The following is a 113,791-nucleotide window of genomic DNA, read 5'->3' on the forward strand; positions in this document are numbered from 1 at the left end:
AGGTTCTTTGATTATCGGCCCGGGTGATCGGCCCGGGCCTCCTCATCTGCCATTTCCGCCTCCTGGCCGATTTCGGCGAGGGCGCGGCGATGCTGCTCGGCCGATTCCTCGGAAAAACAGCAGAAGATGATTTTCGACAGCGCGCCGGGATGGCCTTCGGAATAGCCGACGCAGGTGGAGGTCGCGATCGTCGCCGCGCGATCGGCGGGAAAGCCGTAGATGCCGGTCGAGATCGCCGGGAAGGCGATGGATTTCAGGTCGTTCTCGGCTGCGATATCGAGCGAGCGCTTGTAGGCGGAGGCGAGAAGCTCCGCCTCGCCATGCCCGCCGCCCTGGAAACGCGGGCCGACGGCATGGATGACGTGGCGGGCCGGCAGATCGTAGCCGTCCGTCAGGCGCGCCTCGCCCGTCGGACAGCCGCCGAGCGTGCGGCACTCCTCGAGAAGACGAGGGCCGGCCGCGCGATGGATCGCTCCGTCGACGCCGCCGCCGCCGAGCAGCGACTGATTGGCGGCGTTGACGATTGCATCCACGTCGAGCGTGGTGATGTCGGCAATGATGATCGAGAGCGTCGTCTCGGCGATTTTAAGCGTGTCCATCTTCCGAGAAGGCCCTTCGAGCGGCTTCCGTTCCTTTGCCCTTTAAAGAGCCGTCCAGCCGCCGTCGATTGACAACGGTGTCCCGGTGATCTGCGCGGCTGCATCCGAGCAGAGGAAGACGGCCATGGCGCCGATATCCTCGATCTTGACGAATTGCTTCGTCGGCTGGCGTTCCAGCATCACTTCGCGGATCACCGTCTCGCGGTCCATGTTGTGGGTCTTCATCTGGTCGTCGATCTGACCCTCGACCAGCGGGGTCTTCACATAACCCGGGCAGATGGCGTTGCAGGTGATCGCCGTTTCCGCCAGCTCCAGCGCCACCGTTTTCGTGAGGCCGACGACGCCGTGCTTGGCGGAGACATAGGCGCTCTTATAGGGCGAGGCGGTGAGACCATGGGCGGAGGCGATGTTGATGATCCGTCCCCAGCCGGCTTTCTTCATCCCGGGCACCGCGGCAGCCGTGGTGAAGAAGGCGGAGGAGAGGTTGATGGCGATGATCTGGTGCCATTTCTCGGCCGGGAAATCCTCCACCTTCGCCACATGCTGGATGCCGGCATTGTTGACGAGGATCTGGACCGGCCCGATCTTGGCGGCCTCTTCGATGAGGCCACGGCATTCCGCATCGACCGACATGTCGGCCTTCACATATTTTGCCGTCACGCCGTGTTCGGAGGCGATCTTCTCGGCGAGCTCGTGGTCCTCGCGCCGGTCCGTGAAGGAATTGATCACGACATTGGCGCCTTCCGCCGCAAGCGCCTTGGCGACGCCGAGCCCGATGCCGGAATTCGATCCGGTAATGACGGCGGTCTTGCCCTTCAGCATGCTTCTTCTCCTGCGATTTCTTCGTTGCACGTGAAAATGCTGCGGGAGGCGGGGTTTTCCAGGCCAGTTACCGTGGCTGCAGGGCCGGCATGCACGGTGGAACAACGCCTGCACGCGCGGCGTTGATCAAAGTCCGTGAGTCTTATCAGCTGGTTGAGTCCGATATGCCCGCCGTCCGTCCTGTCTGGAAAGGTCAGCTGCGCCTCTCTCTTGTTTCCATCCCGGTCGAACTCTACTCGGCGACGAAGACCTCTTCCAAGATCTCCTTTCGTCAGATTCACGAACCTTCCGGCAAGCCCGTGAAATACCAGAAGGTCGTTCCCGGCGTCGGACCCGTCGATACAGACGAGATTTTGAAGGGTTTCGAATACGAGAAGGGGAATTACGTTCTTCTGTCGGAAGACGAGATCGACGAGGTCAAGCTCGAGACGAAGAAGACGCTCGAGCTCACACAGTTCGTCGGATCATGCGAGATCGCCCCGCTTTATTTCGACAAGCCCTATTTCATGGTCCCGCAGGACGAGCTCGCCGAAGATGCCTTCCGCGTCGTGCGCGATGCGCTGCGCCAGTCGGAGAAGGTCGGTCTCGGACAGCTCGCGCTTCGCGGCAAGGAATATCTCGTCGCCATCAAGCCCTGCGGGACGGGCCTTCTCCTGGAGACGCTGCATTACGAAGATGAAATCCGCAAATCGGATTCCTTCTTCTCCGGGATCGGCGACGAGGAGGCGGATGAGGATCTTCTGGGCGTTGCCTCGGAACTGATCGAGCGCAAGACCGCGCCCTTCGATGCCGCCGTCTTCAAGGACCATTACGTGAAGGCGCTGCGTGACGTGATCGATGCGAAGCTCAAGAAGAAACGGCCCAAGGTCGTGGAAAGCGACGAAGACGAGGCGCCGAAACGCGGCGGCGACAACGTCATCGATCTGATGGCGGCGCTCAAAGAAAGCCTGGAAAAGAGCGACGACGGCAAGAGCGGCGGAAAGAGCGGCCGAAAATCCGCGGCGAAGACGTCGTCCTCTTCGGCGAAGTCGCGGAGCGGAAAGGCGAGCACAGGTAAATCCTCGTCCCGCCCGAAATCCTCCAGCTCAGCCGGGCGGCAGCGGAAATCGGCTTGAGGCGGCTCGATGGCGACGACCGACCTTCTCAAGACCTATCGTACCAAGCGCGACTTCGCCAAAACGCAGGAGCCGAAGGGCAGGCACGGCAAGAGCAAGGGGGCGAGCTTTGTCGTGCAGAAGCACGACGCCACCCGCCTGCATTACGATTTCCGCCTCGAGCTCGATGGCGTCCTGAAGAGCTGGGCGGTGACCAAGGGTCCGAGCCTCGATCCTGGCGAAAAACGCCTGGCCGTGCATGTCGAGGATCATCCTCTCGATTACGGCGGCTTCGAAGGGACGATCCCCAAGGGTCAGTATGGCGGCGGCACGGTGATGCTGTGGGATCGCGGCACCTGGGAGCCGCTCCATGATCCGCATGAGGGCTTGAAAGAGGGCAAGCTGCATTTCCGTCTCAACGGCGAGCGCATGAAGGGCGGCTGGACGCTCGTCAAAATGCGCGGGCGAGCGAAGGAGAAGCGTGAGAACTGGCTTCTCATCAAGGAGCGCGACGAGACGGCCGACGATGATGATCCGCTTCTGAAAGACCACGAGACCAGTGTTGCGACCGGCCGCAGCATGCAGGCGATCGCGGAGGGCGCGGATTCGCCCGTGTGGGAATCGGAGCCCGAGAAAGGCAGTGAGACTGCCAAGGGCGAAACCGGCTCCAAGGGCAAGGCGGCTGCCAAGAAGAGCGCAGGGACGAAAGGCGCCAAGGCCGCGCTGCCGGCCTTCCGCGCCCCGCAGCTTGCAACCCTCGTCGATGCCGTGCCGTCGGGGGCGGGCTGGGTGCACGAAATGAAATATGACGGCTACCGTCTGATCGTGGCGCTTGGTGAAGGGGGCCCGAAGTTTTTCACCCGCAGCGGCCAGGATTGGACGGCGAAATTTCCGAAGCTTGCCAAGGCCTTCGCGCCGCTCGGCAGGCGGTCGGCGCTCGTGGACGGCGAGCTCGTCGCCTTCGACGACAAGGGGCGAACCGATTTTTCCAGCCTGCAGCGGGCGATCGGCGAGGGGCGCGATCTCGCCTTTTTCGCCTTCGATCTTCTCGAGATCGACGGTGAGGACGTGACCGGCGAAAAACTGAGCGAGCGCAAGACGCGGCTCAAAGAGTTCTTGAAGCCGCTGCCGAAAAATTCCGTCGTGCAGTTTTCCGAACATGTGCGCGGCGAAGGCGAGAAGGTGCTGTCGGCGCTCTGTGCCGGCGGGCATGAGGGCATCGTCTCGAAGAAGGCGGATTCACCCTATCGCTCGCGGCGCACCAAGACCTGGCTCAAGATCAAATGTACCAAGCGGCAGGAATTCGTCATCGGCGGCTGGTCGCCGTCCGAGCGGCGCACCGGCTTTTCGTCTCTTCTTCTCGGCACCTTCAAGGACGGCAAGCTTCGTTACCACGGGCGTGTCGGCACGGGCTTCGATGAGAGCGATCTCGATGCCTTGTCGAAGCGGCTGAAAGCGATCGAGCGCAAGACGCCGCCTTTCGCCGATGCGCCGAAGGCGGTGGCGCGCGGTGCCCATTGGGTGAGGCCGGAACTCGTCGCCGAGATCGCCTTCACCGAATTCACCGGCGACAACATCCTGCGCCACCCTTCTTTTCTGGGGCTGCGGGAGGATAAGGAGGCCAGCAAGGTGAGCCTCGAAAAGCCTGTTGCGGCGACAGACGCCGAAACCTCGTCGACGTCGAAGCAAGAGCCGGGGAAGCAAGAGCCGGGGAAGCAAGAGCCGGGGAAGCAAGGGTCCGGGAAGCGAGGCTCGAGCGGAGCGTCGTCTCCGGGTGCCGCAAGCGCCGCGGGCGACGGCGACGACATGCGCATCGCTGGCGTGCGTCTGACGTCGCCCGATCGTGTCGTCTTTCCAAGCCAGGGTCTGTCGAAGCGCGATCTTGCGGAATATTACGCGGCGATCGGCGACTGGATGCTGCCTTATCTCGCCGAGCGCCCTCTCAGCCTCGTGCGTTGTCCGCAGGGACGCGCCAAGAAGTGTTTTTTCCAGAAGCACGATTCCGGCGGTTTCCCCGACGAGATGAAGCGCGTGGAGATCACCGAGGGCTCCGGCGACACAGAGCAGTATTTCTATGTCGACGATCTCGCGGGCATCGTCGCCGGCGTGCAGATGGGGGTCATGGAATTCCATATCTGGGGTTCGCGCATCGATCAGATCGAGAAGCCGGAGCGCATCGTCTTCGATCTCGATCCCGACGAAGGGCTCGATTTCGGTGATGTGAAGACCGCCTCTTTCGACCTCCGCGACCGGCTCTCCGATCTCGGCTTTCAGAGTTTTCCGATGCTCTCTGGCGGCAAGGGCATACATGTCATCGTGCCTGTGACGCGGCGTGCCGAATGGCCCGAGGTCAAGGCGTTCGCCCGGGGCTTTGCGGTAAAGCTCGCGGAGGAGGCGCCGGACAAATACGTGGCGACGATGTCGAAAGCGAAGCGCAAGGGGCGGATTTTCATCGATTATCTCCGCAACGAGCGCGGCTCGACGGCCATCGCCCCCTTCTCCACACGCTCGCGCGACGGGGCGCCAGTGGCGGCGCCAGTCTCCTGGGATGAGCTCTCATCGGTGAAAGCGGCGAATGCCTACACCGTGGAAAATCTGCCGAAACGGCTCAAGGCGCTTCGTGGCGATCCCTGGGGCGAATATCAATCCGTGCGGCAGTCGATCACCAAGGCGGCTATGAAGGCGGTCAAAGGCGATTGAGCGCCGGCCGTCGCCTCTGCATCGCAGGCACCGGGAACAGGTTTTTATGGAAAGAACGATTCTGGCAGTCGATGCCGGCGGCACGAAATGCCGTGCGCGTCTTGTCGCCCCTGATGGAACGGTCCTGGCGAGCGGCGAGGGGGGCGCCTGCAATCCCTCTACCGACCTCGCAGGGGCGATTGCCGTCCTTGATGCGCTCATCAATGTGCTTTGTCGGCAGACCAATCCGGCGACCGAGCGCAGATCGGTGGTTCTCAGCCTCGGCGTGGCGGGTCTCGTCGATGTCGGCCGCCGCACGTCCTTTCTTGCCGCAGCCGAGGGCTTTGCCGAGATCGTGGCGATGTCGGACGGTTACGCGGCGCTCATCGGGGCTGGCGGCGGGCAACCTGCGCGTCTCGTCATTCTCGGCACAGGTGCGGCCGGTCACCGGCTCTTCGCCGATGGGACCTCGATCCAACGCGACGGCTGGGGCTTTCTCGGAGGAGATCGGGGCTCCGGCGCCTGGCTCGGCCGCCGGGCCGTGGAGGCCGCGTTGAAGAGCTATGACGGGGCGGCGCCTGAGAGCCTCCTGTCGCAGAGGCTCACCGCCCGGCTTGGCGGCAACGAGGCCGCCATTCTGGATTGGCTGTTGCAGGCGAGGCCACGGGATTTCGCTTCGCTCGTGCTGGAGATCGTTGCCGCAGCCGAGGCGGGCGATGGTGCGGCCGACGCGCTTCTGGAAGCTGCGGCCGATGAGGCCGCGGCCCTGGTGCGGTCCCTTGGCGAGAGAGAACGCGGAGAGAGCGGGCGCGGAGAAGGTGAGGGGGAGCCGCTCTATCTCCTGGGCGGGCTTTCGGAGCTTTTGCGCACGCGCATCGAGACACGACTCAATCAGCGTTTCGGCGTGCCGCAAGGCGGCGCACTCGACGGCTGTCTCCTCGTCGCCCGCAGACAGGCGCCGCAGGAGCGGCGCCGGTAGGAAAGACGCGAACCCTCCGCCCGTGTGGGGCCGCCCAGGCCCGTCAGCCGTTTTCGGCGGCGAGAATGGCTTTCAGGCCCTCGCGATAGGTCGGGTAGGCGAGGGCGACGCCGAGCTCGTTCTTGATCTTGTCGTTTTTGACCCGCTTGTTCTCGCCATAGAAGGTGCGCGCCATCGGGCTCATATTGGCGGCCTCGAAACGGACTTCCTCGGGCGGCTCGACGCCCAGGAGCTCGGCGGCATAGGTGATCACGTCCTGCGGTGCGGCCGGCTCATCGTCGGTGCCGTTGAAAATCCCGGACGCGTTCTGCCGGAGAGCGGCGGCTGCGATCTGGCCGATATCCTCGCCGTGGATGCGGTTGAACACCTGTCCGTCCTTGATGATGCGGCGGCTCGTGCCCCGGCGGATCTTTTCGAACGGGCCGCGGCCGGGGCCGTAGATGCCGGAGAGGCGGACGATGGAAACGGGAATGCCCGTCGTCTCTGAGAACGAGAGCCAGGCGTTTTCCGCCTCGACCCGCTGCTTGGAGCGCGTCGAGACCGGCCGGCATTCCGACGTCTCGTCGACCCAGCCGCCATCATGGTCGCCATAGACGCCGACCGTGGAGAGGTAGCAGATCGAATTGGGCCCCGCTTCCGACAGGGCGTCGCCGAAGACGTTGAGCACGGGATCACCCGTTTCGTCGGGTGCGATGGAGACGAGGACATGGGTCGCCTCGGCGAGCGCATCGGAGACGGCACCGTTATGGGGCGCGCCGGCATTTCCGTCGAAGAGGAGAGGCATGGCGCCGAGCGCGGCCATCGCATGCAGGCCTTCGGCGCTGCGCGTCGTGCCCCAGACGCTTTCGGGTTCAAGTGCGTCCATGGTGAAGCGGGCCGAATAACCGAGGCCAAAGCAAAAGAGATCCATCAATCCTCGCCAAGCAAATTCCATTCGCCGCGCACGGCGGCATTGTCTTCTTGCGGCAAAAGTTCTGCCCGTGCCCTCTCTGCCGTTTCGGGGGCGAGCCTGGCGAGTGCCCAGATCGCCGCGCCGCGCACAAGCGGGCTTTCGTCATCGAGCCTTGCCCTAGCTTCCGATGCAAGCTCCGCATCGCCCGAATTGCCGATCGCGATCAAGACATTGGAGACGAATTTCGCCCGTCCAATGCGTTTGATTGGCGAGCCGGAAAAATGCTGCCGGAAGGCGGCATCGTCCAAACGGACCAGGTCTTTCAGAGAAGGCGCCTGAAGATCCTCGCGGGCTTTCAGCTTCGCCTCAGAGGCGGTTTCAGCAAATTTGTTCCACGGGCAGGCGGCGAGGCAGTCGTCGCAGCCATAGATGCGGTTGCCGAGGTCTTTGCGAAATTCGCGCGGGATCAGGCCTTTGTCTTCGATTGTCAGATAGGAGATGCAGCGCCGCGCATCGAGCTGGTAGGGCGCCGGGAAGGCGTTCGTCGGGCAGGCCTCGAGGCAGCGCCGGCATGAGCCGCAATGGTCCGTTTCCGCGGGATCTGCAGGAAGCTCGGCGGCAGTAAAGATCGCGCCCAGAAAAAGCCAGGAGCCGTGTTCGCGCGAGACGAGATTGGTGTGTTTGCCCTGCCAGCCGATGCCGGCGGCCGCGGCCAGAGGCTTTTCCATGACGGGGGCGGTGTCGACAAAAACCTTGATCTCGTCGGGAAGATTGCGCCGGCGCGCTTCGGCGGCGAAACGCGAGCCGATGCGCTTCATCGCCCCCTTGATGAGGTCGTGGTAATCGCGGTTGCGCGCATAGACGGAAATCGTCGCCTTCTGCCGTTCAGCGAGCGTGGCGAGAGGATCGTCCTCGGGGCCGTAATTCATGCCGAGCATGACGACGGATCGGACGTCCGGGAAGATGCGGCGCGGATCGGCGCGCCGGTCCGCCGTTTCCGGCATCCATTCCATGCTGCCGTGACGTCCGGCGTCGATCCAGACGCCAAGGCGCTCGCCGGCGGCGCCCAGCCCCTCCGGCGGCGTCACGCCGACGGTGGCGAAGCCTTCCTCACGGGCAATTTCGGCCAGGAACGCCTTCAGGCGCTCCGCGTCTAGAAGTCGAGATCGGCGTAATGGGCCGGCGGCGTCACGCCGCGCATCTGGTCGTGGAGGAGCGGACGGAAGGACGGTCTCGATTTGATCCTCGCGTACCAATCCTTGACTTCCTCGTATTCCTGCCAGGGCACCTCACCCAGAAAATCGGCCACGGAAAGTGCTGCTGCTGCGGCGAGATCAGCGTAGCTCATGCGGTCGCCGGCAAGCCAGCTCTGTTCCACGATCAGGTGGTCGATATAGCGCAAATGCATGCGGATATTAGCCCGTCCGGCACGCAGAAGCGAGGAATCGGGCGAGGAATCCATGCCGAGCCGAGACATCTCGCGTTTGATGACCCGCTCTTCTGCGAGATAGACCGTCACTTCGGGATCGAACTTTCCAAGAAACCAGTCGAGAAGCCGGCGCACCTCGGCGCGGCCGTCGGCGTTTGCCGGCAGAAGCCGATGCTCGTCGAGGGCAAAACCGCGGGTCTCGTCGAGATATTCAGACGCCGGCCAGGCGCCGACGATCGGCGGGCCGTTGTCTTCCTGCATCACCGGCAGGGTGCCTGCCGGGTTCATCAGAAGGAATTCTTCACGGCGCTCCCAGGGGCGCTCCTCGATCAACTCGCAAGTGAGCTCGCATTCCCCCACCGCCAGACGGATGAAGCGGGAGGGAACGGACAATGGATGGTGGTAAAGCCGGATCATCAGCGGGGCTGGCTATCAAACTGGTGAAAGGAAATGGGAACGCTCATTGCGGCATGGTAGGAGCCGCACGCTCGCGACGATTCGCGGGTGCCCTTGTGCCATGGCGGCGCAATCGGGCGAAGGTTGGGCGATCGCCTATGCGGGAAAGGAAAGAGCTTGGATATCGGGACCATCGTTGAGGCCGCTTTTCTCGGTTTGATCGAAGGGCTGACGGAGTTCATTCCGGTTTCGTCGACAGCGCACATTCTGCTGGCCGGACATTTCCTGCGCTTCGAATCGACGGGCAAGACCTTCGAAGTGCTCATCCAGCTCGGCGCCATCCTGGCCATCCTGTCGGTCTATTTCGGGCGGTTGTGGCGTGTGGCGACACAACTTCCGACGAGCCCCGATGCAAGGCGCTTCGTCATCGCGATCCTCCTCGCTTTCCTGCCGGCCGCAGTCATAGGTGTCATCGCGCACGATTTTATTAAGAATGTCTTATTCGAGACGCCGGTGCTGATATGTATCACCCTGATTGTGGGTGGCATCATTCTCGCCTTCATCGATCGGCTGGACCTGAAGCCGGTCCATCACGACGCCATGCGCTATCCGCCGGGGCTCGCCTTCAAGATCGGCGTGTTCCAGTGCCTGGCGATGATCCCGGGTGTTTCGCGCTCCGGCGCGACCATTGCCGGCGCGCTTCTGATGGGCTGCGACAAGCGTTCGGCGGCGGAATTTTCCTTCTTCCTCGCCATGCCGACGATGGCCGGCGCCTTCGCTTATGATCTCTTCAAGAATCGCGCGCTCTTGTCCGCCGACGATGCGGTGATCATCGGCGTCGGCTTCATCTTCGCCTTCGCGGCGGCCCTCGTCGTGGTGCGCAGCCTGCTCGACTTCGTCTCCCGCCACGGCTTCACGCCGTTCGCCTGGTGGCGCATCGCCGTCGGCACGGCGGGCCTCATCGGGCTCTGGCTCTGGGGCTGAAGATAAGGGCTGCGGCGGGAGCTCTTCCCGCCGCTTCAGGGGGTTCTGTATCTCTTCAACGCGCGGCTTCGTGGCGGGTCGCGCTCCGTTTGCGCCTCAGACGGGGTGCTTCTCGGCAAACTGCCCGTGGTCGCGAAAGCGCACGAGATAGGTCGGCAGGATGAGTTCCAGCGCGGCGGGGTCGATGCCGAGGCCTTCGAGCGTGCGGCCTTCCGCCTTCGCCTCCTCCGAGACGACATTGTCGAGCCGGAGCTGACGCACCTGATCGTAGGTGAGGGGCGGCGAGGGCAATTTGCTCATGATGCGGCCCATCGGCTTGGCGACGCTGAAGGGGATAGACACGATCTTGCGGCGGCGGTTGATCACTTTCAGCATGAGTTCCATGCATTCGCGGAAGGTCAAAACCTCCGGGCCGCCGAGCTCATAGGTCGCGCCAGGCTTCGCCTTGCCTTCGAGGCTTTTGGCGACCGCCTCGGCCACATCGCCGACGAAGACCGGCTGAAAGCGCGAGCTGCCGTCGCCGATGATCGGCAGGATCGGAGACATCGCCGCCATGCCGGCAAAGCGGTTGAAGAACTCGTCTTCCGGTCCGAAGACGATCGACGGACGCATCACGACGGTATCGGGCCGGTGTTCGCGCAGACCCGCTTCGCCCTCTGCCTTGCTGCGGAAATAGGGGATGTCGGAGTTCGCGTCGGCGCCAATGGCGGAGACATGGACGATCTCGTCCACGCCGGCCGCCTTGGCCGCTTCGCCGATGGTGCGCGGACCTTTCGCCTGCACGGCATCGAAGTTCTGGGCCCCGCCCTGGTAGAGGATGCCGACGAGATTGACGGCGGCATCGGCCCCATCAAGCGCGCGTTCTACGGACCAGGGATAGCGCAAATTCGCTTGCATCGGGACGATCTGACCGACCGAGCCGAGAGGCCGCAGGTGGAAGGCGAGATCCGGTCGCCGCACGGCAACGCGGATGCGCCAGCCACGCTGAGCAAGGGCACGCACGACATGACGGCCCAAAAAGCCAGAGCCCCCGAAAACGGTGACAAGGCGGGTCGGTTCGCTCGGTGGTTGCACGTTCAACTCCTGCCAGACGTGGGGCTTCTCAGCCGAGAAGCGCGGGTTGCGGACACATATAGTCTCGGCGGCACGCGGCCATCAACGGCCCGTACTTCGTAAAGGTTGAGCTTTTGCCAAGGTCGCGGCGTTTTGTGGGTGCTTCAGCGCCTCGTAGATCATCAAGCCGGTGGCGACGGCGAGGTTGAGCGAATCCGCTCCCTCGCGCATCGGGATGCGCAAAAGGCCGTCGCAGGCAGTGGCGAGCACGTCGGTCAGACCCTGGCGCTCGTTGCCCATGACGAGAATGAGAGGCGGCGCATAATCCGCTTCTCGGAAATCCTCTGTGGCTGAAAGATGCGTGCCGAGGAGGCGCGCCGAATTCGCCTTCGCCGCGGCGAGGAAGGCTGCCTCGTCGGCGGTTGCCAGCGGCACGTGGAAGAAGGAGCCCATGGAGGCGCGCACTGTCTCCAACGAAAACGGATCGCAGCATTCGCCGATCAGCGCGACGCCGGCGACGCCCGCGGCATCGGCCGTGCGCAAAATGGTGCCGAGATTGCCGGGATCGCGGATGCGGTCGAGCCCGATCCAAAGGCCTTCACGGCCGATATCCTTGCGGGGCGCCAGCTTCTGCTCAAAGACGCCGATGACGGAATGCGGATTGTCGCGGCGGGAGAGTTTTTCCAGCACCGGACGGCTGACGGAAAGAACGCGCCCTCCCGCACCTTTGACGGCGGCGGCGGTATCGGCAACCGCGCCCTCCTGCAGGCTCTCCGCGGAGGCGATGAAATCATGGACGCGAAATCCCGTCTCCAGCGCGTCGCGTACGAGCTTCAGGCCTTCGCCCAGGAAGAGGCCGGTGCGGTCACGCTCCTTCTTCTTGGCCGAAAGGGCCGAGAGCTGCTTGACGATGGGGTTCGACGGGCTGGTGACGCGGTGAAAGCCTGGGCGCCACTCTTCCTCGGCTTCGTTCATTGTGGTTTCTCCGCCCGGCAATATAGGGCCGTGGGCAAGGCCTTTGCGCGGCCTTCGCCAAGGAGCGCCATTTCGCCGGACGTGACCCTGCCGCCGACGATATCGGCCGCAAGCTGGTGCAAGGCGAGATATGAGGCGCGGATGGCATAGGCCGTCAGGATCAGCGTTCCCCCGGGCTTCAGGCATTGGGCGCAGAGCTTCAGCATCTCCGGCAGATCCTCAAACAGATGCCAGGTCTCGCCCTTCGGCCCGCGGCCGTATTTCGGCGGATCGAGCAGGATCATGTCATAGAGATTGCCGCGGCGCACCTCGCGGGCGGCGAACTTGCCGGCATCGTCGATGAGCCAGCGGATCGGCTTGTCATCAAGTCCGGAAAGCGCCTGGTTCTCCCGCGCCCAGGCGATCGCCTTTTTGGAGGCGTCGACATGGGTCACCTGAGCGCCGGCCTGCGCGGCAACGAGCGAGGCGATGCCGGTATAGCCGAAGAGATTGAGGAGTTTCGGCGCCTCGCGTCTCCTGAGCTGCTCTTCGACGAAATCCCAATGCACGGCGTGTTCGGGGAAGACGCCGACATGGCGAAACGAGGTCAGGCGGCAGGTGAAGGCGAGCGCGCCGTGACGGCAGGTCCATTCCGTCTCGCCGGCGTTCTGCCGCCAGCGCCCTGCACCTTCCTCTTCCACGTCGCCGGTGAAGACGGCGTCCGCCCGCTGCCATTGCTTCTCGGCAAGGACGGGCGCCCACATCGCCTGTTCCTCCGGCCGGTCGAGCAGCATCGGCCCGAAGCGTTCGAGCTTGCGGCCGTTGCCGCTGTCCAAAAGCGCGTAATCCTCGTGTCCGCGGCTTGCGAGAACCCGCGGCTGGAAGCTCGTCTCGTTTTGAAAAGGGTCAGTCTGCACGATTGTCGATCAGAGTTTCTGTGAGCGCTGGATCACCGATCGCCAGGAAGAAGGGGTTCTCGAAGGGGCGGGGCCCGCCTTCGTGTTCGCGACCATAGAGAAAGGGCGTGCCGTCGAGGTTGAGAACCTGGCCGCCGGCCGCCTCCAGCACGGCCTGGCCGGCCGCGGTATCCCATTGCATCGTCGGGCCGAGGCGAGGGTAGAAGTCGGCCTCGCCCGCTGCAAGCAGACAGAATTTGAGCGAAGAGCCGATCGAGCGCGTCTCTGCCGCTTCGAAACGATCGAGAAATGCGGCCGTCTCCGGCGACATGTGCGAGCGGCTGGCCACGGCGATCGGCGTTGCCGGGACGGGGCGGATGCCGATCGCCTGCAGGTCGGTGACGATCCCCGACGGACGCTCCACCTCGCCGCGCCAGGCCTCCTGCTTGAGGCCGCAATAGAATTTGCCGAGCACCGGGGCGTAGACCACGCCGGCGACCGCACGTTCGTCCTCGATGAGCGCGATGTTGACGGTGAATTCGCCGCTGCCGCTCAGGAATTCCTTCGTGCCGTCAAGCGGATCGACAAGGAAGAAGCGGTTGCCGCATTCGGGCGGTCCAAACTCCGAACAGGCCTCTTCGGCGACGATCGGGATGTCGGGAAAAGCATGGCGCAGTTTCTCGGTGATGAGCTTTTCGCTCGCCCGGTCCGCCGCGGATACGGGAGATGAATCGGCCTTCTTTTCCACGGCGAGGTCGCCGTCATGGATTTCGAGAATGGCCTCCCCGGCTGCGATGGCGATCGTCATGAGCGTATCGAGCGGCGCGGGCAGTTGGCTGAGTGGCATGAGGTCCCTTGTTGTCTCCGGCCTTGTCGTCTCCGGTCTTGCCATCAAATAGCCTTTGCCGGGGTTTGTTTGCCAGTTGAGTATGAATGGGCCTGTGTGCACAATCGAACGCAATCAACAAGGGGGCGTAGGGAGGCAGTATGAAACTCACCGGTGAATACGTGATCACGGCGCCGCGAGAGAAGGTCTGGGCGCTCCTCAACGATCCGGACGTGCTGCGCGAATGTCTGCCCGGCTGCGAAGAGCTCCATGAGACCGAAACCGGCGGCCTTGCCGCGCGCGTGACGACGAAGATCGGGCCAGTCAAGGCGACCTTCAACGGCACGGTCGAACTGCAGGATGTAAAGCCTCCTGAGAGCTACCGGATCGCCGGCGAAGGCCAGGGCGGGGTTGCGGGCTTTGCCAAGGGAACCGCGGATGTGCGTCTTGCCGAAGAGGGCGAGACGACGATCCTGACCTATGACGCCGATGCGCAAGTCGGCGGCAAGCTCGCCCAGCTCGGCAATCGCCTCGTGGGATCCACCGCCAAAAAGCTCGCCGACCAGTTCTTCTCCTGTCTCGCCGAAAAGGCCGGCGGTCACACCGTCAAGGCAGATGAGGCGGCGCCGGCCGGTGCCGCGGCCGATGAAGCCGCGCTCTCAGAGCCTGCCGGCACGGCTGCGATTCCCGGAGCCACCGTGCCGCCGCTCGCGACCGGTGTGCCGGAAGTCGGCGGCGGGGTAGCGAGTGCCGGCTCCAGCAGCGAGACCGAACGCGAGGGCGAGCATGAATCGGCCTTCTCGCATGCCGCTCATGAACTGGAGCATGCCGCCGAAGAGGCCGAGGAAGCGGTGGAGGAACGCGCCGCTGGCGGGTTCCTTGGCGGCCCCATGGTCTGGGGCTTTATCGCGATCCTGATCCTGATTGTGCTCTGGGCGATCTTTTAGGGTCGCGGCCGCATTCAAGGCCGCGATCTGGATAACGGGCGACACGCCCCCATAACAAAACTCATAGGGAGGGTTTCAATGGTCACTGTGACGATGACGGTGAATGGCCGTCAGGTCTCCAAGGAGGTGGAAGACCGCCGCCTCCTGGTGGACTTTTTGCGCGAAGATCTGGAGCTGACCGGCACGCATGTCGGCTGCGACACCTCGCAATGCGGCGCCTGTGTCGTGCATCTCGACGGCAAGGCGATCAAATCCTGCACCATTCTTGCAGCGCAGGCGGACGGGACGTCCATCACGACGATCGAAGGGCTCGCCAACGGGGCCGAGCTGCATCCCCTGCAGGCCGCCTTCAAGGAGCATCACGGCCTGCAATGCGGCTATTGCACGCCCGGCATGATCATGTCCGGCGTCGACATCATCCGCCGGCACGAGGGCCAGCTCGACGAGGACACGGTGCGCCACGAGCTCGAGGGCAATATCTGCCGCTGCACGGGCTACCACAACATCGTCAAGGCGATCCTTGCGGCTGCGCAGGAGATGCATGGCGAGGTCCGCCAGGCCGCCGAATAGGCGCGTTGATCTTGAATCCGGACCGCCTCGCAAGAGACCCGACAAAGGGTCCGGCAAAAGGGCGCGGCCGAAGGAGGAAACATGGCTCAAGATGGCATTGGCGCGCGGGTGGCGCGCAAGGAAGACAAGCGATTCATCACCGGTAAGGGGCGATACGTCGACGATATGCGCGTCGCCGGCATGAAGCATGTCGCTTTCGTGCGAAGCCCTTACGCCCATGCGAAGGTGGGCGGCATCGATACCGAACAGGCGCGCAACATGCCGGGCGTGCTCGCCGTCCTCACCGGTTCGGAACTCGTGGCCGACGGCATCGGCAATCTCATCTGCGGCTGGATGGTCCATTCCAAGGACGGCACGCCGATGAATATGGGCGCATGGCCGGCGCTTGCGCCGGACGTGGTGCGCTTCGTCGGCCAGGCCGTCGCCATGGTGATCGCCGAAACACGGGGCGAGGCCCGAGATGCGGCCGATGTCGTGGCGGTGGAATGGGAAGAGCTTCCCACCATCACCGACCCAGCGAAGGCGCTCACCGACGGGGCGCCGCAGCTTCATCCCGAGGCGAAGGGCAATCTCATCTACGATTGGGAGATCGGCGACAAGGCCGCGGCCGATAAGGCCCTGTCGGAGGCCGCCCATGTCACGCGCATGGAGATCGTCAACAACCGCCTCGTTCCGAACGCCATGGAGCCGCGGGCCGCACTTGCCCAATACGATGCCGCGGACGACCATTTCACCTTATGGACGACGTCGCAGAACCCGCATGTGGCGCGGCTCGTTCTCTCTGCCTTCTACAATGTGGCGCCGGAGCACAAATTGCGGGTGATCGCGCCCGATGTCGGCGGTGGCTTCGGCTCCAAAATTTTCATCTATCCGGAAGAGGTCGCCTGCCTGTGGGCGGCGCGCAAGACGGGGCTTGCGGTGAAATGGACGGGCGATCGGTCGGAGGCTTTCCTCACCGACGCGCATGGCCGCGACCATGTCACGGTCGCGGAAATGGCGTTCGACGCCAACAACCGCATCACCGCCTTCAAGGTCGACACGATCGCCAATTTCGGCGCTTACATGTCGCTCTTCTCCTCCTCGGTACCGACCTATCTCTACGCCACGCTTTTGTCGGGGCAGTACGATATCCCGACGATCCACTGCAATGTGCGCGGCGTCTACACGAACACCGCGCCGGTCGATGCCTATCGCGGTGCCGGGCGGCCGGAAGCGACTTATGTCGTGGAGCGGATGATGGAGACGGCAGCGCGCGAGCTCGGCGTGGCGCCGCCGGAACTTCGGCGGACGAACTTCATCCGCGAATTCCCGCATCAGACACCGGTGATCATGAATTACGACGCCGGCGATTACGAAGCCTCGCTGAGCGCCGCTCTGTCGGCCTCTGATTATGCCGGTTTCGGTGAGCGCAAGGCGGAGGCGGCGCGGCGCGGCAAGCTCCGCGGCATCGGGCTCTCCTGCTATATCGAGGCCTGCGGCATCGCGCCCTCGCAGGCGGTCGGCTCTCTCGGCGCCGGTGTCGGGCTTTGGGAATCGGCCGAAGTGCGGGTCAATCCGGTCGGCACGATCGAGGTTCTGACCGGCTCGCACAGCCACGGCCAGGGGCATGAGACGACGTTCGCCCAGCTCGTGGCGGAACGCCTCGGCGTGCCGATCGACAATGTCTCGATCGTGCATGGCGACACCGACAAGGTGCAGTTCGGCATGGGCACTTACGGCTCGCGCTCCGGCGCCGTCGGCATGTCGGCGATTTCTAAAGCCATCGACAAGGTCGAGGCGAAGGCGAAGAAACTTGCCGCGCATCTTCTGGAGGCGGCCGAGGGCGATATCGAGATCGCCGATGGCGAGGTGCGGGTCGCCGGTACCGACAAGAAGCTCGGCTGGCATGAGGTCTGCCTTGCCGCCTATACGGCGCACAATCTGCCGGAGGGGATGGAGCCGGGCCTCAAGGAGGGGAGTTTCTACGATCCGGCGAACTTCACCTTCCCGGCCGGCGCCTATGTCTGCGAGGTGGAGGTCGATCCCGATACCGGCCATACCGAGATCATCCAGTTCGTGGCGGCCGATGATTTCGGACGGGTCATCAACCCGATGATCGTTGAGGGCCAGGTGCATGGCGGTATCGCACAGGGTGTCGGGCAGGCGATCCTGGAAGGCTGCGTCTACGACCCCGAGAGCGGTCAGCTGATCACTGCGTCTTACAATGATTACGCCATGCCGCGGGCGCACGATTTGCCGTCCTTCAAGGTGTCGACGACGGAAACGATCTGCCCGTCGAACCCGATCGGCATGAAAGGCTGCGGCGAGGCGGGCGCCATCGGCACGCCGCCAGCGGTGATCAACGCCATCACGGACGCGATCGACAACAACGACCTCGCCATGCCGGCGACACCGGAGAAGGTGTGGCGGGCCCTGCGGGCCGGTGCCACGCCCATGCGGCAGGCGGCAGAATAGGAGCAAAGCCCATGTATTCTCTCACCTATAAGCGTGCAGACAGCGTGGAAGAGGCGCGGCGGCTGTTCCAGGGAGCGTCCGATGCCGCCTATCTCTCCGGCGGCCACACCTTGCTGCCGACGATGAAGCAACGGCTTGCCGCGCATGACGTCCTCATCGATCTCACCCGCATCGGTTCCATGAAGGGGATTTCGGTCGAAGGGGATCGGGTCCGGATCGGGGGCGGCATGACGCATGCGGAGGTTGCGGCCTCAAGCGAGGTGCAGCGGGCCATCCCCTCGCTTGCCGCACTCGCCGGTTCGATCGGGGATGCCCAGGTGCGCCATCGCGGCACGCTCGGCGGCTCGATCGCCAATGACGATCCGGCCGCAGATTACCCCGCGGCCGCACTCGCGCTTGCGGCCACGATCACAACCGACAGCCGCGAGATCGCGGCCGACGATTTCTTTACGGCGCTCTATGAGACGGCGCTGGAGGAAAGCGAGATCGTGACGGCCGTCAGCTTCGCCATTCCGGAGGCGGCGGGTTATGCCAAGTTCCGCAATCCCGCCTCGCGCTATCCGATGGCCGGGGTTTTCGTGGCACGCCATCGCGATGGCTCGGTCCGTGTCGCCGTCACCGGCGCCGGCAATGAGGGCGTTTTCCGCTGGACTGCGGCGGAGACGGCGCTTGCCGGGGATTTCTCCGCCAACGCCCTTGAAGGCCTTAGTGTCGATCCCGAGATGATGATGGGCGACATTCACGGCTCAGCCGAATATCGGGCGAACCTCGTCGCCGTCATGGCGCGGCGGGCCCTCGCAAATCTCGGTTCAGCCGAGGCGATCATCTGAGGCTTCGGCAGGGTGAAACCGTGAGAGGGAGCGGCCGCCGGTGCGGCCGTTTCGCTGTGGCGGCCGAGACGGCGAGGAAAGTCGGGCCTTCGCGCCGGCGATGGGAGTTACAACGGCCGGGCTAGTCTGTGTCGTTGAGGTCGCGTAAAAATGCTTGTTTGCGGCAGGTGGAGCTTGCCGTTGACTGCCGGGCAGGGCGCAACTATAGCATCGGGCGACAACGCGGCCGTTTACGGCCGCGCTTTCTGTTGGGCCGAAGCGACAATTGTCGGCGCCGACAGAGCCCTTCAATTGGCAACGAACGGATCTTGATATGGCCAATACACCTTCGGCCAGGAAGGCTGCTCGGAAGATCGAGCAGCGCACGGCCACCAACAAGGCGCGGCGTTCGCGCCTGCGCACTTTCCTGCGGCAGGTCGAAGAGGCCATTGCCTCGGGCAATTCCCAGGCCGCCCAGAGCGCTCTGCGCGAGGCGCAGCCGGAATTGATGCGCGGCGCTTCCAAGGGCGTCCTGCATAAGAATACCGCGGCGCGGAAGATGTCGCGTTTGGCACAGCGCGTGAAGGCCCTCGGCTGAACGCAACCTGGCGGCGTCTTTGCAACGCCGCCTCGTATGACATGGCAGGGCGGGCTTTGCCCGCTTTCCACACATACCCAAAGAGACGCTGCGGTGCCCTTTTTGCGGCCGGCGTCGAACGCTCCCGGCAGAGTCTGGTTGAGCCACGCTGTCAGAATTATCCATTCATTAACAAAAGTTTATGGGCAAGACGGACGTCGGGACCCGGATTTTTGAACCGGATTGCGAGTCAAGCCCAATTGCGCGGCAACGATTCTGACTCGCTTCAAAAGCCGTTGCCGAAAACGCACATATTGCCCAAGACTCTGCGACTCCAAGGGCTTGTGGCACGACGCTGTGACGGGCTTCCCGAGGGTCATGCGAGAGTCGTTTTTAGTTCGTTCCGTCTGCGGCGGATTCGATGGTTGCCCCCCCCTCAGCTCTGTGGTTTTTAGGTCGCCACGACGGGGCGACCCGATGCCCTCAGCAAAAGGTGAAGCCGAACAGCGCCAGGAATTCTTCCTGGCGTGACGGACGCCTTGCGCCTGGGCGGGTCTGACCCAGCGGTTCGCACCGTCGCGGCGGTCTTCCAAGACCGTCAAAACCAAAAGGCTGGGATCCCCTCTTACGGGTGTTTTTGGCGGCCGGGTCATGACTCGGGCGGACAGGAGGCATTTGTCTTGCGCACACAGGCTTATCAGGACGACGTCGGACCAGAGGAGGCCTGGCAGGCTCTCTCAGAGTCGGATGCTGTGCTGGTCGATGTGCGCACGCGTGCCGAATGGGCCTATGTCGGTCTCCCGGATCTGTCGTCCCTGGGGCGCCAGCTTTTTTTGGCGGAGTGGCAATCCTTTCCCACGCAACAGGTCGATCCGGATTTTGCCGGAAAGCTTGTCGCAGCTCTCGGGGAGGCGGGGGTTGGGCAGGATGTGCCGCTCTATTTCATCTGTCGATCGGGCGTGCGCTCCGCAGCAGCTGCGGCGGCCATGACGGCGGCAGGGTATGGTCCATGTTTCAATGTTTCGGGAGGGTTCGAGGGGGACCGCGACGAGGCTGGACATCGCGGGCAGATCAACGGCTGGAAAGCGGTGGGACTGCCCTGGACACAGTCTTGACTGTCGTTCGGGTGCATGAGGTGAAAGGCTTGGCGCGTCAGCGCCCGGCGCAAGGAGGACGAGGCAGTATGTCTGCAGAGGCGGCGAAAATCATGAAGGAGCAGGACGTGGCGGAGACAGACGTCGAGCGGCGTGACTGGGACGAAGCCTGGGCGCGCGTCAAAAAGCGGCTCCGGACGGAGCTCGGTGACGATGTCTTTACGTCATGGTTTGCGCGCATCGAATGCGACGGGGTTGCGGCGGGTGTCGTCAGCCTTTCGGCGCCGACCCTGTTTTTGAAGGGATGGATCAAGAGTCATTACAGTGACCGCCTGGTGGCGCTCTGGAACGCCGAATATGGCGATGTGCGTCGGGTGGATATCCTCAAGCGCAGCCCTCTCAAATTCCCTGCGCAAGTCAAGGTCGTGCATTCTGAACCGACGCCGGCCCTGCCTCAGGCCGCGCAAGACGAAGCGGAAGACCGCTTTGCCGGTTCGCCTCTCGATGGTCGGTTGACCTTCACCAGCTTCTGCGAAGGCGCTTCCAACGAGGTTGCGTTCCGCGCGGCCCGGGCCGTGGCCACGGCGCCTGACGGTGCGCCCCCCCTCTACAATCCTCTCTACATCCATGCCGGTGTCGGCATCGGTAAGACGCATCTGTTGCAGGCGATCGCGCATGAGACGCGCAAGCTGCATCCGCAGCGCCGGGTGATGTATCTGACGGTGGAGCGTTTCACCTTCCAGTTCGTCGCCGCCCTTCGCGACAAGGCCGCGCTCGACTTCAAGGAAAAGTTGCGTTCGATCGACATCCTCCTGATCGACGACATGCAGTTCCTGACCGGCCGCAGCGTGCAGCAGGAATTCTGCCACATGCTGAACGCGCTTCTCGACAGCTCCAAGCAGGTCGTCGTTGCGGCCGATCGGGCGCCGGGCGAGCTCGACGGGATCGACGAGCGCGTGCGCTCGCGCCTCAAGGGCGGCGTGGTCGTGGGCATGGCGCGCCCCGATACGGCGATGCGCCGCAAGATCCTCGACCTTCGTCTGGCGGCGGCCTGCGAACGCGATCCCAAGATCCATGTGCCTGACAATGTGCTCGATTTCATCGCCCGCATGGTGGTGAGCAACGGGCGCGATCTCGACGGCGCCTTGAACCGGCTGATTTGTCGCGCCCAGTTCTCCGACCAGCCGATCTCGGTCGACGCCTGCGAACTGGCGATCGCCGATCTCATCGGAGACCGCGAGCCGAAGCGTATCCGCATCGAAGACATCCAGAAGATCGTCGCCCGCCATTACAATGTGAGCCGGCAGGATCTCGTCTCCGCGCGGCGCACCCGCACCGTTGTGAGGCCCCGGCAGATCGCCATGTATCTCGCCAAGACCATGACGCCGCGCTCGTTTCCGGAAATCGGCAAGCGATTCGGCGGGCGCGACCACACGACGGTCCTGCACGCCGTGCGCAAGATCGAGGGACTTGTCGGCGCCGATCAGAAGCTCTCCGACGAGATCGAGCTCCTGCGTCGACTGTTGCAGGATTAAGTCCTCTTCCGCCGGCGGTTTTTTCTGCCGCCGGCGCCCCTCTTCGTGGTTCTTCCGCGCAAGCGGCCACGCGCACTTGCTTTTGTCAGTGAGGCGCGCCAATTTGACCGCCCGCCGCTGCGATGCACCCGTATCCGCAGGGGCTTCGGGCCCTCCAATTCCTGGAATGCCGGTATGAAAGTTGCGATCGAAAGGGCTGCCTTCCTGAAAGCCCTGACCCCCGTCCATCGCGTCGTCGAACGGCGCAACACCATTCCGATCCTGTCGAATGTGCTGTTGCGCGTGGTCGAGGGCGGCGTGCTCTTGAAAGCCACCGACCTCGATCTGGAGGTGTCCAATCGGATGCCCGCCATGGTCGAGCAGCCGGGGGCCGCCACCGTGCCGGCGCATATGCTCTACGACATCGTGCGCAAGGCGCCGGAAGGCTCAGAGATCTCTCTGACGACCGGCGACGGGGGCACCATGAAATTGATGGCGGGGCGTGCCCGCTTTGAATTGCAGATGCTGCCGGATACCGATTTCCCGGATCTCGATCCGGGCGAGCTTCCGGTGCGCTTCGTGCTGACGGCGAGCGAGTTGCGACGCCTCATCGAACGCACGCAGTTTGCGATCTCCACGGAAGAGACCCGCTACTACCTGAACGGCATCTTCTTCCACGTCGCAGGCGAGGGGCCGGAGCGGCGGCTGCGTGCCGTGGCGACCGACGGGCACCGCCTCGCCAAGGCGGAAATGACCGCGCCCGAAGGCAGCGACGAGATGCCGGGCATTATCATTCCGCGCAAGACGATCGGCGAGATGCAGCGGCTTCTGGAGGATGGCGACACCAATGTGTCGCTTGAACTCTCCGACACCAAGATCCGTTTGAGCGCCGGCTCGATCGTGCTGACTTCGAAACTGATCGACGGAACTTTTCCGGATTACGAGCGGGTCATCCCGTCCGGGAACGACAAGGAGATGGTCGTTTCCAAGGATGTCTTCAAAAATGCCGTCGACCGGGTCTCGACCATTTCCTCCGATCGCGGCCGGGCGGTGAAGCTGGCGCTTTCCGAAGGGCGTCTGGTTCTGACCGTCAACAACCCGGATTCCGGCAGCGCCACCGACGAGATCGATGTCGATTACGATGCCGAGCCTTTGGAGATCGGCTTCAATTCTCGCTACCTCCTCGACATCGCCGACCAGCTGACGACGGGCGAAGCACGTTTCGAACTCGCCGATCCCGGATCGCCGACGCTCATTTGCGACAAAGAGGGCGGCGACGCGCTCTATGTGCTGATGCCGATGCGCGTGTGAGGTCATGATCGCGGCACCTGCGGCTTTGCAGCAGGTCACGCTCGCTTCTGTGAAGCTGACGGACTTTCGCAATTACAAGGCGGTCGCGTGCGACCTCCGGCCGGGTCTCGTCGTCCTCACCGGCCGCAACGGCTCCGGCAAGACCAACCTTCTGGAAGCCGTGTCCTTCCTGTCGCCCGGCCGCGGCCTGCGGCGCGCAAAACTCGGCTCAGTTGCCCGCACGCACGGTGCCGGGGGCTGGGCGGTTGCGGCGGATATCGCCGCCGGCGAAGAGCTTAGACGCGTCGGCACCGGGCTTCGCTCCGCGGAAGAGGCAAGCCGCGAGGTGCGCGTCGACGGGGCGACGGCACCCTCTTCGGAAGCCTTGTCGGATTATTGCCGGGTTTTATGGCTGACGCCGGCAATGGATGGGCTGTTCACAGGTGCGCCCGGCGACCGCCGGCGGTTTCTCGACCGGCTGACCCTTGCCATCGATCCGGGGCACGGTGCGCGGGTGCGCGCCTTCGACCGGCTCGTCTCAAGTCGCAATCGTCTGCTCGAGGACGATGCCGGGCCGCGCTGGCTTTCGGCCGTTGAAGCCGAGCTTGCGGAGGCGGCGCTTGCCGTATCGCTTGCCCGCCAGGAAACGGTGTCGCTCCTGGCCGGGCTGATCGCCTCGCATGACGAAACCTCCGCCTTTCCGTCCGCCGGGCTCGCGCTCCAAGGCGATTTCGAGGAGGGGCTCGTGGGAGGACGTTCGGCAAGCGAGGCCGAAGAGGCATACCGGGCCGCGCTTGCCTCCGAGAGAGGGCGCGACCGGGCTGCCAAGAGAACCCTGTCCGGGCCGCATCGCTCCGATCTCGCCGTCACGTTTGCCGCCAAGAACGCGCCGGCGGCACTTTCCTCCACCGGGGAACAGAAGGCGTTGCTTCTTGCCATCATCCTGGCGGAGGCGGAGCTCGTTGCCCGCGTTGCCGGAATGACGCCCATCCTCCTCCTCGACGAGGTCGCCGCCCATCTCGACGAGGGACGGCGGGCGGCGCTTCTTGCGCGGCTCGAGGCGCTCGGCGGGCAGAGTTTTCTCACCGGCACCGACAAGGCGCTGTTTTCCGCCGTCAGCGACAGCGGCCAGTTCATCGAGGTTGTCGAAGGGCAGCTCTCGCAGACCTAGAGCCAGTCTCCCAGGCTGGATCAGACACGGCAGGTGCAGACCTTTGCTGCAGCGGCGCGGTTGTGGCGGGCAAGCGTCAAGATCAGGCCGGTGACGACGAGCACGATGAGCGCTCCCCCGTAGAGGTTGGCGACGGCAAGAAGGTCGAGGCGTCGCACCATGTATCCGGCAAGGATCGCGGGTACGCTGTTGGCCAGATAGCTCTCAATGTAGAAGGCCGCCATCAGGCCCGCCCTTTCGTGCGGTGCGGCCAGGGGCACGACGCTGCGCATGGCGCCCAGAAAAGCAGCGCCGAAACCGAGACCGCCAATGACCGAGCCGACAAACAGGAGGCCTCCGATCCGCAGATCGGCCCCGACCAAGGTGACGGAGACGCCGAGGATCAGGGCGCATGCGCCGCTCACAAGCGCCGTCAAAGGTGCATGTTGGCGCAGACCGAGAATGGCCAGGCCGCCACTCATCGTCAGGGCCGCGACGCTGAGGCCTCCGAGCCAGACCGACTGCGAGGCCGTGACCTCTGCGATGAGGGAGGGCATCAGCGACAGGTAGAAACCCCCGAGCGCCCAGACCGCGACATTGATCGGGGTGACCGCGAGGAGCTCTGCCCATGCGCTTTGGGGTACGAAGATCCGCGGCCGCAGCGACGCGAGAGCCCCGTGCCGTCGCCGCGCCGTCTCGGGCGCCCGCCATGTCAGGACGAGCTGCAGGCATAATGCCACCAGAAATACGACGAAGACGAGGTGCAAGGGCGCCGGGGCGGTTTCGACCAGGGCTGTGGTGCCGAGTGCTCCCAAACCCATGCCGAGCATCGGGGAAATGCTATTGATCAGAGCACCGCGCCGGTGGTCGAGATCGATCAGAGCCGCTGCCAGCGTCGAGGTGGCGAGGCCGGTCGCCGCTCCCTGCACAAGACGGGCTGCAAGCAGCCAGCCGGGCGATGTCGCGATCAGGAACAGCGTGATCGCGGCGACTTCGAGCAGCAATGCCAGGCTGAGGACCGGACGACGTCCGAGATAGTCGGACAAGGATCCCGCGACGATGAGGCTTGTCAGCAAGGCAAAGGCGTAGACGCCGAAAATCAAGGTGAGCGTGCCCGGTGAGAACCCCCAGGCGGTCTGGTAAAGCCGATAGAGCGGGGTCAGGGCGCTTGATGCCGCGAGGAAAACCACCGTCGTTGCGGTATGAATCGAAAGCGCGGCCGTCGCCGACGGCATTTCAGGCAGGGCAGATTCGTTTGACATGCGGTGACCTGTGAGACAAAAGCGAAAAATGTGCTTTTGTGATATCCGATACCTTCGCTTAAGGCAAATAATTTGCGTTAGTGGCGATCAGAATGGCGCGTGAGGAAGAGCCGGTCACCGGCGTCCGTAAGGGGCCTCGACCCGGAGGACGGAGCGCACGCGTGCAGGCTGCGGTCCATCAGGCCGTGCGGGACATTCAACGAGAGGCAAGTCGGGAGGAGCTGACGGTGCCAGCGATTGCCGCTCGTGCCGGGGTGACGCCATCGACGATCTACCGGCGCTGGGGAGATCTTTCGCAGCTTCTCTCCGACGTCGCGTTGGAGCGCCTTCGTCCCGACGGCGCTCCGGCGGACACAGGCTCGTTTCGCGGCGACATGGAAGCATGGCTTGCCCAATATATCGACGAGATGTCGTCAGCTTTTGGTCGCTCCGTGCTGCGGGATCTCGTCGGCGGCCAGACATCGGCCAATGCGGGGGAATGTGCCTGCGCTTTGCGTGAGCAGTTCGACGCGATCTGTGCCAGGGCGGAGTTGCGCGGTGAGAACCCGCCCGACAGCGAGGCGCTGATGGACCACGTCTTCGCGCCGCTGGTGTATCGCCTGCTTTTTGCCGGCGAGGATGTGACCTTCGGCTTTGCGCAGGGGCTGCTGGAGCGACTCCTTCCCAGGGGAGGGGCGCGTCACGGCCGCAAGGACGGCTCTTCGCCGGGCATGTCGGCCCGTGTTTCGTAAGTAATTCTCAACATCAGGCGTGGACGCCAAAAAACATGGCCGCCGCCTTCATTGGCGTTGCCACAATCCCCATCTATAAGGGGAAACCCCATCTCTCTAGCCGATTCGAAAGCTTATGACGGACACACCCGAGACGCCACGCATTAGCCTCCCCTCAGATTACGGGGCGGGCTCCATCAAGGTCCTGAAGGGCCTCGATGCCGTGCGCAAGCGACCCGGCATGTATATCGGCGATACCGATGACGGTTCGGGCCTCCACCATATGGTCTACGAGGTCGTCGACAACGCCATCGACGAGGCGCTTGCGGGCTGGGCCTCCGAAGTCTCGGTCACGCTCAATTCCGATGGCTCCGTCACGGTGATGGACAATGGCCGCGGCATTCCGACGGATCTGCATCCGGAAGAGGGCGTGTCTGCTGCCGAAGTGATCATGACGCAGCTTCATGCCGGCGGAAAGTTCGACCAGAATTCCTACAAGGTTTCGGGCGGTCTGCACGGTGTGGGCGTCTCCGTCGTCAATGCGCTTTCCTCCTGGCTCAAGCTCAAGATCTGGCGCGACGGCAAAATCAACGAGATGCGCTTCGTGCACGGTGTGGCCGAGCAGCCGCTCGCCGTGATCGGTGATGCGGGCGATATGACAGGCACTGAAGTCACCTTCATGCCGTCCACCGAAACCTTCACGATGACGGAGTTCGATTACGACACGCTGGAGCGCCGTCTGCGGGAACTCGCTTTCCTGAATTCTGGCGTCAAGATCCGCCTGACCGATCGCCGGCATGCCGATGTGCGTGAAGAGATCCTGGAATATGAAGGCGGTCTTGAAGCCTTCGTGCGCTATGTCGACCGGTCGAAGAAGCCGCTGATGCCGGCACCGATCGCGGTCTATCATGAGCGCGACGGCATCACCGTCGAGGCGGCTTTGTGGTGGAACGACAGCTATCACGAGACGGTGCTTCTCTTCACCAACAACATTCCGCAGCGTGACGGCGGCACCCATCTCGCCGGCTTCCGAGGCGCGCTGACGCGGCAGGTTTCGGCCTATGCGGAGAGCTCCGGCATCGTGAAGCGCGAGAAGGTGTCCCTGACCGGCGACGATTGTCGTGAAGGACTTTCCTGCGTTCTGTCAGTGAAGGTGCCGGATCCGAAATTTTCCTCGCAGACCAAGGACAAGCTGGTCTCCTCCGAAGTGCGCCCCGTGGTGGAATCGGTCATCAACGAGGCGCTCTCCACCTGGTTCGAGGAGCATCCGGCGGAAGCCAAGATCGTCGTCAGCAAGGTGGTCGAAGCCGCGGCTGCGCGTGAGGCGGCCAGAAAGGCGCGCGATCTCACTCGCCGCAAAGGCGCGCTCGACATTTCCTCGCTGCCCGGCAAGCTCAAGGATTGTTCGGAGCGCGATCCGTCCAAATCGGAAATCTTCATCGTCGAGGGCGATTCGGCCGGCGGGTCGGCGCAGATGGGCCGCGATCGTGGCTATCAGGCCGTTCTGCCGCTTCGAGGCAAGATCCTCAACGTGGAGCGCGCGCGCTTCGACAAGATGCTCTCCTCCGATCAGATCGGCACCTTGATCACGGCGCTCGGCACCGGCATCGGCAAGGAAGAATTCAACCCCGACAAGCTGCGCTACCACACCATCGTCATCATGACGGATGCCGATGTCGACGGCGCGCATATTCGCACGCTGCTTCTCACCTTCTTCTATCGGCAGATGCGTGAGCTTATCGATCGCGGGCATATCTTCATCGCGCAGCCGCCGCTCTACAAGGTGACCCGCAACCGGTCCGAGCAATATCTGAAGGACGAGCGGGCGCTCGAGGATTACCTGATCCGCGGTGGCCTGGAAGAAACGGTTCTGACGCTGGCGCATGGCGAAGAGCGGGCGCTCGAGGATCTGCGCGCCATCATCGACGAGGCGCGGGGCCTGCGCACCGCACTCGACCGGCTGCACTCGCGCTACAATCGTGCCGTTGTGGAGCAGGCGGCGCTTGCCGGCGCGCTCGATGCAGAGCGCATGGCGGTGCCAGCGGAGGCATTGCAGATCGCCGCCAAGACGGCGCAGCGTCTCGACCGCATGGCCGACGAGACGGAGAAGGGCTGGCAGGGTGAGATCCGCGACGGCGGCGTGCTCTTGCAACGCACCTTGCGTGGCGTGACCGAGGTCGTGCGCCTCGATTCCGGGCTCATCGGCTCGGCCGATGCGAAATCGATCAACCATCATGCCCAGTCGATGATGTCCGTCTTTGATGAGCCGGCACGGCTGCGGCGCAAAGAGATCGACAGCACGGTGTTCGGACCGATGCAGCTTCTGGAGGGCGTCTTCGCCGTTGGGCGCAAGGGCATCACACTGCAGCGCTACAAAGGGCTCGGCGAAATGAACCCGGACCAGCTTTGGGAGACGACGCTCGATCCAGACAGCCGCTCGCTCCTGCAGGTTACGGTCAAAGATGCCGACGCAGCCGAGATGATCTTCTCAGGACTGATGGGCGACGATGTCGAACCGCGTCGCGAGTTCATCCAGACGAACGCGCTGCAGGTTGCGAATCTCGACGTCTGAGGCCCAGCCAGAGCGTCTGGAGCGTCCCGGTATTCTCCCGCGGTAGGGTCTTCCTGCCGCGTGCTCAGAAGCCGAAAATCCGGCCGATCCGCGCGAAGAAGCCTGTTTCCTCGCGCACCAGCCGGATGCCGAGATTGGCGGGCGGAATGCCGACCGAGCAGGCGCCGGCCGACGGGTTGCGCACGAAGCTCGTCAGATAGGCCCGGTGCTCGCCCTCGGCGATGCGTACGCCGCAGCTTTCATGGGTGCTCGCAACGCCCGTTTCGTCGAGCCGGTGGCGTGTGAAACAGGTCGACGTCCATTCCCAGATATTGCCTGAGACATCCAAGAGGCCGATCTCGTTTTCGCCGAAGCTGCCGATGGGGCGCGGTTCGGCTTCGACCTTGCGGGCGCGCGCGGCCTCCGCGTCATAGCTTGCAAGCCAGCGTTCTGCGGGATTGTCCGAATTGGTCGTGACGCCGAGGCCGTCATCCTGAAAGCGCGAGCCCGCCGCGATCGCCCATTCCTCGTCCGTCGGCAGACGGTAAGCCTCGCCGGTGGTCTCGGACAGATACGCGGCATAGGCAATTGCATCGTCGTAGCTGACGCCGACGAGGGGGAGCGCCGCTTCTCCCGCCTCGTCCAGCACCCGGCAGGCGCCCGCGGAGACACAAGCGGAATATTCGCCGCGCGTCACCTGCCGTTTCATGATGAAGAAAGCGCGCTCTGGCCTGATCTTTGTCAGAGGTGGATCGATCGGATGCCCGTCGCGCAGAAACTCCCCGGAGGGCCGATAGGCGACTTCCTGGTTCTCTATACGCACGAAGACGGTGTCATTCTGCAGCCCATCTGCGGCGAAGGCGGGCTCTGCGAGAGCGGCGCCGGAAAGAGCGAGGAGGAGCGCGCCTGAGGCAATGGCGTCGCGAAGCGTCTTATCGAGCTGCATCGTCCCCTCCTCGCATTTTGTGAGGGTATGCGGCCCGCCGGGGGGCGTGGCGGGCCGCTTCGCCGGTCGATCGGTCGGCGGGAAGGTTCGTCGTCAAGTCTTCAGGCGGGGATCGGACCGGGGGCACTCACCTGCATCATCAGGTCGTTGTCCCAGTCGCCTTCCACCTTCACATGGCCGGTGGCACCAAGCTCTGCCGCCTCGATCAGGTTGTGGTTGACGTAGGCGTAGATGCCGGGTTGGCGGAAGGTGTAGACGGCCGCCGCCGCGCTGCCGCCGCGCACGAACCAGGTTTCCTGGTCCTTCTGCGGAGCATTGGCGAACTTGCCGTTCTCCCACACCCAGTCGCCATGACCGCCGATGAGATGCGGGCGGCTGTCGCGGTTGGCGCAGGAATGGATGAAGAGCACCGTCTCGCCGACCTTTGCCGTCATGGCATTCTCGCCGGTCAGCGCACCGACCTTGCCGTTGAAGACGACATGAGTCGGGATGAGGCCGCGCATCACGTCGAGCGTGTCGGAATAGGATTCGCCGGGGCCGTCATAGGTCTTGTAGTTCCCGTCCTCGTCCCGCGGGATGTAGAGGTCGAACTCGCCGATCGTGTAGATGCGGTCGTAATGCAGCGGCTTGCCGTCGCCGTCCTTGAGGCCGTCGCGCGGCAGAACCAGAACCGCACCGCTCATGCCGGAGACGACGTGCCAGGGCACCATGCCGGTCGGTGCGCAATGGTAGATGAAGACGCCGGGGCGGAAGGCCTTGAAGCGCAGCACCGTCTGCTCGCCCGGATTGATGAGGGTGAGGCCGCCGCCGCCGAGCGCGCCCGTGGAGGCATGGAAGTCGATGTTGTGCGGCATCGTGTTGGTTTCCGGATTGACCAGGGTCAGCTCCAGATAATCGCCCTCATGCACCACCATCGTCGGTCCGGGCATGGAGCCTTCATAGGTCATGGCCTGGAATTCTGTGCCTTGGTCGTCGACCACGACTTTCTTTTCCTGCACCGTCATCTTGAATTCGACGATCTTGGGTCCGCCCTTGGCGACCTGGTCATGCGCCATGACATGCGGCGGCGTGACGAGCTTGCCTTTCACGCGCGGCAGATCTCCAACCTTGGTCGCAGGGGTGAGGCCATCGGATGCCTTCTCGGTGGCACGGGCAGGAGCGCTCGCCAGAAAGGCGGCTGTGGCGGCACTGGCGGCACCCATCAATGCGGAGCGGCGGGTGATCATCGATCTCGTCCTTTTTCTCGATCTCGTTCGATGACAGGAATGAACACCCGATCGCGGAAAGCTTTTTTGCGGAAAAGCAAAGAACCGAACATTCGGACACTTGGAGTGGTGCGACATTCTGTCAGTAACGGGGGATAAGCCGACTGCGACATTCTGTCAAAATCGCGTTGGAATCCGCTGATTATTGGCCTCGCCGCGCTGCGGTGGTGCGAGGAGATCCGGCAAGGCGGCTTCGGGCGCGTCGTCCTGTCCTGCGAGGTTCGCAGCAAAGGCCGCATTCCGGACCTATGGAAGCACCTCCTTGCAGAGGGGCTTTATGGATGAGCGATGCGGATCGAGAAGAGGCGTGTGAACAAGTTCCGGTGCCCGCCCAGATGTCTGTCGACCTGGCGGGGTACCGGTGGATGCGCGACAGGGTCGGTCAGTCGGGCGGTTCGGTCTTTCGACTGCATGGCAAACCGAACGGTCCGGACGCGTTTCTGAAGCACGGCGAAGGTGCCCTTGCGGATGATCTGAGCGATGAAATGGTGAGATTGCGCTGGCTCGCCGGATACATATCGGTGCCGGCCCTCATCAGCTTCACGCGGACATCCGACGCGGCATGGCTTGTGACGACGGCTCTCCCCGGGAAGACGGCCTATCAGGTGTTGGAGGCCGATCCCACGGCACGCCTCGCCATTGTCGACGCGCTGGCGGCGTTCTTGCGCCGGCTGCATGCGATCCCGGTGTGCGCCTGCCCCTTCACGAGCGATCACGTTTACAGCCTCGCCCGTGCGCGAGAGCGCCTCGAGACGGGCCTTGTCGATGTCGACGATTTCGATGACGAGCGGAAGGGCTGGACGGCCGAGCAGGTGTGGAAGGAGATGCATCGTCTGTTGCCGCTTACGCCGGATGCGGTCGTCACGCATGGCGATTTTTCCCTCGACAATCTCCTGGTCTTCGAGGGTGAGGTGACGGGCTGTATCGACGTGGGAAAGGCCGGCGTTGCGGATCGATACCAGGACCTTGCCATCATCTGGAACTGTCTTGGTGAGTTCGACAGTTCGCTTCAGGAGAGGTTTCTCCAGCAATATGGCGTCACCGAGGTCGATTGGCGAAGGCTGCAATTCCACCTCATGCTGGATGAGTTTTTCTAGGCCAGAGAGACGGCGACAGCCGGCTGCGTCCCATTGCAGACGCGAACTCGCGCCATTTGTTTGTGGTGGCGCAACGAGCGAGAGCGCTTGCCACTCTAGCGTTCAGGCGTGTTCGACACGTGGAGGATGAAGGCATGACCGTTTCTGCCGCCGAGGACCGGCTCGTCGATTTGCGCGAGGTCACAAAACCAATGCGCCGGGTGGCTTTCTTTGCCGCCTTCGATGAGCTTGAGACGGGCGAGGCCCTTCTCATCGTCAACGATCATGATCCGATGGGTCTGTTCCAATATCTGCAAATCGCCATCCCGGGTGACTTCACCTGGGATTATGTCATGCGCGGCCCGGATGAATGGCGTGTCAGGATCAGCCGGATCTGAGGCTCGCGCGATGCCTGCGCTTCTTGCTCCGGCCGTGGCCGATTTTCGTCGCCGGAGCGACTGGTTCTTCGCCTCGCCCTTCCGCCCGTTCTTCATCGGCGCCTCGCTTTTTGCCGCGTCGGCCGTGCCCGTCTGGCTGTGGCTTTATCTCGTGCACCCCGCCGAGGTCGCCGGCATGCCGGCGCTCGAATGGCATGCGCATGAAATGGTCTTCGGCTATCTGCCGGCGGTGATGGCGGGTTATCTTTTGTCGCTCGCGGCCAAGGGAGCGAGAAAAGGCGCTCTGTCGGGGCGGTCGCTCGCGCTTGTTTTCTTTCTCTGGATCGCCGGTCGGCTTCTGCCGCTATTCGTGCCGTTTGTCTTCGGGGCGGTGATCGACCTCCTCTTTCCTCTTGCGGTTGCGGGCGTGCTTCTGGGCCTTTCGCGCGGTCCGGGTGCGAAACAGTCGAAGCACGGGCTCGTCCTCTTCCCCCTTCTTGCGGCGGCCTCGCTGGCGCATCGCGTCTTCGCTTTCGGTGATGGGGCCCTCGATTACGAGGTGGCAGCGCTTCTCTCCCGGCTCGGCATTGCGGTCGGCGCCCTTCTCATCGGTGCGGTCGGCGGTCGGCTCGTGCCCGAGCTCACGCGTCTCGCCCTTGGCGAGGAGGCCGGCGAGCGCGTGCCGGAGCCTTATCGCCGCTTCGATCTGATCGCGCTCTTGTCGCTCTCCGCCGGTCTTGTCGCCTGGGTGCTCATGCCGTCGCATCCGCTCACTTTCGTGCTGGCGGGGATGGCGGCCCTCATCAACCTTGCGCGTCTCGGGCGCTGGCGAGGCTTCCTCCTCAACGATCTGCCGACACTTGCACTCCACGCCGGCTATCTTTGGCTGATTGCCGGACTTTTCTTCGCCGCGCTCGCCGCGTCGCCGGCCTCCTTCGTGCCCGCCGATGCGGCACTGCATGCGCTCTCAGCTGGAGCGATCGGCACGATGACGCTTGCCGTCATGGCGCGTCTTACGGTTTCGCGCGAACAAGGTGGTCTGGCCGGGAAGGTGGTGCGCCTCGCCATCGTTCTCGTCCACGCCGGTGCAATTCTGCGGGTCGTTGCACCTTTTGTCCTCGATCTTTATCGGCCGCTTTTGGTGAGCGGCGGGACATTGTGGTCGGCGGCTTTCCTTGTCTTCTTCGCAGTCCAGATCGCACCGCTCTTTGGCGGGCGCATCGGCGTTCGCGGCGCCTGAAAGGCCGCCGGCCTCACGCCGAATTGTCCCGGTCTTGCCCGTGCCGCCCTGACAAGTGCTGTCCGCCTCCTAGTTTCGGTTGCGAGACTTGACCGTGAGGGAGGTTCGCATGCATCTCGACAGGAGATCACTTTTTCTCACCCTGGCCGCCGGGACAGCCGGCGCCGCCGCCCTGACGCGTGGCATTGGCAGAGCCGACGCGCAAGGCGCACCTGAAGGAAATCAAGAGATGGCCGGAATGTCGGCGGCACCGGACGAGCAGCTTCCGAGTGCCTACCGCTACCAGCTCGGCGACTTTATCGTCACGCAGCTTTCCGACGGCATGGCCGAGCGCCCGCTTCAGGACGGTTTCGTCGTCAATGCCGAGCTTGAAGACGTGAAGGCGGCGCTGCGCGAAGCGTTTCTGCCGGAGGACAAGCTCTTCATCCCGTTCACGCCGCTCACATTGCGCACGGGCGATGATCTCATCCTCTTCGATACGGGCTTCGGTGAGAAAGGTCCGCCCACGGCCGGCCAGCTGAAACGCGGCATGGCGGCGGCGGGGATGGCGCCGGAAGACGTCACAAAGGTCGTGATCAGCCATTTCCACGGCGATCACATCATGGGGCTCACCACCAAGGACGGCGCGCCGGTCTATCCGAACGCCGAGGTCTTCGTGCCAGAGCCGGAATATGCGTATTGGATGAGCGACGACAACAAGGCGAATGCGCCGGAAGGACGGCGCGGGAATTTCGATCTCGCGCAACAGATCTTCGGTACGCTCGATGATCGCCTGACGCAGTTTTCCTGGGATGAAGAATTCTTGCCCGGCATCACCGCGATCGACGCGCATGGCCATACGCCGGGACACACCGTCTTTGCGATCACCTCGGGTGATGAGAAGATGATGTTCCTGTCCGACACGACCAACCATCCGGCGCTTTTCGTTACCCATCCGGACTGGTCGGCCGTCTTCGATCAGGACGCCGATGCGGCACGCGAGACGCGCCACCGCATCTTCGACATGGTGGCGGAGGAGCGCATGCGCATCGCCTCCTATCACTTCCCGTTCCCGGCGACCGGCCATATCGGCAAGGATGGCGACGGCTATCGCTATGTGCCGGCGCAATGGATGCCGGTCCTGAAAGGTGTGGGCTGAGGCCTGACCTGGTGAGGCCTGACCTGGAGCCGCGAAAGACCACGAAATCTCCCGCCTTGTGCGGGAGATTTCGTCGAGAGCGGACGGGTGGCTGCTAAAACCCGAGAAAGCCTGCCATCTCGTTGATCAAAACGCGCTGGAAGGCCTGGGCGCGCGGCGAGGGCTGCTGACCTGAAATGCGCGTTTCCAGCGGATCGGGTGCATGGGTCTGCGAGCGCGACAGCGTCTCGATGACCTGATGCCCGCAGAAGGGCACATGCAGCTCCGAATAGCCGCCTTCATGGACGACGACGAGGCGGTTGCCGCAGAGTTCGAGTGCCCGCTCCATCAGAATTCGTGTCATCTGGCGGAAGGTCGAGGCCGAGGTCAGCATGCGCCCGAGCGGGTCGACGCCGGAGGAATCAAAGCCGCAGGCGACGATGATCGCGTCCGGCCGAAACCGGTTGAGGGCCGGGCTGACGATCTTCTCGAAGGCGTACAGATAGGCGTCATGGCCGCCGCCCGGCAGGAGCGGGACGTTGATGTTGCAGCCTTCGCCGGCACCTTCGCCGCGGGCCTCGATCCGGCCCGAGTCGGGCGGGTAATTGTTTTCCTGGTGGAGCGAAATCGTCAGCACGTCGCTGCGCTTGTAAAAGATCGCTTCTGTGCCGTTGCCGTGATGCACGTCCCAATCGACGACGGCGATGCGCTCCGCCCGCCGCTCGGCAAAAGCCGTTTCGATGGCGATGGCAATATTGGCGAGAAGGCAGAAGCCCATCGGCCGGTCGGGCAGGCAATGATGGCCGGGCGGACGCGACAGCGCATAGGCATTGACCATCTCCCCGCCGAGGACGGCGCGAAGCGCCTCCGCCGCAAGGCCCGCCGACAGGGCCGCGATCTCATAGCCGCCGGGGCCGAAGGGCGTGCGCTGACCCAGCTCGCCACCGCCCGCATCGGAGAGTTTTTTGAACTCGCGCAGATAGTGCTCGGGATGGACGTGGCGCAGCATCTCGTCCGTCGCCGGCGCGGCCGAGCGTGTCTCGAGCTCGGCGATGAGGCCGGTGCGCTCCAAAAGGTTTTTGAGCCGCCGCTTGCTTTCAGGGCTTTCCGGCAGCCCGTTCATCGGCTGGACCAGTCCGCCGGCCGGCACCATGAAGGCATAATTGCCGCCACCGTGCCAAAAACAGGCCTCATCGCTGAAGAAGCCGGTATGTTTCAGTCCATCGCTCATTTGATATGGCTAGACTGCTCGTTCTTGTCTCACAAGCAAAGAGAAGGCGAGTTGGGCATTTCGCTGAAGCTCACCTTTTTACCATTCGCCGCGTCTTTCTTTCTTCAGCGTTCCGCGAGCCTTCTTCGCCTTCAGGCGGCGCTCTTTGGAGCCGCGCGTCGGGCGTGTCGGGCGACGCTTCTTGGGCGCCGTCAGAGCCTGGCGGATGAGCATGACGAGGCGCTTTTCGGCATCCTCGCGGTTCTGTTCCTGGCTGCGGAAGCGTTCGGCGCGGATGACGAGGACGCCGTCTTTGTTCAAGCGACGGCCGGCGAGGCCGGTGACGCGCTGCTTCACGTCCGGCGGCAGGCTTTGCGAGGCGGCAAGCGCAAAGCGCAGCTCCACCGCGCTTGCCACCTTGTTGACGTTCTGCCCGCCGGGGCCGGAGGCCTGGACGAAGCGCTCTTCGATTTCGTCATCGGCAAGCGCGATGTTGGTCGAGATGCGGATCATGCTCAAAGACAGTGGGCGATTTTGGTGTTCTCGGGCGTCAAACGGGTTTCGTCACACCTTCCGTGCCACCGTTCAAGAATGCGGTGGTCAAGCGTGGTCTTTCAGGAAGGCGTCAAAAGCCCGGAGGGCCGCACCTCCATAGACCACCGAGGGGCCGCCGCCCATATGGATGGCGGTGCCAATCGCTTCGGCCACTTCCGCACGCGTGGCGCCGCAATCGGCTACGGCTTTGGCGTGGTAGGCGATGCAGCCATCGCAGCGTACGGAAACGGCGATCGCCAGCGAAATCAGCTCCTTGGTCTTCGGCGACAGGGCGGTCTCCTGGGAGGCGGCTTCGCCGAGCGCACCAAAGGCCTGCATCAGATCGGGAATCGCGCCTTGCAGGAGCTCGATGCCGTCGGTGACCTCCTGCAGGGTTTCCGGGAAGTTCTCGCTCATGGACCTGCTCCTTTTTGCTCGGGCCAAGGCGATGCTATCGCGGCTTCAAAGGGATGAGCGTGACACCTATTGCCGCGCTGCGTGGCTGCCTCACACGGCAGAAAGCAGGCACAGCCGGCAGCGATAGCCTTCGCGTTCGTGATAGGGCGCGTCGATGAGGTCGTTGATACGCAGATGCCCCTCTTCTTCGAAGCGGGTGAGGGCATCGGGATAGGCCTGCGCCTCCCAGACATTTTCGTGCACCGTGATGACGAGCGGCGCGTCCTTCTTCACCACGCGGGCGAGATCGGCGATCGCTTCGGGGCCGACATGGCCGGAGGTGAAGACGCCGACGCTGATTGCGGCGTCATAGCTGTCATCGGCGATTTTCAGCGCCTCTGTCAGATCCGCAACGTCGAGATTGCGGTAGACGTTCTTCTCCGCCGCGACTTCCAGCATGCCCGGAGACAGATCGATGCCGTCGACGGCGCCCAGCCCATGGCGGGAGAGTTCTTCGCCGACGAGGCCCGTGCCGCAGCCGGCATCGAGAACGCGGGCCGTGTCGTCGACGAGATCGGCAAGGGCTGCAGCTGCAAGCTTCGGCGCGACGTAGCCCATGCCGCGCAATGTGTCGGTGTCGTAGTCCTTGGCCCATGCGGCGTAGACATTGCGGGTTTCGTCGCGGTCCCCGGCGAGCGCATAGACGCGTTTCAGGATCGGATTGTCGCTCATGGCTTTGTGCCTCCCTGCTTCGCTTGAGCAAGAACTAGGCAGATGTGGGCGCGATGGCAAATCGGGGGCCGGAGAGTGTGGGGGCACGCGGTAGCCTGCGATCGAGAGGTGTCTTTGAGGTGGCTGGCTGGGTCGTCGGCGGTGGCCCAGCTCGGGCAGCGTCTTGGCCGGCGAGGCTCGCTGAAGGGGCAATACCAGCTTCAAAGGGCGGGCATACGGTCCGGCCCGCCTTTGATGTGGCCTGGTCTGCGGGGGGCGGTGGGTGCGTCTCGCGCCCACGCTTCTCAGAAACGCGCAGCAGGCGTCGACACGCCGTTGCAGGCCCGCCTTTGATCGGTTACATGGGCGTGAGCTGCACCCGTAGCTCAGCTGGATAGAGCGCTGCCCTCCGAAGGCAGAGGTCACAGGTTCGAATCCTGTCGGGTGCGCCATTTCCGTTCAAAATCGCGAACACTGGTCCGGAGTTTTTTGCTGCCGGACATAGCTTGGTGGATAGCGGTCTTGCTCGCGATGATTTTGATCTGCTTGTCTCCCACTTCAATTTGATCGACCGCGGTCCTGATGTAGGCCTTTCGGAGCAAAGCGCCCGCAGCACGCCCGCGCTCACGATGCTGCCGGCGCGCGCCCGCAGCCCTTCGCCCGCCATCAGCATGGCGATCTGCTCCCAGCTTGTGCCTTCAGCGCGAAGCCCGGTGAAAAATTCAAGATTTTCGCCAATCACGCGCTGCAGCGGCTGGTACTTGGATGCCGATAAGCCGTCCCTTCGGAAAGAATCAGCTGAGCAACGATGGCAAAGGATCATTGCCATGAAGCGGCTGGGCCTCAGCCTCAAGCGGATCGTCGAGCTCTTCAATGGGCAGACGGCACAGTCGACTTGACGACCACGCCATCGATCGAGGCGGCTAACAGTTCTGCTGAGGCCCACCTGTCGTGATCGATGCCATCCTCAGACTGGCATAGCTTCAGGATCACCCGGGCAGACATTCCATGACGACGGATTTGCTGTCCGGGCCGGATCAATCGGTTCCGAACCAGAAGTAATGTGCCGCTGAACTCGGTTCGTGATTGTATTCGCTGATCGGGGGCGGGTTCTGGGAACCTGCGGGAAGCGGACGGTTGGGCTGTCGAGGACGGTCTCCGTGCTCAAGCGGTGATCCGGCCGGATAGCTTGGAGCGTATGCCGGTGACGAGCGCAGCGGTGATCACCGCTCCGGCTTGAAGAGGACATAAAGCAGCTCATCCGACTGCGCGGAAGGATGGCAGCTCTTATCCTTCGTTGGGTGTGCCATCCTTCACGGCATCGGCGAATTTTCGCATGAGACGGGTCAACTCGTCGATCTCGTGCGGGTCCCAGGTCTCGAAGACCGCACGTCCGATCTTCTCGCGCGCTTCGTCGACACGATCCGTCATCTCTCTGCCTTTCTCGGTGATGATGGCTTCGTGCACACGCTGATCGGCCGCGCTCTTGCTGCGCTCCACCAGGCCGAGGCGTTCAAGCTTGACCACCTGCCGACTGACAGTCGTGTAGTCGCGGCCCACTCGGTCGGCGATCTCGACCACACCGATAGGTCCGAACCGCTCGATGCCGACGAGCAGCGGGAACAGAGCGCGATCGAGCGCGATCCCCGCCTGCTGGATCAAAGCCTCGTCGCGCTGCGGCCGATTCATCATGGTGACGATATCGATCAGAGCGCTATGGAGTGCGCGCAGCTGGCTCGATATATGTGCGTTTTGCATATTATCCCTTGACGTCATGCCGACCCTCCAATTATATGCGAAATACACATATGGAGGCTCGATTGCCAGTGATATTCTCGGTGGATGTGTTGATTTGCGGGCCGCAGGCCTCGCTTTGGCGATCGGGCCCCGGCGCGCGAGGCGGCCACCATGGCTAAGTCCGTGAGACTGAGGACCTGGGCGACGCCGCTGACCATCGGCTCCTTTCTGCTGATGGCCGCCACCGGCGTCCTGATGTTCTTCGAATTTGACCGCGGGCTGACGGTCGTCGTCCATCAGTGGTTCTCGTGGTTCTTCGTCATCGGGGCCGGCGGTCATATCGTCGCCAACCAGCGCCCGTTCTTGAACCATCTCAAATCCCGTTGGGGTGAGGTCAGCGTCGCGGTATTTGCCGCCGTCCTGGTGGCATCATTGTTCTCCTGGGGGATGATCACCGGACCCCAGCTGGAACGACCGATCGAACGCGCACTGGTCGATGCCTCCTTGTCGTCGCTCGCGGCCGTCACGGGCACGGAGACGCCATCCCTGCTCGATAAGCTGGCAACGCACGGCATCGCAGCCGAGGCGGAGCAGTCCATTCACGATCTCGCAACGCAGTCGGGCGTCGATGAAAACCGATTGCTCGGTCTCATCTTCCTGCCCGATTGAGGATCTCGCATGGCTGGTGATCCCGCCCGCGGGCGCCAAGCGGTGCAACGTGCTGACGAGCATTCCTGAACCCAAGCGCAGAATGGAGCCCTTAGGGTGGTCCTTGATCCTGCCGGTCTTCATCGTCGTCAGCCACGGTGCGGCAAGCAGCGGCGCGATATCGCCGATACTTCCCTTTTCCTAAGGGATTTCGGCGCCACGCCGGTGGTTCTCGGCCTCGGCCTCGGCGCCAAAGCGCTCAGCCAATTCGCGGCAGCCCCATTCCTGGGGCGGCTGTCGGACATCTTCGGATGCAAACCGGTTCTGCTGGCAAGTCAAGCCGGTGCGTTGACCAGCCTCGTGCTGCTGGGGCTAGGCGGAATGGTGGGGCCAGACCCTATCCGGCGTGCTGTCCGAGATCTCGCTGACCGCGCCAGTCTGGGTCGCGTTCGCCATGACGACGATCAGCCTGGTGGGGACGACGGTCTGGTTGAAAGCGAACCGCACGGCAGGAGGTGCGGCCGACTGCGAAAATGACGGGGAAGCAGAGGAGCGGGTCATGGTGTCGTTCCGCTCGCTGCTGAGGTCCTCGGTGGTGCGCGTCCTCCTGGTCTTCTGTGTCCTGCGGCCGGTTACATCGTGACCGGCATGGCCGGCCACATCGCGACGCTTGCCCTGGGGGTCGTCTTCATCAGCACGGGCGTCGCATTGGCTCGCCCCACCTTCATGGCGGCGCTCTCCTTCTACGTTTCCGCACAGCGTCAAGGCGTCGTCATGGGGGCGGCTCAATCGCTGGTGGCCTTTACAGACATCGTCACGCCCGTGTTCGCCGGCGCGATCGTCGGGCAAACCCACTACGGGCTCTGGATCGGTCTCGTGGTGGCGGTCGCCGTGATGGGCGCCGTCATCGCGGTCCGCCGTCTTCCCGCCTCGGACCCGGAAACGAGATCGGCAACGGCAGACGTGGCCATCTAGACGTTTCGCCCTGAGCGGTCGCGAGCTCTTTCGGACCGGATCATGCGGCCAAACGAGAGGTTCGAGTGAAATGACCGTCCGATCGAATCGCATGCCTCCGGCCGTGTCGCCCGGATGACGTTCCCCTCCCAAGATCGATTCAAGAGCCGTCTCCTCGCCTTCTGAGACGATAAATATGTGCTGAATGCATATTTTTGTTGACGTCGACGGCGCCTAGATATATGCAAAATACATATATTAATCGGGAGCACTTCCATGAAGGCTGCGATCGTTCAAGACCCTCATCATCCCCCCTTCTTCGGCGAAATCGATGCCCCCCAGCCTTCGGCGGGCGACATCCGCATCTCGGTGTCGGCGGCCGCGCTCAGTCATCTCGTCAGGAGCCGTGCGTCGGGCCGCCACTACAGCACGTCCGGCCGGGTGGCGTCCGTCGCCGGGGTCGACGGCGTCGGCCGGCGCGACGACGGGAGCCGCGTCTATTTCGTCTTGCCTAAAGCTCCCAATGGAAGCATGGCGGAAAAGGCCGTCGTGGCACCGGCCCAGTGCATCGTACTGCCGGACGAGCTCGATGACGTCACAGCAGCGGCCATCGCCAATCCCGGCATGTCGTCCTGGGCAGCCCTGACCGAACGTGCCCGGCTCAAATCGGGAGAGACGGTTCTCGTCAACGGAGCGACGGGCGTGTCCGGCCGGCTCGCTGTGCAGGTCGCCAAGTATCTCGGCGCTGGCAAGATCATCGCGACCGGCCGCAACGCCCGTGCATTGCAGGAGGTTTCCGCCCTTGGCGCCGACGTCACTATTCCGCTGGTGGACGACGGTGACGCCCTGGAAAGGAGCTTTAAGCCCGTGTTCGCCGAAGGGGTGGACGTCGTTCTCGACTATCTCTGGGGACAGAGCGCGGAACGGCTGCTGATCGCCGCCGCACGAGCGGGGGCCGACGCTGTCCCGATCCGATATGTGGAAATCGGCGGCGCGAGCGGGCAGGAGATCACTCTGCCAGGAGCCGTTCTGCGCTCGTCAGCGATCGAACTGATGGGAAGCGGCATCGGCAGTATTCCACTGACGCGTCTGATCAAAGCCATCGAGGGTGTGCTGTACGCGGCCGTGCCCGGCGGCTTCAAGATCGCCACCCGGCCGGTTCCCCTATCGGACGTCGAACAGGCCTGGCTGGATCCGACCCCCGGCGGCCGGATCGTCTTCATCACCCATCCGGAGGCGTCCCAGGAGCGGTCGACGAATTAAGGACGAACTCCGTGGACGCTCCTGTCTCGCGCCGTCTCAGGTCAAGCGCTCGCTTGCTTGGCGGTGCTTTGCTCTTCGCTTCCATCCTGATGCCCCTCGGACACGCCGACGACAGCCAACGTCCGGTCAAGCCTGTCTTGGCGGTGAAGGTGGTGAAACCGCAGCGAGAACACTGGACCCGGACTGTGACGGCGCTGGGCTGGATCGTCCCCTGGGACGAGGCATCGGTGTCGACGGAAATCGGTGGGCTCAGAATCGAGGAAATCCTGGTCGACATCGGCGATCGCGTCACGAAGGGCCAAGTGCTCGCTCGCCTCTCGAAGGATGCGATCGAAAGCGAGCTGCGCCATCAGGAGGCTGCCGTCGGTGGCGCGGAAGCGGCGCTCGAACAGGCCTCGGCCAATGCCGACCGGGCGCGCCAACTGGCGGATGCCAGCCGTGGAACGCTTTCGCAGAAGGATATCCAGACGGCGCTCATCGCCGAAAAGGCAGCCTTGGCAAATCTCGCGGCAGAACGCGCCAACCTCGATTCCGAACGTTTGAAATTGGCCCGAACACAGGTCCGTGCCATCGACGACGGCGTGATTTCGGAAAAGTTTGCGGCGCTTGGTGCCGTCCCCGACGCCGGCGCCGAGCTGTTCAGGCTGATCCGCAAAAACCGCATCGAATGGCAGGCCGAGGTCTCCGGCAACGATCTCGAATCGATGGCAGTCGGGCAGAACGCAATCGTCGCCAACGGGCGCAGGATCGTCGGCGGAACGGTCCGGATCGTCCCGCCCGCAGTCGATCGCGCCACTGGCCGTGCGACGCTTCAGGTCGATCTGCCGAAGGACAGCGGCTTGACACCCGGCACCTACGCCGAAGGAACGATCGAGGTCGGCCAATCCGCGGTGCTGACGGTTCCGGTGCACGCGGTGACGACGCGCAACGGTTCGAGCCACCTCTATCGCCTTCGTCGGGATGATGTGGTCGAGGAACTGAAGATTGACGCTGGGGAGCGGCGCAACGACCGTATCGAGATCGTGTCGCCGCTCGATACGAACATCGAGGTGGTCGAGAGCGGCGGCAGCTTTCTGTTCGACGGAGCTCGTGTCGTCGTCGTCCCTGCGGAGACGGCAGAGAAATGAACGTCTCTGCCTGGGCCGTCAAAAATCCGGTTCCCGTCATCCTTCTGTTTGTGCTCCTGGTGATCGGAGGATCGTTCGGGTTTTCCCGGCTCGGCATCCAGAGCTTTCCTGACCTCGACCTGCCGCTGATCCAGATCACGGCCCGTCTCGAAGGCTCGGCGCCTGCGCAACTGGAGACCGAGGTGGCGCGCAAGATCGAGGACAGCATCGCCACTCTCGACAAGATCAATCACATCAGGACGACCATCGTCGATGGTGCCGTCTCCATGACGGCCGAATTCACGATCGACAAGAACCCGCAGCAGGCGCTTGACGACGTCCGCAGCGCCGTCGACGGCATCCGTGCGGACCTGCCGGCGGATATGAGGGATCCCGATGTCCGCAAGCTGTCGATCCAGAGCACGGCGCTGCTGACCTATGCCGTGTCGTCGCGGACGCTCGATGAGGCCGCACTCTCCTGGTTCGTCGACAACGACATGGCCAAAGCATTGCGCTCCGTGCCGGGAGTGGGCGACGTCGTTCGTGTCGGTGGGATCGACCGCGAAATCGTGGTGAGCGTCGATCGTCGTCGGCTTTCTGCGCTTGGACTGGCGATCACCGATATTGCCGATCGCTTACGCTCGGTTCAAATCGACCAGTCGGGCGGCCGCGTCGAAACCGTCTCCTCGCGTCAGTCGATCCGCGTACTCGGCAAGGCACCGACCGTGAGCCGGCTGAACTCGCTTTCGATTCCGCGCGCCGGCGGCACGCCCGTGCGGCTCGGTGATATCGCCGAGATCGAAGACTCCCACGCCGACCGTACTTCGCTCGCCTATCTCAGTGGAAAACCGGTGGTCGGTGTTCAGATCAAGCGCACCAACGGTTTCTCCGACGTGGCCGTTGCCGAGGGTATCCGCGCCGCCGTGGCGGATCTGGCCGCCACGCGGCCGACTGTCGAGATTGTCGAGGCCACCAACACCGTCGCGGCGACCCAGGCAGACTACGACGCCTCGATGCGCATGCTTTACGAGGGCATCGTCATCGCCGTCCTGGTCGTCTGGATATTCCTCAGGAGTTGGCGGGCCACCTTCATCTCGGCGGCGGCTCTGCCGCTGGCGATGATCCCGACCTTCATCGTCATGGCTTGGTTTGGCTTCACGCTGAATGAGGTCTCGCTGCTCGCATTGTCTCTCGTGATCGGCATTCTCGTCGACGACGCCATTGTCGAGGTCGAAAACATCGAGCGGCATCTCTCGTTCTGTGGCGCAGCGAAGGCCGCGACCATCGAGGCAACCCAAGAGATCGGCACTGCAGTCATCGCCACCACGATGACGCTGGTTGCCGTCTTTCTGCCCACCGCCTTCATGGGCGACGTACCAGGTCTGGTCTTCCGCCAGTTCGGGATTACTGCGGCCGCCGCCGTCTTGGCGTCTTTGCTGGTGGCGCGCTTGCTCACGCCGATGATGGCCGTATCGCTGTTGCGGCCCCACACGAAGGCCGCACGCAGCCACCGCGAAGGGTGGCTCATGCGCAGCTATATGAGGCTTGTCCGGTGTTGCCTCGCCCAGCGCAAGCGGGTGGTCCTGGCGACGATACTCTTCGTTGCCGCTTCCATTTCGTTGGTTCCGCTGCTGGAAACCACGTTTGTGCCCCCCGCCGATGTCGCACGGACCACGGTTGCGCTCAGCGTTCAACCGGGCAGTAGCCTGCAAGAAACCGATCGGGTCGCGCGGCAGGCAGCGTCGATCATCGCGCAAGTTCCCAGCGTTCGGTCGGTTTTCACGATCGTCGGCGCGGCGGCCCGAAGCGGCGACGGCGCGGCCCCTGTCATCGATACGAACATGACCAGCGCTTCGCTGATCGTCGATCTGACGCCTCTCGATGAGCGCAATCAGCCACAGATTGCGGTGGAGCAACGCATCCGGGAGGCACTCGCCGTCCTGCCGGGCGCACGCGTTCAGGTAGGAGTTGGCGAGGACGGAAGCAGCCTCGACATCGTGCTGGCAGGCGATGACTATGAGGCGCTTCTGAAGTCCGCCGCCGATCTCGAAGCGCAGATGCGCACATTGCCGGGCCTCGGCGCAGTCACATCGGCGGCGGCACTTGAAGCGCCTGAAGTGCGGATCGTTCCAAACGGGTCGCACGCCAGCGCGGTGGGCGTCACTCCAGCGGCGATTGCGGACGTCGTCCGTGTCGCTACCTATGGCGACTATGCCTCCTCTCGACCCAAGCTCGACCTTGGCGAGCGCCAATTGCCGATTCGCCTCAGGCTCGCAGCCGATCACGCTCCCGATGACGATCTCGATGCTCTGCGCCAGCTTCGGATCGATGGCAGCAAGGGCAGCGTAACGCTCGGTTCGGTCGCGGACGTCTTTCTTGGCACCGGGCCGACAGCCATCTCCCGGATCGACCGTCAACGAAACATCACCGTCGGGGTGGAACTCAACGGGCACAGCGCTGGCACCATCCTGGAGAAGGTTCAGACCTTGCCGGCGCTCAGGCATCTCCCGTCATCGGTCAGGACCGTCAACCAGGGCGAGGTCGAGCGCATGGGATCGATGTTCGCGGGATTCCTCGTGGCGATGATGATCGGGATGATCTGCATCTATGGTGTCTTGTCATTGCTCTTCCACGATTTTCTGCAACCGTTCACAATCCTCATGGCCGTGCCGCTTTCGCTTGGCGGGGCGCTGGCGCCGCTGATTGTCACCGGCGCCAGTTTTTCCATCGCTGGCGCCATCGGCCTGTTGATGCTCGTCGGCATCGTCACGAAGAACTCGATCCTCATCGTCGAATATGCGGCCACCGCACAACAGAAAGGTCGACAGCAAGTCGAAGCCTTGCTCGACGCCTGTCACAAGCGGGCGCGCCCCGTCATCATGACGACCATGGCGATGATCGGCGGCATGTGTCCGGTGGTTCTTGGACTGTCCGGCGGGGACCCGAGCTTCCGGCGACCGATGGGCCTCGTTTTGATCGGCGGTCTTCTCGTCTCCACCGTCCTCAGTCTCGTGGTGATCCCCGTCATCTACTCGTTCGTCGATGACTTCTCCCGCTGGATCCACATGCGCGTCACCCGTGAAGCAGCGCACTCGATTGAGGGGGGCCGTTAGGCCTTCCCCAGTTCCTAAATCGCCATGCCGTCCGTGATCCCAAGCCGGACTATGGCTCGCGATTTGCTGAGGCTCTTTATTTCCTCGCCGCGGCGGTTCAGCCCACACTCGCCAAGGTGATCCATTCTGCCCCCTGTTGCGGTGCGAAAGCCTCTGTCACATCGTGGCGACGGCACGATCGCGATCGGCCACAACACTGTCGAACGTTACTGTCGAACGTTCGATCCAGCCGCTGGCGCTGACTTGCAATAACGCGTTATCCGTAGGCTCCAACAGCGGCACCAGGATGGGCCGTCGTCGCTTCGCTCATCTGGATATGCAAGCAGAACGGCGTCGACTCGTATCGCTAGCTTAGCAACACCATCACGCGCACAATCGACGGCCACGCTGATAGCCAGATCGTCGACCTCGTGCCTCGGGCCTTCATATTGGCCGCCGAACTCGTCGACGTGGCCTGATGACGGCCCCGCGTAGCGGGTTCGTGCATGGACCAAACGGCCAGTTGATGAATAACCCTCCCCATTCATCTCGCAATTTCAATGGCATACGTGTTCGCAGCTTTATTCTGACTGGTGCACCAACTTCCGCCGGGACCTCTCCGAAGCACGCTATCGCCGCAGATCAGCGCCGATTTGCGTGCCGTGAGCACGACGCATCAAAACAACTGCCGATATCCGGCTGCGGGACGACCTTGTCGGCTCGCATCATCACGGCAATGCTCATGTCGCGGCCGTCAGGTTTACCCGCTCTGCCAAAGCTTCGGCGCTTTCCTTTCGCTCGGAATAACGATCCGTCAGGTACGGCGAGACGTCGCGTGTCAGCAGCGTGAACTTGACCAGCTCCTCCATCACATCGACGACGCGCGCATAGAAGGGTGACGGTTTCATCCGGCCGGCTTCGTCGAATTCCTGCCAAGCTTTGGCGACCGATGACTGGTTGGGGATCGTGATCATCCGCATCCAGCGGCCAAGAACGCGCATCTGGTTGAGCGCATTGAAGCTCTGCGATCCGCCCGATACCTGCATCACCGCGAGCGTGCGCCCCTGCGTCGGGCGGATCGAGCCGACCGAGAGCGGAATCCAGTCGATCTGCGCCTTCAGAACGGCACTCATCGCGCCATGCCGTTCGGGACTGGTCCAGACCTGCCCCTCGGACCAAAGCGAGAGTTCGCGCAATTCCTGCACCTTGGGATGGTTGACGTCATCCCCATCTGGCAGCGGCAGGCCGTGAGGATCGAAGACGCGTGTTTCCGCCCCGAAGTGTTTCAGCAGACGTTCCGCCTCGAACGTCAGAAAACGGCTGTAGGAGCGTTCTCTGAGCGAGCCGTAAAGCAGCAGGATCCGTGGTGGATGGGTCGAGGGTTTTGTCGCGTGCAGTCGCTCACGGCTGGGAAACTCGACGCAGCTGTCATCGAGATTGGGAAACTCATCCGGCATCCGTGTGGAGCCTCCGTCCGTTTGAATATTCTGCCGTCGTGTTCATGTCAGCCTTTCGAAGAGGATCGAGCGTTGAGAGACAGAGAAGGTCGAAGACGCGGTCAGCACGTCCATCAGACATGGGACGTCACCTTTGTGGGGTTGCTGCATGTGGAAAGCCCGGCGATGGCGGGGTCGCACACTTCCGGATGTCCCTGGCAGCAATCGCGCATGAGGAATTCGACAAGGTCGGAAAGCGTGGCCAGCGTCGCGCTGTAGACGATCGAGCGCCCCTCGCGCCGGGATGTGACGAGGCCCGCCTGTTCGAGATGGCTGAGATGGAACGACATGCGAGACGACGAGGCCCCACCCATCGCTTCGCCAATCGCTCCGGCCGCCATCCCGCCGGGACCCGCCGACACCAGCAGCCGGACGATGCGAAGCCGCGTTTCCTGGGAGAGCGCTGCAAAGGCGTTCAGGGCGTCTTCTTCGCGCATCGTTATCTCAATAACTCAACAATCATTGAGGTGATAGATAAGCGCCGTTGCGCAGAACGCCAGCCAAATCTCGTGTGTCCGTCCTCCCCGGCGCATCCCGCTCGGTATCGATTTCGATCAGGTGCCTTCCGGCGTCGAACTCGTGGAAGATATGACCGCGACCGTCGAGTTTATCCGCGACGACGTCGAGGCAAGCTCTGCTTAGCGGTCACGAATGGTTTGCGCCCCGGCGCGCCCGCCGCATGAGTTCTCGGTCCAGGGCTCGGCCCTCTCCGGACCGCCCGCCCGCAGAGCGACCCACGCTAATTGCGAGCATCCTTGTCAGGCGCCGCTCCCAATCGCTGCATGTACCATTCCGGGTGCTTCAAGGCATGGAAGCCGGCCTTTTCGTAAACCCCGTGGGCGTCTTCCGTGGCGAGCATCCAGCTCGGCACCGTTTGAAGGCGCGGATGTGCCAATGCCGTCTCTGTGATCCACAAGCCGAGGCCCCGGCCGCGATGCGCATCGTCGACAAAGACATCCCGCAGATAGGCAAAGAGGGCGTAGTCCGTGATAATCCGCGCAAATCCAACCTGCTTGTCGGACGCATCGAAAAGACCCAGCACCAGGGAGTTCTTCAGAGCTTCGATGATCAGTGCAGGATCCATCCCGCGCGACCAATAAGCTTCTGTCGTGAGAAATGTCAGGACATATTCAAGGTCAATCTTCTGCGGATCCGAACTGATGAGGTAGCCGTTGCGGTGCACTTCCAGAAATTCGGGTTCAAAAGAACGGTCGTGCACGTCAATTTCTCCATATCTCATGAATATCGGGCTCCAGCCGGCCGGAATTCATCGCCGCGCCTGCGCAAAACGCCAAAACGTAAGGCCGCGATCTCTCAGCACAATGCGCCTCGCGGTGGCAACGTGATCGAACATCGAGCCATCTCTTCACGCATTGACGGGCGTGCATGGGCGCACGGCAATCGGATGTGCACACAAGACGGCGAAGCCGCAATCGACGCACGAAGATCGTCGTTGACTCTAGGCAGGTCTTATTCTTTTGAATAACGAATATTTTCTAAGTCTGACTTTTGGAATTGAGAAGTGAACCCAGCTTTTGACATCGATGCGTTGCGTGCTGTGGTGGCTGGCATCGATCTGCGCAGTTTTGCACGGGCGGCGGTTGAACTCGGAAGATCGCAATCGGCCATCAGCATGCAGCTCAAAAAGCTTGAACAGCAGGCCGGCGTGCAATTGTTCGTGCGCAAGGGCAGGGGCCTGGTGCCGACCGAAGCCGGTGAGGCCCTGGCCGCGTATGCCCGCCGGATCGTCGCTCTCAACGATGAAGCCGCACGCGCATTGGGCGCGGCCGTGACGTCTGAGACCGTGCGTCTCGGCCTGCCGCAGGATTTCTTCGACGACGTGATGCCCGCCACGTTGTCGGCATTCGCCGGCGCCCATCCGGACGTGCATGTCGAGGTGCGTGCCGGCCCAAACCATACCTTAGGGGACGAAATTCGAGCGGGACGTCTCGATGGCGCAATCGTTTTCTTCCCGCAGGGCGCTGGCGGCGAGGGGGAGTTTCTTTGTGAGCTGCCGATGCATTGGCTTGCCCACAATGCCTTTGAGGGCCTGGCGGCGCAGGAGCGGGTGCCGCTCGTTCTTTTCGATCATCCCTGTTTGTTCCGGCAGGCAACACTTGCGACGCTCGACCAGGCGAACAGGCGCTGGCGGGTGGCGGTGACGACGCCAAGTCTGCCGGGCATATGGGGGGCGCTGCGTTCCAAGCTGGGGATCGCGGTGCGAACGGGACATGGGCTGCCCGACGACATCGTTTGTGCCGGCGATCACCTGGGGCTGCCGAGCCTGCCGGCGATCGAACTCAGGATGCTCAGATCACAAAATGCGACACCCGCGGCGCATGCCCTTTGCGAAGCGCTGCATCGAGAAACGATCGGTCGCGTCGCCCCGCGCTGAGATCCGTGGCCCTTGGGGCGTGGTCCTGGGGGGGCTGAGGAGCTCGTCTCCCCTCCGTCGGCGAACGGCGTATTTCGGCCGAGCGGGCGCAGGCGGCCTGCCGCCTCGACCTTGCCAAACGCTCGGCCGAGGATTGGCAACATACCCGTATTGCTGAACTCAGAATCCAAAAACATTCGTTTATCCGGAGGCCCGACGGTGCGTAGTCTTGATGAAGAGACATGTCTGTTGGCGCCTGCCTCATGATCGATGACGCGCTTTGGCAGTACCTTCCGAACCTGCTGGTTATCCTGTCGATATTCACGGTGGGCGTCGCCAGCCCCGGCCCCGCTACGCTGATGATCCTCGGAACCGCCATGGCAAGCGGGCGGGCTTCGGCCGTTGCGCTCTCCTGCGGTGTGGTTCTCGGATCGATGTTCTGGGCCTCGATCGCGGCGTTGGGATTTGCCGCCGCGTTCAAGGCATCGGCGACGCTCTTCATGGCATTGAAGCTCGCCGGCGGCTTTTATCTGATCTTCCTTGCCGCCAAGTCGTTGCGCTCGGCGCTGACCCAGAAGACGTGTGCCGCGCCAATGTCGGCCGGAACGCGCAGCCTGGGGCGCTGCTTTTCGCAGGGCCTGTTGCTGCATCTGACAAACCCCAAGGCGCCGCTGGTTTGGCTGGCGACCTTGTCGGTGGGCGTTGGTGAAGACGCCCCCGCCGCCTTCCTGGTGATCGCGGTCCTGCTTTGCGCCTTCGTCGCGATGGCAGTCTTCGTCGGTTACGCCTTTCTCTTCTCCACGCGCACCGCCTCGCGGATCTATGTCTCGATCCGGCGCCCCATGGATGGTCTGCTTGGCATCCTGTTCGGTGCCGCTGCGCTCAAAATCCTGACCTATCGGCTGAACTGACGGGCAAGGGCCCCGGTTGCCGCAGGCGATCTAGCTGCAGATCGCGGCGTTGCCGCCTCCCAGACATATGATCCGGGGCGTCGCCTAAGGCGTGACGACCGGGCCGGGGATCGCCTGATCGAAGGCCGTGCAGACGGCCGCGACCTCCTGCGGGTCATGCGGCACCGTCAATTCCGATAGGGCCTGAAAGAAGCTCTCGTGGCGAGCAGGCGTGGAGACGAGCGTCATCCTCGCCGGGCCTTCGCCAAGGGCGGAGAAGCCATGCGGGGCGCCTTTGGCGACATAGTCGCCACCCAGCAGGATATCCGCGTCGATACCGGAAAAGCGCGCCTTGTTGACGGGGGCGAGCGCTCCGCTGGGCGGTTGCCGGGATCCAACGTCTGAGGTCATGGGCAATCTCCTTGTTTTCCGTCTCGAGGCGCGGTCGGGTACTGACGGGGGAAGCTCAGCAAAGGTGCGAGATTTGCCTTCCATGGCGCGCGAGGCCGATTTCGAAGATCAACAAGTCTTCATGAAATCAAAATCCAGACTTCATCAATATTCGATATTAAAAAGTGTAGGGCGCTGCTAGCTTCGACGTCAATCCCAATGTGCGGGTAAGCCCGCACGCACGGTTCGGTGTGATGCGACGTGAAAGGGCTGATGCTGGATGAGGGCCGATGTGACGACAATCCGTCGTGACGATCGCGGCAGCTTGATCATCGTGGTCGCCGGCAGCGTCGTGCTCGCATTGGCCTTCGGCGTGCGTGCGGTTTTCGGCGGCATCGTCGAGCCCCTGTCGAGCGACCTGTTCGGTGGTCGAATCGAGGTCTTCTCGCTTTCGATCGCCATTCAGAACCTTGTCTGGGGCCTGGCGCAGCCGGGCTTCGGCATCATTGCCGACAAGTTCGGCGACCGGCGCGCATTGTGGCCCGGATTCCTCTGCTATGTCGCCGGCATGCTGATCTGCGTTGCCGGGACCTCGCCGCTCGCGCAGCATGTCGGCGCCGGCGTCCTTGTCGGCATGGGAATTTCAGGTACGGCGTTCGGTGTTGTCCTCGCCGTGGTCGGGCGGGCGGCGCCGGAGGAAAAACGCGCTCGTTATCTCGGCATCACCTCCGCCATGGGGTCGACGGGACAGGTCGTCCTGCCGCTTCTGGTCTCCTGGTTGATCGAATGGCTCGACTGGCGGATGACGCTCGTCGTCGTCACGTTTGCGCTCGCCCCGATGGCCCTGTGCATCCCTTTTCTCCGTGCGCAAGTCAGTCCGAGGATGGGCGGCGGGGACGACGCTTCTCTCACCCAGACAGTCAGAAAGGCATTCGGCCATTCGAGCTACACCCTGCTCAGCGCCGGGTTCTTCGTCTGCGGCTTCCATCTTGCCTTCATCACGGCGCATCTTCCGAACTACGTCCAGAATTTCTGCGTCTCGACAGCCTCTGCGGCGGAGCTACGGGCGCTGGGCCTGCAGGCGCTCGCACTCGCCGGCTTTGCCAATATCTTCGGCACTCTCTTCGCGTCGCATCTGGGAAGCCGATTTCCGAAACCCTACGTGCTTGCCGCGATTTACGCGCTGCGGGCGCTCGCGATCCTTGTCTTCATCTCCCTGCCGGTGACGCCCACTTCGGTCATGGTCTTCGCGCTCGTCATGGGCGGGCTCTGGCTGTCGACCGTTCCGCTCACGAGCGCTCTGGTTTTGACCATGTTCGGCCCGCGCGCGATGGGAACCCTGTTCGGCTTCGTGTTCCTGAGCCATCAGCTCGGCGGGTTTGCCGGGGTGTGGCTCGGTGGAGTGTTCTTCGATCGCTACGGAAGTTACGATCAGGTCTGGTATCTGGCGATCGGCCTTGGCGTCCTCTCGGCCTTCGCGCATCTTCTCGTTCAGGAGCGTGCGGCTCCCCGCATGGGCCTGGCCTATGGCGAATGAACTCCTTCTGCTCTGGCTTGCGGCGTTCCCGCTGATGGGAAGCCCGGGGCCGGCCACAATGAGCCTTGCCGGCCTTGGCATGGCCTTCGGTTTCCGCTCGAGCCTCAGCTACCTTGTCGGCATCATCGCGGGAACGACCGGCGTCCTGCTTATGATCGCGACGGGCGTGACCACGCTTATCCTGGCTCAGCCGGTGTTTCTCACGGCGCTGACGATCCTCGCCGGGATCTACATCCTCTATCTCGCCTGGAAAATTGCCACGGCGCCGGTCGGGCCGCTGGCTCCGCGCTCGGAGCAAGCGCCGGCCTTCGTGCCAGGCTTCAGTTTGGCGATTGCAAATCCGAAGGCCTTTGCCGCGATCGGGGCCGTCTATGCGGGGCACACCGTCGTCGCGGACGATCTCACGGCCGATGCCGTCTACAAGCTGGCCGCACTCGCGCTCGTCATTGTCATCGTCAACACGGCATGGCTCGCCTTTGGCGCGATCTTCTCGAGAATACTGACGAACCCGGCAATCGGACGGGCAGTGAATGTGCTTTTCGCTGTCATGCTGGTGACCTCCGTCGCTTTCGCCCTCCTTGCTGCCGAGTGATGGCTCGGCCGAGACTTCTTCAAAGTGTCGAAGACCTGCAGCAATCCGCGTATGTCGCTCGTCGGGCATGCTGAAACCGTCAGAATTTGGCGAGGCTTGCGGCTCGCCGGCTCTCGGGCTAGGCAGCCGCAAAAGGAGGCGGTCGTGTCTTTTTCTGTGTGGCATCTGATCGTGCTTGCGGTCGCGTTTTTCTCGCTGTTTGGCGCCTATCAGGCTGCGGCGGCACGAAATCCCTGGCTTTTCGTTGCATGCGTTCTCTTCTGGCCGTTCGGCTGCGTTTACGGCATCTATCGCTGTTTCAAGCCGCTCCCGGCCCCCGCGGCGTGAGCTCGGCGCCGGCGAGGCCGGATGCCTTGTGACGGCGCTCCTCGCCAGTGATCGCGGCCCGCCCGACGGCAAGCATTGGTCGCGTTGCGGCGGAGCACGAAGCCGCGCGGGATGATGTGGATTGACGCGGCGGCGACGCCGCTTGGAGAGACGCGACCATGGAGAGATATGACTGTGTCTGGGAGGCGCTCTGCGCCACCCCCGAAGAGGCACGGGAGATGCGTGCCCGCTCCAATCTGATGGTGCATCTCGATCGGTTTCTCAGCCCGCTCTCTGATGCGCGCGTGCAGCAGCTGCTCGATGTCTCAGAGGATCGCGTCCAAGCGCTGCGTTGCGGCAAGCTCCAACAGTTCTCGCTTGCGGAGCTGACAGTTCTGGCGGCGCGGACCGGCGTCTCGCTCATCGAGATCGATGGGGAGCCGGCCGCAATCCAACGCCATCCCGAAGACGGCATGTATCATGGCGTGTTCATCGCGCTCGCCGGTCGCCCCGATTTCTATGCGATTGAGCGTGACGACATTGAGCGCGGAGGCAGGCTCTCGCTCAGAGCCTATGGTGTGGCTTAAGCCGAAGCGGGGCTGAACGGTCCCTGGTGCGACCCTGATCATCGCGACGGCTTCACCCGCAGCTTCACCACCCACAGCTTCACCGAGAAACCCCGGCGAACGCCCGAATAGGCGGCATTCGGTGGTCGCTCGCGTCGCCCTTTCTGGCTGTCTGCGGCGCCTTTTCGGCTTTTCGGAGTCTCTTCATATCAGTTAAATTTGTACGACAAAGCTACATGTAGATTTAAAAATAATATGTATTTTTATATATTTTTGCATGTATTCCTACATGAAAGTAGTTGCGTAAGCGTTTTCTCTTACAAATTGGGGTATATCAGCCACAGATTTTATAGCGCCGGCTAAAAGTTGCGGGCCGTTCAAAAATGTTCTACTTGTGGCGGCAATTCGAGTGATAATGCGGCCATTAATCCTCTCGCAATATTTGTTGTCTAGCGCTGAGGACGACGTGCGGCAATTTGCTCGCCTCCCACCAGACAAGGAAGACGAAAGCCATGCCAACTTATAACGGCGATGCTGGAAACAACACGCTCGAAGGATCGGAGTTTGCCGATACAATCTTCGGGGGTGCGGGCGCCGATTCCATCTCCGCCCTCGGTGGCGGCGATGACATTCGGCTGGTCGCCGATACGGTTGACGGGGGTGGTGGCGACACCATCGATGGTGGCGAGGGGACGGATCGGGTCCTCCTTGATGCGGACACTCTCGACGCAGCCGTAGAGTTTGTCTGGGGCGGCGCGAGCGACAGCATCAGCACGATGACGTCCGGCGGCAGTACGCTTGCAAGCGTCGTCAACGTCGAGAACTTCGAGATCACCACGTCTGGCGATTTCGATGATTCGATCGCGACCGGCGACGGGGCCGATACGATTTCGACCGGCGATGGCGCCGATTCGATCGATGCCGGAGATGGCAATGATCGTATCAGTGTCATTGCCGATGTCAGCGGCGGTGACAGCATCGACGGCGGTGCCGGCACGGATACCCTGACCCTTGATGCTAGCGCCATCACAGGCGGTGTGACATTCGATCTGAATTCGTCGGGTATCACCGACATGGATGACGGATCTTCTACGCTGGCGAGCGTCGAAAATGTTGAAGTGTTCAATATCAATACCGGCAGCGGCAACGATACGATCGCTACGGGGAACGGAAACGATACGATTTCGACCGGCGCAGGCGCAGATTCGATCCTCTCCGGCAGTGGCAACGACACCATCTCCGCCGGCGCTGGCGCTGATTCAATCGATGCGGGGACTGGAAGTGACTACATCAGTGTCTTGGCGGACAGCGGCAATAGCGACAGCATCAATGGCGGTGTCGGCGACACCGATACCCTGGCGCTTGATGCGAGCGCCATCGCAGGCGATGTGACATTCGATCTGAATTCGTCGGGTATCACCGACATGGATGACGGATCTTCTACGCTGGCGAGCGTCGAAGATGTTGAAGTGTTCAATATCACTACCGGCACCGGTAACGACACGATCGCCACCGGCGACGGAAACGACACCATCTCTACCGACGCTGGCGCGGATTCGATCGTGGCAGGTGCTGGCAATGATTCCATCACTGTGTCTGCTGGCGGCGGCGACAGTATTGACGGGGGCACCGGCACTGACACGCTCATCCTGACTGCGAGTGGTCAGGACGGCCCGGTCATCTTCACCGGAGACGCTACCGATGGCGGCGTCATGACCAGCGATAACCCCAGTGATACGCTTGCTGCGGCGGTTGATATTGAAGCCTTCAATGTGACGGGCTCGGAATACGACGACACTCTCAGTGGCAACATTGATAACGACACGCTGAATGGCGGGGGCGGTGCCGATTCTATCCTCGGCGCCGCGGGCGCTGACCGAATTACCACAGGAGCGGGAGCCGATACGGTCGACGGCGGTGCCGACAATGACACCATCACTGTGCAAGCTGGTGGCGGCGACAGCATCGACGGCGGGGACGGCGAGGACCGTGCTTACATTAGTGCGGAGTTGGATTCAGCGTTCGCAATGACCGTCAACGCTTCCAATGTTGCCACCTTGAGCGACGGCGGCTCCGGCACGTTGGCGACGGTTGAGAATGTCGAAACGTTTTACGTCACAGGAAGTAGTGCGGCCGATACGATCAGCGGTGGTGGCGGTGCCGATAGTCTGAGAGGTGGCTCTGGCAACGACACGATTTCCGGCGGTGATGGAAACGACACCGTTAACGGCGAAGGCGGTGCCGACAGCGTGAGCGGCGGTGCGGGCAATGACACGCTTTATGGCGGCACCGAAAATGACACGATCCTTGGTGGCGATGGAGCGGACAGACTTTACGGTGAGGACGGAGCCGACTCGATCGCCACGGGCGCCGGGACCGATACCGTCGACGGTGGGGCAGGCGACGACTTTATCTCCGTGACAGCGGATGGCGGTGACAGCATCAACGGTGGAACCGAAAACGACACCGTCTCCCTGACGGCTGCTTCTTCCGTTAGTGGAGCGCTCACCTTTAGCGTCGATGTGCAGGATCGTGGTGTATTTAGCCAGGGCCTAGATACTCTGGCGACGGCCACGAATGCGGAAAACTTTGTCGTTTATGGTGGCTCTGAGGATGACAGTCTGAGCGGCGGCAGCGGGACGGACACCTTGAATGGCAATGCCGGTGCGGACAGTCTCGTCGGAAATGACGGTGCGGACGTGATCTCGGGCGGCGCGGGCGCTGATTCGATCTTTGGTGGCGCAGGTGCCGATACGCTGAGTGGCGGAGCCGGTAACGACACGTTCTCAGGTCTGGCCTCGGAGCTCAACGGTGAAACCATCACGGACTTCTCGGCGGGGGACATCATCTCGGTTGACCTGGGGAGCGGCCAGAGCATCAGTTCGTTCGCCTACAGCAACGGCGAGATTACATTCGATGTCGGTGGGAGTTCCGTCACTATCGACGTGGCTGATAACCTGAACGCCAGCTATTTTTCTGTCACCGACGGGCTGATCTCCTACAGGGTTTCGGGTGGCCCGTCTGGCCCGACGCCGCCGGTCGGTACGGACGAAGACGATGATCTCCAAGGGTCGGACAATTCGGAATCGATCGCCGGCGGTCTCGGGGCCGATACGATCGAAGGCGGCGGCGGTGCCGATACGCTTTTCTCCGGTGACGGCGACGATCTGTCCTTCGGCGGCGACGGCGACGATCTGATGTTCGGCGGCAACGGCAACGACACGGCGGCTGGCGGCGAAGGCAACGACCAGATGTATGGTGGTGCCGGCGACGATGAGCAGGCCGGCGGTGCGGGCAACGACTTCATCGGTGGCGGGACCGGCAACGATCTCGGCTTCGGTGCGGCCGGCCAGGACGTGCTCTTCGGTGCCGACGGGGCCGATACGACCTATGGCGGCGACGATGACGACACGAGCTATGGCGGCAACGAAGACGATGTACTTCTCTCCGGCAACGGCAACGACGTCTCGGGCGGTGGCCTCGGTGACGATCAGCTGGGCGCCGGCGCCGGCGACGACACCATCTATGGTGGTGCCGGCAACGATACGATCTTCGCCTCCGACGGTGCCGATGTCGCCTATGGCGGCGCGGGCGATGACGTCATCTATCTCGGGGCCGATGACGGGGCGCAGGACATCTACGTCTCCGTTGCCGACAACGGCTCGGACATGGTCTACGGCTTCGAGGACGGCACCGATCTCATCAACCTGACGGGATCGGGCTTTGGAAGCTTCGCCGACGTGCAAGGGTCGATCGGCAGCGATGCCGAGGGGAATGCCACGATCGATCTCGGCGACGGCGACATTCTGACCCTCGTTGGGATCAATGCCAGCGATCTCGATCAGAGCGATTTCCAGTTCTGATCGGCTGATACCAATATCAACGCCTAAAGAGCGGCCCGGGGATGAGATCCATCCCCGGGCCGTTCGCTTTTCTGAGGCGGGTGTTTTTCGGGCGCGCGAGCTATTCGCTCGCGCCTATTCGCTTCGCTGGGGAAAGCCGCCTTCGTGGAGGCAGGTGGCGCTGGCGCGGCGGATGCCGGCCTTCGCCGCCTCCGCGTCATCGGCGCCTTGAAGGCGCGCCACCAGGAAGCCCGCAATGAAACTGTCGCCTGCTCCCGTCGTGTCGACGGGGCTGATCGGCTCCGCCGGCAGATGCAGGCTGCGGCTTGGGGAAATGACGGAAGCGCCCTCTGCGCCGCGTGTGACGACGACGAGGTCTGCGCCCTTTTCGAGCAGGCCTTTGCCGAGCGCTTCGGCGGCTTGCGGTGAGCCCGGCTGCGAGCAGAAGGCGATGTCGAGCGCGTCGGGCGTCAGGTGCTCCGGCGCATTGTTCACCGAGAGATCCTGGGAGAGCGAGCAGCCGGCCGCCTTAAGGCGCCGCTTCAGCGCACCGCCATCGTCGAGCCAGCCGATATGGATATGCGCGGCTTCAAGAAGACGCTCGAAGGATGCCTCGCTCGGCCGGTAGCCGGCGCAGGCGCCAAAATCCTCAAGCGCGATGATGCGCTCGCCTTTGTCCGTCACATGCACCTGGGTGACGGAGGTCGGTTTCGACCGGCGAACGAGAAAGCTCGTATCGACGCCGTTGCGGTGAAGCTCGCGGGCGATGATGTCGCCATTGTCGTCGCGCCCGACGGCGCCGAAATAGGTGGAGGGCAGGCCCAAAATCTGGGCCTGCACCGCGACATTCACGGCATTGCCGCCGGCAAGGCGCACCGAGGGGTGGAAGCGGGCGCCTTCGTCCGGCTTCGCCCCGATTTCGTCGATGCAATTGTCACCGACGGCTGCAAGCCATGGCTCAGTATTCGACACGGCGATAATAGCGGCGCGTCGTGAGCGGATGGTCGCGCATCACCTCAAGATGCGCACTGATGCGCTCCAGCATGGTGGCGAGGAAGGCCGGGGCCAGCAGCTCTCGCGCTTCCGCGGAAAGGCCCTCCGTCGGGTAATCCTTGGTGTCGAGGATGGTGAGCGAGCCGCCGACCTTCGGCACGAAGGCTTCGACGCGTTCGGCCAGCGCCCGGTTCGGGCCTTCGCCCTTCATCAGGATGACGCTGACGCCTTCTTCCACGAGTTCCAGCGTGCCGTGGAAAAAATCGGCCGCATGGATCGGGCGGGTTCGGATCCACTGCATTTCTTCAAGAATGCACATGCCGTAATAGAATGCCTCGTACCAGACATTGCCGGCGCCGGAGACGATGTGCCAGTCGGAGCCCGCGATCACCTTGGCGTAGTCTTCGGCTTTCGGCTCGACCGCCTTTTTCATGCGGAGAAGCTCGCGCGGCAAGTGCTGAATTTCGGCGATGAGGGCATCGTAATTGTCGATCTCGCCGCGGTGCTTCATCACCGAAAGCGCGGCGAAGAGCGACTGGACGTAAAAACTCTCCGATGAGGTATCGTCGGCGGCGAAATTGACGATCGCGTGGTCCGCCTTACGGCCAAGCGGCGTATCGGCGTGGCCGACGAGAGAGACGACCTTGGCGCCACGTTCCTTGGCAAGCTCGAGAAAGGCGACGCTCTCCTTCGTCGTGCCGGACAAAGACGGCATGATGACGAGCGTGCCTTCTTTGAGATTGGCGGAACCGGCGGCGAGAAGCTCCGCCGTGTGGCCGCCAAAAACGGGGAAGGACGAGCGGGCACGCAGAAGCTCCACGGCGGGCTGCATCAAGATTGCCGCGCCGCCCGTGCCGAGGAAGAAAATATTGGGCGCGCCGGCTTTGAGAGCCGCACCCACGATGGCGTCGAGCTCGCCGGCCGTTGCGACCGCGCCCGATTGGATCGCGAGAAAACGCTTTTCGTCGAAATTGAGCATCAGCGGATGATCCTTCTAGCCTTCCAGACAGGTCGCCGATCGCCAGCGGCCATGTTGTCTGACAAGTTGATGGCCCGACAGCAGGCACTTGTCAACTCGCTACGTTCCGCCTTAGGCGGGTAAGGTGTTGATGCGGGCGCCGTGAGCCCGCGCATGGCAGGGTTTCGGCCTCACCGACGACCCGATGCCGCAAAGGGCGAGGATGAAGACATGGCTGGCGCTGGTGGAGGAGGGCAGACGACTGTCATGCGGTTCCGCGACGGCATTCTCAATCTCGTGGCGGAACGGGGCCTGAAGGCTGGCGAGAAGATTCCCACGGAGGCAGAGCTCAAGGCGCATCTCGGCGGTTCGCGCCCGACCATCCGTGAGGCGCTCAAGCTTTTGGAGCAGGCGGGAATTCTCTCCGTCGAACACGGGCGCGGCCGGTTTCTGACCGCGGCGGGGACGCTGCACGTCGCCCGTTCGATCACGCATTTCGAGAGCATCACCGAGATGGCCGGCCATTTCGGTTACAGCTATGAAAACCGGGTGTTGGGGTTTTCCGAGGAGACGCCTGACAAGGCGGTGCGGGCCGCGCTGAAGCTGGCGCCCGGCGAAACCATCATCCGGCTGGAGCGGCTGCGGCTGCATGAGCGCAAGCCGCTCATCTACTGCCTCGCCATGATCCGTCGCAGTTTGATTTCCGATCCGATCTACGAGGTCGATTGGAGCGGCTCGCTCAACGCCGTGCTGGAACGCTACGGCTACCCGCCGCGCATGTCGACGGCCGAGGCGCGCGCGGAAATGCTGCCGGAAAGTGCCGTTTCCCGTCACGGGCTCTCCGATTTCGGGCCTGCCTTTCTGATCGACGAAACGGTTTTCACACGCTCCGGCGAGCCGATCATGTTTGCAAGCGATTGGTACAAGGGCAGCCATTTCGCGTTCAATTTCGCGCGCAAATAAGGGGGGTGGCGGCAGCGATCGCACCTCGTGTCGACCTGAATGGGGCTTGCCGCGGCACGTCTCTCTGAATTGTCAGATGTCTGATCTGCTGGTATCGATCGGTCACGAAACGGGTGGCGGTAATCAAAGCCGGGCAGAAACACATGTCGACGCTTGCGGAAAATCAGCTTTGCGGAATGAACTTCCATTATTTCCGCCATTCATTCTCGCGGTTCCTGGACGATGTGGCGGAGGCCGGTCTGTCGCGCGTCGAACTCTGGGGTGCGCAGCCGCATTTTCATCTTGGGGATCCGTGGCTCCAGCAGGCCCGCAAAATCCGCGACGACATTCGGGCCCGCGGACTCGAGCTCGTTTGTTTCACGCCGGAGCAATGCGTCTATCCCATCAATATCGCGGCCGAAGAGGCCGTGATCCGCGAGCGCAGCTTGAGGTATTTTCTCGACAGCCTGTCGGCCTGCGTCGAGCTCGAGAGCCCCTATCTCCTCGTCACGCCTGGCTGGGGTTATGCCGATCAGGATGCGGGCGAGGCCTGGAAGCGGTCTGCGGAGGGGCTTTCCCTCCTATGCAGGCACGCCGAAAGGCTTGGAATCGTGCTTCTGCTGGAGCCGCTGACACGGGCGGAATCGAACGTCATCAACACGAGTGGCGATCTCGCTCGGATGATGGAGGAGCTTCGCTCTCCGGCCGTGAAGGCCATTCTCGATACGGCCGCGATGGTGGCTGCCGGCGAGACGATCGGCGATTATCTCGGGCGCTTCGGCCCCGATCTGGCGCATGTACATTTCATCGACGGCGATGATGCGGGCGCCCACCTCGCCTGGGGCGACGGGTCCTATCCGCTGCACACATTCCTCGCCGAACTTCAGGGCGGGGGCTATGCGGGAAGTCTCTCGTTTGAGTTCACCTCCTCCAAGTACTGGCTCGATCCTCTGCCGCCGATGCGCGACAGCGCCATCCTGATCCGCCGCGAGCTTCAAGCGCTGTAAGGCGCGGAGTGCGGCAGAGGTGGGGGTCGTGGTGCCATTCCTCGGCGGCGCCGAGCTTCCAGCGTACTGTTCTTCGTCTCTTGAAAAGCACAATTTGTTGCGGCCCGGACCGGATCCGATTCATCCTGGCCGGCGACATTTCTTAGAACGCTACTGTCCTGCTTTTGGCTGGAAAGCCAAATATGGCGGATATCCGAACGGGTGAATGCTGCATTGCAGCAATAATGAGCATGGCGAAATTTCCGCCTTGACACTCTGCTGACGGCAATGTTGTCTGACGTCTAATGGAAAGGGTCACCTCTTTTCAGCGACTTTGACACCATGCCAAAGGGGTTGGCGCGATGGGCTCAGGCGAGATCAGTGTTGCTGCGGCAACTCCTGTCGATGCCGGGCGCTATCTCGGCGCAGAGACGCGCGCAACGCCCCGTCCTCTTGTTCCTGCACAAATCGCCAGCGGCCTGAAGGCTCGCAATTCCGGCCGTGTCGCCCGTTTTCGGGCATCTGCGCAGAGCTTTGTTGGCCCTTCAGAGACGGTCTGGTTCCGGCGCGAGGGCGCTCGGTGCACGCGTGAAACATCGGCGCTGCCGGCTGTTCGCCGCGCGGTCGATTCCCGGTCCAACTTTGCGTGCAGAGGCAATCGCTCCGATCTTGCCGCCGCCTCTCGGCCACAAGATGTCAGACTAGTTCTGCCGCAAACCCATTTGCCTTGCGGATGTACGCCCCTTGGGCGCCGGCCGCTCGATGCGCCGATGGCTGGCCCTGATTGCGGTCGCTTCGGCAGAAACCTCGCCCGCGGGGCGATGCGAACAATGGGTTCAACCGCACTGAAGGAGAAGCAATGAAGCATCCACTGAAGGCCGCGGTGATGGCAGGCGTCGCCGTCTCCGCACTGATCCTTTCGACGGCCGCGGGTCCGGCTGCACCGCTGAAAGAGGTCGTGGTGGCCGATCCCGACGCCCCTGTGAAATATGAGGGGACGGTCTCCGTCCTCACGAAATTCGGTCTGGAGCAGCTTTCGCCGTTCTTTGAGGAGCTGGCGAAGAAATATGAAGAGCTGCATCCGGGCGTGACGGTCGAGCTCGACCAGGAGAGTGACGACAGCGTCAAAGGCAAGACCAAGACCCTTGTGGCCTCCAACTCTCTGCCCGACATCTATTTCACCTGGACCGGCAATTGGGGCCACAATTTCGTCCGCGGCAACCGCGCCGTCGATCTGACGAAGGTGATCGGTCCGGGCACGGAATGGGGCGAGACATTCGCTCCGGCTGCCGTCAAGTCATTCATCTACAATGACAAATATTTCGGCATTCCGCTTTATCTCGACGCCAAGTTCATGGGCTACAACAAGGCCATGTTCGAGAAGGCCGGTATCGACAAGCCGGAAACCTTCGACGAGCTGATCGCCGCCTGCGACGCCCTTAAAGAGACGGGTGTCACGCCGATCTCGCTCGGCAACAAGGAAGCCTGGCCTGTCGTCCATTATGTCGGTCAGCTGCTTGCCTACAACGTGCCGCAGGAGACGCTCGAGAAGGATTTCGATCCGGAACAGGCGGAATACTCCCATCCGGGCTACGTGAAGGCTCTGAAAGAGTTCAAACAGATCGAGGAGCATTGCACAGACGGCGCCTCGATGAACGGCACGTCCTATGCGTCGGCGCTGCAGGCGTTCAGCAACGCTCAATCGGCGATGTACTATCAGGAAATCCTGGAGTTCGATCAAAGCGCGACGACGGACACGCCTCTGAAGGTCGAGGATTTCGGCTTCTTCCAGCTGCCGGCGCCGGCCGATGCGGAGGGCGATCCGAAAGCCATCGAGGGCGCGCCGGAGGGCTACATGATCAATGCCCGCTCCTCCAACATCCCGCTCGCGATCGACTTCATGAAATTCGTGACCTCGCCTGAGAATGCCAAGACCCTGTCGGCACCGCCCTATGGCCAGCCGACCTCGGTCAAGGGTGTCGTCAACGAAGAGGTGTCCAGCCCGACCGTGGTCGAGGGGATGCAGGATATTGCCGAGGCGTCCTATCTCATGCCCTGGCTCGATACGGCCAACACACCGCATGTGGCCGCGGCGTGGCTGACCAGCCTGCAGGCTCTCGCCGGAGACACCATGACCCCGGAAGAGGTCGTGGATAAGGTCCGGGAGGCGGCCAAGGCGGAGGCCCGTCGGTGAAAACGACAGGTTCGGATCTGGGGCGGCTTTCGGTCAGCACCAGAAACGAAGACGCGCTTGAAACGGTGGCAGGTGGGCGCTGGCGCGCCCACCTGCGCAACGTCGCATCGCTTCGCTGGGTGGCGATCTCGCTGATCGTCCTGTGTTGGTTCGTCTATTATCCGATCGTCGACAATTTTCTGATCAGCACGACCGAGGAAGACATCTTCACCGGTGAAGTCCTGCATGTGGGCCTCGCCAATTACGACCGGCTGATCCACGATCCCGTCGTCTGGCGCGCGCTCTGGAACAACTTTGCCTATGCCGGGCTCTCGATCGTCTTTCAGGTCTTCGGCGCTTTCGTGCTGGCGGCGACCATCGAGGGGCTGGCCAGCGACCGCTGGCGACGTTTCTGGCGCGCGGTCTATTTCATCCCCTCCGCCATCTCGATCACCGTCAGCGGCCTTCTCTTCTATTTCATCTACCAGCCCAAGATCGGTCTGCTGAACGCAGCCCTTGATAACATCGGGCTCGGCTTTCTCATTCAGCCCTGGCTCGGCAGCGAACACACGGCGATCTACGCCATCATCGCGATGAGCCAGTGGCAGGGTTTCGGCTATTCGACGCTCTTGTTTGCGGTCGCCATCCAGAAGATCCCGCGCGAATTGTTCGATGCGGCGATCATGGACGGGGCGGGCCCGATCCGGCGGCTGTGGAGCCTGACCTTCCCGCTCACCCGCGAGATGACCGGTCTCATGGTCATCGTCACCATCACCGGCGCCTTTCAGGTGTTCAACGAGGTCATGGTGATGACGGGCGGCGGGCCGAACAACAGCAGTCAGGTCCTCGGTACCTGGCTTTATCAGCAGGGCTTCATCGAGAACAATTTCGGCTATGGCGCGGCGATCGCGGCGGTGGTCTTCGTCGTCACGCTCCTCACCGGCATCGCGCAGCTCTGGTACACGAAGCGGCGGAGGGTGCAATGGTGAGCACGGAAACCGCGGCCCCCGTCAAGGAAACCAGCATCTGGACGGGGCTCTCCAAGGCGTTCCTTTGGTCGTTCCTCATCTGCCTCGGCATCGTTGTCGTCTACCCGCTTTTGTGGATGGCGATGAACGGCTTCAAGAACAACGTCCAGATCTTCGGCGATCCGTTCGCATTGCCGACGCAATGGTCCTGGCAGAATTATGTGCGCGCCTGGAACCAGGGCGTGCGCGATTATGTGGCGGTGAGCGTTCTCGTCACGGTCGCGTCGGCGATCTGCACCGTCATGATCAGTGCCTGGACGGCATTCGGGCTGACGCGCAGCAAGCTGCCGGGCAAGCCGATCGTGCTGATCGTGGTCCTGGGGGGTCTGATGCTCAGCCCGACCGTGGCGCTCATTCCGCTCGTCAAGATGTTCCAGGCGCTCGGCCTCTACAACACTTTCTGGGCGCTCATCATCCTCTACACGGCGTTTCGCGTGCCGTTCACCACCTTCCTCATTCGCGCCTACATGCTCGATCTGCCGAGCGAACTCGACGAGGCGGCGACGATGGACGGTGCGAGCGAAGGTCAGCGATTCTGGCGGATCATCCTGCCGATGTGTCGGCCGATCATCGCCTCGTGCATCATCCTGCACGTCTTGTTCGCCTGGAACGAATACATCTTCGCAATGGTGTTCACGAGCGGCACGGACATGACGACTTTGCCGGTCGGTCTGACCGCGATCATGGCCAAGCACGGCACCGACTATTCGGTCGTCTTCGCCGCGATGACCATTTCGGCTTTGCCGATCGTGATCATCTTCTTTGCAACCCAGCGCTACTTCATCCGCGGTCTTGCCGAGGGCATCGGCAAATAAGTGATGGGCGCGAGGCATCTTCGATATCTCGGGGGCCGGCAGGGGTCTGTCGTTGCGGACGGACTTGCGCCGGCCTCGACCGAAAAGACCGATCGCCTGACCGCGTCGTCCGGGATCCCGCAATTCGTCGTTACGGCTAGGAAAGACTGATGGCCACAATCACTTTGAGGCAGCCGAGTGCCGCGCAACCGAGCGACCGGGCGTTCTGGCTCCAGGATATCGGAGCTGATGCGGCAACGCCGCCGGTGGCGGGGAACGTGCGCGCCGATGTCGCCATCGTCGGGGGCGGGTATACCGGCCTGTGGACGGCTTTGCGGATCAAGGAAGCCGCGCCGGACACCCGTGTCGTCCTGCTCGAAGCCGATTTCTGCGGCTCCGGCGCGTCGGGCCGAAACGGCGGTCAGGTGCATTCCTGGTTTGCAGAGATCGACCAGCTGAGTGCGGTCGTCGGTGACGAGGAGGCCCGAAGCCTTTGCCTTGCCTCCGTCGATTCGATCGCCGAGCTCGAAGAGCTGCAGCGTTCCGGTCTCGTCGATATGGATCTGAGGCTCGACGGCTGGCTGTGGACGGCAAGTTCGATCGCGCAAGAAGGCGCCTGGGCGAAAGCCGTCGCCATGACCGAGGCGGCGGGGGCCGACCGTTTCGAGCTGCTCAGCGCAGAAGATATCGAACGGCGGACGGGCTCGAGCGCATCCTATCTCGGTGTCATCGAAAAGAATGCCGGCACGGTGCAGCCGGCAAAGCTTGCGTGCGGTCTTCGCGATCTTGCGATCTCACGCGGTGTGACGATCCACGAGCGCAGTCCCGTGCAGGAGATCGTTCCCGGCGCGACCGTAAGGTTGCGCACGTCGAACGGCGTGGTCGAGGCCGATAAGGTCGTGCTTGCAGCCAACGCCTGGCTGTCGGCCCTGCCGGAACTCAGGCATCATATGTATGTGGTCGACAGCCGGGTCATCGCCACGGGCAAGGCGCCTGGCATTCTCGACCGTCTCGGGTGGCGAGACGGGGCGTCCATCTGCGATTCCCAGGATCAGGTGCTTTATTATCAACGGACGGACGAGGGCCGCGTTGTTCTCGGGCGCGGCACCGGTGGCGTCGCGTTCCGCGGCGATTTCGGTCCGAGTTTCAACCGCAACCCGCAGGGCGTACGAGACAATCTGCGCGAGCTTCATCGGCTCTATCCCAAACTGCGTGGCGTGCCGGTCGAATTCGACTGGGCAGGGCCGATCGACTGCGTCCCTGAGCACGTGCCGGTGTTCGATCATCTCAAGGACCAGCCCAACATCTTCTTCGGCATGGGCTACAACGGCACGGGCATTGCGCAGGCGCCGATTGGCGGACACATTCTCGCAAGCCTGGCGCTCGGTCGTAAAGATCGCTGGAGCCAATGCGGGCTCGTGGGGCTCGCCGGACGCGCAAGCCTGCCGCCGGAGCCGTTCCGCTATATCGGCGCGAAGCTTGTCGGGGCCGCAATCAACCGCAAGAACGAGGCAGAGATCCGCAACCGCATTCCGGACCCCGTGACGCGTCTCCTGATCAAGCTGATGCCGGGGGCTTCAGAGCATTGAGCGGCGTCACAACCGCCGGGCGGGCCACGCCTTCAGTTCGGCAGGCTCGTCAGAGAAGAACATTTTGGATCGCCGGGTGCCGCGCGGGACAGCGCGACCGGAACGAAGCAACGAGGAAGTAAGCCATGGTGGGTGTTGCGCTCAAGCAGGTGAAGAAATCCTACGGCAATCACGAGGTTCTTCACGGCATAGATCTCAATATCGATCCTGGTGAATTCATCGTCTTCGTGGGCCCGTCGGGGTGCGGAAAGTCGACCCTATTGCGCGTCATCGCCGGGCTTGAGGAGATGACCTCCGGAGAATTGCGCATCGGCGGCAGGCTTATGAACGACGTGCCGCCCGCCAAGCGCGGCATCGCCATGGTGTTCCAGTCCTACGCGCTCTATCCGCATATGACGGTCTACGACAACATGGCCTTCAGCATGAAGATCGCGCGCGAAAAGAAGGCAAAGATCGACGCGCGCGTGCGTCAGGCGGCCGAGATCTTGCAGCTCACGCCCTATCTCAACCGGCTTCCCAAAGCTCTGTCCGGCGGGCAGCGGCAACGCGTTGCCATCGGTCGCGCGATCGTGCGCAATTCGGAAGTCTTCCTGTTCGACGAGCCGTTGTCGAACCTCGACGCGGCCCTGCGCGTGGCGACCCGCATCGAAGTGGCGAAGCTGAAGGAATCTCTGCCCGACACGACGATGATCTACGTGACCCACGATCAGGTGGAGGCGATGACATTGGCCGACCGTATCGTCGTGTTGAAGGACGGCTGCATCGAGCAGGTGGGGACGCCGGAAGAGCTGTACCGGGAGCCCACGAACTTGTTCGTCGCCCAGTTTATCGGCTCGCCGGCCATGAACCTTCTACCGGCGAGGGTCGAGGAGACCGGTCCGAAAACCGTTATCGCCTATGCCAACGGAACAAGGATGCAGGTGCCGGTCCCCACGCCAGGTTCTGCCAAGGGCTCTGCCGTCGATATCGGCGTGCGGCCGGAGGAGCTCCGAATCACCGAGGGTGAGCACATTTTCGAGGGCGTTGTCGATTACGCGGAATATCTCGGCGAAGTGCAGCTCGTCTATTTCAAGACCGAGGATGAAGAGCATCCCTTCATCGCCAAACTTCCCGGCAACGTGAATGTCGAACGTGGCGCGCGTCTCAAACTGGGCGCAGACGCCGGAAGCCTGCATGTGTTCGATGCCGAGGGCCGGGCGTTTCGTGGCTTGGACGGGTCGGCAGACGAGAAGGCTGTGCGCCCCTCGCTGGCAGCAACGCACTCCTAGAACAGAAACGCATGGCGCGGCGGATGGCGTTCGCCGCGCGTAGCCGATCTCACGTCAGCCTCTTGCGTCTGCGTTCTCGCTCTCCTTGAGCGTTGGCGCCTGCATGAGCGGGCCGCGCGTGCCTGTCTCCGCCGGCCGGCTTCTCTTGCGGATCGCCGCCACTCGACGCCTGTCCTGATCCGGCAAGGCGCGCTCTGGCGCAGCGCCCGCCCACACACCATTCTTCCCGAGTGTGCAGCTATGTGCCCGAGCGTGCAGCGATGTGCGCTCCTTGCGCCAGAGGCTGCATTAGGCTTTCTAACTCGTAAAGACCGGTGAGAGCTAATTTTATCAAATAAATTCTATAAGTTTTTTGCTATTATCTTATAGTGAAGTAGAGTAATCTCTATGATCTAAAGTTAACCAGAACATAACTTATCCCAAAGATGGTCGTTTCTTATCTCATTTCTAACAATCTGCGTGCCCTTGGTGGCCCCGAGTTGTTGCGGGCGGTCGGGCTGCTTTTCGGTCTCTTCGGCGCAGGCTTCGCCCAGGCATCAACTCCAACGGTCAACAACGGTTGGATTGATATGGCCTCCACGACACGCACGGGCGCGGTCGATTTCAAGAGTGCGATGAGCGCCGATGCGTTCGTCGATACGATCGGCGTCAACACGCATCTGAACTGGACGGATACTGCCTATGCGCGGGCCGGGCTCGTCGAGAGCGAACTCGTCTATCTCGGTATCGACAATCTGCGGGACGTCATCCCGTTGAATTTCCAGGCAAAGGTCTATGAGGATTTCGCGGCCAAGGGCTACGACTTCAACTTTCTCGTTCAGGTGGTCGACGGGGCGCCTCTGATCGATCAAGGGGTGAAGACGGCCGCCGACTTTTTGAAAACCCATCCCGGCAGCATTGACGCGATCGAGGCTCCCAACGAAATCAATCTCTGGCCGGCGAGCCTTGCCGGCAAATCGGGGCTTGCCGCCGGCGGCTCGATCCAGGCGCATCTTTATCAGGCGGTGAACGCCAATGCTGTCCTTGGCGATGTCCCCGTGATCGGTCTCTCGGTGGCGTATGCCAACGAGAAGCTCATGGCCTCTCTCGGGGATCTCTCGAAATGGGCCGATTACGGCAACGCCCACATCTATTATCCGAACTCTCTGAAACCTCAGGAGCAATGGGACACCATTCTCGAGGCGAGCCGGATGCCGACCGGCGACAAGCCCGTCGTCGTGACGGAAACCGGCTTCTACACCTTGCCCGACGCCACGATGGGTGTGAGCGAAGAGGTGCAGGCCAAGCAGATCCTCAATGTGCTGATGGACGCAGCCGAAGACGGCGTCGAGAAAACCTACATTTATCAGCTGATGGACCCCTATCACGATCGCGACCTCGATCCGGAGAACAATTGGGGGCTCTTCAATGCCGATGGCTCCCCCAAGATGGCGGCGACGGCTTTGCACAATCTGACGACGATCCTCGCCGACAATTCGGATGTTTCAGCGACGGCGCATGGGACGCTGCAATACGGGATCGAAAACCTTCCCGAAACGGCCAAGCATATGGTCCTGACGGAGGCCGACGGGACGGTCGATCTCGTTATCTGGAACGAGGAATTGATCTGGGACAGTGCGACGGCGAGCGAGAAGCCCGCCTCCGCCTATGTGTCGACCCTGACGGTTGGAAGCACCGCCGACCTTTCCGTCTATGATCCCCTGATCAGTGGCACCGACGCGATTGCCCACACTGAAGACGGCAAGCGGATTTCCTTCGAGCTCTCCGACCATCCGATCGTCATCGAGATCAGCGACTACGACGACGCGGCGGTGTTGCCGGGCGGCGGTGTGGTTCCCGTCACGCCAAAAGGCCCGCCGACCGCGCCCGCCGGACACGATTCCTCAACGGGGCCGCGGAGCCTGTTCGGAGCTTTTGCAGCTCGCGTCGAGCAGCGTGGCGCGGCTGCGAGCGATGAAGATCATGGGCCCGGCAGTGGTTTTCTCTCCCACGGTGCCGTGCGGTCTGTCGCCAGCGCCGATCCCGGATTCGGCATCGAGGCGTTTGAGCACGCCGCGCACGGTGTCGCCGATATCTTCGATGATGTCCTGCAATCGGACTGGCTGGCCTTTTGACCGACCCCGATCGGAGGGCTGAATCCTGCTGCTTGTGTCGGCTCAGATGATCTACGGCCTGGGCGATGAACAACCCGGCTCGCGCGAGTGCGTTCTCCAAACCTCCCGGGACGCGTCGTCGGTGAGGTGATTGTACCGGGCGAGGGCCTTATCGAGGGCCTGAGCCATTTGGTCGAGGCCGGTCCCGCTCCAGATTTCGGTGTGGGAGCCAACCACCCGCGCGTGGCTGAGTTTGCCGTGAATCAGGCTTGTCCAGCCAAAGGCCTGGTCGATGAAGCGGCTTCTCGGCTGATCGTCGCTCCAGATCGCCAGGACGTCGCCCTGATAATCCTGCACGCGGTGCCTTTCGCCGGCGGCGTCGATCGCCCTGAAGAGCGCGAGGTCATCCGGGTCGAGCGCCTGTTCCGGCTCATTCATCATGCGTCGAACGAGATTGCGTGTGGAGATCAGGCGCCGCCGCACGGTGTCGCTCCGCCGGTGAAGGTCGCGGAGGCCGGAGAAACCGTTCGGTAGCGCCGCTCTCAGATGAGCTGAGGCGCGATGCAGGAAGAAGGCCGTTCGCCCAAGCATCGTCCCTCCGCCGGCGCGGTATCCTGGCGCCCAGCCATCGACGACGACGACGAGAGGAATGTTCTCTCCCGTCTCTTTCATCTGACGTGCGATTTCGAGGGCAAGTCGTCCCGCAAAGCAGAAGCCGATGAGGATATAGGGGCCCCGGGGGCGCGCATCGCGGATCGCCGTGACGACATGCGCCGCGATCTCCGAATAAGACTGGCAAAGAAGATCGACCTCTTCCGGCATCGGCACCGCGAGAAAGGGCTGGTCGCTGCCGAGCCTTGCGGCAAGCTCGCGGTAGATAACCGTATCGTGGACGGCGATGATCGGGATGCGGGAGCCTGCGGGTTGGAGGGCAATGGCGCGCGATTGCGGCTGGCTCTTTGCGGCGATGATTTCGGCAAGCGCGGTGACGGTCGGAGCGCGATAGAAGGTCTCCAGCGGAATGTTGCAGCCATAGAGCCTGCGGATTTGGGCGAGGCAGCGGTAGGCGGTGAGGGACGAGCCGCCGAGAGCGAAGAAATCGTCGTTCGGGCCGATGTGCGTGACTTGCAGGAGATCTTCCCAGGCCGTCAAAAGAGCCGAGACGATGGGCGCGTTCCCGCAGGCAGGATCGGACGATCGCGCCGGAGCGTCATCGCTCTGATAAGGCTCTTCCGGTTCAACGAAAGCGCCCTCCGGGAAGACGTTCTCAGTCAAGGTCGGGCTCCCTGCGATGGTGCCTGGTCGCGCTGTCCTCTCTCATGCGGCTTCTTCCCTCGCTGCCCTGTGCTGGGCCGGCGCCATGACGGGCTCTCCGCCGTTCTCGCCGCCCGGGTTTCGGGGAGGCTCAAAAAGCGTCGCGAGGAGCGCGGTCCGGTCGAGTTTGCCGTTCCGGTTCACCGGAAAACGCTCCATCACGTTCAGTCTTGCCGGGACGGCCTCTGGCGACAGGATCTGGCGCAGCCTCGCCATGATCGCCGCCTCGTCGGGCCAAGCCTGCGCAGGCCGCAGGAAGGCGACGACCTGTTTTTCGCCGGGGCGGATTTCGCGCACCGTCGCGACGGCGTCGGCGACGTTCGGCATTTCCTCCAGGATGGCTTCGATCTCGGACAGCTCGACGCGTTTGCCGTTGATCTTCACCTGCAGGTCCGCACGACCGATGAATTCGATGTCTCCGTCGGGATTTCTGAGGACGAGATCCCCCGTGCGGTAGAGTTTTGCTTCGCTCTCTTCTGCAAAGGGATCGTCGAGGAACGACCTTTCCGTCCGCTCCGGCTCGCCGAAATAGCCGAGCGCCACGCCGAGACCTCCGGTGTAGAGCTCGCCGATCTCTCCATCCGGGACCGGCTGCATGTTGCTATCCAGAATATGCGTCGTGGTGCCGGGGATCGCCTTGCCGATTGGCGCCGGAGACGGCATCGGGCCCGTCGGCGGCAAGGCGTAAGCGGTGGTGAAGGTGGTGTTTTCCGTCGGTCCGTAGCAGTTCACGAGATGCGCATGCGGGAGCAGGCGGCGCGCTTTTTCGGCATGTGCGACGGAGAGAACGTCGCCGCCGGTCAAAATCTGCCGGAGGGGCATCAGATCCTCCGGCACCTCCTCGATCAGCAGGTTGAAGAGGCCGGAGGTCAGCCACAGTGTCGTGACGCCATGGCGGCGAACCGCCTCGCCGATATCGAGCGGTGAAGGTCTCGGATTGTCGATGAAAGCGAGGGCGCCGCCATTGAGAAGGGGCGCCCAGATCTCGAGAGTGGAGGCGTCGAAGGCGAGGGGAGCGAATTGAAGAAAGATCTCGCTCTCGTCCATGCGGGCGTACTGGGCGCCTTTCACCAGTCGCACGATGCCTCGATGCGGGACCATCACACCCTTCGGTGCCCCCGTCGAGCCAGAGGTGAACATGATGTAGGCGAGGTCCTCAGCGCCCGGAGGTGGGCTTTCGAGGCGAGGGTCTGCGGCGGCGATCCGCTCAGCCTCATGCTGCAGGCAGAAGATGTCGCCACTCCATTCAGGGATTGCAGGAAGGCGGGCGAGGAGCTCTTCATCGACCAGTGCGAGAGGGGCGTCCAAACGCGCGAAGAGCGCGCCGATCTGTCCGTCGGGCAGGCTGGGATCGATCGGCACATAGGCGGCGCCGAGCTTCAGAATGGCAAGATAGGCCGCGACGCTGAGCGGCCTCTGGAGAGTGAGCGTCGGGACGAGATCGCCGCGCCCAACGCGGTGCTGCCGCAGAACCTGGGATATGCGGTTCGACCATTGGTCGAGAGCGAGATAGGTGATCGGACCGGTGTCTGCGAGGAGCGCCGCGGCGGAGGGGCGCCGGGTAACCTGCTCGGCAAAGCAATTGATAACGGAGTGGGCATTCGCGGGTCCGTCTACCACCCCGTCCGCCGGTCCACCGCGCTCCGCCGGCTGCCCCACGGGCCGCCCGGCCGCACGCCCCGTCGACGCTCGATTGCTTCCGCCGAACAGAGCTGCAAGCCTGCCGGCACCTCGTCCCGTGAAAGCCATTTTGCGGTCCTGTCGTTTAGTCGTGAATGACGCCGATCCGTGGTTGGAAATTCCTGCCGCCGTGCGATGATGCGATCAATTGAGTCGCGTCGTGAAGAGCTCTCTCGGCAGCTCCAGTTTCACCTCGACGACATCGCCCGGCATCAGCGGTGCGTCTTCGGAGGCGGGCAGGCTCTGTGGCTCACCCTCCGGATCGCTGCGGTGGATGATGATGTCCGCGGGGGCGTGGCGGCGCACAAGGTCGGACTGCAACAGGCCGGCATAGAGGAGTTTCTGACCTGCCGAGCGCAGTCCCGTCCGGGTTGTCTCCAGTTCTAGCCGGGCATCTTTCAGAGCTTTGAGCAGGGCGACCTCGCGCTCGGCGTCGAGGGTGTCGTAACGACGGGCGAGAGCGTCGCGTTCGACGGTTGCCCGCAGCTTTTCGACGGTGGTTTCGAGCTGCTGGCTGCTCGTCAACAAGATGGCACGGCGTGCGTCGCTGATGCGTGTCGATTGGGCGAGGCCCTTCTTGTCCAGAACCTTCAGATTGTCGAGCTCCGCCCGGGCCGCCGCCAGCTCCGCAGTCTGCATGTCGTCCCGCTCTTCCAAAGTGTCGATCTGGCGTTCGGTCTCTTTGAGGGTCTTGGCGAGTTGCTGCCGGTCCAAGGCGTGATCGGAAAGGTCGAGGGAGAGCTGCTTTTTCTCCGTCCGCAGGATCTGGGAGACGAGCTCAGGGTCGATCGGAACGGCGGGAATGTCATCGTGGCCGATGTCGTCGCGCCCCTGCAGCTCTGCTTCCAGACGCCATACGGTCGCCTGCTGATGCGCAAAGGCAATCCACAAAGCCGCGTAATCGGTGCGGGCATTCTCCATCTCGATGAAGGGATCGGCCTGGCGCAGCCGTGCCACGTCGTAGCCGCCGGCAAGCGTCACCGCCTGGCGGACCGACAGGTCGGGTCGATACGTGACTTCGCCCGGCTCACCCACATCGCCATGGACGTAAACGGGGCGGCTCGCGACGAGATCGAAAAACACGTCGTCTGCCGTGATCGACACGACCTGCCCATTAGGATTTTGTAGTTTTGGCCGGTAGATTTTTCCAGGTGCAGCGCGCTTCAGTCGCGCGCGCACCTGCGAAGGCGAAAGCCCCACAACTTTGATATCTCCGAATATTGGAAGTGAAATGACGCCGTCTGCCGCAACCGTGGTGCGGCGTGTCAGGTCCGGCACCCCGGTGACGGTCATTTCTACCGTATCACCGGTTTGCAGTGGGAGTTCGTCGGCCGCCGATACGCCACTCAGGGAAAGAAAAAGAATGAGAACAATTAGTTTCATTAGCTTTCTCGACGCATTTAAACTTGTGGAGAAAGTGCGGTTCGGCTGACCCATCTCCGTTCCACTCGCTTTTGACTTAACGAGGATGTTGACAGGAATTCTAACAAATGTCTAACTGAAATTAGGATAATTTTAAACTTTGAGGCTGGTGCTGTCGATGAGCGAGCTTTCGGACTTCGAGTTTGCCTCGCGTCCCGGCAATGCGTCGGCCAGTCCTGGTGCCATGCAGGATGCCGCAATCCTACCGCGGGGGCGGCCTGCCCTTGTCAGAGTGGAGGCCTGCGAGATCGATAGCGGCGGGGGCAATGCCCATCTGCTCGCACCCTCCAAGCGGGCGACAGATATCGCTCTGGCGCTCGCGCTGATCGCGCTGTTTTTGCCCCTCATGGCTCTCATCTATGTCCTCGTCAGGATCACGAGCCGCGGTCCCGTCATCTTTCGTCAGGAGCGAAGCGGCCTCCGGGGGCGGCCCTTTCAGATCTACAAGTTCCGCTCGATGTATTTCTCGACCGGGGAGGATTTTCGCCAGGCCGGGCGCAGCGACCGGCGCGTGACTCCGGTCGGGCGGGTCCTGCGCATGACGAGCGCTGACGAGCTGCCACAGTTTTTCAACGTGCTCTTCGGCGACATGTCGATCGTAGGGCCACGGCCCCATGTCGCGTCACTGGACACGGCGTACGCCTCGCTCGTTCCAGGCTACCTCGGCCGGTTGCAGGCGCGACCCGGCATTACCGGTCTCGCCCAGATCCGTGGGCAGCGGGGGGAGACGCCAACGGCGGAGGCGATGCAGGCGCGCGTCAATTCCGACCTCGAATATGTGCGCGACGCCTCGCTCTTCCTCGATGCCCGCATCCTCGTCGTCACCGTCAAACACGTGTTGTTCAGCAAAGATGCGTATTGATCCTCTCTCCATATCGGGGGCCCAGGAGATGCCCGCTCAATCCGTCGAAACCGGTGCCGGCAGCCTTCTGTGGATGCTCGGCCTTCTCCTCCGGCGCAAATGGGTGGTGGTGCTCGTCGCCGCCGTCGCCTTTGCAGGCATGGCGGCGGTGATCGCGAACCTCACGCCGTCCTACCGCGCCACGGCTCTCGTTCTGCTTCCTTCGGTGCCGGTCGATGATCCGCGTACGGCGGAGGAAAAGACCGTCTCGCCCATGCTGCCCTCCTTCATCATTGCGTCGGAAGCGGCCGTGCTGGGCAGCGAGGAGGTCGCCCGCAGGGTCATTGATACGCTTGATCTTCAGGACGAGCCGAGTTTCACCGAGAATCCTTCCTGGCGCACAAGGCTGCGGAGCTGGATCCAGCCCTTCTCGGGGAAAAACGAGGTGCGAGCCTCGCCCTGGAGTGTCGACGAGCTTGAGCGTGATCGGCTTTTGCAAATCTACATGAAGAAGCTCGCGACCTATAATGACGGGCTGTCGACGGCCGCAATCGTCAGCTTCACCTGGAGCGATCCGCATCTCGCCGCCAAAATCGTCAACGCCCACGCAGCCACCTATATCGGCATGCAGGTCGAGCGGCGGACGCTCGCGCTTCGGCATGTCGTCGACCTTCTGGCTGCTCAGATGGAGGAGCGGCGATCGGAGGTCGAAGAAGCAACCCGTGCGCTGTCATCGGCTCAAGCCGCGTCGGGAGGGCTCCCGCCGCTGGCCGATTCGGAGGCAGGTTCGCTGCCGGATCTTCAAAGCGACCTCGACAATGCCCGGGGTGCCTTGTCGCAGACACAGACGCGGCTGATCGAAGCCACATCGAGATTGCGCGACGGTCAGCTGCAGAGCGCCGATTTCGTCGCCGATGATGCCAAGGTCGTGTCGCGGGCCTCTGTGCCGACGCGCCAGATCTTCCCCAAGGTGGCGCTCTTCCTCCTCCTTGCCGCAATCGTTTCGCTGGCGGCCGGCCTTGCTGGCGCGATGGTGGTCGATCATCTCGCGAGCCGGTGGCGGCGCAATGCCGCTCATATCGAAGGGATCGGTCTTCCGATCTTGGGTGCGATCTCCCTCAACGTCTCAAGCCGTCTGCCGTCGAACCGGGCGAGCCGTGTCAGGTTCTGGGAAGAGATCCGTTTCGTACGCAACCGCCTGCTTCATGAGGGAGGCAAACCGACGCGGGTGGTGCTCGTCGTCTCGGCGATGCCGCGGGAAGGAAAGTCCCTTGCCGCGGTCGCTCTCGCACAGAGCTTTGCGGCGACGGGACGGAGGGTCCTGTTGCTGGATGCCGATCTCCGTCATGCGGCGGGCGAACACGCCGCCTCGCCGTCGGCCGTCAAAATCGGGCTCAGCGATCTTCTCGGCGCGCCTGGCGGCAAGGGAGGAGCCGGGCTGCGCGATGCGATCATGGCCGTTGAAGATACGTCGCTTCACGTTCTTGCTGCCGGGAGCGCTGCTGCTGGAAGTGATGGAAAGGCCATCGACGCTCTCGCATCGCCGGTCCTGCCGAAGCTCATCGAGACCCTGCGGCGTGATTATGATGTGATCGTCATCGACAGTCCGCCTCTCAATGTCGTCTCGGACGCCACGTCTCTTGCCACCCTTGCCGATCAAACGCTGCTTCTCTGCCATATCGGGCGTTTTTCGCCGGGTGCCCTTGAGCAGACGATCACGATCTTGCACGCCTGCCGTGCGGAGATCGCCGGCGTCGTGCTGACCGGGAACAGCGTTTTCGCGAAAGAAGGCATTTTGCGCCGCGGCGCGCCGGTCCCGTGGCGCGCCCAAAAGGGACTTACGAAACTGCGCCCGACGCTCACGGGCGCGTCTCTGGTGAAAGCCTATCCTTCGCCGCAGCCAGTCGGAGGTGCATCCCTGCCGGAAGCTGCGGCCGCGTCTCCGTCCTAGAATGAGCGCCGGGGGTCCGGCCGTTCCGCGGCCTGAGAGCCAAGCTGGGCGAGATTGGGCCTCCAACCGAGGTTCGCCCATCCGACCTGGGCCGGGCCGCGTCGGTCCTGACTCTGACGGGCTTTTCGGCCGAGTGCTGCTGCAGTTCCAGGTTCTGGCGCTGGTCGGGATCATGGCCGCGCCGGCCTTGACGAGTGCGGCCGGCCATCTCCGGCTTGTTCTTCCTGCCGGTGCCCTGGTCGTTGCCTCTTTCTTTCTGCTGAGAGGCGATATGAGGCGGTATATCGCCTTCTGCCTCTGGCTCTTCGTTCTCACTCCTTTCATTCGGCGGATGGTCGATTTTCACGCCGGCTTTCTCGATTACAGCCCGCTTCTTCTCGCCCCTTACGCGGCGCTTGCTCCGGCCTCCGGCGCACTTGTCTTTGCTGTGGCAAATCTCCGTCATCCGATGTCCGCCGGGCTTCTCCTCGTCGTTGCGGCCGCGGTCTATGGACTCATGCTGTCCGCTCTCAACGGTCAGTTCCTGCCCGGTGCCTACGATTTCCTTCTCTGGGTCTTGCCGGCGGCATTCGGCATGTTCGTCGCCAGCAACCCATCCTGGGTCCGTCACCTGCGCGGTGATCTTGCCGTCTTCTCGGTTTTCACCGGCATCCTTCTCGGGCTCTACGCTCTCTATCAGTTCCGCTACATGCCCGGCTGGGATGCCCTTTGGATGAAAAAGACGCTCATGCCGACGATCGGCGAGCCCTATCCCTATAAGGTTCGCGTCTTCGCCACGATGAACTCGCCAGCCTCCTTGGCCTTGTTCCTGCTGTTGCCACTGTCGATGCTCATCGTCTCAAAAGGCGCCTTGCGCTGGCTCGCTTTGGCGCTCGGCTTCGTGGCGCTTGGCCTCACGGTGGTGCGGACCGCTTGGGTCGGCATCTTCATCATCGGCGCCTATTGTTTCTTCCTCGGGTCCGGCCGCGTCAGAACCTCGATGCTTGTGCTCGCCCTCGTGCTCGTGGTGGTGGCACCCATGGCGCTGTTGAGCGACCAAGGGGCGCGGATCGTCAGCCAGCGGATCGAATCCATGCTCGATGCCCGCGCGGACGTGAGCGCCAACGAGCGGCTCCATGTCTATGCGGCGGCGTTCGAGGAAATGGAGCGGCATGTTTTCGGCTCCGGTCTCGGAGGGTCGCGGGCCGATCCCGCCACCAAGAGCGGCGTTCAGGCGATGCAGATCGACAGCGGCCCGATCGCCGCGATGCTGGCGGTGGGGGTCGTCGGCGCTCTCGTCTATTATGCCGGGATCGGTTTCATCGTAGCTTTTCTCTTCCTCCAGGGAGCCGCGCTGAGGGCGGAGGAGAGGGCGCTCGTTCTCGCGGCGCAAGCGATCGCCGTGTCCTATCTTGTGATGAGCCTGCTGATCCCTTCCACGGTCGGGGAGCACGGGGTCGTCTTTTGGTTCATGCTCGGCATGGGGGTGGCGCAGATCACGGCTTCGCGGGCGCAAATGCGCCTGCCTTCACAGGATCGCGGCTTGCTGGGTGCCGGCGTCGTGGCTGGACCGGCGGCCGCATCCCTCCCAACTCATCTCTGATTGCCGCTTCGAGGTCTTGGGCGGGGCGTTAGCCTGGATTCTGGCCGACCCTCACAGATGAACGAGCCGATCGCGGAGATAGCGGAGGTCCCCCAGGGTCAGATAAGGACGCGGCAGCGGCAGCTTCAGGGAGATTTTGATGCCGATGAGAATGAGGGTGAGCCGCAGGAGCGTGACCGCGAGGATCGCCCAGGCTGCACCAATTGCCCCGTCGCGGGAGGCCATGACGTAGACCGATACCAGCATGGCCCCGAAGCATGTCGCTTCCACGGCAGAGACGTAGCCGGGGCGGTTCAGGGCCTGAAAGAGCTGTGCGCTGATATTGGCGAGGCCGAAGACGATCGCCTCCGCAAGAAGCACGTGGAAGATCGGAACCACGGGCGTGAATTCCTGACCGTAGAGCAGCACCAGCAGCGGAGGTCCCCACCACATGCCTGCGAGCCAGGTGATGAGAAGAAGGGCAAGGGCAAAGCGAAAGGTATGATCGTAATGCCGTTTCGCAACGTTCGCTTCTGCTCTCGCCATCTTGGAGAGGAGCACGCTGTTGATCGGCATGATCCATGCCATGGCGATGCGTGAAAAGCTGAAGGCGATCACATAAAAGCCGAGCTCGGCGGGCGCGACGAGACCGATCAGGATCAGGCGGTCGGTATATTCTGCGCATGTCGTGACGATGTCGGCGGGGCCGGCGCGCAGGCTGTAGGAGAGCATCGCGCGTGCGTGGCGTCGAAAATCGCCTCGTGGGACGCCCATGCGGCTCAAGAAGAAAGGAATCTGCGTGACGAGCGCAAGGCTGATCCCCGCAATCGACGCCAAGACGGCGCTTTGCCAATTCAGGTCGGCGAGGGCCAGCACCCCCATCAGCGCGATGAAATAGAGAAGATTGGGGGCGAGACGGCCGTAATTGTTGAAGGTGAAGGCGCCCAATCCGATGAGAACGCAGCAAAGGAGGGCCTGCGAGCCGCCGAAAATGGAGGCTAGCGCTGCGATGCGCGCGTAGAGGATCGCCTGCGGGTCATACTGCGTCATCAAGTGGGGGATCGCGACGAGCGCGATCGTGAGAACGAAGCTGCCCCAACCGGCCGCCAGCACGAAAGCGATTTGGGCGATTCTTGCCCGGTCCTCACGGTTTTTGGCTACATGATAGGTGGCCGCAGCGCCAATGCCCGCCGTTGCGATCAGAGCGAGGAACTGCGTCCACAGCACGACCGCGGAATAGATGCCGCGACCGTCCGGACCGAGCAGCCGTGCGGTGATGACGCCGGTGACGATATTGACGATGAGGATGGCTGCAAAGGTCGCCATCGACTGCATGACGGCATAGATGGCGGTCGGCGCCCACAGAATGCGGCCCGGCAGGTGCAGGAGGCTCGCTAAGAGAATGCTCCGCATGGATGGCGCGGCCGGGGCGGCACTGACCTCGACGGCCGCGACATTGACCGCCGCGACATCGGCTTTCACCTGATCGGCTCTTACAACCACAGGGCCGGCTTCCGGGTGCATTCACGCCCATCTCGATTTGCGGTGCCGGGACTGCCTTCAGCCAATGCCGGGTTCGCGTGCGGGGACGCCGGGCGAGGGCGAGAGACCCCCTCAGGGTGCCAGCGTCGTCCCTGAACCATCTCTTCGCATGCGAGCCTCATCCTCTGGTCGCCGAGCACGCCCTCGTAAATCCCGGCAATCCGTGCCCGGAAGACGTCCGGCGAGAACTTTTTCCGGGCGGCGCGAATGAGAAACGATGCCGGCAGACGCTCTTGCTGTCTGATGGTCGTAAGCACGGCCGCGGCCACGGCGTCCGCATCGTTCCTCGGAACAAGGATGCCTCCAGTCTCCGTGCAGACGGCTTCACGGACGCCCCCGATATCGGTGGCGACCACAGGCCTGCCCACGATCTGCGCTTCCGCAAGGACCATGCCGAAGGATTCATTGCTCGATGAGGTCAACGCCACGACGTCCATCCCGGCCATCCAAGATGGCATGTCGGTCTGGAAGCCGGTGAAGCTCACGCGGCCACGCAACGCGGGGGTCTCGGCCATATCACGGAGGCGCCTCGCGTAGTCTTCCTTGTCTTTGAGCGCGAGCGGGCCGACGATCCAGAAATGCGTGCCGGGCTCTTCTGCGGCGATCCTCTCGGCCGCCTGCAGGAAAATATGTTGGGCCTTCCGCGGCTCGATGACGCCAAAGATGCCGATATTGTAGGGCGCGCCTTTTGCGACGATCGGCGCGGCCGGGCGCGCTTTGGCTGCCTTTTCGATGAATTCCGGATCGACGCCGTTCGGGACGATCTCGACCCTTTCGCGGGAAACGCCGATCGTATCGAGGAGTTCGCGGCTTGCGCCGGAGACACAGATGAAGCGGTCCACATGACGAGCGGTCCAGCGGAGGGCGAGCCGGTGCTGGGGTTTGATCGGCAGCACTTCGTGCACATGCATGACCACCGGAATGCCGAGGCGACGAGCGGACGGGAGCGCATAGAGCGCGCCGACCGGGTGGTGAACGTGAACGAGCTTGATCTCACCCGAGGTGAGGAGCCTGCCGATCTGGGCGCTGCCGGCGCGCCAGGCCTGAAAGTAGTGCACAAGCGCAAGAGGATCTGACGTGGCGCGCATCCGCTCGAAGCCGCAATCCGTCACCGGGATGGAAAGCGAATGGGCTGCCGCCGAAAGATCACCTCCTCCGGGGCAGGCGAGGATAGGGGAATAGCCGTAATCCTCCATGCCGCGCGCGAGCGTCAGGATCACCCGCTCGGCACCGCCGAGGAAGCCGACGCGGCTCACATGGAGAACGGCGCGCTCTGCGGACATGCTGTCACCCCCGTCTTCAAGCTTTGCCACGCTGGCGCGAGCCCGCGTCGAGCCTCTGCTCAAAACGGCGCGCCATTGGCTAAGTTTTTAGATGAAGAGGGAATATTGTTGGCGCAGTCAATATATAATGCTAATTAATTTATAATTATGCTAATTCACGGCTGCCTCGACTGCTGCTTCGAGGAAAGCCATCGCCCTGAGAGCGGAGGCGCCTCGAGAGCTGAGGCTGAGGCGTACCGGCGATGGTGACCGGCCATCGGACCCCTTCAACGACGGGGGCCAGGATACGCGACTTTCGAGTCTGGAGGGGGAATGAAGGTTGCTCTGATCCACGAAGCGCTGACCGTCTATGGTGGTGCCGAGAAGGTGCTCGAGGAGCTGATGCGGATGTTCCCGGAGGCTCCGGTCTTCGTTCCGCTTTACGAACCGTCAGCGTTTCCCGAGGCGTTCCAACGCGCCGATATTCGCGCGACCTGGATCAACCGGCTCCCTCTGGTGCGCTCCCATCACCGCGCGCTCTTTCCTCTCTACCCACTCCTGATGAGCTCGATCGACCTTTCCGGCTACGACCTTGTCATCAGCAGCTCCTTCAACTTCGCACACAATGTGGTCACGCCGCCGGAGAGCTGTCATGTGTGCTATTGCCATTCTCCGCCCCGCTTTCTCTGGGATTACAACGCTTATGCCCGGCGAGAGGGCTTTGGCGTGGGGAAAAGGCGGGTGGTGGAATCCATGCTGCCGCGGCTTCGCTCCATGGACCGCGCTGCGGCGCAGGGCGTCGATTTCTGGGTCAGCACGAGCACGCTGGTGGAGCAGCGAATCCGGAAGACCTACCGCCGTCGCAGTACGATCATCCCCCCGCCCGTCGACGTGAACGAGTTTAAGCCGGGAAGTGGCCGCGGCGAGTATTTTCTCCTGCTGATGCGTCTCGTCGGCTGGAAGCGACCCGATATTGCGGTCAGAGCCTGCAGCGAACTCGGGTTGAGACTCGTCGTGGCCGGCGAGGGCCGGGAGATGCGACACCTCAAAGCCCTCGCGGGGCCGAGCGTTGAATTCGTCGGGCGCGTGGATGGGGAGGCAAAGGCCGAGCTCTACCGCAATTGCAAAGCCCTGATCCTGACGTCGGTCGAGGATTTCGGCATTACACCGCTTGAGGCGATGGCTTCTGGGCGCCCTGTTATCGCTTTGGGTGAGGGAGGCGCTCTCGACACGGTGGTTCCCGGGGAGACTGGCGAGCTGTTTGAAGAACAGACGTGTGAGAGCCTCAAACGCGCACTCCTGCACTTCAATCCGGATCTCTACGATTTTGCGGCCATTCGTCGGCGCGCAGAACATTTCGACAGCGGTCAGTTTCGGGCAAGGCTGAACAGTTTTCTCACGCGCTCTGTCAGGCTCTACTCGCGGAGGATGAGCGAAACTGCTTCCGATGAGCTAGACCTTGGGGGAGCGGCCGACGCGAGTGCTCCGGAACGGCAAGCGGAGCCTCGGTTTCCAGCGCATATGCACTCTTAAAATTTGTATACCGTCAGGTGTTCGATAGTCGTAATTTTCGGCTGCACAAGGAAACCGGAAAGTTCCCTTAGCAAATAGGTCGTATTTTAATCCATTTTGCAATCCATCTTGTTATGTCTATAAATTCTCCATATAATTTTGGAAGGTCATTGCTTGTAGGTGAGGGGTTTATGCCGTGTCGCAACATTTCCAATGGCGAAAGCTGCGAGCAATGCCGGTTCTGGGCGCGTCAAGGCAACAAATTTGCCGGTGAGTGCCGGCGTTATCCGCCGCATTATGCCGAAGGGGCGCATGGGCGTCCGCTGGAATTGAAACGGGTCTACCCCATGGTGCCTCCGACGGATTGGTGCGGAGAATTCAGGCCGAGGGTGGCGGAACTGCTTGACTGACGTGCCGCGTGTAGTCCGGACTTCGGCGACGACACGTCAAGGCAGGCTCGCTGGTCCCGCTGTGGGCGGCGGAGCGCTTAGAGGATGGCGCGGAGGGGAGTTAAGGGCGCCGATCGTTTTCCCAGATCGTGTGGATGCGATGCGCACTTGGTGTTGATATCTGAAACAGCCTCGCCACTTCGATCTGTTTCATGCCTCGATCGAAGGCGGCATATACCGCAGTTTTGCCGAGGCGCGTCAGCCGGTCCCCCTTTTTCCAGGCGGGGTTGAACGCGCTGAGGTCGACAGGATGAGCCTGCTCGCCCGGGCGAAGCTTCGCGATGACTTCGTCGAGCGCGGCGGCAGCGGCGAGACAATAATCGCGCTGCGCTTGCAGGTATCTGATTTTCGCCTCCGGCGAGAGGTCCTCGTATTCAGGCCTCTCCAGGAACGGCCGCATCATCATGTTCGAAAATCTCCCTCCGGAGTTGTGATCGGATACGCCAGGTGGCCTGCCGGTCGTCCCGAATCGTCGAGCTGCAGCCTAAATCTTGTTCATGGGCGAGTGAATTTCTAGGGCGATAGGATAAAATTGAGACCTCTACTGATACATTTTGTTGACTTTTTCTATTTTCTCGATGTGATGCAACCTTAAGGAATCCGCGACCCCTAACGTCTCGGACCGATGCCGCGGCAGATTGAGGGTGTCGAGGACATGTTGGCGTATAGGGGCCTCTTCCTTGTCTGTGCCGCCGTTGGGTGCTGGTTGGCCTTGTATTGGGTCGCCGCCTGTGCGTCATCAGCCGAAAGCGGCACCTGTCGAGCTCCGGATTCGAGGTGGATGGCGGCTCCGTCCGAGTTCGCTCAGCCGCTCCTTTCTTTTCTCTATCCGGGTTGCGTGCGGCATGCCGGCGTCATCGTGCTGCAGAGTGCGGTCGATCGGATTGCTCTCATGCGGGGCGAGGCAGAGATCCTTCTCGCCAGGGATGCAGGTGTGCGTGGAGTTCTGCAGCGCCGAAGTGGGTGATGTCGGTGTGCCCTCCGCTGGCCGCAGACGAGATCCACATCTGGACCTGGCGCCTCGACGACGATCTGCTCAAGGCGTGCGATGCCGACTGGCTCACCCACGAGGAGAGATCCCGCTGGGCGGGGCTGCGCACGCCTTCCGCGCAGATCCGGTTTGCGGCCGCCCGCAATGGTCTCCGGTTTCTGCTTGCCCAATATCTTGGCAGGGAGCCTTCAGAGATCGTTCTGACGGAGGGGCGGTTCGGGAAGCCCTGTCTTGGCGCTGAAGCTGACCTCGCGTTCAATCTCTCTCATGCCCGGGACGTGGCTGCGTTTGCAATCTGTCGTGGGGGTGCGGTCGGGATTGATATCGAGGCGGAGGCGGCAGGGCATATCGATCTCTATGGAATCCTCTCTGCGGAAGAGGAGCGGCGCCTCCACCAGCTCGGCGTGGCGGTCGACCGTTCCACGCTGCTGCAAATTTGGATTTGGAAGGAGGCGGTGTTGAAAGCCTGCGGCCTCGGCCTGTCGCGCAATCCGAGCACGCTCATTCTTGATTTCGAGCGACCTGACGGGCGGCTCGTGGCGCGAAGCGGCGCTGTGCCGGGCCTCGGCTCCTATGCACTTCAGGGGTTTCAGCCCGCGCCGGGTTTTGTTGGGGCGGTCGCATCACTGCGGGAAGGTTGGCGAATGCTCTCTTTTTCGCTTTGTCCCGAACACTTGAACAGGGCTCGCCGGATGTGACCGCGCGGCCGGATCAGAGCTTCACAAACTTGCCGGCGCCGCCCTCCGTATAGCCCATCTCCAGAGAAATTCGTGCTGCGGCGGCGCAGACCTGCCTTACCAGCTCGTCCTGGCGGGCTTCATCGAAGCGGTACATGGGCAAAGTGATGGTGACGGCGCCGACGGGGCGGCGCTGCAGGTCGCGCACGATCGCGGAAATTCCACCCGCATCGTCGGAGAGCTCGCCGCGATTGACGGCAAAGCCGCGCATGCGGATGTCGTCGATCTGGCGGCGGAGTGCCTGCGGGTCGGTGATCGTGCGCCCTGTATGGCGCGGCAGGTTTTCGGAAAGGATCGCTTCGATCTCCGCCTCGGGCGCGAAGGCCAGAAGCAGCTTTCCCGAGGCGGTGCAGTGGGGCGCGTTGCTCTGACCTGGCCCTGCATAATGCGTGATCGCATTGGTGCCGATGACCTGGTCGAGGCTGATCGCTTCCAGCCCGTTCCAGACGCTGAAGCTCGCGGTCTCGCCTGTGTCGTGTGCAAGGCGCTCCATGTGTTTGTGGGCGATCGTGGAGATGCCGCGGCTCGTGAGGATCGGCGCTGCGATCGCGATCAGGCCGATGCCCAGAATAATGCGTTCGCTCGCAGGCTCGCGCTCGAGAAGACCCTCATCCTCGAGTGTGGCGACGACGCGTGAAATCGAGCTTTTGTGGAGCCCGATGCGGCGCGCGATCTCGTTGATGCCGATGCTTCCGCCTGCCTGCGACACGCAGCGCAGAACCTCCACGGCGTGCCTTGCGGCGGCAACTCCGGGGCGGCGGGCGGTCGGCTCTGCTGAATTCTTGGGCATAGCTGCATTCTGACCTTTTTGAGGCATCTAGTGCTTGACCTCTGTCAGATGAAAGTCAATCATAGCTAAACGCAACAGCGTTGCGCAATGCGCAACAACAGGAAACGGTTTAATGAAGGCCAAAACGGCATTCCGCGAGGTGGTGCGTGAACTGGAGGCGCGAGGCGCCCTTGCAACAGTCTCGCGCCAAGTTGATCCCAAGCACGAGCTGACGGCTGTCATGCGGCAAATGCAGAAGGGCGAGAACAAAGCGCTTCTGTTTCGTTCCGTTGCCGGTTCCGACCAGCAGGTCGTGACCAATGTCTTCGGTTTCCGCAGCCATGTCGCGTCAGCCCTCGGTCTCGACGAGGCCGATCTTCTTTCCTCGCTCGTTCAGTTGGAGAACCAGCGCCTGCCGACGGAAAGAGTAGACCAGGCTCCCGTTCAGGAAGTTGTCGTGACCGGCGCCGATGTGGACGTCGCGCGCGATATTCCGCAGGTGGTGTTTTCGGAGCTCGACGCCGGAGCCTATTTGACGGCGGGCGTCCTGATTGCGCCGCATCCGGAGACTGGCGTCTACAATGCCTCATGGAACCGCTGCCAGCTCGTTGGCGGCGACCGGATGCGGGTGCGGATGATGCCGCCTCAGCATCTCGGCCGCTACCACCAGGTGGCGGAGGAAAAGGGGCAGAACCTCCCCTGCGCCATCGTCATCGGAGCGCCTCCAGGGGTCATGTTTTCAGCTGCCTCGAAAGTGCCGTTCGAAGTCGATGAGCTGGAGGTGGCCGGCGCCTGGCAGGGCAGCCCCTTGCGCGTCACGCGATGCAAGACGATCCCGGTCGATGTGCCGGCCGATGCAGAGATGGTGATCGAAGGGGAAGTCATCGCCGGCGTGCGCGAGGACGAAGGTCCCTTCGGTGAGTTCACCGATGGTTATGTGCCGGTGATGAAGAACCATGTCTTCCGTGTCACCGCGATCACGCGGCGGCGCGATGCGATCTATCATGCGATCCTGGCGGGTGGCACCGAAGATCTCAATCTCGTGGGCGTTCCAATCCAGACCGAGATCTACAAAAAGGTCTCTTCCTTCGTGCCGCGCATCCGTGACATTGCCACGCCTGGTTATGTCTTCGGCTGCGTGATCTCCATCGAAAAGAAGAGCGAGGATCAGTCTAAGAATGCCGTGCTTGCGGCTCTTGCCGCGTATTCATGGACGAAAGTCGTCGTTGTCGTCGACGAGGACGTCAATCCTTTCGATGCGGCCGATGTTTTATGGGCAATTCAGACGCGTGCGACGCCCGATACCGGCGTTTACGTTTTCCCGCATGTGCCGAGCTATACACGCGAGGACGTGCGAGAGGTGCATCGCGGCAAGATCGGCATCGATGCGACCGTGCCGATGCATATGAAGAAATTGTTCGAGCGACGACGCTTTCCGGGGGAATCTGAGGTGCGTCTGGAGGAGTATATCGATGGCGGGTGTTAGCCTCGAAAATATCGGCGAGGCGATCGACCATCTGGTCACAGCGCCCATGTCGAATTGGACCATCCTGAAAGGTATTCCGCTTCTGAAGCTTTATGCGCGTGCAAGGGAGAAAGCCGGCGGCGAGGCGGTGACGCTCGCGGCCACGCGGCTTCTGGAGAGCCGCGTGGCGCCAGGTGACCGTGTTCTCGTCTTGAGCGGTTTCATCATGCGAGATTATGGCTTGCCGGAAACGGATGGGCCGATCGGCGCGGCCGTGCTGGCGCGAGCCCTTGCAATCGGCCTTGGCGCCGTGCCTGTCGGCATCTCCGAGGCCTCGGTGGTGCCCTGCATGGAGGCGTGTTTTTCGGCTGCGGGTCTGATCCCGGCCACGCCCGATGCCCTCGGCTCCGGACGCAACCGCTGCGCACTCCTCGACTTTCCTGTCGATGCGGCAGACGCCGAGAGAGCCGCTGCCGAAATCCTCGATCGTTATCAGCCGAAGGCCGTCATTGCGGTCGAGCGGCCGGGCGCCGGCGCGGACGGGCATTATCACGGCGGCGGCGGTTTTGAGATCTCTGGCTTCACCGCCAAAACCGACGTTCTCTACCGGATGGCACGCGAGCGTGGCATCGCCACGATCGGTATCGGCGATCTCGGCAACGAGCTCGGTATGGGCACGGTTGCCGACGAGGTGCGTGAATATGTGCCGCTCGGCGAGACGATCGCCGCCGAACAGCCGGCCGACGTGACGGTTGTCGCCAATATCTCCAACTGGGGCGCTTACGGGATTGCCGCCTGTCTCGCCGCCTCGACGGGAAGGGAAGCCGCCTTCCACGATGGGCGGGAGGAAGAGCGGCTGATCGAGGCCTGCGTGCGCGCCGGCGCGATCGACCCCGTGGGCGGCCAGTTCCGGCTCTATGTCGACGGGACCGATGCCCGCACCAACGCGGCCATGGTCGATCTGTTGCGCTCGCTGGTCGTCTTGAGCCGCGAGGGTGCCAACGTCACGGATTATCAGACGTCATGGCAGAAGCGGTGACATCGGACGTCGCCGCTTCTCGCCGCCGTATCGGCCTCATCGTGCCGTCCGTCAATGCGGTGATCGAGCCCGATTGTGCACGAATTGCCTGGCCCAACGTCACCTTCCATGCGACGCGGGTCATGCTGCGCGAGACGACGCCCGAGGGGCTTCGTCAGATGAACGAAGGCGTTGCTGCCGCGGCCGACCTCATCGCCTCCGTCACGCCCGATGTCGTGGCCTTCGCCTGTACCAGCGGCTCCTTCATCGACGGCGAGGAAGGGCTCGCCCGTCAGATCTCCGCGATCGAGGCGCGGGTTGGCTGTCCCGTCGTTTCAACTTCGCGCTGCATCGTCGCAGCGATGACGCACCTCAACGCGACTAAGGTCGCCCTTGCGACGCCTTATCTCGACGAGGTGAATGCGGCCGAACTCGCCTTTCTTGAGAGCCACGGTCTGACGGTGACCAATCTGCGTGGGCTCGGGCTTTCCGGAAAGGCGATCCGCGAAGTGCCGCCGGAACGTGTGAAGGAGCTGGTGCGCGATGCCGATACGCCGGACAGCGAGGCGATTTTCGTCAGTTGCACCGATCTGCGCGCCCTTGAGGTCGCCGAGGAGCTCGAACATGAACGCGGCAAGCCCGTCTTGACGAGCAATCAGGTCACGTTGTGGGGTATCCGCAATGCTCTCGGCGGAATTCCCGCGGTCACAGGTTACGGGAAACTGCTCGCATGACGCTCAACCCGCAAAGCGCTGAGATGGCTTCAACGCGCCTTTACGAAGCCGAGACCTCGCCGGACCTGATCGCTGCGCGCTACGGACTTTCCCGCGAGGCGGTCATCGACTTCTCCCTCAACGTCAATCCTTTCGGCCCGCCGCCCTCCGCCGTCGAGGCTGCCCGCAGCGCCTGCGGCACCATTCATCTCTATCCCGACCTCAATTATTCAGAATTGCGGCGGGCGCTTGCCGCGCGCCATCAAGTCGATGAGGCGATGTTCTTCTTCGGCGCCGGGCTCGATGACGTCATCAAGCTCATTTTGCAGGCCTGGACGAGCGCGGGCGACGACGTCCTCGTGCATCTGCCGACGTTTCCGCGTTACGAGCTCGAAGCCTCCCTGCGCGGCTGTCGGATCGTGGCGGTCGAAAACACCGAGCCGGAGCTGATCGATGCGGGGCGGATTGAAACCACGCTCGTGGCGCACCGGCCGGCGCTTGCCTTCATCTGTTCGCCGAACAACCCGACCGGGGCCCGCCTCACCCGGGGCGAGATCGCAGGGCTCGCAGAGGCGGCGCCGGAGACCATTCTGGTTGTCGACGAAGCCTTGATCAATCCGGCGGAGGAGGGGGCAGTCGGCCTCGTCTCAAGCCACCGCAACGTGGTCATCCTGCGGACCTTCTCCAAATATTTCGGCATCGCCGGCATGCGCGTCGGTTATGCAATCGCGCGCCCCGATCTGGTTGCCGTCGCCGAGGTCGGGCGACCGCCGTTCAACCTCGCTTTGCCGTCGCTCGACGCGGCGATTGCGGCCCTTTCAGATCGCGAGTTCCTGGCTCGTTGCAAGGCGATATTCGCCGAAGAGTTCGCGCATTTCCTGACGGAGATCGCGACCGACCCGCGCCTTAAGGTGCGGGGGCATAACGCCAATATGATCCTCCTCGATCTCGGCGGCCGCCATCCAGGCGAAGCGGCCGAAAACCTCGCGCGCCGCGGCCTTATCGTCGCCGACGCAACTTCCTTTCACGGGCTTGAAAACGATCATGTCCTGCGCATCTCGCTGCGCTCACGGGCGGATAACGACAAGCTCATCAAGGCCTTGAAGGAGCTCTCATGACCGCCTCGTCGGGACAGGCCGAGAAAAAGGGGCGGGGCAAGGCACGCCTGCCCTTCGACAGCCTCATTTTGTGCCTCGCCGTCGTCCTCGCCTGGCAGGCCGTGACGTATTTCGGCGATGTTCCCGCCTATCTCCTGCCGCCGCCTTCGGCGATCGCGGAGCGGATCTACTCCGATTTCGGATTGCTTTTCAGCCATTCGCTGGTCACCGCCAAAGAAGTCTTGATCGGCTTCCTGCTGTCGATCGTGATCAGCGTGCCGCTTGCCGCGATCCTGGCGCAGTTCCCTCTGGTCGAGCGGATGCTCTATCCGCTTCTGGTCGCCTCGCAGACTGTGCCGAAAGTGGCGATCGCGCCGCTGCTCGTCGTCTGGTTCGGCTTCGGGCTGTTTCCCAAGATCCTGATTGCCTTCCTCATCTGTTTTTTCCCGATCCTGGTCGATTCTCTCGTCGGCTTTCGCTCCATGCCCAAGGAAATCGCCTGGCTCGCCCGTTCCACCGGAGCGTCGCGCTGGAAGGTCTTCATGCATTTCCAGGTGCCGGCAGCCCTGCCGAACATCTTCGCTGGCGTGAAGGTCGCTTCGACACTCGCCATCGTCGGGGCCATCGTCGGAGAGTTCGTCGCCGCCGACAGCGGGCTCGGCTATCAGCTGATCGTGGCAAACGGCTCTCTCGACGTGACGCTCTCCTTCAGCATCCTGATTGTCCTGAGCGTCATGGGGATGCTGTTGTTTGCCCTCGTCGATCTCGCCGAGCGCCTGGCGCTCCCCTGGCATGTCTCGCAGCGCGCGTGAGGAGACGGTAGCGATGGAACCCGCCCTCGATTTCGCCGGCGTCAAAAAGACTTTCACGACGTCGAGCGGCCCGGTGACGGCTCTCGACGATGTCAGCTTCTCAATCGCCGATGGCGAGTTTTTCGCCGTCCTTGGGCCGAGCGGATGTGGCAAGAGTACACTCCTGTCTCTCGCCGCGGGATTGGAGCGACCGAGCTCAGGGACCGTCAAGACGGCGGGCCGCGTGATCGATCGGGCCGTCACCGACATCGGGATCGTCTTCCAGACCGATGCGTTGCTCGATTGGCGGAGCGTCCTTCAGAATGTGATGATCCAGCCGCAGATGCGCGGCCTCAAGACAAGCGAGTATGAGGGCAAGGCACGCGAGCTCCTGGAGCTTGTCGGGCTTGCGGGCTTTGAAGAGAAATATCCCTACGAGCTCTCAGGCGGTATGCGCCAGCGCGTCTCGATCTGCCGAGCGCTCGTGCACAATCCTTCGCTTCTTCTGATGGACGAGCCTTTCGGGGCGCTCGACGCATTGACCCGCGAACAGATGGTGATGGAGCTACATCACATCTGGCTTCGCACCCACAAAAGCGTGATGTTTGTGACGCACGACATTCAGGAGGCGGTCCTTTTGGCACAGCGTGTGCTGGTCATGACGCCGCGACCTGGCAAAATTGCCGAGATCATCGAGGTGGATCTCCCTCTCCAACGGACACCAGATATCATGGAGAGCGAGAAGTTCACGCAGAAAGTCGCCCATATCCGCCACCTCTTCGAGGCACATGGTGTGCTGAAGAAGTACTGATATTTGGAGAAGGATCGAATGAAACTCACGCGACGCACTCTTCTTGTCTGCGCGACAGCGCTCGGATTGACCCTTCCCGCCGGGATGACAGAGGCCCTGGCGCAGGACAAAGACCTTAAGAAGGTCACCGTCCGTCTCGCCTTCAACTACAACGGCCACCGTTCGCCCTACCTTCTGGGAGTCGATAAGGGCTTCTACGAGGAAGAAGGCCTCGATGTCGAAGTCCTCGAAGGCAAGGGCGTGACGTCGTCCATGCAGCTTGTGGCCAACAAGCAGGACACTTTTGCCATCATCGATCCGCCCTCGCTGATGCTCGGTGCGGCGCAGGGCATGCCGCTGCGCATCGTGGCGCAGCTCTACCAGGTGAGCCCCAATGCGGTGATCAGCTGGAAGGAAGAGAACATCAAGAAGCCTGCCGATCTCGTCGGCAAGACCGTCGCCACATTGCAGGGCGACACGACCACGACCATGCTCTATGCGCTTCTCGCCCGTAACGATGTCGAGCGGAACGACGTCAAGATCGTGGCGACCGATGGCGGCACCCGCAACCAGACCTTCCTGGCGAAGCGCGCCGCGGCGCTCACCGGGTTTTCCAACGATTCCTATCTCGGCATGAAGGCGACCACCGAAGGTGACGTCGATTACTTCATGTATTCCGATTTCGGTATCGACACGATGGGTGATGCCCTTGCCGCCAATACCGATACGATCGAAGAGGACCCGGAGATGATCGCCGCCTTCGTCAAGGCGACCTTGCGTTCCTACGCCTACGCGCTGGAGCATCCGGAAGAGGCGATCGATTCCCTGATCAAGCGTTCTCCGACCCGCGACAAGGATGTGGCGGTGGAGAAGCTCAAGGCAACGGCTGAGCTGATGACTTCCGATGTGACCGACGAACACGGCATCGGCTACTCCGATAAGGCACGCTTCGAACAGACGCAGGAGCTGATGGCGGAATTCGGTGGGCTGACCAAGACGGTGGACGATGTCTCGGTCTATTACACCAATGATTTCCTCCCCAAGAACTGAAAGAGGTAGGTAAGTTCTCGTGCGCAAGCGTCTCGTCGTCGGTATCAGTGGTGCGTCAGGTGTCATTTACGGGGTTCGGGCTCTCGACCTGCTTCGGGAGCTCGACGTCGAGGTGCACCTGGTGATGACCAAATCGGCCCAGATCACGCTCGCGCACGAAACCGACCTGAAAGTGGCCGATGTCCACGCCCGCGCCGATGTCGTCTACAAGCCTGAAGACATCGGCGCGGCCATCGCCAGCGGTTCATTTCGCACGGAGGGCATGCTCGTGGCGCCGTGTTCCATCCGCAGCCTCTCCGAAATTGCCTGGGGTGTCACGGCGGGGCTTTTGAGCCGGGCGGCCGATGTCGTCTTGAAGGATCGCAGACGGCTCGTCCTCATGGTCCGCGAGACGCCTTTGCATCTGGGGCATCTGCGCGCCATGATCCAGGCGACGGAAGCCGGTGCCATCATTATGCCTCCGGTGCCGGCCTTCTATGCCAAGCCGCGATCGCTCGACGATATGGTCGAACAAAGTGTGGCGCGCGCTCTCGATCTCCTCGGCATCGACAGCGACAGGGTTCGCCGCTGGGGCGAGCCGACCGCGACGGCCGAGGCCTGAATGGCGGATGTCGGCGGTGAACGAGGAAATGCCGAGCCCCGCCTGTTGGCACAGACGGCTCTCCCCGACCAGCGCATCAACGAATTTCTCGTGTCGCATCACGTCCTCGCGCTTGCCTGTGCTGACGGACAGGATGTTTGGGCGGCGAACTGCTTCTATCTATGGCTGCCGCAGTCAGCCTCTTTCGTGATTCTGACAGATGGCTCGACCCGTCATGCGGAGATGATGCTCGCACGACGCCAGGTGGCGGGCTGCGTCGCGGGGCAGCCGGAGAAGGTCGAGGACATCAAGGGCGTCCAGTTCTCGGCGAGGACGACGCGCCTCCCCGACGCGGCCGCCCCTTCTGTGCGGACGCTCTATGAGGAGCGGTTCCCGGTTGCGAGCAAGATGCCGGCGCCGGTCTGGCTCCTGGAGGCGGATTTCCTCAAATACACCGACAACAGTCTTGGCTTTGGCACGAAAATCCTCTGGAGCCGTCAAGACTGAGCGGCTCGACGGAGACGAGATGTCCGTCCAGAGCTTTTCCCAGAGCAAACGCCTCCGGTGCGACGCTTGAAAGTGGCACATTCGTGCTGGCGTCTCCGGCTTCTCTTGTGAGCGCCATAAAACAGGCCTGTCGGACAGGTTCGTGTTGATCTCCGCCTGCACCGAATGGTTGTGCATCGGGCCGAGCTGCGCCACCGGTGCGATGCGATGGTGCCGGCTCGTCGCGCTCAGGTTTCTGCTATCGTCTTTATTTTTAATAGAAATGACGGGCGAAACACCTCGCAGGGCCGGCTCTCTGCGACAATAGACTCATAGTCGGCCTGCGACCCTGGGTTTATATATTTCCGCCAGTTGCAGCAGGCAGTGCCCATGCGGCCGCGAGAAATCGCCGTGGCGTTGATGCCTCATGTTTGTTTTGTCTCTTCGGCGATGCATTTTAAAATATAGAACGTGGCGTGTGCTGCCTGCATAATGAAACAAAAATCACTTATCTTGTTGTCTGAGAGAATTGATTAGCCGAGGGGTCATCTGTGTATGCAGCAGAGAAAGCTTGGGCGCTATTCCGTATCGGCTGTTGGTCTTGGCTGTATGAGCATCTCGCATGCCTACGGTACGCCATTGGCGCGTGCGGAGGCTGAATGTCTCCTCAATCAAGCTCTGGAGTGTGGATATAGTCTCCTGGACACTGCGGTGATCTACGGATACGGAGCGAATGAATCTCTGATCGGCGAGGCCCTCAATGGCCGTCGGGACGAGTTTGTGCTCGCCAGCAAATGTGGCATCTTCCGTGCCGATGATGGGAGCCGTGTGATCGACAATCGCCCGGAGCGGTTGAAGCGCGCTTGCGAAGATAGTCTGAAGCGCCTCAAGACGGATGTCATCGACCTCTATTATCTGCACCGCTGGGACAAGGTGGTGCCGATTGAGGAGAGCGTGGGGGCGCTATCGGAGCTTGTCCAGGAAGGCAAGATCAAGGCGATCGGCCTGTCGGAAGTCTCGGTGCCCACTCTGGTCAGAGCGCATGCGACCCATCCGATTTCTGCCGTCCAAAGCGAGTACTCGCTTTTCACACGCAACCCGGAAATCGCGATGCTGGCGGCCTGCCGGCAGCTCGACATCACCTTCGTTGCCTTTTCACCCCTGGCGCGTGGCCTGTTGAGCGGCCAGCTGCGCGACCCCTCGAAACTCAAGCCGGGGGATCTGCGCCGCAATATGCCGAGATTCCAAGGCAGCAATTTCGTCGCGAATATGCAGCTCGTCGATGGGCTCAAGGAAATTGCCAGTGATGCCGGCTGCACGATGGCGCAGGTCGCTCTGGCGTGGCTTCTTGCCAAGGGGGACGATATCATCCCGATCCCGGGCACAACCTCTGGAGCGCACCTTCGCGAGAATGCCGAGGCGGCGGATATCGTCCTGCCTGCCGGAGCGCTTCCACGCCTTGATGCCCTGATCAACGAGAAGACAGTAAGCGGCGCGCGTTACAGCCCCGCCATCCAAAGTGAGATCGATACCGAGGAATTTGGCGCCTCATGCGGGGCGGTCTAGAGCCTCTGGCCTTCACTCGTTCGCATGCGGACGTTGGCGGGAGATGTCGGCGGCGCGGTTTTTGCTCGCCGCTGCCGTCGTCGTTGAATGCGGTCTGCTTTGCGATGTCATAAGCGGCGCAAACGAAACCTCTGTGTGACGCGCACGGCCAAGTCCAGCCCCCGCATTCCAGGCACAAAGAGGAAGCCGGAGCGGCTGCGCTCGCGGCCGTCATGCTTCGGGGGCAGGAGGGCAGGGCTCGATGTACCGGCTGCGCTTATGGTCCGTGCGCCATTCCAGAGGTCTGGAGCGGCTTTACAAATGGGTCGAGGGCACCATGGTCGCCTTCGATCCGGTGTTTTCTCGGCTCGGTTACGACCGTGTCGAGCGCCCGATCGCGTTCGTCGAGCGCAACGTTAAGGGGCTGCTCTTCGATTGCGAGATGTGCGGCCAATGCGTGCTGTCGTCGACTGGCATGTCCTGTCCGATGAACTGCCCCAAACAGCTTCGCAATGGACCATGCGGAGGTGTCAGGCCGGGCGGCTTCTGCGAGGTGCGGCCATGGATGCGCTGCGTTTGGGTGGATGCCTGGAACGGTGCACAGACGATGCGCAACGGCGCGTGGATCGAAGAGGTCCTGCCGCCCGTCGATCGCAGCCTTAAAGGCTCGTCCTCATGGCTCCGCGTTGCGCGCGAGAAAGCGGCAGCGCGTAGAGCGGTGCCGGTGCGAAGCCGGGCGCGGGCCATCGTCGCCCGAGCCTTTGCCGGCGCCCGACGCAACGAACCTGCCTCCGCACCTCTGGCCGAGGAGCCGAAGAGCGCAGTCAATCAGGAGGCGCAGCGGTGAGCGGATCGAGCGAGTTCACCCATCCGTTTCAGGCCTACGAGGCGCCGCCACCGGGGCATTCGTCCGGAAGTCGACTGGAGCGCGTCCTGCGGCAAGGCCGTTTTGCCGTGACTGCGGAACTGAACCCGCCAGATTCCGCCAATGCGGAGGATGTGTTCGAGGCGGCGCGCCCTCTTGCTGAAGTCGTCGATGCGATCAACGCGACCGACGCGTCCGGTGCCAATTGCCATATGTCGTCGATCGGTATCTGCTCGCTTCTGACCCGGGCCGGCTATGGAACGATCTATCAGATCTCGTGCCGCGATCGGAATCGCATCGCCATCCAGGGCGATGTCCTCGGTGCCGCGGCGATGGGGGTCAAGAATGTTTTGTGTCTGACCGGCGACGGCGTCGGGGTTGGGGATCAGCCCGGGGCGAAGCCGGTTTTCGACCTCGATTCCATCTCACTGTTGCGGGCGCTCAAGACGATGCGCGATGAGGGCGCGTTTTTGTCTGGCCGCAAGATCACCAGCCCTCCGCATCTGTTTCTCGGTGCGGCGGAAAACCCTTGCGTGCCGCCTCTCGAATGGCGGCCGGAACGACTGCGAAAAAAGATCGACGCCGGAGCGGAATATATCCAGACCAATTATATCTTCGACATGCCGGTCTTCGAGGCCTTCATGGCGCGAGTGCGTGATCTCGGTCTCGACAAGAAGGTATTCATTCTCGCCGGTGTGGGTCCGCTTGCCTCGGCGCGTGCGGCGCGATGGATGCGCTCCAACGTCCCCGGTATCCATATCCCCGACCATGTAATCGAGCGCCTGGAGAAGGCCGAGAAGCCGGGCGAAGAGGGAAAGCGCTTGGCGATCGAGCTCATTCAGCAGATCCGTGAGATCAAAGGTGTCGCCGGGGTGCATGTCATGGCCTATCGCCGCGAACATCAGGTTTCCGACATCATTCTGGAATCGGGCGTCCTGAAGGGACGCAGGCCGGAGGGGGCGCGGCGGGCACGGGGAGTGCCGGGCTCAAGACACGGTAGGGGCTCCGGGGAATGAGGGCGTCTCTCCAACAATCGATGTGCGGCCGCCTTCTGGAGAGGCGCACTGATTGCCCGAGTCTCTACCTACCTCAAGGTGGGCGCTCCCGTCCGACACCATGTCGTCCCCACAACAAGAAACGGGCGCAGCCTCGCGGCTGCGCCCGTCATACCGTCGCCGCGCGCCCTTCAGGCGAGGGTGATGCGGTTGTCTTCCGTCAGCGCCGTGCGCAGTTTCTCCAAAGCGCGGCTCTCGATCTGGCGTACACGCTCCTTGGAAATGCCAAGTTCCTGCCCCAGCGCTTCGAGCGTGGCGCCTTCCTCTTCGAGACGGCGCCGGCGGACGATCTTCAATTCGCGTTCGTTGAGAACGCTCAAAGCTGAATAGAGCCAGCCCGACCAGCGCTCTGAATCGATATGATTGCCCACCGTCTCGTCCTGGAGAGGCGCGTCGGAGGCAATGAAATCCTGCCGATCGGCGCTGGAGCCGTCGGATTCGATGATCGGCGCATTGAGGGAGGTATCCGGGCCGGAAAGCCTGGAATCCATCAAGGCAACATCGTTGCTGGACACGCCGATCGCCTGCGCTATCTCGTTGTACATCTCCGGTGCATTGATCATCTCCGAGCCGCGGGAGAGGCGGGCTCTGAGACGACGGAGATTGAAGAAAAGCGATTTTTGCGCCGACGACGTTCCGCCGCGTACAATCGACCAGTTGCGCAGGATGTGGTCCTGGATTGAGGCGCGTATCCACCATGTCGCGTAGGTGGAAAAGCGCACTTCCCGTTCGGGCTCAAAGCGTGCCGCAGCTTCCAGGAGTCCGACATGGCCTTCCTGGATGAGATCGTTCATGGACAGCCCGAAATGCCGGAAGCGTGCTGCGATCGAAATGACCAATCGCATATGGGCCGAGGTCAGGCGATGCAGTGCCTGCTGGTCCCGTTTTTCCTTCCACGCGACCGCGAGTTCGCGCTCTTCGTCCCGTTCAAGATAGGGAGCCTTCATGGCTGCCCGGACTATCTGGCGTCGTGAGTTGCTGGAATCGTTCATGCCAACCTTCCCGCCTGTGTGAAACTTTGCCCGTTTACGTCCCTTCCCTGTAACACTTCTAAACACCGTTTTGTTTCCGCTGAAACAGAAAAACCCGACCTGCCGGTCGGGTTCCCTGTTCACAAAAGCGTTTTTGGCCCTAGATGGGCCGCGCGCGGATTTAAGCGGCTTCTTCGCGCGCCTCGTCCTCTTCCTGAGCGCGCTTGCGCTTGGGGCTCGCCTCGATCATTTTCTCGATCTTGCGTTGCGCTTCCGTCTCGGAGGTCTTCTCCACGGCGGCCACTTCGCGCGCCATCCGATCGATCGCCGCTTCGTAAAGTTGGCGCTCGGAATAGGACGGCTCCGGCTGTGCCTCGGAGCGATAGAGATCGCGGACGACCTCCGAAATGGCGATAAGGTCGCCAGAATTGATCTTGGCTTCGTATTCCTGTGCGCGGCGGCTCCACATGGTGCGCTTGACGCGGGCGCGTCCGCAAACCGTCTCCAGGGCCTTGCCGACGGTCGGTTCGTCAGCAAGCTTGCGCATGCCGACAGAAGCCGCCTTGGCGACAGGGACGCGCAACGTCATCTTATCCTTGTCGAAGTCGATGACGAACAATTCGAGCTTCATTCCGGCGACTTCCTGCGTTTCCACATCGACGATGCGGCCAACGCCGTGGGCCGGATAAACAATGCTCTCGTTCGTACGAAAACCCTGACGCTTCAACGTCTTCTTTGTTGTCATACGCGTGCGACTCCTGAGTTCGGAAAAGGCAGCTTCGCCGGGGGCGTGGTGCCGAGGGCGCTTTAGTCTGCGCGGGGGACCTTTCTGACGACACAGGGCTGACGACACAAAGTTTACCGCTGCCTTGAGCAGCGGCTATCATCCTGTCGTTATTCCATGCCGGAATTATGAGATCGGAACACGAGCACGTCCGATCTTCCGAACATAGTTCAAAAGGGCGTAGAAATCAAGGATTTGTTGCGCGCGCACGGCGAAGACGCGCGGGGGCAGGGAGCCTCCGCGCTGTCAGGTACAGAATTGGGCTGCCAGCTTAGTCGCCTTCACCGGCTTCCGGCGAGAAGTACTTCTCGAGCTTGTTTTCCTCGCCATCGTGTTCCTTGGAGTCGGGCAAGGGATCACGTTTCATGGTGAGGTTCGGCCATTTCTCTGCGTATTCGGCGTTGAGCGTCAGCCACTTCTCCAGTCCCGGCTCGGTATCGGGGCGGATCGCATCGGCCGGGCACTCCGGCTCGCACACACCGCAATCGATGCATTCGTCAGGATGGATGACGAGCATCGTCTCGCCTTCGTAAAAACAGTCGACCGGGCACACCTCGACGCAATCGGTATATTTGCACCGGATGCAATTGTCGGTCACGACGTAGGTCATTCTCTACTCCGCGTCAGCGCTTGCGTTCGGGGCCTAATGGCTTTTCGGCGAGGGTGCAAGGGTGTGCAGCCAACCCAGACATGCAGCCGCAGGCGCTTTAAAATTGAGCGTGCCCGGAGAGTTAGCAGCCTCCGTCAGCTTCGCCGTTTCATCGCAATGAGCGCCCGCCGCTCGCGGGGGCTCGGACGGTGTTGGGGCGCAGGCGGGTGCGTGGCTTCGGGCGATACGCCACTCTCATCTCGGGAGGCCTCACCACTCGCGCCGATCTCCCGGTAAAGCGTCGCTGCGACCGAAAAGGAGCCTCGCCGCTCGGCGAAGCCTAGCGCTTCCACCACCTTCACGCCCGCGGGCAGGGCGAGGGTGAGAACATCACCGATGCGCACCAGACGGCTCGCCTGATCGGCTTTCTGCCGATTGATGCGCACATGCCCGTCACTGATAAATTTCTGCGCGGCGGAGCGTGTTCGCACGAAACGGGCATGCCAGAGCCAGCGGTCGAGCCGCTGCGCCTCTCTCGTGCCCGCTTCGTCCGCCGACGCTTTCGCCAATCGCGCTCCCTTTCGGCTGGCCCTGAGCTCCTACTTGTCGGAGGAGCCGAGCTTCTCCTTCAGCGCCGCAAGGGCCGCGAACGGGCTATCCGGATCCGCCCGCTTTTCCCGCTCCTGTCGCTGGGGGCGCTGGGGCGGGCGCTTGGGAAGCCCTTGCTCACCACGGTGGCGGAACTTGCCCTTTTTGTGCTGTGGTTTGGACGGGGCTGGGCCGTGCGGCGCCGCTGCCGCTTCCACACCCTCGGCTGCCGGCTTCTGGGTGCCGCCACGGCCTGTGGCACGGCGCGGAGAGCGCTTAGCTTTGCTGGGGCGACGTTCCTCGCGCCGCGGCATGCCGCCATAGCGCCAGATCTCCAAAAAGGCCGGCTCGGTCTTCGCTTCGGCTTCGGTTGCGGCTTGGGTCTCGCCGCCCACATCTGTTGAAGCGTCTGCAATCGTGGCTTCTGTGGATGCCGCGGTATGATCGCCCGTAGTCTCCGGTGCGGGTGCTTGTTCTTCAGGCGCCAGCGGGGTCGCCGCGCCTTCGACGGTGGCCATTCCGGTTTCCGCACCAAGTCCCGGCCCGACACCGGTTGCGGCCTCGCTACCCTCCAGAGGTTTCTCTTCGCGGGGTGCTTCTTCGACGTCGGCGCTTTCAGAGCTCGTCGCAGCCAATGTATCGGAGGCTGCGATGGGCGCTTCGGCTTCAGCGGCTTCGGCGGTTGCCGCCACATCCTGGCCGTCCGCGGTTGCGGTCTCTTCCGCCATTTGCTCGGCCTCGGCAGCAACAGCTTCCTCGGCCGTTGCATCTGCCGTCTCAGGCGTCTCCGGTTGCGCGGCCGGTAGAGGTCGCCGCTCCACGCGGTAGCCGAGGCCGTTCAAGATCACGCCCATGTCTTCGCCCGAGGCTCCGAGAAGAGACGTCATCGCGGATGTGACGGTGAAACCGCCGCCTTCCTCTATGGCTCCTGCAGGCGGCTCGACCTCACGGCCGGGGCGCCAGGTGAGGGCGGGACGGATGAGATCGGCCAGCCGCTCGAGAATATCGATACGCACGGCGCGTCGCCCGAAGATGCGGTAGCCGAACCGATGATAGATCGCAGGATCGATCTCTGGGTCGACGTTGACGGAGGTGCGCCCGGAGGCCGACACCGACGCCACTTCGGCGATGCTGTCGCGCTCGTCTCGGCCCTTGTGCAGGGCTTCAAGCTCCGCCAGCAGGGTCGCCGGGGCGGGCTTCAGCAGCATCGGCAGGTAAATGTGGTAGGCGCCAAAGCGCACGCCGTGGCGCCTCAGACCGGCGCGGGCGTCCTGGTCGAGTGAGCGCACTTCTTCCAGAACGTCGCGACGGTCCAGAATGCCGAGTTTTTCCTTCAGCTGATAAGCGATGCCCCGCGCCAAGCCGGAGAGACTCTCGTCGGCGTCCAACTCGAGGAGGGGCTTCAGATGTGTCCCGATCTGATTGGACAACCAGACCGTCAGTCGTGCCTCGACTTTCTCGCGGCTCGGGCCGGTGAGCTGCTCGTCAGCAAGGAGCAGGATCCGCGGCTTCAACGGCTCGCTTTCGGCGAGCAACCGCGCCACGGGCTCGCCATGCCAGCGGATGATCGCGCCGGACGTCAGCAGGAATCCGGCATCGTCTGAACGTGACAGACGCTCAGCCCGCTCGGCGACCGCCGTGCCCAGCGCCTTTGCTGCGGCTGTGCGAACCGTTTTTGCATCCGAACCCTCCGCCTTGGCGTCGGGTGTGAAGCGAAAGCCGATCAGCGTGCCGACATGCTCGCCCTCCACCAGCACGTCGCCCCCTGGGGTGATCTCGGCCTCAAGCATTGTATTCTCCTTCAACCGGCGCATCAGAACGCTAGTTCGCCGATCGACAAAGCGTTTTGTAAGCCTGTCGTGAAGTGCGTCAGATAGCCTATCCTCAACGCGCTTCGTCTCTTCGCGCCAATAGCTCGGATCGGCAAGCCAGTCCGGCTGGTTGGCCACAAAGGTCCACGTACGAATTTCTGCGATGCGCGCCGACAATGTGTCGATGTCGCCATCGGTGCGGTCGGCACGCTTCACCTGCGGCGCAAGCCAGTCAGGTGGAACGGAGCCTTTGTCCATAAGAAAAGTGAAGATCGAACCAATCAATCCGGCATGCTGAGCAGGCGCAATGCGTCGATAATCTGGCAGCCGGCAGATATCCCACAAACGCTCCACGGCCTTGGGATGCGTCAGTCGGTCGGTGATGTCGTCATCGCGCACCAAGAGTTCGAGCGCGACCTGGTCGGCCGCCGGTGGCGATTTCGTCAAAAAGGGATGCTTCGGGGGCTGCTCCAGCGAGGCGCGCAGGGCCTCGTGGGAGGAGAAATCGAGTCGATCATTGCGCCATTGCAACACCCGAACCGCTTCGAAACGATGGCTTTCCAGCGCTTCCACCAGGGGTGGCTCGAAGGGAGAGACCGTTCCCGTCACGCCAAACGTCCCGTCGCGCATATAACGGCCGGCGCGCCCAGCGATCTGGCCAAGCTCGGCGGCTGTCAGGGGGCGGTGCTGATACCCGTCGAATTTGCGCGCCGAGGCGAAGGCGACATGGTCGACATCGAGGTTGAGGCCCATGCCGATCGCATCGGTCGCTACAAGAAAATCGACATCGCCTGATTGATAAAGTTCCACCTGACGATTGCGCGTGCGCGGCGAAAGAGCGCCTAGGACGGCTGCCGCACCACCCCGCTGCCGTCGCATCAGCTCGCCGATTGCATAAACTTCGTCGGCCGAGAAGGCGACGATCGCGGAGCGCTCCGGCAGGCGCGTGAGCTTCTTTTGGCCGGCATAAGCGAGGACCGACATGCGCGGGCGTGTGACGATATGCGCCCCCGGCAGAAGGCCTTCGATGACGCCGCGCATCGTCGATGCGCCAAGCAGCAGGGTTTCCTGGCTGCCGCGCAGCGAGAGGATTCGGTCGGTGAAGACGTGGCCACGTTCAAGATCTGCGGCAAGCTGAATCTCGTCGATCGCTGCAAAAGCGGCGTCCGTATTGCGCGGCATCGCCTCCACTGTGGAGACCCAATACCGCGGTTCCGGCGGGACGATCTTCTCCTCGCCGGTGACGAGCGCCACCTTGTCGGCGCCGGCGCGCTGGGCCACCCGGCTATAGACCTCGCGCGCCAGCAGCCTGAGCGGCAGGCCGATGATGCCGGTCTCATGGCCGAGCATGCGCTCGATGGCGAGATGCGTCTTGCCGGTGTTGGTGGGGCCGAGCACCGCGGTGACGTTGCGGGCGCTCCACTGCCGTGGATTGTCGGAGGTCACATTCATCAGGCGATGGCGAAAACCGTTGGGACGAGTTCGAATGCGCGAGCGCGGATTGACTTAATGGTTCCGGCCCGACTCGAACGACTCTTGAACAAAAGCGGATCGAATCGACGACTCTTCTGGATTCAGGATTCGTTCCTCGGGCTCGACCGTGAAGCTCACAAGCGTGTTAGCGAGAGCAGATGACATATGCGGTTGAGGCCTTGAAACAAGGTTAGCAAAAAGCGAACGCCTGTGCGCCGCAGGACGGCTGATGTCGAAAGCATAGGCCGTTTTGACGAACGAATCGCCGACGAATCGGCAGGCTCAGCAAGTTCAACTTCCGTTCTCTCCACATATGGGGGATGGCGTCCGCATAGCGCAAGATCTGCATGCCACCGTGCGGCCATGCGCCCTTAATGATCAAGGGGTCAAAGGCGCTTCTTAACGATTTCGTCTCAAAACGGGACATTCACTGCACTTTGAGGCGGTCTGCCGTGGCTGTGAGAACACCCACTTCCGTTCTCACGCGTATCTTTACGGGGATCGCAAGCCCGATCGTTTCGATCGGCGCCAGCCAAACCTCCATATCTTTGTTTGCGGCCATGAACCGCTCGCTCTTCTTCTGAGCCCGATGGCCGGCAATGGGGACGTAGCGAACGGCACAGACGACGACCGGGCCGGAATAGCTCTTGCTGCCACCGTGGTAGCGCTCAGCACGCGCAAAACGCATTATGATATCGAAACGTTTGTTGTTCTCAAAAATCGGTGCCCGGTGTTTGCACAGGTCTTTGCCGTGGCGGCCGGCGATTGGCATGATGAGAGCACTCAGAGGATCGATGACCCCTATTTTGTGCTCCGGTTTCAGCGGCACACGGTCGGCATATTGCTTGCCGGGCTTGTCTGCTTTGAAACGAAAATCGCTCACCCGACCTTTTTCGAAGCTGAGTGACAAATCCTCAGCCTCTCCATCCTCGACCCAATGGCGATGATAGCTTTGCGCCTCTGCGGCATCTGTGAGTGTGCCTGTGGCTTCGACATTGACCCGAGCATCGGAAAAAAGCCGGCTGAAGCCGCTTGCCTTGGCGTATCCCTCCGCCTGGTAGCGGCGTTTCTCCACGCTCAGGCTGGCCTTTATCTTCCCGACCGGTACGCCCATAAGAGACGCGCCGTAGCGCACCGTCAGTGTGGCCGCCGCGACCCGTGGGGCGGAAAGTGCCGCACCCCCCGCCATGACGAGAGCAGCGAATATCGGCAGGAAAAAAACCGTTTGAGCATGCTGGTGCCGCATTGGCGGAAGCTCCATCTTGGTGGCGGCGCACCCCTATCTTTTGCCTAGGGGCGAAAGCCGGCCTTTTTCGGGCTCGTATTGTTGCTTCATGCGGGTCTCGCTGCGGCTGACGACTTGACCCTTGCGGCCACACTCCTTATAGGAGCGCTTTCGAAAAACCGGGCTTGAAGTGCCGTCCCGGCTGCGTCATGCGCAGGACGGTCCGCCCTCCAGATCAGATTATGAGGTTCTCCATGGCGCGCCGTTGCGAGCTGACCGGCAAGGCCGTCCTGACCGGCAACAATGTGAGCCACGCCAACAACAAGTCCCGGCGTCGGTTTCTTCCCAATCTGTGCAACGTGTCGCTGATGAGCGATGCGCTCGGGCGCGCGGTGCGGATGCGCATTTCCGCGGCTGCGCTGCGCAGCGTGGAGCATCGTGGCGGGCTCGACGCTTTCCTTCTCAAGGCGCAGGCTGACGAGCTGTCGCCGAAGGCGAAGCTTCTGAAGCGCGAGATCGCCAAGAAGGCGGCCAGCGCGGAAGCTGCTGCGGCCTGAATTGACTGCGATCTTCCCAACGCACCGGAGACGCGGTTTTCTGACCGCGGTCGGCGCCATGGCTGCGGTCGTGGTGGCGTCGAACATTCTTGTTCAGTATCCGGTGCAGGGGCATATCGGCGGTTACAACCTGGCCGATCTTTTGACGTGGGGTGCGTTCACCTATCCGCTCGCGTTCCTCGTCAATGATATGACCAACCGGACCTTCGGGCCAAAGGCGGCCCGTCGTGTGGTGTTTGTTGGTTTCCTTCTGGCTGTGATCGTTTCCACCGTTCTCGCCACGCCGCGGATCGCAGTGGCCTCGGGTTCGGCCTTTTTCGCCGCTCAGATGATGGATGTCGGGATCTTTCATCGCCTGCGGGCAGGGCACTGGTGGCGTGCGCCTGTGGTCTCGAGCCTTATCGGCTCCGCCCTCGATACGGTGATCTTCTTTTCGCTCGCTTTCGCCGCGGTCTTCGGCGTTCTTGGCGCGAACGACGCGTTCGCGATCGAGACGGCGCCTCTCTTTGGGGCCATTCCTCTTATTGAGGTGCCGCGCTGGGTATCCTGGGCGCTCGGCGATTTTTCCGTGAAGCTTCTGATCGCCGCTTTGGCACTCGTTCCCTACGGTTTCCTCATCCGCATGGTGACGCCGTGGCAGCCGCACAGCGGTGTCGCGCGCGGCTGAGATAGCCCTGACAAGGTGCTGACAAAGCGGGCATGGCCCGCTTTTTTTCGTCTCTGGTTTTTGTCGAAGTTTCGAGCCTCGTTACGCGGCGCGGTTGCGGCGCGGGCGCGGAGGACGCGTTACTCCCGGAATGTCCGTTTCAAAAAGCTCGGCGAGCTTTTCCGTCATGGCGCCGGCAAGCTCTTCCGCATCCACGATCGTGACGGCTCGCTTGTAATAGCGCGTCACGTCGTGCCCGATGCCGATCGCCAAGAGCTCCACCGGTGAGCGGTTCTCGATCTCGTCGATGACGTGGCGCAGATGCTTTTCGAGGTAATTGCCGGAATTGACCGAGAGCGTGGAATCGTCGACCGGCGCGCCGTCGGAAATCACCATCATGATGCGCCGCTGTTCAGACCTTGCCAGAAGCCGCTGATGCGCCCAATCGAGCGCCTCGCCGTCGATATTTTCCTTCAGGAGCCCCTCGCGCATCATCAGCCCGAGATTGCGCCTGGACCGCCGCCAGGGCGCGTCGGCGCTTTTGTAGATGATGTGGCGGAGATCGTTGAGACGGCCGGGATGCGGCGGCTTGCCGGCGCGCAGCCATTCCTCGCGCGCCTGCCCACCTTTCCAGGCGCGTGTCGTGAAGCCAAGGATCTCCACGCGCACGCCGCAACGTTCCAGCGTGCGGGCGAGAACGTCGGCGCAGATCGCGGCAACCGTAATCGGGCGCCCGCGCATGGAGCCGGAATTGTCGAGAAGCAAAGTCACCACGGTGTCGCGAAATTCCGTGTCGCGCTCCTGCTTGAAAGAAAGCGACGCGAACGGATCTGTGACTACGCGTGACAGTCTTGCCGGATCGAGGACCCCTTCTTCGAGATCGAAATCCCAGGCGCGGTTTTGCTGGGCGAGAAGGCGCCGCTGCAGACGATTGGCAAGACGTGCGACCGCCCCGGCGAGGCTCACGAGCTGCTTGTCGAGATAAGAGCGCAAGCGGTCGAGCTCTTCGGGCGGGCACAGATCCTGCGCAGCCACCACCTCGTCGTGTTTCGTGGTGTAGACGTTGTAATCGCTGACGGGCGTATTCTGTCCGTAAAAATCGGGCCGGCGCCCCTCGGCGTAGGGGTCCGTCTCAGCGGAATCCTCTGCCTCGAGAAACTCTTCGGTCGTCTGCTCGGTACGCTCGCTGTCAGAGACCTCGTCGTCTTCTTCGCCGGAAGCTTCCGTCTCCTGCGGTTCGGCGGAGGCGTCGTTGTCGTCGTCGGATTCGCCGCGCGCACCTTCACTCGTGTCGGAGGTCTCGTCGCTATCGTCCCCGCCGTCTTCCTCCTCGCTTTCTCCGTCCTGACCCGCCTCGCTGCCCATGTCGAGGGAGGCGAGAAGGTCGCGCAACGCGCGGGCGAAGGCATTCTGGTCGGAAATCGATTGTGACAGCCGGTCGAGCTCGGCGCTGGATCGCTCCTCGATGAAGTCGCGCCACAGGTCGACGACCTTTTCCGCGCTCTTGGGCGCCGGCTGCCCGGTCAGCCGCTCGCGCATCAGCAGTGCGAGCGCATCTTCCAGCGGCGCTTCGGCGCGGTCGCGGATATCCTCGTACTGGCTGCGATGGTATTTGTCCTCCAGCATCGCTGAGAGGTTCTCGCGTACGCCCGTCATACGCCGTGCGCCGATCGCTTCGCAGCGCGCCTGTTCCACGGCATCGAAGATTGCCCGGGCCTGCTCACCTTGTGGCGCGAAGCGGCGATGCATCTTGTCGTCATGGCAGGCAAGGCGAAGCGCCATAGCATCGCCAAGGCCTCGGGTGACCGCGATGTCGTTGGCGCTCATGCGCCGGGCGGGCTCCGGCAAGCGCACGCGATGACCGAGAAGCTGTGGCCGGTCGGACGCGAAGACAACCTCAAGTTCACGATCGCCCGCCACCGCCTTCACGCAAGACGCCAGGGCCCGCTTGAACGGATCCGTCGGAGTTTCTTTGTTGCGTCCGCTCATGCCGTGTGCCGCACCTCAGCTCAGAACCAGGTTCGCCGCCGATTCCGGCAGCTCCTTGCCGAAGCAGCGCTGATAAAATTCGGCCACCAGCGGCTGTTCGAGCTCGTCGCATTTGTTGAGGAAGGTGACGCGGAAGGCGAAGCCGAGATCGGAGAAGATCTCCGCATTCTCTGCCCAGGTGATCACCGTCCGCGGGCTCATTACCGTCGACAGATCGCCATTGACGAAGGCATTGCGGGTCATGTCGGCAACACGCACCATACGGCTTGCCTGATCGCGGCCTTCCGGATTGCGCAGATGCGAAACCTTCGAGAGGACGATGTCGACCTCGTTGTCGTGCGGCAGATAATTGAGCGTGGTGACGATCGACCAGCGGTCCATCTGGCCCTGATTGATCTGTTGCGTGCCGTGATAGAGCCCGGAGGTGTCGCCAAGCCCGACCGTGTTGGCCGTGGCAAAGAGGCGGAAAGCCGGATGCGGGCGGATGACCCGGTTCTGGTCGAGGAGCGTCAGGCGTCCGGAAACCTCGAGCACGCGCTGAATGACGAACATCACGTCGGGGCGGCCGGCATCGTATTCGTCGAAGACGAGGGCTGTGTTGGTCTGAATCGCCCAGGGCAGGATGCCGTCGCGAAATTCCGTCACCTGCATGCCGTCGCGCACGACGATGGCATCCTTGCCGACGAGATCGATGCGGCTGATATGGCTGTCGAGATTGACACGCACGCATGGCCAGTTGAGCCGCGCTGCGACCTGCTCGATATGCGTCGACTTGCCGGTGCCGTGATAGCCGGTCACCATCACACGACGGTTGTGGGCGAAGCCCGCCAGGATCGCCAACGTCGTCTCACGATCGAAGAGATAATCCTCGTCGAGATCGGGGACATGCGCATCGCCCTGCGAAAAGGCGGGCACTTCCAGGTCTGAATCGATGCCGAAGACCTGCCTGACCGACACCTTCATATCGGGGATCGCGGGGGTGTTCTCGACGGCTTCCTGCATGACAAATTCCTTCCTTCGGCGCCGTGTGCGCCGGCTCTGTTCGCGGCGTCAGAGAACCCTGATCTAGCAGAAACCAACGCTCTTCAAATAGCTGTAGGCCTGGATAATCTCCCGGAGTTTTTCCTCCAGGGAACGGTCGCCGCCATTGGCGTCGGGGTGATGGCGCTTCACGAGCGTCTTATACCGCGCCTTTACTTCGTCGGGGCCAGCGGTCTCGTCAAGGCCCAGGGTGGCGAGTGACTTCCTCTCCATGTTGCGCACGGAGCGTCGGGTCGGCTCTTCTGAAGGCCGGCTTCTGAAGCCGTCGCCGAAGAGATGGAACGGGTCATCGGTCTTGCCCGTAAAGCCATATTTCGCGCGGCCTCCGGGGCGTGGGCTTTCATCGGTTCGCGCATTGGAACCCATACGCCAAGTCGGCCTGTGGCCGATGATCGATTCCTTCTGGAAGGATTGGACGTCGTTGTCGTCGAGCCCGGCGAAATAATTGTACGATTTGTTGTAGGCGCGCACATGCTCCAGGCAGAACCAAAAATATTCGCCCTCCGCGTCACGGCCCTTCGGCGCGCGATGGGTGGCGGATGCATTGCAGCCGTCCGCGTCGCAGACGCGGGTCGCCTTCTCCTCCTGCTTGGGCTTCTTGGTGCCCTTGCGGGTTCTAATCTTGTCGAACAGGTCCGATTCAAGCTTCATGGAATCAATATGCCCGCCGCGGCGGGCCCTCTCAAGCCGTACCTCAACGCCAATCAGACAGAACGGGAGGAACGATGAGCGTTCGTGAAAATATGGAAGACAAACTTAATGGTGCCCTTTCCCCCGAGGAGCTGACCATTACCGATGAATCGCATCTTCATGCCGGTCATGGTGGCGCACATCCTGAGGGTGAGAGCCACTTCCGTATCCATATTGTGTCTGCGGCCTTCGAAGGGAAGAGCCGTGTGGAGCGCCATCGCATGATCAATGAAATCCTGGTCGAGGAGCTGAAGAACAGAGTGCACGCGCTCGCCGTGCGGGCGTATGCGCCTAGCGAAGGCAGCCGGTAGGGCGGCCAGCCTCCTAAGCGAGGGCCGCCAGCGTCTAGATCGGCAAGCTCGGCACCTGTGCGGTCGCCACTGGCGTGACCGGGGTCACCCGTATCTGAGTGAGCCGGTTCCGGGTCTTGCGCAGAACCTTGAAGCGGAAGCCGTGGAAGGTGAACTCCTGTCCGGCTTCAGGAATGGTCTGTGCTTCGTGAATCACAAGCCCCGCCATGGTCGTCGCCTCTTCGTCGGGCAGTGTCCAGTCGAAGGCGCGGTTGAGATCGCGGATTGGCACAGTACCCTCCACGATGATGGAGCCGTCGGGCTGCTGGCGTACGCCCTGAATCTCCACATCGTGCTCGTCTGCGATCTCGCCGACGATCTCTTCCAGGATGTCCTCCAAGGTGATCAGGCCCATCACTTCGCCGTATTCGTCGACGACGAGCGCAAAGTGAATTTTGCGGCGCAGGAACTCGTTGAGCTGCGCCTGCAAGGAGGTCGTGTCGGGCACGAACCAGGGCTTTGAGGCAACCGCCATGATATCGAGGGCGGTCGCGTCGCCGCCAGCAGCCGCGAGCGCCCGCAAGACGTCCTTGGCATGGAGAATTCCGACAATGTTCTCGGTCTCGCCGCGCCAAAGGGGCAAGCGCGTGAAGGGGCTCTCAATCACCTGGGTGACGAGCTTTTCCGCCGGATCATCGGCATTGAGGGCCTGCATGGCGGTGCGGTGAACCATGACGTCGGAGACATCGAGCTCGTTGAGGTCCAAAAGACCGCCCAGCATGTCGCGAGCACCCTTTTGCACACTGCCTTCGCGGTGCAGAAGATCGACGGCGCCACGAAGCTCCTCGTGGCCCGACAAAAGCACTTCATTGCTCGCCGCAACGCCGAACAGGCGCAAGAGCGACGATACGAAGCGCTGAACGGCCATCACGACGGGCGCGAAGACACGCACGACCGTCGAAACGAAAGGTGAGACGGCGAGGGCGAAGCGGTCGGGCGTCGTGATCGCCCAGGTTTTCGGCAAGACCTCTGCAAAGACGAGGACCAGGACCGTCATGACGAACGTCGCTGCCGCCACACCTGCATCGCCCAACATGTCGATGAAGGCAGCCGTGGCGAGGGCGGACGCCAGGATGTTGACCAGGTTGTTGCCGAGAAGCAGCGAGGAGATCATGCGTTCGCGACGATCGATCAGACGTGAGACGATGCCCGCTCGCGCATCGCCCGACCTCTCCATCTGGTGCATGCGGGCGCGTGATGCCGCCGTCAAAGCGGTCTCCGATCCGGAGAAGAAGGCGGAAAGGAAAAGCAGAATGACAATGGCAAGCAGAGTGGCTGCGAGCCACATGGGTTATTCTCCTGTTTGAGGGGCGGGCGCCGGCTTGGCTGCAAGCTCGTCGGTGAGGAAAGCCTCTACCGAATGGGGTGCGATATCCTCCGCGATGAAAGCCTGACCAATCCCTCGGCTCAAGATAAAGGTGAGACGGCCAGCTTTGACCTTTTTGTCCTGGGCAATGTGATCCATCAATTCCGAGGTGGAAAATCCGCTACCCGGAATGCTGTTCATGTGGGTTGGCAGGCCCGCGGCGGCAAGATGTCTCTCAACGCGCTCCGCCGCCTCCGGCGCACAAAATCCCTGCTGGACCGAAAAGCGATGAGCCATGGCCATTCCGATCGCCACACCCTCGCCATGGATGATGCGGCTGGCGTCGTAGTTGCATGCAGCCTCAAGTGCATGTCCGAAAGTGTGGCCGAGATTGAGGAGGGCCCGCACTCCCGCTTCGCGTTCGTCGGCAGCGACGACGCGCGCTTTGGCTGCCACGCTTCGGCGGATGGCTTCTCCGCGCGCGTCCTTGCCGGAGAACACGTCCGGCTGATTTTCCTCGAGCCACGCGAAGAAATCGGCATCGTCGATTAATCCGTATTTGGCGACTTCGGCATAGCCGGCACGAAACTCGCGTGGCGGAAGGGTATCGAGCACACCCGTATCGGCAAGGACCAGCCGCGGCTGGAAGAAGGCGCCGACGAGGTTCTTGCCTTCCGGCGTGTTGATGCCGGTTTTGCCACCGACGGATGAATCCACCTGAGCGAGAAGGCTCGTCGCCACCTGGACGAGTGTCATGCCTCTGCGGGTGATCGCGGCGGCAAAGCCTGCCAGGTCGCCGACCACGCCGCCGCCGAGCGCGACGACGATGTCGGACCGTTCGAGCCGGGCCGCAAGCAGCTCTCTCACTACGCGTTCCAGAGTGGCGAAGCTTTTGGATGCCTCCCCAGGCGCGACGATGATTTCGACGCAGTCGATTTCTGCGTCGCTGAGGGCCCGGCGAACGGGTTCAAGATACAGGCGGCCGACATTCTCATCTGTGATGATTGCGGCGCGGCGGGCGTCCATCCGCGCGGCCATGTGGCGTCCGAGATTGGGGATGAGATTGGCGGCGACGAGCACGTCGTAGCTGCGCTCGCCAAGCTCCACATGTACGGAACTCATGATGGGTTCTCGCTGGTCAGAAATTTATCAAGGGCGGAAAGAACGTCTGCCACGACGGTGTGGTGCGGCACGTCGCGGGAGGCGACCGTGAGTGTGGCGAGGGCGTAGGTGGGCTCGCGGCGGGCGAGGAGATCCGCCAAGAT

The 113,791-nt window shown here is 62.6% G+C and carries 104 protein-coding genes, 1 tRNA gene and 1 pseudogene (2 of these 106 only partly in view); 64 read left to right on the forward strand and 42 right to left on the reverse strand.

The window, feature by feature from the left end; translation table 11 throughout:
• On the forward strand, positions 1-2 hold a 2-nt sliver of the coding sequence (pyc, locus tag J2R99_RS08360; protein ID WP_370872306.1) for a pyruvate carboxylase. 3,481 nt of this gene lie to the left of the window's left edge; only 2 of the gene's 3,483 nt are visible here; its start codon lies beyond the left edge, outside the window; its stop codon straddles the left edge of the window (only 2 of its three bases are visible, at positions 1-2).
• A 9-nt stretch (positions 3-11) separates the two neighbouring features.
• Here the strand turns inward: pyc and J2R99_RS08365 are convergent, their stop codons facing one another.
• Positions 12-599, reverse strand: a complete 588-nt coding sequence (locus J2R99_RS08365; RefSeq protein ID WP_307153966.1) for an O-acetyl-ADP-ribose deacetylase — start codon at positions 597-599, stop codon at positions 12-14.
• Between the two features lie 42 nt (positions 600-641).
• Positions 642-1,421 carry a 3-hydroxybutyrate dehydrogenase gene (locus J2R99_RS08370; RefSeq protein WP_307153967.1) on the reverse strand — a complete coding sequence of 260 codons (780 nt, stop codon included), beginning with the start codon at positions 1,419-1,421 and terminating at the stop codon, positions 642-644.
• Between the two features lie 164 nt (positions 1,422-1,585).
• Between J2R99_RS08370 and ku the strand changes: the two genes are divergently transcribed.
• From ku to J2R99_RS08385, 3 genes are read left to right on the forward strand one after another with little or no spacing between them, the layout of a single operon-like run.
• Positions 1,586-2,536, forward strand: a complete 951-nt coding sequence (gene ku, locus J2R99_RS08375) for a non-homologous end joining protein Ku (protein WP_307153968.1) — start codon at positions 1,586-1,588, stop codon at positions 2,534-2,536.
• A 9-nt stretch (positions 2,537-2,545) separates the two neighbouring features.
• Positions 2,546-5,215, forward strand: a complete 2,670-nt coding sequence (gene ligD, locus J2R99_RS08380) for a DNA ligase D (protein WP_307153969.1) — start codon at positions 2,546-2,548, stop codon at positions 5,213-5,215.
• A gap of 46 nt (positions 5,216-5,261) precedes the next feature.
• Positions 5,262-6,173: a glucosamine kinase nucleotide-binding domain-containing protein gene (locus J2R99_RS08385; protein ID WP_307153970.1), complete on the forward strand. Its 912-nt coding sequence runs from the start codon at positions 5,262-5,264 to the stop codon at positions 6,171-6,173.
• Positions 6,174-6,216: 43 nt separating this feature from the next.
• Here J2R99_RS08385 and J2R99_RS08390 read toward each other — a convergent pair whose 3' ends face one another.
• Genes J2R99_RS08390 through J2R99_RS08400 form a run of 3 tightly spaced genes read right to left on the reverse strand, consistent with a single transcriptional unit; the run spans position 6,217 to position 8,911 of the window.
• Positions 6,217-7,083, reverse strand: coding sequence for an SDR family oxidoreductase (locus tag J2R99_RS08390; protein ID WP_307153971.1), 867 nt, complete (start codon positions 7,081-7,083; stop codon positions 6,217-6,219).
• Positions 7,083-8,207 carry a tRNA epoxyqueuosine(34) reductase QueG gene (gene queG, locus J2R99_RS08395; RefSeq protein ID WP_307154187.1) on the reverse strand — a complete coding sequence of 375 codons (1,125 nt, stop codon included), beginning with the start codon at positions 8,205-8,207 and terminating at the stop codon, positions 7,083-7,085. Before queG ends, J2R99_RS08390 begins: the two co-directional genes overlap by 1 nt.
• Before the next feature lie 11 nt (positions 8,208-8,218).
• Entirely contained in the window at positions 8,219-8,911 is a 693-nt protein-coding gene (locus J2R99_RS08400; RefSeq protein ID WP_307153972.1) for a glutathione S-transferase family protein, read from the reverse strand.
• Between the two features lie 156 nt (positions 8,912-9,067).
• Between J2R99_RS08400 and J2R99_RS08405 the strand changes: the two genes are divergently transcribed.
• Positions 9,068-9,874: an undecaprenyl-diphosphate phosphatase gene (locus tag J2R99_RS08405; protein WP_307153973.1), complete on the forward strand. Its 807-nt coding sequence runs from the start codon at positions 9,068-9,070 to the stop codon at positions 9,872-9,874.
• Between the two features lie 96 nt (positions 9,875-9,970).
• Here the strand turns inward: J2R99_RS08405 and J2R99_RS08410 are convergent, their stop codons facing one another.
• The 4 genes from J2R99_RS08410 to cysQ all read right to left on the reverse strand — a co-directional run bounded on the left by J2R99_RS08410 (position 9,971) and on the right by cysQ (position 13,624).
• Positions 9,971-10,948: a complex I NDUFA9 subunit family protein gene (locus J2R99_RS08410; RefSeq protein ID WP_307153974.1), complete on the reverse strand. Its 978-nt coding sequence runs from the start codon at positions 10,946-10,948 to the stop codon at positions 9,971-9,973.
• A gap of 81 nt (positions 10,949-11,029) precedes the next feature.
• Complete coding sequence (locus J2R99_RS08415) at positions 11,030-11,902, reverse strand: TrmH family RNA methyltransferase (RefSeq protein ID WP_307153975.1); 873 nt, start codon at positions 11,900-11,902, stop codon at positions 11,030-11,032.
• Positions 11,899-12,798, reverse strand: a complete 900-nt coding sequence (locus J2R99_RS08420) for a class I SAM-dependent methyltransferase (RefSeq protein WP_307153976.1) — start codon at positions 12,796-12,798, stop codon at positions 11,899-11,901. The genes J2R99_RS08415 and J2R99_RS08420 overlap by 4 nt, the downstream gene beginning before the upstream one ends.
• Positions 12,788-13,624 (reverse strand): 3'(2'),5'-bisphosphate nucleotidase CysQ, encoded by an 837-nt coding sequence (cysQ, locus tag J2R99_RS08425; RefSeq protein ID WP_307153977.1) that lies wholly within the window; start codon positions 13,622-13,624, stop codon positions 12,788-12,790. The genes J2R99_RS08420 and cysQ overlap by 11 nt, the downstream gene beginning before the upstream one ends.
• Before the next feature lie 140 nt (positions 13,625-13,764).
• Between cysQ and J2R99_RS08430 the strand changes: the two genes are divergently transcribed.
• The 9 genes from J2R99_RS08430 (at position 13,765) to recF (ending at position 24,029) form a co-directional block, all read left to right on the forward strand.
• The gene (locus tag J2R99_RS08430; RefSeq protein ID WP_307153978.1) at positions 13,765-14,550 is read left to right on the forward strand and encodes an SRPBCC family protein; all 786 of its coding nucleotides are present in this window, start codon (positions 13,765-13,767) and stop codon (positions 14,548-14,550) included.
• Between the two features lie 78 nt (positions 14,551-14,628).
• Positions 14,629-15,120, forward strand: a complete 492-nt coding sequence (locus tag J2R99_RS08435; protein ID WP_307153979.1) for a (2Fe-2S)-binding protein — start codon at positions 14,629-14,631, stop codon at positions 15,118-15,120.
• Positions 15,121-15,201: 81 nt separating this feature from the next.
• The gene (locus J2R99_RS08440; RefSeq protein WP_307153980.1) at positions 15,202-17,574 is read left to right on the forward strand and encodes a xanthine dehydrogenase family protein molybdopterin-binding subunit; all 2,373 of its coding nucleotides are present in this window, start codon (positions 15,202-15,204) and stop codon (positions 17,572-17,574) included.
• Positions 17,575-17,585: 11 nt separating this feature from the next.
• Positions 17,586-18,404 (forward strand): FAD binding domain-containing protein, encoded by an 819-nt coding sequence (locus J2R99_RS08445; RefSeq protein ID WP_307153981.1) that lies wholly within the window; start codon positions 17,586-17,588, stop codon positions 18,402-18,404.
• Positions 18,405-18,717: 313 nt separating this feature from the next.
• The gene (rpsT, locus tag J2R99_RS08450; protein WP_092814887.1) at positions 18,718-18,981 is read left to right on the forward strand and encodes a 30S ribosomal protein S20; all 264 of its coding nucleotides are present in this window, start codon (positions 18,718-18,720) and stop codon (positions 18,979-18,981) included.
• A 659-nt stretch (positions 18,982-19,640) separates the two neighbouring features.
• Positions 19,641-20,075 (forward strand): rhodanese-like domain-containing protein, encoded by a 435-nt coding sequence (locus J2R99_RS08455; RefSeq protein WP_307153982.1) that lies wholly within the window; start codon positions 19,641-19,643, stop codon positions 20,073-20,075.
• Positions 20,076-20,143: 68 nt separating this feature from the next.
• Positions 20,144-21,589, forward strand: a complete 1,446-nt coding sequence (gene dnaA / locus J2R99_RS08460) for a chromosomal replication initiator protein DnaA (RefSeq protein ID WP_307153983.1) — start codon at positions 20,144-20,146, stop codon at positions 21,587-21,589.
• 174 nt (positions 21,590-21,763) lie between these two features.
• Complete coding sequence (gene dnaN, locus J2R99_RS08465; RefSeq protein WP_307153984.1) at positions 21,764-22,879, forward strand: DNA polymerase III subunit beta; 1,116 nt, start codon at positions 21,764-21,766, stop codon at positions 22,877-22,879.
• A 4-nt stretch (positions 22,880-22,883) separates the two neighbouring features.
• Positions 22,884-24,029, forward strand: a complete 1,146-nt coding sequence (gene recF, locus J2R99_RS08470; protein ID WP_307153985.1) for a DNA replication/repair protein RecF — start codon at positions 22,884-22,886, stop codon at positions 24,027-24,029.
• Between the two features lie 20 nt (positions 24,030-24,049).
• Here recF and J2R99_RS08475 read toward each other — a convergent pair whose 3' ends face one another.
• A complete protein-coding gene (locus J2R99_RS08475) occupies positions 24,050-25,270 on the reverse strand; it encodes an MFS transporter (RefSeq protein ID WP_307153986.1) in 1,221 nt (406 codons plus the stop codon).
• Between the two features lie 92 nt (positions 25,271-25,362).
• Between J2R99_RS08475 and J2R99_RS08480 the strand changes: the two genes are divergently transcribed.
• Complete coding sequence (locus J2R99_RS08480) at positions 25,363-26,001, forward strand: TetR/AcrR family transcriptional regulator (protein WP_307153987.1); 639 nt, start codon at positions 25,363-25,365, stop codon at positions 25,999-26,001.
• A 115-nt stretch (positions 26,002-26,116) separates the two neighbouring features.
• A complete protein-coding gene (gene gyrB, locus J2R99_RS08485; RefSeq protein ID WP_307153988.1) occupies positions 26,117-28,552 on the forward strand; it encodes a DNA topoisomerase (ATP-hydrolyzing) subunit B in 2,436 nt (811 codons plus the stop codon).
• Between the two features lie 64 nt (positions 28,553-28,616).
• Here the strand turns inward: gyrB and J2R99_RS08490 are convergent, their stop codons facing one another.
• Positions 28,617-29,477 carry an SUMF1/EgtB/PvdO family nonheme iron enzyme gene (locus J2R99_RS08490; RefSeq protein ID WP_307153989.1) on the reverse strand — a complete coding sequence of 287 codons (861 nt, stop codon included), beginning with the start codon at positions 29,475-29,477 and terminating at the stop codon, positions 28,617-28,619.
• Positions 29,478-29,578: 101 nt separating this feature from the next.
• Positions 29,579-30,703 carry a copper-containing nitrite reductase gene (gene nirK, locus J2R99_RS08495; RefSeq protein WP_307153990.1) on the reverse strand — a complete coding sequence of 375 codons (1,125 nt, stop codon included), beginning with the start codon at positions 30,701-30,703 and terminating at the stop codon, positions 29,579-29,581.
• Between the two features lie 320 nt (positions 30,704-31,023).
• Here nirK and J2R99_RS08500 point away from each other — a divergent pair, with 320 nt between their 5' ends.
• The 4 genes from J2R99_RS08500 to J2R99_RS08515 all read left to right on the forward strand — a co-directional run bounded on the left by J2R99_RS08500 (position 31,024) and on the right by J2R99_RS08515 (position 34,573).
• Positions 31,024-31,839, forward strand: coding sequence for an APH(3')-I family aminoglycoside O-phosphotransferase (locus J2R99_RS08500; RefSeq protein WP_307153991.1), 816 nt, complete (start codon positions 31,024-31,026; stop codon positions 31,837-31,839).
• 134 nt (positions 31,840-31,973) lie between these two features.
• Positions 31,974-32,216 carry a DUF2249 domain-containing protein gene (locus tag J2R99_RS08505; RefSeq protein WP_307153992.1) on the forward strand — a complete coding sequence of 81 codons (243 nt, stop codon included), beginning with the start codon at positions 31,974-31,976 and terminating at the stop codon, positions 32,214-32,216.
• 10 nt (positions 32,217-32,226) lie between these two features.
• The gene (locus tag J2R99_RS08510) at positions 32,227-33,435 is read left to right on the forward strand and encodes an NnrS family protein (RefSeq protein WP_307153993.1); all 1,209 of its coding nucleotides are present in this window, start codon (positions 32,227-32,229) and stop codon (positions 33,433-33,435) included.
• Positions 33,436-33,664: 229 nt separating this feature from the next.
• The gene (locus J2R99_RS08515; protein ID WP_307153994.1) at positions 33,665-34,573 is read left to right on the forward strand and encodes an MBL fold metallo-hydrolase; all 909 of its coding nucleotides are present in this window, start codon (positions 33,665-33,667) and stop codon (positions 34,571-34,573) included.
• Positions 34,574-34,667: 94 nt separating this feature from the next.
• Here the strand turns inward: J2R99_RS08515 and J2R99_RS08520 are convergent, their stop codons facing one another.
• The 4 genes from J2R99_RS08520 to J2R99_RS08535 form a co-directional block, all read right to left on the reverse strand.
• Positions 34,668-35,783, reverse strand: coding sequence for a histone deacetylase-like amidohydrolase (locus J2R99_RS08520; protein WP_307153995.1), 1,116 nt, complete (start codon positions 35,781-35,783; stop codon positions 34,668-34,670).
• A 78-nt stretch (positions 35,784-35,861) separates the two neighbouring features.
• Positions 35,862-36,275 (reverse strand): alternative ribosome rescue aminoacyl-tRNA hydrolase ArfB, encoded by a 414-nt coding sequence (gene arfB / locus J2R99_RS08525; RefSeq protein WP_307153996.1) that lies wholly within the window; start codon positions 36,273-36,275, stop codon positions 35,862-35,864.
• A gap of 87 nt (positions 36,276-36,362) precedes the next feature.
• Complete coding sequence (locus J2R99_RS08530; protein WP_307153997.1) at positions 36,363-36,713, reverse strand: carboxymuconolactone decarboxylase family protein; 351 nt, start codon at positions 36,711-36,713, stop codon at positions 36,363-36,365.
• Positions 36,714-36,803: 90 nt separating this feature from the next.
• Positions 36,804-37,424: a class I SAM-dependent DNA methyltransferase gene (locus J2R99_RS08535; protein WP_307153998.1), complete on the reverse strand. Its 621-nt coding sequence runs from the start codon at positions 37,422-37,424 to the stop codon at positions 36,804-36,806.
• A gap of 354 nt (positions 37,425-37,778) precedes the next feature.
• Between J2R99_RS08535 and J2R99_RS08540 the strand changes: the two genes are divergently transcribed.
• Positions 37,779-37,855, forward strand: a tRNA-Arg gene (locus J2R99_RS08540).
• A gap of 54 nt (positions 37,856-37,909) precedes the next feature.
• Positions 37,910-38,302 carry a hypothetical protein gene (locus J2R99_RS08545; protein ID WP_307153999.1) on the forward strand — a complete coding sequence of 131 codons (393 nt, stop codon included), beginning with the start codon at positions 37,910-37,912 and terminating at the stop codon, positions 38,300-38,302.
• 388 nt (positions 38,303-38,690) lie between these two features.
• Here the strand turns inward: J2R99_RS08545 and J2R99_RS08550 are convergent, their stop codons facing one another.
• Positions 38,691-39,179 carry a MarR family winged helix-turn-helix transcriptional regulator gene (locus J2R99_RS08550; RefSeq protein WP_307154000.1) on the reverse strand — a complete coding sequence of 163 codons (489 nt, stop codon included), beginning with the start codon at positions 39,177-39,179 and terminating at the stop codon, positions 38,691-38,693.
• 132 nt (positions 39,180-39,311) lie between these two features.
• On the opposite strand from J2R99_RS08550, the gene J2R99_RS08555 reads away from it, so the two are divergent.
• The 6 genes from J2R99_RS08555 (at position 39,312) to J2R99_RS08580 (ending at position 46,224) form a co-directional block, all read left to right on the forward strand.
• On the forward strand, positions 39,312-39,809 hold the full coding sequence (locus J2R99_RS08555; RefSeq protein ID WP_307154001.1) for a DUF4405 domain-containing protein: 498 nt from the start codon (positions 39,312-39,314) through the stop codon (positions 39,807-39,809).
• Positions 39,810-40,194: 385 nt separating this feature from the next.
• Positions 40,195-40,431 carry a hypothetical protein gene (locus J2R99_RS08560; RefSeq protein ID WP_307154192.1) on the forward strand — a complete coding sequence of 79 codons (237 nt, stop codon included), beginning with the start codon at positions 40,195-40,197 and terminating at the stop codon, positions 40,429-40,431.
• Entirely contained in the window at positions 40,428-40,763 is a 336-nt protein-coding gene (locus tag J2R99_RS08565) for a hypothetical protein (RefSeq protein ID WP_307154002.1), read from the forward strand. Before J2R99_RS08560 ends, J2R99_RS08565 begins: the two co-directional genes overlap by 4 nt.
• A 255-nt stretch (positions 40,764-41,018) precedes the next feature.
• Positions 41,019-42,005, forward strand: coding sequence for a quinone oxidoreductase family protein (locus J2R99_RS08570; protein ID WP_307154003.1), 987 nt, complete (start codon positions 41,019-41,021; stop codon positions 42,003-42,005).
• Positions 42,006-42,073: 68 nt separating this feature from the next.
• Positions 42,074-43,132 carry an efflux RND transporter periplasmic adaptor subunit gene (locus J2R99_RS08575; protein WP_307154004.1) on the forward strand — a complete coding sequence of 353 codons (1,059 nt, stop codon included), beginning with the start codon at positions 42,074-42,076 and terminating at the stop codon, positions 43,130-43,132.
• Positions 43,129-46,224 carry an efflux RND transporter permease subunit gene (locus tag J2R99_RS08580; protein ID WP_307154005.1) on the forward strand — a complete coding sequence of 1,032 codons (3,096 nt, stop codon included), beginning with the start codon at positions 43,129-43,131 and terminating at the stop codon, positions 46,222-46,224. Before J2R99_RS08575 ends, J2R99_RS08580 begins: the two co-directional genes overlap by 4 nt.
• Before the next feature lie 719 nt (positions 46,225-46,943).
• Here J2R99_RS08580 and arsH read toward each other — a convergent pair.
• The 3 genes from arsH to J2R99_RS08595 form a co-directional block, all read right to left on the reverse strand.
• Entirely contained in the window at positions 46,944-47,660 is a 717-nt protein-coding gene (arsH, locus tag J2R99_RS08585; RefSeq protein WP_307154007.1) for an arsenical resistance protein ArsH, read from the reverse strand.
• Between the two features lie 113 nt (positions 47,661-47,773).
• Positions 47,774-48,136, reverse strand: a complete 363-nt coding sequence (locus J2R99_RS08590) for an ArsR/SmtB family transcription factor (protein ID WP_307154008.1) — start codon at positions 48,134-48,136, stop codon at positions 47,774-47,776.
• Between the two features lie 302 nt (positions 48,137-48,438).
• On the reverse strand, positions 48,439-48,918 hold the full coding sequence (locus J2R99_RS08595) for a GNAT family N-acetyltransferase (RefSeq protein WP_307154009.1): 480 nt from the start codon (positions 48,916-48,918) through the stop codon (positions 48,439-48,441).
• 303 nt (positions 48,919-49,221) lie between these two features.
• Between J2R99_RS08595 and J2R99_RS08600 the strand changes: the two genes are divergently transcribed.
• Entirely contained in the window at positions 49,222-50,094 is an 873-nt protein-coding gene (locus J2R99_RS08600; protein WP_307154010.1) for a LysR substrate-binding domain-containing protein, read from the forward strand.
• 242 nt (positions 50,095-50,336) lie between these two features.
• Positions 50,337-50,984: a LysE family translocator gene (locus tag J2R99_RS08605; protein WP_307154011.1), complete on the forward strand. Its 648-nt coding sequence runs from the start codon at positions 50,337-50,339 to the stop codon at positions 50,982-50,984.
• A gap of 84 nt (positions 50,985-51,068) precedes the next feature.
• Here J2R99_RS08605 and J2R99_RS08610 read toward each other — a convergent pair whose 3' ends face one another.
• Positions 51,069-51,374, reverse strand: a complete 306-nt coding sequence (locus tag J2R99_RS08610; protein WP_307154012.1) for a cupin domain-containing protein — start codon at positions 51,372-51,374, stop codon at positions 51,069-51,071.
• 271 nt (positions 51,375-51,645) lie between these two features.
• Here J2R99_RS08610 and J2R99_RS08615 point away from each other — a divergent pair, with 271 nt between their 5' ends.
• The 5 genes from J2R99_RS08615 (at position 51,646) to J2R99_RS08635 (ending at position 58,217) form a co-directional block, all read left to right on the forward strand.
• Positions 51,646-52,890, forward strand: a complete 1,245-nt coding sequence (locus tag J2R99_RS08615) for an MFS transporter (protein WP_307154013.1) — start codon at positions 51,646-51,648, stop codon at positions 52,888-52,890.
• Positions 52,880-53,482, forward strand: coding sequence for a LysE family translocator (locus J2R99_RS08620; RefSeq protein ID WP_307154014.1), 603 nt, complete (start codon positions 52,880-52,882; stop codon positions 53,480-53,482). Before J2R99_RS08615 ends, J2R99_RS08620 begins: the two co-directional genes overlap by 11 nt.
• A gap of 144 nt (positions 53,483-53,626) precedes the next feature.
• Complete coding sequence (locus J2R99_RS08625; protein ID WP_307154015.1) at positions 53,627-53,809, forward strand: hypothetical protein; 183 nt, start codon at positions 53,627-53,629, stop codon at positions 53,807-53,809.
• Between the two features lie 158 nt (positions 53,810-53,967).
• Positions 53,968-54,375: an XRE family transcriptional regulator gene (locus tag J2R99_RS08630; RefSeq protein ID WP_307154016.1), complete on the forward strand. Its 408-nt coding sequence runs from the start codon at positions 53,968-53,970 to the stop codon at positions 54,373-54,375.
• Positions 54,376-54,866: 491 nt separating this feature from the next.
• The gene (locus tag J2R99_RS08635; RefSeq protein ID WP_307154017.1) at positions 54,867-58,217 is read left to right on the forward strand and encodes a beta strand repeat-containing protein; all 3,351 of its coding nucleotides are present in this window, start codon (positions 54,867-54,869) and stop codon (positions 58,215-58,217) included.
• 114 nt (positions 58,218-58,331) lie between these two features.
• Here J2R99_RS08635 and J2R99_RS08640 read toward each other — a convergent pair whose 3' ends face one another.
• The gene (locus J2R99_RS08640) at positions 58,332-59,168 is read right to left on the reverse strand and encodes a PfkB family carbohydrate kinase (protein ID WP_307154018.1); all 837 of its coding nucleotides are present in this window, start codon (positions 59,166-59,168) and stop codon (positions 58,332-58,334) included.
• Entirely contained in the window at positions 59,155-60,168 is a 1,014-nt protein-coding gene (locus J2R99_RS08645) for an SIS domain-containing protein (RefSeq protein ID WP_307154019.1), read from the reverse strand. Before J2R99_RS08645 ends, J2R99_RS08640 begins: the two co-directional genes overlap by 14 nt.
• 246 nt (positions 60,169-60,414) lie before the next feature.
• Here J2R99_RS08645 and J2R99_RS08650 point away from each other — a divergent pair, with 246 nt between their 5' ends.
• From J2R99_RS08650 to J2R99_RS08685, 8 genes are all read left to right on the forward strand, one after another.
• Entirely contained in the window at positions 60,415-61,110 is a 696-nt protein-coding gene (locus J2R99_RS08650; RefSeq protein WP_261215300.1) for a GntR family transcriptional regulator, read from the forward strand.
• 143 nt (positions 61,111-61,253) lie between these two features.
• On the forward strand, positions 61,254-62,096 hold the full coding sequence (locus tag J2R99_RS08655; RefSeq protein ID WP_307154020.1) for a sugar phosphate isomerase/epimerase family protein: 843 nt from the start codon (positions 61,254-61,256) through the stop codon (positions 62,094-62,096).
• Positions 62,097-62,934: 838 nt separating this feature from the next.
• Positions 62,935-64,269, forward strand: coding sequence for an ABC transporter substrate-binding protein (locus tag J2R99_RS08660; protein WP_307154021.1), 1,335 nt, complete (start codon positions 62,935-62,937; stop codon positions 64,267-64,269).
• Positions 64,266-65,237, forward strand: coding sequence for a carbohydrate ABC transporter permease (locus J2R99_RS08665; RefSeq protein ID WP_307154022.1), 972 nt, complete (start codon positions 64,266-64,268; stop codon positions 65,235-65,237). Before J2R99_RS08660 ends, J2R99_RS08665 begins: the two co-directional genes overlap by 4 nt.
• On the forward strand, positions 65,231-66,091 hold the full coding sequence (locus J2R99_RS08670) for a carbohydrate ABC transporter permease (RefSeq protein WP_307154023.1): 861 nt from the start codon (positions 65,231-65,233) through the stop codon (positions 66,089-66,091). Before J2R99_RS08665 ends, J2R99_RS08670 begins: the two co-directional genes overlap by 7 nt.
• A 149-nt stretch (positions 66,092-66,240) precedes the next feature.
• Positions 66,241-67,659: an NAD(P)/FAD-dependent oxidoreductase gene (locus J2R99_RS08675; RefSeq protein WP_307154024.1), complete on the forward strand. Its 1,419-nt coding sequence runs from the start codon at positions 66,241-66,243 to the stop codon at positions 67,657-67,659.
• Positions 67,660-67,784: 125 nt separating this feature from the next.
• Positions 67,785-68,927, forward strand: coding sequence for an ABC transporter ATP-binding protein (locus tag J2R99_RS08680; RefSeq protein ID WP_307154025.1), 1,143 nt, complete (start codon positions 67,785-67,787; stop codon positions 68,925-68,927).
• A 569-nt stretch (positions 68,928-69,496) separates the two neighbouring features.
• Complete coding sequence (locus J2R99_RS08685) at positions 69,497-71,041, forward strand: hypothetical protein (protein ID WP_307154026.1); 1,545 nt, start codon at positions 69,497-69,499, stop codon at positions 71,039-71,041.
• Between the two features lie 51 nt (positions 71,042-71,092).
• On the opposite strand, the gene J2R99_RS08690 is transcribed toward J2R99_RS08685, so the two are convergent.
• The 3 genes from J2R99_RS08690 to J2R99_RS08700 form a co-directional block, all read right to left on the reverse strand.
• Positions 71,093-72,295, reverse strand: coding sequence for a thioesterase domain-containing protein (locus tag J2R99_RS08690; RefSeq protein WP_307154027.1), 1,203 nt, complete (start codon positions 72,293-72,295; stop codon positions 71,093-71,095).
• A gap of 42 nt (positions 72,296-72,337) precedes the next feature.
• Positions 72,338-73,954 (reverse strand): amino acid adenylation domain-containing protein, encoded by a 1,617-nt coding sequence (locus J2R99_RS08695; RefSeq protein WP_307154028.1) that lies wholly within the window; start codon positions 73,952-73,954, stop codon positions 72,338-72,340.
• Between the two features lie 204 nt (positions 73,955-74,158).
• Complete coding sequence (locus tag J2R99_RS08700) at positions 74,159-75,397, reverse strand: polysaccharide biosynthesis/export family protein (protein WP_307154029.1); 1,239 nt, start codon at positions 75,395-75,397, stop codon at positions 74,159-74,161.
• A 157-nt stretch (positions 75,398-75,554) separates the two neighbouring features.
• On the opposite strand from J2R99_RS08700, the gene J2R99_RS08705 reads away from it, so the two are divergent.
• From J2R99_RS08705 to J2R99_RS08715, 3 genes are all read left to right on the forward strand, one after another.
• Positions 75,555-76,298, forward strand: coding sequence for a sugar transferase (locus J2R99_RS08705; RefSeq protein ID WP_307154030.1), 744 nt, complete (start codon positions 75,555-75,557; stop codon positions 76,296-76,298).
• A gap of 28 nt (positions 76,299-76,326) precedes the next feature.
• A complete protein-coding gene (locus J2R99_RS08710) occupies positions 76,327-78,228 on the forward strand; it encodes a tyrosine-protein kinase domain-containing protein (protein ID WP_307154031.1) in 1,902 nt (633 codons plus the stop codon).
• Positions 78,229-78,499: 271 nt separating this feature from the next.
• On the forward strand, positions 78,500-79,810 hold the full coding sequence (locus J2R99_RS08715; RefSeq protein ID WP_307154032.1) for an O-antigen ligase family protein: 1,311 nt from the start codon (positions 78,500-78,502) through the stop codon (positions 79,808-79,810).
• Between the two features lie 51 nt (positions 79,811-79,861).
• On the opposite strand, the gene J2R99_RS08720 is transcribed toward J2R99_RS08715, so the two are convergent.
• A complete protein-coding gene (locus J2R99_RS08720) occupies positions 79,862-81,292 on the reverse strand; it encodes a lipopolysaccharide biosynthesis protein (RefSeq protein ID WP_307154033.1) in 1,431 nt (476 codons plus the stop codon).
• Entirely contained in the window at positions 81,283-82,614 is a 1,332-nt protein-coding gene (locus J2R99_RS08725; protein ID WP_307154034.1) for a glycosyltransferase, read from the reverse strand. Before J2R99_RS08725 ends, J2R99_RS08720 begins: the two co-directional genes overlap by 10 nt.
• A gap of 312 nt (positions 82,615-82,926) precedes the next feature.
• Here J2R99_RS08725 and J2R99_RS08730 point away from each other — a divergent pair, with 312 nt between their 5' ends.
• A complete protein-coding gene (locus tag J2R99_RS08730; protein ID WP_307154035.1) occupies positions 82,927-84,126 on the forward strand; it encodes a glycosyltransferase in 1,200 nt (399 codons plus the stop codon).
• 489 nt (positions 84,127-84,615) lie between these two features.
• On the opposite strand, the gene J2R99_RS08735 is transcribed toward J2R99_RS08730, so the two are convergent.
• The gene (locus tag J2R99_RS08735) at positions 84,616-84,960 is read right to left on the reverse strand and encodes a hypothetical protein (protein WP_307154036.1); all 345 of its coding nucleotides are present in this window, start codon (positions 84,958-84,960) and stop codon (positions 84,616-84,618) included.
• Between the two features lie 375 nt (positions 84,961-85,335).
• On the opposite strand from J2R99_RS08735, the gene J2R99_RS08740 reads away from it, so the two are divergent.
• Complete coding sequence (locus J2R99_RS08740; protein WP_307154037.1) at positions 85,336-85,521, forward strand: hypothetical protein; 186 nt, start codon at positions 85,336-85,338, stop codon at positions 85,519-85,521.
• A complete protein-coding gene (locus tag J2R99_RS08745) occupies positions 85,521-86,243 on the forward strand; it encodes a 4'-phosphopantetheinyl transferase family protein (RefSeq protein ID WP_307154038.1) in 723 nt (240 codons plus the stop codon). Before J2R99_RS08740 ends, J2R99_RS08745 begins: the two co-directional genes overlap by 1 nt.
• A 13-nt stretch (positions 86,244-86,256) precedes the next feature.
• On the opposite strand, the gene J2R99_RS08750 is transcribed toward J2R99_RS08745, so the two are convergent.
• Complete coding sequence (locus J2R99_RS08750; protein WP_307154039.1) at positions 86,257-87,072, reverse strand: IclR family transcriptional regulator; 816 nt, start codon at positions 87,070-87,072, stop codon at positions 86,257-86,259.
• A gap of 112 nt (positions 87,073-87,184) precedes the next feature.
• Between J2R99_RS08750 and J2R99_RS08755 the strand changes: the two genes are divergently transcribed.
• The 12 genes and pseudogenes from J2R99_RS08755 (at position 87,185) to J2R99_RS08810 (ending at position 98,467) form a co-directional block, all read left to right on the forward strand.
• Complete coding sequence (locus J2R99_RS08755) at positions 87,185-88,537, forward strand: UbiD family decarboxylase (RefSeq protein ID WP_307154040.1); 1,353 nt, start codon at positions 87,185-87,187, stop codon at positions 88,535-88,537.
• Positions 88,524-89,555 carry a DUF4392 domain-containing protein gene (locus J2R99_RS08760; protein ID WP_307154041.1) on the forward strand — a complete coding sequence of 344 codons (1,032 nt, stop codon included), beginning with the start codon at positions 88,524-88,526 and terminating at the stop codon, positions 89,553-89,555. Before J2R99_RS08755 ends, J2R99_RS08760 begins: the two co-directional genes overlap by 14 nt.
• Positions 89,540-90,268, forward strand: a complete 729-nt coding sequence (locus tag J2R99_RS08765) for a maleate cis-trans isomerase family protein (RefSeq protein WP_307154042.1) — start codon at positions 89,540-89,542, stop codon at positions 90,266-90,268. The genes J2R99_RS08760 and J2R99_RS08765 overlap by 16 nt, the downstream gene beginning before the upstream one ends.
• Before the next feature lie 23 nt (positions 90,269-90,291).
• Positions 90,292-91,365: a pyridoxal phosphate-dependent aminotransferase gene (locus tag J2R99_RS08770; protein WP_307154043.1), complete on the forward strand. Its 1,074-nt coding sequence runs from the start codon at positions 90,292-90,294 to the stop codon at positions 91,363-91,365.
• Positions 91,362-92,156, forward strand: coding sequence for an ABC transporter permease (locus tag J2R99_RS08775; protein WP_307154044.1), 795 nt, complete (start codon positions 91,362-91,364; stop codon positions 92,154-92,156). Before J2R99_RS08770 ends, J2R99_RS08775 begins: the two co-directional genes overlap by 4 nt.
• Before the next feature lie 13 nt (positions 92,157-92,169).
• Positions 92,170-92,946, forward strand: coding sequence for an ABC transporter ATP-binding protein (locus J2R99_RS08780; RefSeq protein ID WP_307154045.1), 777 nt, complete (start codon positions 92,170-92,172; stop codon positions 92,944-92,946).
• A gap of 18 nt (positions 92,947-92,964) precedes the next feature.
• Positions 92,965-93,975, forward strand: a complete 1,011-nt coding sequence (locus J2R99_RS08785; protein ID WP_307154046.1) for an ABC transporter substrate-binding protein — start codon at positions 92,965-92,967, stop codon at positions 93,973-93,975.
• Between the two features lie 19 nt (positions 93,976-93,994).
• Positions 93,995-94,576, forward strand: a complete 582-nt coding sequence (locus J2R99_RS08790) for a UbiX family flavin prenyltransferase (RefSeq protein WP_307154047.1) — start codon at positions 93,995-93,997, stop codon at positions 94,574-94,576.
• Positions 94,577-95,062 carry a hypothetical protein gene (locus J2R99_RS08795; protein WP_307154048.1) on the forward strand — a complete coding sequence of 162 codons (486 nt, stop codon included), beginning with the start codon at positions 94,577-94,579 and terminating at the stop codon, positions 95,060-95,062. It begins immediately after the preceding gene.
• Positions 95,063-95,596: 534 nt separating this feature from the next.
• Positions 95,597-96,607 (forward strand): aldo/keto reductase, encoded by a 1,011-nt coding sequence (locus J2R99_RS08800; RefSeq protein ID WP_307154049.1) that lies wholly within the window; start codon positions 95,597-95,599, stop codon positions 96,605-96,607.
• A 169-nt stretch (positions 96,608-96,776) separates the two neighbouring features.
• Positions 96,777-97,304: pseudogene (locus tag J2R99_RS08805) on the forward strand (methylenetetrahydrofolate reductase C-terminal domain-containing protein); the annotation flags it as partial.
• 125 nt (positions 97,305-97,429) lie between these two features.
• A complete protein-coding gene (locus J2R99_RS08810; RefSeq protein ID WP_307154050.1) occupies positions 97,430-98,467 on the forward strand; it encodes a methylenetetrahydrofolate reductase in 1,038 nt (345 codons plus the stop codon).
• A gap of 170 nt (positions 98,468-98,637) precedes the next feature.
• On the opposite strand, the gene J2R99_RS08815 is transcribed toward J2R99_RS08810, so the two are convergent.
• The 6 genes from J2R99_RS08815 to J2R99_RS08840 all read right to left on the reverse strand — a co-directional run bounded on the left by J2R99_RS08815 (position 98,638) and on the right by J2R99_RS08840 (position 105,857).
• Complete coding sequence (locus tag J2R99_RS08815; protein ID WP_307154051.1) at positions 98,638-99,498, reverse strand: RNA polymerase factor sigma-32; 861 nt, start codon at positions 99,496-99,498, stop codon at positions 98,638-98,640.
• Positions 99,499-99,658: 160 nt separating this feature from the next.
• The gene (locus J2R99_RS08820) at positions 99,659-100,222 is read right to left on the reverse strand and encodes a CarD family transcriptional regulator (protein WP_307154052.1); all 564 of its coding nucleotides are present in this window, start codon (positions 100,220-100,222) and stop codon (positions 99,659-99,661) included.
• 310 nt (positions 100,223-100,532) lie between these two features.
• A complete protein-coding gene (gene fdxA, locus J2R99_RS08825) occupies positions 100,533-100,871 on the reverse strand; it encodes a ferredoxin FdxA (RefSeq protein ID WP_092814553.1) in 339 nt (112 codons plus the stop codon).
• A gap of 134 nt (positions 100,872-101,005) precedes the next feature.
• Positions 101,006-101,419, reverse strand: coding sequence for an RNA-binding S4 domain-containing protein (locus J2R99_RS08830; RefSeq protein WP_307154053.1), 414 nt, complete (start codon positions 101,417-101,419; stop codon positions 101,006-101,008).
• 30 nt (positions 101,420-101,449) lie between these two features.
• A complete protein-coding gene (locus J2R99_RS08835) occupies positions 101,450-104,701 on the reverse strand; it encodes a helicase-related protein (protein WP_307154054.1) in 3,252 nt (1,083 codons plus the stop codon).
• A gap of 448 nt (positions 104,702-105,149) precedes the next feature.
• Positions 105,150-105,857, reverse strand: coding sequence for a DUF3108 domain-containing protein (locus J2R99_RS08840; RefSeq protein WP_442476015.1), 708 nt, complete (start codon positions 105,855-105,857; stop codon positions 105,150-105,152).
• A 344-nt stretch (positions 105,858-106,201) separates the two neighbouring features.
• On the opposite strand from J2R99_RS08840, the gene rpmB reads away from it, so the two are divergent.
• Positions 106,202-106,504 (forward strand): 50S ribosomal protein L28, encoded by a 303-nt coding sequence (gene rpmB, locus J2R99_RS08845; RefSeq protein ID WP_128290893.1) that lies wholly within the window; start codon positions 106,202-106,204, stop codon positions 106,502-106,504.
• A gap of 58 nt (positions 106,505-106,562) precedes the next feature.
• Positions 106,563-107,171: a VUT family protein gene (locus tag J2R99_RS08850; protein ID WP_307154056.1), complete on the forward strand. Its 609-nt coding sequence runs from the start codon at positions 106,563-106,565 to the stop codon at positions 107,169-107,171.
• 81 nt (positions 107,172-107,252) lie between these two features.
• Here J2R99_RS08850 and cobT read toward each other — a convergent pair whose 3' ends face one another.
• The 3 genes from cobT to J2R99_RS08865 all read right to left on the reverse strand — a co-directional run bounded on the left by cobT (position 107,253) and on the right by J2R99_RS08865 (position 110,831).
• Positions 107,253-109,139: a cobaltochelatase subunit CobT gene (cobT, locus tag J2R99_RS08855; RefSeq protein ID WP_307154057.1), complete on the reverse strand. Its 1,887-nt coding sequence runs from the start codon at positions 109,137-109,139 to the stop codon at positions 107,253-107,255.
• A 15-nt stretch (positions 109,140-109,154) separates the two neighbouring features.
• The gene (gene cobS, locus J2R99_RS08860; protein ID WP_307154058.1) at positions 109,155-110,141 is read right to left on the reverse strand and encodes a cobaltochelatase subunit CobS; all 987 of its coding nucleotides are present in this window, start codon (positions 110,139-110,141) and stop codon (positions 109,155-109,157) included.
• A gap of 63 nt (positions 110,142-110,204) precedes the next feature.
• Positions 110,205-110,831: a J domain-containing protein gene (locus J2R99_RS08865; protein ID WP_307154059.1), complete on the reverse strand. Its 627-nt coding sequence runs from the start codon at positions 110,829-110,831 to the stop codon at positions 110,205-110,207.
• A 74-nt stretch (positions 110,832-110,905) separates the two neighbouring features.
• Between J2R99_RS08865 and J2R99_RS08870 the strand changes: the two genes are divergently transcribed.
• Positions 110,906-111,181 (forward strand): BolA family protein, encoded by a 276-nt coding sequence (locus J2R99_RS08870; RefSeq protein WP_307154060.1) that lies wholly within the window; start codon positions 110,906-110,908, stop codon positions 111,179-111,181.
• A gap of 34 nt (positions 111,182-111,215) precedes the next feature.
• Here J2R99_RS08870 and J2R99_RS08875 read toward each other — a convergent pair whose 3' ends face one another.
• The 3 genes in view from J2R99_RS08875 to J2R99_RS08885 are tightly spaced (at most 3 nt apart) and all read right to left on the reverse strand, a layout consistent with a single transcriptional unit that may run on beyond the window.
• Positions 111,216-112,508 (reverse strand): HlyC/CorC family transporter, encoded by a 1,293-nt coding sequence (locus tag J2R99_RS08875; RefSeq protein WP_307154061.1) that lies wholly within the window; start codon positions 112,506-112,508, stop codon positions 111,216-111,218.
• A gap of 3 nt (positions 112,509-112,511) precedes the next feature.
• A complete protein-coding gene (aroB, locus tag J2R99_RS08880) occupies positions 112,512-113,648 on the reverse strand; it encodes a 3-dehydroquinate synthase (RefSeq protein WP_307154062.1) in 1,137 nt (378 codons plus the stop codon).
• Positions 113,645-113,791, reverse strand: partial view of a shikimate kinase gene (locus J2R99_RS08885; RefSeq protein ID WP_307154063.1) — the 3' portion only. 456 nt of this gene lie beyond the right edge of the window; only the last 147 of its 603 coding nucleotides appear in the window; the start codon falls outside the window, past its right edge; its stop codon occupies positions 113,645-113,647. Before J2R99_RS08885 ends, aroB begins: the two co-directional genes overlap by 4 nt.

This window comes from Rhodopseudomonas julia, assembly GCF_030813515.1.
Classification (GTDB): domain Bacteria; phylum Pseudomonadota; class Alphaproteobacteria; order Rhizobiales; family Afifellaceae; genus Afifella; species Afifella julia.

What these genes read in the sequence shown, in the direction of transcription:
- J2R99_RS08650 (WP_261215300.1), top strand. Translation starts at nt 60,415, where the DNA reads ATGCGGTTCCGCGACGGCATTCTCAATCTCGTGGCGGAACGGGGCCTG.
- J2R99_RS08760 (WP_307154041.1), top strand. Translation starts at nt 88,524, where the DNA reads ATGGCGGGTGTTAGCCTCGAAAATATCGGCGAGGCGATCGACCATCTG.
- J2R99_RS08715 (WP_307154032.1), top strand. Translation starts at nt 78,500, where the DNA reads ATGAGGCGGTATATCGCCTTCTGCCTCTGGCTCTTCGTTCTCACTCCT.
- J2R99_RS08820 (WP_307154052.1), bottom strand. Translation starts at nt 100,222, where the DNA reads ATGACAACAAAGAAGACGTTGAAGCGTCAGGGTTTTCGTACGAACGAG.
- J2R99_RS08620 (WP_307154014.1), top strand. Translation starts at nt 52,880, where the DNA reads ATGGCGAATGAACTCCTTCTGCTCTGGCTTGCGGCGTTCCCGCTGATG.
- dnaN (WP_307153984.1), top strand. Translation starts at nt 21,764, where the DNA reads ATGAAAGTTGCGATCGAAAGGGCTGCCTTCCTGAAAGCCCTGACCCCC.
- J2R99_RS08635 (WP_307154017.1), top strand. Translation starts at nt 54,867, where the DNA reads ATGCCAACTTATAACGGCGATGCTGGAAACAACACGCTCGAAGGATCG.
- J2R99_RS08685 (WP_307154026.1), top strand. Translation starts at nt 69,497, where the DNA reads ATGGCCTCCACGACACGCACGGGCGCGGTCGATTTCAAGAGTGCGATG.
- J2R99_RS08500 (WP_307153991.1), top strand. Translation starts at nt 31,024, where the DNA reads ATGAGCGATGCGGATCGAGAAGAGGCGTGTGAACAAGTTCCGGTGCCC.
- J2R99_RS08570 (WP_307154003.1), top strand. Translation starts at nt 41,019, where the DNA reads ATGAAGGCTGCGATCGTTCAAGACCCTCATCATCCCCCCTTCTTCGGC.
- J2R99_RS08605 (WP_307154011.1), top strand. Translation starts at nt 50,337, where the DNA reads ATGATCGATGACGCGCTTTGGCAGTACCTTCCGAACCTGCTGGTTATC.
- J2R99_RS08535 (WP_307153998.1), bottom strand. Translation starts at nt 37,424, where the DNA reads ATGAGCGACAATCCGATCCTGAAACGCGTCTATGCGCTCGCCGGGGAC.
- J2R99_RS08705 (WP_307154030.1), top strand. Translation starts at nt 75,555, where the DNA reads ATGAGCGAGCTTTCGGACTTCGAGTTTGCCTCGCGTCCCGGCAATGCG.
- J2R99_RS08710 (WP_307154031.1), top strand. Translation starts at nt 76,327, where the DNA reads ATGCCCGCTCAATCCGTCGAAACCGGTGCCGGCAGCCTTCTGTGGATG.
- J2R99_RS08680 (WP_307154025.1), top strand. Translation starts at nt 67,785, where the DNA reads ATGGTGGGTGTTGCGCTCAAGCAGGTGAAGAAATCCTACGGCAATCAC.
- J2R99_RS08730 (WP_307154035.1), top strand. Translation starts at nt 82,927, where the DNA reads ATGAAGGTTGCTCTGATCCACGAAGCGCTGACCGTCTATGGTGGTGCC.
- J2R99_RS08510 (WP_307153993.1), top strand. Translation starts at nt 32,227, where the DNA reads ATGCCTGCGCTTCTTGCTCCGGCCGTGGCCGATTTTCGTCGCCGGAGC.
- J2R99_RS08645 (WP_307154019.1), bottom strand. Translation starts at nt 60,168, where the DNA reads ATGCTCAATTTCGACGAAAAGCGTTTTCTCGCGATCCAATCGGGCGCG.
- J2R99_RS08670 (WP_307154023.1), top strand. Translation starts at nt 65,231, where the DNA reads ATGGTGAGCACGGAAACCGCGGCCCCCGTCAAGGAAACCAGCATCTGG.
- J2R99_RS08865 (WP_307154059.1), bottom strand. Translation starts at nt 110,831, where the DNA reads ATGAAGCTTGAATCGGACCTGTTCGACAAGATTAGAACCCGCAAGGGC.
- J2R99_RS08430 (WP_307153978.1), top strand. Translation starts at nt 13,765, where the DNA reads ATGAAACTCACCGGTGAATACGTGATCACGGCGCCGCGAGAGAAGGTC.
- cysQ (WP_307153977.1), bottom strand. Translation starts at nt 13,624, where the DNA reads ATGCCACTCAGCCAACTGCCCGCGCCGCTCGATACGCTCATGACGATC.
- J2R99_RS08800 (WP_307154049.1), top strand. Translation starts at nt 95,597, where the DNA reads ATGCAGCAGAGAAAGCTTGGGCGCTATTCCGTATCGGCTGTTGGTCTT.
- fdxA (WP_092814553.1), bottom strand. Translation starts at nt 100,871, where the DNA reads ATGACCTACGTCGTGACCGACAATTGCATCCGGTGCAAATATACCGAT.
- J2R99_RS08755 (WP_307154040.1), top strand. Translation starts at nt 87,185, where the DNA reads ATGAAGGCCAAAACGGCATTCCGCGAGGTGGTGCGTGAACTGGAGGCG.
- J2R99_RS08655 (WP_307154020.1), top strand. Translation starts at nt 61,254, where the DNA reads ATGTCGACGCTTGCGGAAAATCAGCTTTGCGGAATGAACTTCCATTAT.
- dnaA (WP_307153983.1), top strand. Translation starts at nt 20,144, where the DNA reads ATGTCTGCAGAGGCGGCGAAAATCATGAAGGAGCAGGACGTGGCGGAG.
- ligD (WP_307153969.1), top strand. Translation starts at nt 2,546, where the DNA reads ATGGCGACGACCGACCTTCTCAAGACCTATCGTACCAAGCGCGACTTC.
- J2R99_RS08770 (WP_307154043.1), top strand. Translation starts at nt 90,292, where the DNA reads ATGGCTTCAACGCGCCTTTACGAAGCCGAGACCTCGCCGGACCTGATC.
- J2R99_RS08875 (WP_307154061.1), bottom strand. Translation starts at nt 112,508, where the DNA reads ATGTGGCTCGCAGCCACTCTGCTTGCCATTGTCATTCTGCTTTTCCTT.
- J2R99_RS08490 (WP_307153989.1), bottom strand. Translation starts at nt 29,477, where the DNA reads ATGCAGCTCGATAAGACGCTTCGCGACGCCATTGCCTCAGGCGCGCTC.
- aroB (WP_307154062.1), bottom strand. Translation starts at nt 113,648, where the DNA reads ATGAGTTCCGTACATGTGGAGCTTGGCGAGCGCAGCTACGACGTGCTC.
- J2R99_RS08580 (WP_307154005.1), top strand. Translation starts at nt 43,129, where the DNA reads ATGAACGTCTCTGCCTGGGCCGTCAAAAATCCGGTTCCCGTCATCCTT.
- J2R99_RS08480 (WP_307153987.1), top strand. Translation starts at nt 25,363, where the DNA reads ATGGCGCGTGAGGAAGAGCCGGTCACCGGCGTCCGTAAGGGGCCTCGA.
- ku (WP_307153968.1), top strand. Translation starts at nt 1,586, where the DNA reads ATGCCCGCCGTCCGTCCTGTCTGGAAAGGTCAGCTGCGCCTCTCTCTT.
- nirK (WP_307153990.1), bottom strand. Translation starts at nt 30,703, where the DNA reads ATGATCACCCGCCGCTCCGCATTGATGGGTGCCGCCAGTGCCGCCACA.
- rpsT (WP_092814887.1), top strand. Translation starts at nt 18,718, where the DNA reads ATGGCCAATACACCTTCGGCCAGGAAGGCTGCTCGGAAGATCGAGCAG.
- rpmB (WP_128290893.1), top strand. Translation starts at nt 106,202, where the DNA reads ATGGCGCGCCGTTGCGAGCTGACCGGCAAGGCCGTCCTGACCGGCAAC.
- J2R99_RS08735 (WP_307154036.1), bottom strand. Translation starts at nt 84,960, where the DNA reads ATGATGATGCGGCCGTTCCTGGAGAGGCCTGAATACGAGGACCTCTCG.
- cobS (WP_307154058.1), bottom strand. Translation starts at nt 110,141, where the DNA reads ATGCAGGAAGCCGTCGAGAACACCCCCGCGATCCCCGATATGAAGGTG.
- J2R99_RS08400 (WP_307153972.1), bottom strand. Translation starts at nt 8,911, where the DNA reads ATGATCCGGCTTTACCACCATCCATTGTCCGTTCCCTCCCGCTTCATC.
- arsH (WP_307154007.1), bottom strand. Translation starts at nt 47,660, where the DNA reads ATGCCGGATGAGTTTCCCAATCTCGATGACAGCTGCGTCGAGTTTCCC.
- J2R99_RS08725 (WP_307154034.1), bottom strand. Translation starts at nt 82,614, where the DNA reads ATGTCCGCAGAGCGCGCCGTTCTCCATGTGAGCCGCGTCGGCTTCCTC.
- J2R99_RS08785 (WP_307154046.1), top strand. Translation starts at nt 92,965, where the DNA reads ATGAAACTCACGCGACGCACTCTTCTTGTCTGCGCGACAGCGCTCGGA.
- J2R99_RS08370 (WP_307153967.1), bottom strand. Translation starts at nt 1,421, where the DNA reads ATGCTGAAGGGCAAGACCGCCGTCATTACCGGATCGAATTCCGGCATC.
- J2R99_RS08440 (WP_307153980.1), top strand. Translation starts at nt 15,202, where the DNA reads ATGGCTCAAGATGGCATTGGCGCGCGGGTGGCGCGCAAGGAAGACAAG.
- J2R99_RS08660 (WP_307154021.1), top strand. Translation starts at nt 62,935, where the DNA reads ATGAAGCATCCACTGAAGGCCGCGGTGATGGCAGGCGTCGCCGTCTCC.
- J2R99_RS08745 (WP_307154038.1), top strand. Translation starts at nt 85,521, where the DNA reads ATGTCGGTGTGCCCTCCGCTGGCCGCAGACGAGATCCACATCTGGACC.
- J2R99_RS08385 (WP_307153970.1), top strand. Translation starts at nt 5,262, where the DNA reads ATGGAAAGAACGATTCTGGCAGTCGATGCCGGCGGCACGAAATGCCGT.
- J2R99_RS08505 (WP_307153992.1), top strand. Translation starts at nt 31,974, where the DNA reads ATGACCGTTTCTGCCGCCGAGGACCGGCTCGTCGATTTGCGCGAGGTC.
- J2R99_RS08365 (WP_307153966.1), bottom strand. Translation starts at nt 599, where the DNA reads ATGGACACGCTTAAAATCGCCGAGACGACGCTCTCGATCATCATTGCC.
- J2R99_RS08550 (WP_307154000.1), bottom strand. Translation starts at nt 39,179, where the DNA reads ATGACGTCAAGGGATAATATGCAAAACGCACATATATCGAGCCAGCTG.
- J2R99_RS08815 (WP_307154051.1), bottom strand. Translation starts at nt 99,498, where the DNA reads ATGAACGATTCCAGCAACTCACGACGCCAGATAGTCCGGGCAGCCATG.
- J2R99_RS08555 (WP_307154001.1), top strand. Translation starts at nt 39,312, where the DNA reads ATGGCTAAGTCCGTGAGACTGAGGACCTGGGCGACGCCGCTGACCATC.
- J2R99_RS08765 (WP_307154042.1), top strand. Translation starts at nt 89,540, where the DNA reads ATGGCAGAAGCGGTGACATCGGACGTCGCCGCTTCTCGCCGCCGTATC.
- arfB (WP_307153996.1), bottom strand. Translation starts at nt 36,275, where the DNA reads ATGATCCGCATCTCGACCAACATCGCGCTTGCCGATGACGAAATCGAA.
- J2R99_RS08445 (WP_307153981.1), top strand. Translation starts at nt 17,586, where the DNA reads ATGTATTCTCTCACCTATAAGCGTGCAGACAGCGTGGAAGAGGCGCGG.
- J2R99_RS08740 (WP_307154037.1), top strand. Translation starts at nt 85,336, where the DNA reads ATGGCGGCTCCGTCCGAGTTCGCTCAGCCGCTCCTTTCTTTTCTCTAT.
- J2R99_RS08390 (WP_307153971.1), bottom strand. Translation starts at nt 7,083, where the DNA reads ATGGATCTCTTTTGCTTTGGCCTCGGTTATTCGGCCCGCTTCACCATG.
- J2R99_RS08590 (WP_307154008.1), bottom strand. Translation starts at nt 48,136, where the DNA reads ATGCGCGAAGAAGACGCCCTGAACGCCTTTGCAGCGCTCTCCCAGGAA.
- J2R99_RS08415 (WP_307153975.1), bottom strand. Translation starts at nt 11,902, where the DNA reads ATGAACGAAGCCGAGGAAGAGTGGCGCCCAGGCTTTCACCGCGTCACC.
- J2R99_RS08795 (WP_307154048.1), top strand. Translation starts at nt 94,577, where the DNA reads ATGGCGGATGTCGGCGGTGAACGAGGAAATGCCGAGCCCCGCCTGTTG.
- J2R99_RS08870 (WP_307154060.1), top strand. Translation starts at nt 110,906, where the DNA reads ATGAGCGTTCGTGAAAATATGGAAGACAAACTTAATGGTGCCCTTTCC.
- J2R99_RS08610 (WP_307154012.1), bottom strand. Translation starts at nt 51,374, where the DNA reads ATGACCTCAGACGTTGGATCCCGGCAACCGCCCAGCGGAGCGCTCGCC.
- J2R99_RS08520 (WP_307153995.1), bottom strand. Translation starts at nt 35,783, where the DNA reads ATGAGCGATGGACTGAAACATACCGGCTTCTTCAGCGATGAGGCCTGT.
- J2R99_RS08515 (WP_307153994.1), top strand. Translation starts at nt 33,665, where the DNA reads ATGGCCGGAATGTCGGCGGCACCGGACGAGCAGCTTCCGAGTGCCTAC.
- J2R99_RS08750 (WP_307154039.1), bottom strand. Translation starts at nt 87,072, where the DNA reads ATGCCCAAGAATTCAGCAGAGCCGACCGCCCGCCGCCCCGGAGTTGCC.
- J2R99_RS08435 (WP_307153979.1), top strand. Translation starts at nt 14,629, where the DNA reads ATGGTCACTGTGACGATGACGGTGAATGGCCGTCAGGTCTCCAAGGAG.
- cobT (WP_307154057.1), bottom strand. Translation starts at nt 109,139, where the DNA reads ATGAGCGGACGCAACAAAGAAACTCCGACGGATCCGTTCAAGCGGGCC.
- J2R99_RS08475 (WP_307153986.1), bottom strand. Translation starts at nt 25,270, where the DNA reads ATGTCAAACGAATCTGCCCTGCCTGAAATGCCGTCGGCGACGGCCGCG.
- J2R99_RS08850 (WP_307154056.1), top strand. Translation starts at nt 106,563, where the DNA reads ATGGCTGCGGTCGTGGTGGCGTCGAACATTCTTGTTCAGTATCCGGTG.
- J2R99_RS08835 (WP_307154054.1), bottom strand. Translation starts at nt 104,701, where the DNA reads ATGAATGTGACCTCCGACAATCCACGGCAGTGGAGCGCCCGCAACGTC.
- J2R99_RS08630 (WP_307154016.1), top strand. Translation starts at nt 53,968, where the DNA reads ATGGAGAGATATGACTGTGTCTGGGAGGCGCTCTGCGCCACCCCCGAA.
- J2R99_RS08780 (WP_307154045.1), top strand. Translation starts at nt 92,170, where the DNA reads ATGGAACCCGCCCTCGATTTCGCCGGCGTCAAAAAGACTTTCACGACG.
- recF (WP_307153985.1), top strand. Translation starts at nt 22,884, where the DNA reads ATGATCGCGGCACCTGCGGCTTTGCAGCAGGTCACGCTCGCTTCTGTG.
- J2R99_RS08700 (WP_307154029.1), bottom strand. Translation starts at nt 75,397, where the DNA reads ATGAAACTAATTGTTCTCATTCTTTTTCTTTCCCTGAGTGGCGTATCG.
- J2R99_RS08775 (WP_307154044.1), top strand. Translation starts at nt 91,362, where the DNA reads ATGACCGCCTCGTCGGGACAGGCCGAGAAAAAGGGGCGGGGCAAGGCA.
- J2R99_RS08675 (WP_307154024.1), top strand. Translation starts at nt 66,241, where the DNA reads ATGGCCACAATCACTTTGAGGCAGCCGAGTGCCGCGCAACCGAGCGAC.
- J2R99_RS08530 (WP_307153997.1), bottom strand. Translation starts at nt 36,713, where the DNA reads ATGAGCGAGAACTTCCCGGAAACCCTGCAGGAGGTCACCGACGGCATC.
- gyrB (WP_307153988.1), top strand. Translation starts at nt 26,117, where the DNA reads ATGACGGACACACCCGAGACGCCACGCATTAGCCTCCCCTCAGATTAC.